This is a genomic window from Peribacillus asahii (assembly GCF_003570725.1).
Lineage (GTDB): Bacteria > Bacillota > Bacilli > Bacillales > DSM-1321 > Peribacillus > Peribacillus asahii.
Window position 1 is genome coordinate 57,672 of the sequence record NZ_QWVS01000018.1, and the last position, 115,343, is coordinate 173,014.

Here is a 115,343-nt window from a genome sequence, read left to right on the forward strand (position 1 = left end):
CTAAAGTATTAAATCATTTAGCGTTATAAAAAGCCAAATCAACGATTATTGATTTGGCTTTTTATCACATTATTTAAAATAATCTGCTTCTAGCTCTTCAAGTTGCTGTAGGCTAAGTTTGTTAAAGTCTGTCTCCTCTTTAGTGAGAGCTTCTTTCATCGTTGTTACAGCTTCTCGTAATGAGGCTTGGTAATCTGGGATTTCCCCTTCATATGGTTTGACCATGTTTTTAGGGACATTCGTTTGTTCTCGATAAGCAAGAGCACGACGTTGATGGAACATGGCCACTTCTGTTTGTCTTGGATTGTGCAGATCACCCTGCATCGGATGTTTTAAAACAGCTAAAATGCGGACGAGATAGGCATTTCCGCGATCCTCAGTGACTTCTCCGATATATTTTCCTGTTTTATTAATGGCTGTTACAATTTCTCCAATTTTTACTTCAACTACTGGCATGCGCTTTCCACCTTTCTATTTCTACTCCTTTTATCATACTTGATTCAGAGCATTTTTAACATCGGATTGAATGAGAGGTTTTACACTTCTTTTCAGATGCTTTTTTTAGAAAAATCGTGTAAAGTGTACAAATGAAGGTTAAAATGGATAGTATTTTTTAACACTATTATTGAAAGTAGGGAATAAGGAATGACAAACTTTCCACAATTAACAACAGAAGTGCAAGCAAATGAAAAAGCAGTGTTGATGCAAACAACACTTGGGGATATCAAAATTAAATTGTTCCCGGAAATAGCTCCAAAAGCAGTTGAAAACTTCTTAACGCATGCTGAAAACGGCTACTATGAAGGGATTATTTTCCACCGTGTTATTAAAGATTTTATGATTCAAGGTGGAGATCCAACTGGTACTGGTATGGGTGGAGAAAGTATTTGGGGTGCTCCTTTTGAAGATGAATTCGCTATGAATGCATTCAATATTCGCGGTGCGCTTTCTATGGCAAATGCAGGCCCTGGTACAAACGGAAGCCAATTCTTTATTGTACAAGCTCCACATGTAGATGTACGTATGGGAGAGCAAATGAAGCAAGCAGGGTACCCAGAAGAAATGATTAAAGCATACATGGAACAAGGCGGTACACCATGGTTAGACCACAAACATACTGTTTTTGGACAAGTTATTGAAGGCATGGATGTTGTAGATGCTATCACAAATGTGGAAACAACATACGGTGACAAACCGGCAGAAGATGTTGTGATTAAAAAAATTACAATTTTATAAGGTGAAAAAAGGGCTGCATCAAAGCTTCTGCTTTGGCGCAGCCCTTTTTGGTTGAAATTAAAAATCTCGCTAATTCATCATGAGTGTAAAATGGTGGAATTTTATGGGTGTTGTTATAATGAGTATATATCTTGGGACGTAGAAAGGATGAACAAGATGAAGCACGTAGTAATTGGTTTGTTTCTTTACTTTCCAGATGATAAATCAGAGTATATCCCAGCCGCGATTTCTTGTGCGATCTTTTTGTTAGCTGCAATTTTTACAATGCGATTCATTATTCGTTATTCCAAAAAAGAAGAGCTGAAAACAAAGCAACTTGAAGAGCGTATTGCACAGCAACAAAACTCAGCGAAGAACGATACTTTTTCATAGGCTGTGTTCATGAATGTTGCTGATAATATGATTTTTTGGCTCAGTCATGTGAAACCACGGTTTCATACACCTTTCCCCTAAACAGCGGAAGAAACTAACTGCCTTAGTTGAAAAAAGTATGGTTACAAATACTAAAGGAGACTGACTCAGAAAGGGTGTTTTTTAGTATGCAGCCGAATCAACTCAACAAGTTCAAACACCAATTGGAGCAAATGAAGCAAGAAGTAGAACCGTTGTTGCGTCAAGAATTTGATTTATTAAGAAGTCATTTTTGACGATCGACACGAATCCGTTGCCTACGATGCGGAGGATACATGGCAGGAAGTAGCTAGCTACGGAACATCAGAAAGTCCGTCAGATTTTATTCGTCTGCCAGCCGATTATGAAGATACGTATGTGGAATCAGATGAAAATATTGGTTATGTGGAAGACTATGAGAACTTCGCTGCGGTTGATATAACAGGGAAAAATATTACGATTTATCCAAATGCGCAGCATGAGCAATTAGAGCAAGAATTGGATGAAGCGGGAATGATAACACCATTTGGGGATTTGCCGCAATATGAGAAAAATCCATATGTAGAGTAACAGAAAGTAATTCACAAAAAGGACTCCTTATGTCGATGGGAGTCCTTTTTGTGGTTTGAGTTAGGTTATATATGTAAAATTATAATGAAAGTGGTAGAGGAGGATATTAGATGAATACTGTTTCATTAATGAAAAACAAAGTTCGTGTTGTGTTAGAGAAGAAAGAACTAACTAAAGTTGTTGCGAGAGTTGGGGTTGTGTTAGATATTAGCGGCTCTATGAGAAAGCTTTATCGTGAAGGAACGGTTCAAAAAGTAGTTGAGCGAATATTAGCTGTAGCTTCCCTTTTTGACGATGACGGAACATTAGATGTTTGGGTATATGATAATGAGTTTTCGCGTCTACCTTCTGTAACAGAAAAAGACTTCGCCGATTATGTGAATCAAAAGATTTTAAATGACGATTCTATTCATAAGTTTGGTCGTAATGATGAACCGCAAGTTATGAAAGACGTGCTTCAAAAATATTTAAAAGAAGAACCTAGTAGTTCTCCTGCATTCCTTGTATTTATTAATGATGGCGGCTGTAAACCAGGTATTAAAAAGTATATTATGTCTTCTTCGGACAAACCGATTTTTTGGCAGTTTATCGGAATAGGTAATTCCAATTTTGATGTGTTAAAAAAGCTTGACACAATGGAAGGGCGTGTTGTTGATAACGCAAACTTTTTCCACTTCGACGACATTGAGACAGTTTCAGATGAACAATTATATGACCAATTATTAAATGAGTTTCCAAATTGGCTGAAAGAAGCAAAAGCGAAACATATTTTACGTTAAAAAAACCTAAACAATCTGCCTTCTTCTAGAAATAGAGAAACAGGTTGTTTAGGTTGTCTTTAGTTAGTAAATGCCAGCTTTAACCGATTTAATCCGTCTAATAAAACAGAGCGTGGGCATCCGACATTCATACGTACGAATCCTTCGCCGCCAGGTCCATATTTCTTTCCAGGTTCGAGAGCGAGTTTTCCTTTTTGGAGAAGAGCATCTTGAATTTGTTGATCAGTTAATCCTAAACCCCGACAATCTATCCAAAGTAGATAAGAAGCTTCAGGATGCATGCAAGAAAGCGTTGGAATTTCATTTGCGATGAATGATTCGGCTATTTGTATATTCGCTTCTATGTAGGCTAGGAGCTCATCTAACCATTGTCCACCTTCGCGGTAAGCGGCATCCATTGCTGTTAAGGCGAAGGTGTTTAAACCATGAAATCCTTGCGCTTCCTGTACACGCTTAAATGCTAGCTGTAACTTTTTATTGTTTGTAATTATGTAAGAAGCTTGCAGGCCAGCTAAATTAAACGTTTTGCTTGGCGCCATAAATGTAATGGTGTTGTCTGCAACAGCTGGATTTAGTGAAGCGGTAGGCACATGCTGGTAGGATGAATGAGTCAAATCAGCATGGATTTCATCGCTCACAATTGTCACATTATATTGAAGGCAAAGTTCGCTCATTTTTTGTAGTTCAGCTTTTGTCCAAACGCGGCCTCCTGGATTATGTGGACTACATAATAGAAAAAGCTTTACATCGTTTTTTATTTTTTCTTCGAAGTCTGTAAAATCAATTGTATAGCGGTTATCTACTAGCTGTAGTTCGTTTAGGACAACTTCTCGTCCATTTCGTTTAACCATTTCAAAAAAGGGCATGTAAACCGGTGATTGAATGAGAATGCGATCGTTCGGCTTAGTCAATGCTTGAATCGCTGTACCAATGGAGCTTACAACACCTGGACTGAACGTGATTTGATCTTTGGTAATCTCCCAGCTATGTCTTGTTTGCACCCAATCAGTAATGTGGCTGTATACGGAGGGAGGCGCAATTGTATAGCCGAACACCGGGTGCTTGATTCTCTCGATTAATGCTTCTTGAACAAATGGAGGTGCAGGAAAATCCATGTCCGCTACCCACATTGGAAGTAAGTCCTCTATGCCATATATGGTTTGGAGAGCATCCCATTTTAAGGATGAAGTATTTTTTCTGTTTAATGATTCATCAAAAATAGAGGAGTTCAAAACATCCACCGCCTTTAATTTTTTTAACAGAGCCTGATTTCTAAATATCAAGGATAGACTACATCCTATTATTAATCAAAACGTAATATCGTCATGTAACAGAGCTAAAAGTAAAATTGTATGATACTATGTTAGCAAAGAAAATGGAGCAGGTGATAATAAAATGGATGGACAACAAATGACTTTGTCTCTTGTTCGTGTTCTACAGGAATGGGACCCGTTTGGATTAGGTAGTGAAAACTATGAACCAGAAATAGCAGATGCTGTTCTTGCTGTTTCAGATATTGAAGATGTTCAAAGCTTAGCCAGAAGGTTAAAAGAAATTTATGAATTTTCATTTGATAAATCTCTTGATTTTCAAGCATGCTTAGCTGTTGCTGAGAAGCTGATTATGATTCGAACTAATACAAATTGTACTTTATAGAAAAAAGCTGATTCTGCCGATAGAATCAGCTTTTTTCTATAAAGAAGTTTTTAATATACGAGGTGACTTCTGCTGGTTTTTCTTCTGGTAAGAGATGCCCCGTATCATTTAGGATGACAAGATTAGCATTGGGTAAATCTGAGGCTAGCCGTTTTCCAATCTTAAGTGGAACTACTTTATCCTCACGTCCCCAGATGAGCAAGCATGGTGTATGTATTTTTTGTAAATCTTCTTTTAATAGATCTACCCTCTTATCGCGTACCATTCGGCCTAAAGCACGAAAAATTTGTCTCCCCTCTGTAAATGGTTGCAGATACCCTTGTCGCATCGCATCATCAATAAGCTCTTGATTGTACACGACCTTTTTGAGGTTTTTTTCGAGGCCAGATTTAGCAAGGTAATGCCGAACACCTAGTGAAAAAAACGGTAAGTAACTGAGCGCCTTCATTTTACGTGGAAAGCTGGGCAAGTAGCCGGAACTGCATAGAAGGACGATTCGCTGCACGAGGTCAGGACGAATGTTTGCGAGCTGCAGCGCAATTTGCCCCCCCATCGAATGACCAATGAGGCAAATAGATTGCAGCCCTTTTGCCTCTATTAATTCAATGATTGAGCGTGCGATGTTTTCAAACGAATATGTATAACGATATGTTTTCCCGCTTTGTCCAAATGGAGGTAAATCGACGGTAATGATATTAAAGTCGGATGTTAAATAAGGAATTAGCTTACGATAGCTAAAGCTCGATGATAAGAAACCGTGCAGTAATATAATCGTTTGATGGGATGAGTTACTTCTGTATTGTTCAAAATAAATATCTATATTTCCGACTGTTTCTATTCCTTTTATTGCCATATAAACCCCTCCTTGCTAGTACTTTCAAAATTCCCCTGTTACAGAACAGAATCCATAAAAATAGGCGGAAAAAAGAATATTTTATATAACAGATTTGATATGAACTTTGGTATAATATGAACAGTTTATCCTGACAGAACATCCTTGTGTTAAATTTCTTTTTATTGTCGTATATTACCCCTTATAGGTCTAATATGAGGAAAGAACCTAAAAGGTATTCTGCCAGCTTAACCATCACTTTGAATGTCAAAGGAGGGTTTCCAATGCACTTGAATGGTCAAGAATTGGAACTACTACGAATTATTGAAACTAATAGCCGAATCGAGACAGCAGACTTGGCTAAAATGACGGATTTATCAGAAGAAGATATTCAAGCTACATTACAAAAACTTGAAGATATGCGTATCATCGTTCGCTATGCGACACTTATTAACTGGGCGAAAGTGGATGAATATCATGGCGTTACGGCGATGATTGATGTAAAGGTAACACCTAAGCGTGGAGTTGGTTTCGATGAAGTGGCTCAAAGAATATACCGTTTTAAAGAAGTAGAATCTGTTTATTTAATGTCAGGTGCCTACGATTTATCAGTTATTATTGAAGGCCGTTCTATGAACGAAGTTGCACAATTTGTTTCTGACAAATTATCGACATTAGATTCAGTTATTTCAACGACTACTCATTTTATTTTGAAAAAGTATAAACATGATGGCACGATTTTCGAGCCAACTGAAAAAGATAAAAGAATTGTGGTGTCACCGTGATTAAAACAAGTTATATTTCTAAAACTGTTCAAGAGCTTAAACCATCAGGTATTCGTAAATTCTTTGACTTAGCAGCTAATATGGAGGGTGTTGTATCTCTAGGTGTAGGTGAGCCGGATTTTGTGACATCCTGGTCAGCAAGGGAAGCGGCCATCAATTCATTAGAAATGGGGCATACATCTTATACAGCGAATGCCGGTATGCTTGAGTTAAGAGAAGAGATTGCTCATTATATGAAATCACGCTTTCATGTTTCTTATGATCCAGAGGAAGAAATTATTGTAACAGTTGGAGCGAGTCAAGGGATTGATATTGCTTTGCGAACGATTTTAAACCCTGGGGAAGAAATTATTGTAGTTGAGCCGTGCTTTGTGGCTTATGCGCCAATCGTTACAATGGCAGGCGGAGTGCCGGTAACTGTTCAAGCTTTACCGGAGAATGATTTCAAAATTAAAGCTGAACAAATTGAAGAACTCATTACACCAAAAACAAAGGCTCTCTTTATTTGTTCACCGAATAACCCAACTGGTACACAACTGGGGAAATCGGACCTTGAAGCGATTGCTGAAGTTGTGATTAAACATGATTTATTAGTCATTTCGGATGAAATTTATGCGGAGCTTGTCTATGATGAAGGATATACGTCTTTTGCAGCTATTGATGGCATACTAGAGCGGACAATTTTATTGAATGGATTTTCTAAAGCCTTTGCAATGACAGGATGGCGTTTAGGATTTGTATGTGCGCCTAAGGAAATTAGCCAAGCGATGTTGAAAGTTCATCAGTATGCGATTATGTGTGCACCAACAATGGCACAATATGCAGCGTTAGAAGCCTTACAACATGGGATGTCCGATGTGGAAGATATGAGAAGCAGTTATCGTAGAAGACGAAACTATATTGTAAAATCGTTTAATGAAATTGGCTTAGACTGTCATAAGCCAGGTGGAGCTTTCTATGCCTTCCCATCTATTAGAAAAACCGGTCTATCTTCTCAGGAATTTGCCGAACGGCTTTTATTAGAAGAGAAAGTTGCGGTTGTTCCTGGAGATGTGTTTGGAGAAAGCGGTGAAGGACATATTCGTTGTTCGTATGCCTCTTCAATGGAACAGCTTCAAGAAGCGATTAAGCGAATTTCTCGATTCATGGAGAGATTTAATTAAGCTGGTAAGGATAAGCGCTTTACCAATCTAATATAGCAAAAAGAAAGGGTCGAATTTCAAAAAATTCGACCCTTTTCCATAGGGGGATATCGAAAGAAAGAGCTATTCTAGATGAGTAATCATAGAAAGTTATTCCTTATTCTTCCCAAGTTATTTAAATATTATACACATTATTCACCTTTTTGAAACATTTAACATCTTCAATATATCGGCCTCACTAATTTCTTTAAAAGAGCGTAACAGAAATAATGCTTTTTCCATTCCCATTTCTTCAATTAGCGTTGCAATTTCATTATCCAAAGTCGTTTTTTTATTGCTATGATATTCTTTCTCTAAAATTTCTGACGCAGGTAAATCAAGCACGGTACATAGTCTTAACATCGTTTCTGTATCCGGAGTCAATTCACCTGACTCATATAATTCGATTTTTTTGGTACCTACCCGCATTTTGACGGCTAATTCTTGTTGGGATAAATTTTTCTGTTCTCTATATAGTCGAATGTTTCGAGCGATATCGGACATAGTGCACCTCTCCCTTTTTCAAGAAATAGTTATTTATATGGAGTGTAACATGTTTCTTATGGTCATTGTGTTACGTAATAGTGTCTATTAAATGAAATTTGGCTCATTCCACAGTATGCGGGAATGAGCCAAATTTCAATAACATCCGATAACAGAGGCATCTATACAAAAATAATCGGTTTTATCTATAATCTTTTATCATTGTTTTATACTGCCTATTTTTAGGGTAGCCTTTTATTAACATCGAAATCTGTTAAATGAACCCAATGGAGCTTAACAGAACGATTGCAATGGCAATCGGAGCGATGTAACGAATTAAAAAATACCATACTTTAAAGATTTTCTTTCCATACGAAGAACCAGATAGGAATTCTTCTTCAACGTGTAGTTTTTTTAGTTGGAAGCCAACAAATAGAGAAATAAATAGGGCCCCTACTGGTAAGGCGATATTGCTGACAAGGAAGTCAGCCATATCAAAAATAGATTTATTAAATAAGGTAATATGACTTAAAATACCAAAAGAAAGTGCACTTGGAATTCCAATAATAAATACAAGAATACCAGCAGTCCATGATGATTTTTTTCGTTTTGCTTCATCGCCTTTCACCATAGCAGCTACGACAATTTCTAAAATAGAAAAAGCAGAAGTGAGTGTGGCAAAGAGGATTAAGATGAAGAAGATAAACATGAATACTGATCCAAAGGCAATTTCATTAAAAACAGCTGGTAAGACAACGAAAACAAGCCCAGGACCACTTGCAGGATCAAACCCAAGCGCAAAAACCGCCGGGAAAATAACCAGCCCCGCCAGTAAAGCGATAAAAATATTCAACCCTACCACGGATAAAGCTGATTTTGTTAAGTCCTCATTTTTATTTAAATAGGAGGCATATGTCACCATAACTGAAATTCCGATACTTAAAGTGAAAAAAGCTTGTCCTAGTGCTAGGAGAACCGTTTGCTCAGATAAAACAGATGTGTCAGGCTTTAAGAAGAATTGGACTCCTTCCATGGCTCCGTCTAATGTTAAGGATCGAACTAATAGTACTACAAATAAAATAAATAGCGCAGGCATCATATATTTACTTGCTTTTTCAATCCCTTGTTGAATTCCGCCTTGGACAACCCAAATGGTAATCAGCATAAAGATCAATTGTGCGATAACGGTTTCATAAGGATTACTAATAATTGTGTTAAATAAATCTCCGTATTGCTGTTGTGTTAAATTTGAAAGTGAATTAGTTACACTACGGATAAGATAAGAAAGAATCCATCCTCCAACAACGCTGTAAAATGATAGCAGGATAATCGAAGCAATTACACCACAGTAACCGATTAACGTCCATGGAGTTCCTGGTGCTAGTTCTTTATAAGCTCGTACTGCATCTTTTTGTGTTCGTCTTCCGATAATAAATTCAGTAATTAAAATCGGTGCACCAATAATGAGGGTGAATAAGATAAACATCAGAAAAAAGATTCCGCCGCCATTGGTTCCAACCATATAAGGGAATTTCCATATAACACCAATCCCGATGGCTGATCCAGCTGCAGCGAGAATAAAGCCGAGCTTAGATGTCCATTGCTCTTGTGAATTGTTCATTTCTGTAAAAAACTCCTTTGAGAATATAAAGTAAGAGTCTATATTATAGCAAATAATAAGGATAAATATAAGTTTGAGCTATCATTGATTTTTGATTATTTTACAATTATATGATATAGTTTTATATTGCGTGAAATAGATGAAAAAATATATCGTAAATAGGAGTGTTACCATGACACAAAAATTCGAAATCGGTGCAGTTGTTACAGGAAAAGTTACAGGAATTCAAGCATACGGTGCGTTTGTTGCACTTGATGAATCAACTCAAGGATTAGTTCACATTTCTGAAGTTACTCACGGGTTTGTTAAGGATATTAACGAACACTTAAAAGTAGGCGATGAAGTACAAGTTAAAATTCTGTCAATTGATGAAAAAGCTGGAAAAATTGGTTTATCAATCCGTGCTACAGAGGAAGCTCCAGAGCGTCCAGCAGCACCAGCTAGAAAAGCGGCACCTAAGAAACGCCAAGCAGCTGTAACTAGCTATACAGAGTCTACTGAAGGTTTCAATACATTAAAAGACAAGCTTCAAGAGTGGATTGAACAATCTCAACGTGAAGATTTAATTAAAAAATAATGTTTTTAAATCGGCTGATGATGAATCAGCCGATTTTTTATAGGTCATGGTATATCATCTTATTTATTAAATTTTTTTGCTTACCTTAGTTCTAAATCCCGAAACAATCGGAAGTTTCTTCAGAAGGCTCCAAAAGTAAATTATTCCACAATATGCCGTCTTTTAATCATGAAACAGTAATATTGTTTAATAAGCTACATTAAAGGGGGGCTTGTAGGATGTCTCTTCATGACGATTCAGCGCAGTTGATTTCCAAAACGAATCAATATGGTGCCAATAATTATCATCCTTTACCAATTGTGATTTCTGAAGCTGAAGGAGTGTGGGTGAAAGACCCTGAGGGGAATCGTTATCTAGATATGTTAAGTGCCTATTCGGCTGTTAATCAAGGGCATCGCCATCCGAAGATTATTGCAGCGTTAAAAAAACAAGCGGACAAAGTTACGTTAACATCTCGCGCTTTCCATCATGATCAGCTGGGAGCTTGGTATGAGAAGGTAGCTAAGCTCACCCATAAAGAAATGATATTACCGATGAATACAGGTGCCGAAGCAGTGGAAACGGTTATAAAGGCAGCGCGACGCTGGGCATACGATGTCAAAGGAGTGGAGTCTGATCAAGCTGAAATTATTGCTTGTATGGGTAATTTCCATGGTCGAACGATAGCGGCTGTTTCGCTTTCTTCTGAAGACGAATACAAACGAGGATTTGGCCCGATGCTCCCAGGAATTAAACTTATTCCCTATGGAGATATATCAGCATTAAAAACCGCCATCACACCACATACAGCGGCTTTTTTATTTGAACCAATTCAAGGAGAAGCAGGAATTCGTATTCCACAACCGGGATTTTTAAAAGAGGCCTATGCTTATTGTAAGCAGGAACAGGTTTTATTCATTGCAGATGAAATTCAATCTGGTTTAGGAAGAACGGGAAAGATGTTTGCTTGTGATTGGGAGGATGTTACTCCAGATGTGTATATATTAGGGAAAGCACTTGGAGGGGGAATACTCCCCATTTCATGTGTTGCTGCTAATAAATCGATTCTTGGCGTATTTACCCCTGGGTCGCATGGGTCTACGTTTGGAGGAAATCCGCTTGCATGTGCTGTTTCTATAGCGGCACTCGATGTGTTAGTGGACGAACAATTAGCTCAGCGCTCGCTGGAACTCGGGCAATACTTTTTAAATCAGTTAAAGAAAATAAAAAGTTCAGTGGTGAAAGAATTACGAGGCCGAGGACTTTTTATTGGCATTGAATTAAACAAACCAGCTCGTCCTTACTGTGAAAAATTAAAAGAAGAAGGAATTCTTTGTAAAGAAACGCATGATACAGTTATTCGCTTTGCGCCTCCGCTTATTGTGACAAAGGAAGAACTGGATTGGGCGTTCGAGAAAATTAAAAACGTGCTGGAGTTATTCTAGCTGGGCTTTCATACAAAAGAGGCTGTATAATCAGCCTCTTTTGTATGAAAATTTTTTTGTATAGAACGGATTATCCGTTAGTTCGCTTCATTTTTTTAGCGGGTTGGACGTGTTTCAGCGTCCCTTGCAACTTCAGTACTTGGCTTAAAGAGAAGTCCAAGATTTATTAAACCAGCAATCCCTACTATTCCGTAGATAATTCGTGCTAATGCAGAATCTTGTCCACCGAATATAGATGCTACTAAATCAAATTGGAAAAAGCCGATTAGTCCCCAATTGATGGCTCCGATAATAGTAAAAACAAGTGCTAATCGTTGAATACCACTCATAGTGTATCCTCCTTTTTATTTTAAAAATCATTTCTATACTATTTTGCTTGTTCTTTTCCGATATATGTACGACTTAAAATTTTTTATGCGGATTTTTTGTATTTAATTGGAATTTTAGTCATAATGGTGAAAAGGGGTGTGAATATGAAAAATTTTACTTTTAAAAATCCAACAAAAATTATTTTTGGTAAAGGTCAATTGAATACTTTATCGAAAGAAGTCTCCTCTTTTGGACGGAAGGTGCTACTTGTGTATGGAGGGGGGAGCATTAAGAGGAACGGTGTATATGAAGAGGTTCTGTCTCAGTTAACTCAAATCGATGCGGAAGTGTTTGAGTTGAGCGGAGTGGAGCCCAATCCGCGGATATCAACAGTTCGAAAAGGTGTTGAGCTCTGTAAGAAGGAGAGCATCGAGTTTATTTTAGCTGTTGGTGGAGGAAGTGTAATTGATTGTACAAAAGCCATTGCGGCAGGGGCTAAATATGAAGGAGACCCTTGGGATATTGTTACTAGAAAAACAATGGTCCAAGGTGCTTTGCCATTTGGAACCGTGTTAACATTAGCGGCAACTGGCTCTGAAATGAATTCTGGTTCTGTCATTACAAATTGGGAAACAAAGGAGAAGGTAGGCTGGGGCAGTCCTCATACATATCCACAGTTTTCTATTCTAGACCCTGTTTATACATTTACAGTTCCGAAAGATCAAACGGTTTATGGGATTGTAGATATTATGAGCCATGTGTTTGAGCAATATTTTCATCCAGCAACTTATGCCCCGATACAAGATCGTTTTTGTGAGTCTCTGCTGTTGACGGTTATAGAATCAGCTCCTAAATTATTAGAAAAGTTAGATGACTATGATCACCGTGCGACCATTTTGTATGCAGGTACACTTGCTTTAAATGGTTCTCTTGGGGTCGGCTACCGTGGAGATTGGGCGACTCATAATATTGAGCACGCTGTTTCAGCTGTTTATGATATCCCGCATGGTGGCGGATTAGCCATTCTATTCCCGCATTGGATGAGACATGTATTACCTGATAATGTAGAACGTTTTAAGCGATTCGCCGTCCAAGTTTTTGGAGTGAATCCAGAAGGTAAGACCGATGAAGAAACGGCATTAGAAGGAGTTGCAGCGTTGTCTGCATTTTGGCGCAGTCTAGGTGCCCCGACTCGCTTAGCTGACTATGGAATCGATGATGCCCAGTTAGAAACAATGGCTGATAAAGCAATGGTATATGGTGAATTTGGTCAATTTAAAGTATTGAATCGTGAGGATGTTCTGTCTATTTTACGTGCCTCCTTATAAGGCTGGTTGTTAGTGATTGCGGTGTTTTTTTAAGAAGATATCTAGCAGAATTCGTTACATACGCAACTGCTTTTTAGTGAAGGGGTATGGATATAGAGAAGAGGAGGAACAGGAGCATGGCCTATGTACGTTTCGATTATTCCAAAGCGTTGACGTTTTTTGGACAACATGAAATGACATATTTACAGGATGCTGTAAAAGTGGCACATCATTCTCTGCATGAAATGACAGGACAAGGCAATGCATTTCTTGGTTGGCTCAATTTACCTAATGATTATGATCAAGAAGAATTTTCCCGAATTAAAAAGGCAGCTGCTGATATACAACGTCATTCAGATATTTTACTTGTCATTGGAATTGGCGGCTCGTATTTAGGGGCTCGTGCTGCGATTGAAATGTTGCAGCATAGTTTCTATAACTCATTGTCTTCGGGGAAAAGAAAAACACCACAAATTGTATTTGTCGGCCATAATATTAGTTCTACATATATGCAAGATTTAATAGATGTATTAGCAGATAAAGACTTTTCTATTAATGTCATTTCCAAATCTGGAACGACAACAGAGCCTGCGCTTGCCTTCCGTATTTTCCGTAATTTATTAGAGAGAAAGTATGGAAAGAAAGAAGCGAAACAACGTATTTTTGTGACTACGGATCCCGTAAAGGGGGCTTTGAAGAAAGTTGCTACGGAAGAAGGATTGGAAACGTTTATGATTCCAAATGATATCGGAGGGAGATATTCCGTGTTAACGGCAGTCGGTTTATTACCTATTGCTGTTTGTGGAATCAATATTGATGACGTTATGCAAGGAGCAAAAGCAGCTCATAGCGAACTGAGTTCTTCTGAGCTTGATCAAAATCAGGCCTATCAATACGCAGTTGTGCGAAATATTTTATATCATAAAGGAAAAACAATTGAAATGCTCGTTAGTTATGAACCAGGTTTACAGTATTTTGCTGAATGGTGGAAGCAATTATTTGGTGAGAGCGAGGGCAAGGATGGAAAAGGAATCTTTCCAGCAGCGGCTAACTTTTCAACTGATCTTCATTCTTTAGGACAATACATTCAAGAAGGACGTCGTCAATTATTTGAAACAGTCATTAAGGTAGAACGAGCGAGGCATGAACTTACTATCGAAGCGCTTGAATCTAATTTAGATGGTTTGAACTATTTAGCTGGTAAAACGATTGATTATGTAAATAATAAAGCATTTGAGGGAACATTGCTTGCTCATACAGACGGAGGAGTTCCGAATGTAGTACTAACGATTCCGGCGATGGATGCCTATACATTTGGTTATCTCGTCTACTTTTTTGAAAAAGCATGTGCAATGGGAGGATATCTTTTAGGTGTTAATCCATTTGATCAGCCAGGTGTGGAAGCGTATAAGTTGAATATGTTTGCTCTCCTCGGGAAACCAGGTTATGAAGCTAAAAAAGAGGAATTAGAGCTGCGCTTATAGTGATTTGGAGAGTGTCTTCCGTTGAAGGCGCTCATTTTCTTTGAGAGCATGTTTTAAAGGCATTTGGCTACACTAAGAAAAAAATAGTTAGAAGGAGTTTTAGCCATGATTGAAGTTTCGTCCAAATTGGAAGGGAAAACATTTAGCTTATGGGATTTAGAACAAAAGCTGAAACCTCTTGGTTATGTAATCGGTGGAAATTGGGATTACGACCACGGTTCTTTTGATTATCTAATTGATAATAAAGAGGGTTATCAATTTCTGCGTCTTCCATTCCAAGCTGTGGATGGGACGCTTGATCGTGATGGAGCAAAAGTCGAGCTATTGCGTCCTTATTTGTTAGCGCATCAATATGAAGGGAATTTGGATTATGAAGGAAATATAAGTAATTTTTCTGCCTCCTTTAACCAATTTGCCACTCCAGAAGATTCAGACGCAGATTTCCCAGAGAAATATATTTCCTATGGGAAATCCCTTGTCCAAGATGTAGAAAAGGCATTGTTATAACGCTTAATAACTTTCTGCCATGATTAATAAAGAATCATTTGCTTGTAAGGGGCTGTGAGCAGGGGGTTTGAGTCGTCTTTTGCCTCCTCTCATAATGCCAATTAAAAGAATATCCTGCTCTAATAAAAGGTTACTTAATTGCTGAAACGTTAAATGTGCCCATTCATGCTGCATAGCCAGTTCAGCAATATGAATGCCAAACCATTCTCCTTGAATTTCAACCGCTTTTCCCGATAGCAGGAAATGCAATATATATTCACTAGCAAACTTATTAGTTTCCACTAATCCATCTGCCCCTGCTCTTCTTGCGTTTTCTTTCTGTTCTTGGGTTAAAATTTCTACTAGACAATATACATTTGGATTTAAACCTTTTACGGCAAGTAAAGTTAAGATAGAAAACATATCGGTCTGCATTTCATTTTGCTTAAAATCAGTCGTAATGAGGACCAGAGAGGCTTCTCTTATATTTGCTTTTAGCAACACATCATCTACGGTTGCTCTTCCATGTACAAAATGGATATTTGTTCGTGGAAGGGGATGTTGTCGTAATGTATTGTCAATTAATACAATGGCTTGTTCATGTCTTCTCTCATGAATTTCCTCAATAATCGTTTTTGAGCGTTCATTCCATCCGACAATAATATAATGATTACTCCCATTAAAAATTTTTGTGCCATTTAAAAATTGTTCTTCTTTTGAAATGGCTACTTTAGCAATGGATGCAAAATAAGAGGTAAGAATGCCTACACCGGTTAAAATTAGTATAGTGCCAATGATTCTGCCGGCTAAGGTTTTGGGTGCATAATCTCCATATCCAATTGTTGATATTGTTACAATTACCCACCAAATTCCATCGGTTATTTTAGGGAAATTGTCTGGTTCAATTAAATGAATGAGTGTCCCAAATAGAAATAAAAATACGAAAACAATAGATAACAATTTCAATAAATAGGGAATACGTGAAAATTTACGGCTAACAATATTCGTATGAGACATTTTAGAAAATCCACCTTTCGAGCCTTTCCATAGTATGGGCAAAAAAGGAAAGGTTCATAAGGTATAAAACGAATAAAGCCCCCCATTAGAAGGGGAAGCCGGTGGATTAACTACGCTTTCTAACATTAAAGTTATCACTAATGAGCAGCCAATTTTGAGGGAAGGAAAGCCCTAATTTCCAATAACTTACTCCCCGCAAGTTTAATTCTTTAACTAAATTGAATTTTGCTTGAATCGAGCGCGCATCTTCAAACCACACTTCATGTTCTTTTCCTTCTTTGTCTCTATAACGAAAATGAGGAGCTTGTGCCTTGTTATCATATTCAATGGCAGCCTGATTTGCAGCAGCAATTTGAATAGCTCGTTGGGGACTAACAGCTTTAGCTATCGTTCCTTGAACAAATGGAAGGGTCCAATCGTAGCCATATAGATTTTGACCCATTAAAATTTTTTTAGAGGGCATTTCAGATACGGCATATTCTAGTACTTGGCGAACAGGGCCGATTGGTGATACAGCCATGGCAGGACCACCGCTATAACCCCATTCATAAGTCATGATTACAACCATATCGACAATTTCACCATGTGCTTTATAATCATGTGCCTCATACCAGCGCCCTTTTTGTTCCGCGCTTGTTTTTGGTGCTAGAGCTGTTGAAAGAAGCCAGCCTTCCTTATGGAATCGGTCTCTTGCTTTTCGTAAAAATTGATTGTATGCTTCTCGATCCGTTGGGCGCAAATATTCAAAGTCAAAGTGAATATCCTTAAAATTGTATTTCTTTGCAATCGTTGTAATGTTATTCAACAGTTTATTTTGTACAGAGGTATTGTTTAAAAGGATATGACCGAGTTCATCATTGAATTGGTCATTTTCCTTATTTGTGATGACCATCATTAAAGTTGTTCGATTGTCTTTAGCGATTTGTGAGAAATTATTTAGCAGAGGTTCTTTTAATGAGCCATCACGAAGTGCTTCAAAACTAAAAGGAGCAAGGTAAGTTAAGTAAGGAGCGCTTTCCCTAGCAGATGCTTCTAACGTTTTTGGAACAGTTTCACCACGGGGCTCCACATAGCCGACAAATTCAGCTGTTGTTTTTTGACGAGGTGGAATGTAGAGCCGGGTGCCGATGGCTAACGGGGTAGCAGGGGAAATGCCATTGGCTCTTGCAATTTGTTCATATGGAACACCTACTTTTTGTGAGATTGTATATAAACTGTCGCCTGGTTGTACGAAATGATAACTGCCGATAATCGGAATGACAAGTGCTTGACCGATGACAAGGTTGTTGGGATTTGGAAGCTGATTTGTTTGACTAATTCTATCGGCACCGACGCTATATGTTTGAGCAATGCTAAATAACGTTTCACCTGGTTTCACGATATGGATTTGCAATGTACTTCCCTCCTAAAACGCTGCGGTATAACAATTGTATGTGTGTGAACAACGTTTCATGATGTATTAATTTGGCAATTATAATTTTTGAATGATGAAAGATAATAGTACTAGGAGGTGATAAACATGGCAAATAACAATAGCAACAACTTATTAGTGCCTGGAGTAGAACAAGCTCTTGAGCAAATGAAGTATGAAATTGCTAGTGAATTTGGTGTGAATTTAGGGCCTGACACAACTTCCCGTGCAAACGGATCAGTTGGTGGAGAAATTACAAAGCGTTTAGTACAAATGGCTGAACAACAACTAGGCGGTCGTTAATTAAACTTAATAAATATGGATTGAAAAAGAAGGAGCATCGTTCTCCTTCTTTTTCCCGTTTGTAAAGATTTATTGATAATAAAGCGTTTTATAAAGTATAGGATGTTATTATTTTACTTATTGTACATAAAGATTTCAGCAATTTACATTAGACTTTATAGTGAACAAGCGATAGAATCTAGCTATGTAAGTAAAAAATGCTGAGGTGGCAAGATGAATTTATGGGAATTATTTGTAGCCGTTATTTTAGGGCTTGTTGAAGGACTGACAGAGTTTGCTCCTGTTTCGTCAACAGGACATATGATTATTGTCGATGATTTATGGTTAAAATCGCAAGAATTGTTAGGTAGTGAAGTTGCAAATGCATTTAAAGTTGTAATCCAACTTGGTTCTATTTTAGCGGTTGTTGTTTTGTTTTGGGGTCGATTTATGGACCTATTAGGTTTGAAGAAAAAAGGGGCTGCAAACGGTCCGAAGTTGAATTTATTACAAATTTTTGTTGGACTTTTACCTGCGATGGTGTTTGGTTTATTATTCGAAGACTGGATTGATGAATATTTATTTTCTGTTAAAACGGTCGTAGTGGGTCTCTTTGTTGGAGCATTTTTAATGATTGCTGCAGATAAATTCCGTCCAAAGGTAACAGCACAAACCGTCGATCAGATTACATATAAACAAGCATTTCAGGTTGGATTGTTTCAGTGTATCGCTTTATGGCCGGGATTTTCACGCTCTGGTTCAACCATTTCAGGTGGAGTATTACTTGGAATGAGCTACCGCGCCGCATCTGATTTTACTTTTATTATGGCGGTGCCGATTATGGCTGGTGCCAGTTTATTGAAGATGATGAAATATTGGGAGTTCTTTACACCTGAGATGATTCCATTCTTCATTGTTGGTTTCGTAAGTGCCTTTATTTTTGCGCTTATTTTTATTCGATTCTTCTTGCAGTTGATTGATAAAATTAAGCTTACACCATTTGCGATTTATCGTATTGTTATCGCGATTATTTTAATGTTTATTATTTGGTAAAGTGGAAAAAGCCTCCGTTTGGTGAGGCTTTTTTTGTTATATTAAACTAGCTTATGCTCATTTCATCATAGCTAAAGAACGTAGAAAAATGTGGTCTTATACGTTAAAAACCAGCAGCATTATATATAATATGTCCAACTTGTTAAACCGCTATAAGACGGTTTATTTAAAGATACTGTTGATTTTTGGCTCCTACTCGTGTGAGACCGCAGTCTCACACGCCTTTCACCAACTATATGGAATGTGATGAGGTCAAAAAATCAACTTAGATTTATATAGTATACATATCTATCTATTTTACTATGAAAATAGACAATATTCGGAAAAAGTATTACGATAATAGTAGTTCATGTCGAAAGGTCTGAAGATTGTGAAGTATATTGAGCCGTCAGGAAAGTCGTTTCGAGTCACCCTTTTAGCGTTATTTCTTGGAAGCTTTGTCACGTTTGCGGATTTATATAGCACACAGCCAGTAATTCCAATGTTTGCTAAACAATTCAGTGTGACGCCGGCTACAGCGAGTTTAACGCTTTCGTTTTCGACGGGGACATTAGCCATTTGTTTGTTGATTGTTTCATTTTTATCGGAAAAGATTGATCGAAAAAAAATGATGGGGATAGCGTTAACCTTATCGGCTATTTTATCAATATGTGTCGCTTTAACGTCTAATTTGTATACGCTCATTGCTATTCGGGCTTTGCAAGGTGCCGTATTAGCTGGATTTCCAGCAATCGCAATGGCTTATATTAATGAAGAATTTCACCTCAAAAGCTTAGGGTATGTTATTGGAGTATATGTGAGCGGTTCGAGTATTGGCGGACTTTCAGGCCGGTTAATTATTGGAGTATTAACAGATTATTTTTCTTGGCAAGTAGCCATTGGAAGCCTCGGTGTGTTAAGTTTACTTATTAGTGTCGCTTTTTGGTGGATGTTGCCTGCACCTCAACATACAGTTCGTCACTCTATTTCACTTTCTTGGATGAAGCAATCGTTACTAAATAATTTGAAAAAACGAGAGCTTATTTGTTTATTTCTGATTGCCTTTTTTTTAATGGGCTCGTTTGTTACTGTTTATAATTATGTAGGCATTCCGCTTATGGAACCACCATATAATTTGTCACAAACAGTGATTGGTTTCATTTTCCTTATCTATTTAGTAGGTACATTTAGCTCGACGTGGATGGGGAAAATGGTAGATCGGTTTGAACGGACAAAAGTAATGGTATTAGGTATTTTGATTATGGCTGTAGGCGCTCTTGTTACATTAGCTGCTCCTTTAGCATTGAAGATAATCGGTTTAGCATTATTTACATTTGGTTTCTTTGGTGCCCATTCGATTGCGAGCAGCTGGGTAGGGCTGCTTGCGGATAAAACAGAGAAAGCTCAAGCTTCTTCTCTCTATTTATTATTTTATTATGCAGGTTCGAGTATCGTTGGGGCGGTAGGAGGACTATTTCTGCATCGATTCGCATGGCCCGGTGTGATTGCTTCTGTATCCATTTTACTTATGTTGGCTATGGTGTGTTCGTTATCGATTGAGAAGGTGAAGAAACGAGCATATTCACGCTTGTTTTGAAATATATTTTTTTGTACTACTAAAATGTATGATTAGTTGCTTAGAAGTAGTCTCAGTTTAGTAGCTAATTTAAGGCTGATAGTATAAGGAGAACAGATTCTCTGTCTTAAAAGCAAACGAGAATCGAGTTTTCTAATCAAAAGGGAAGTGTGTGATTGAATCCTAAAGCAATTATTCTAGTATTCTTAGTCGGAGTATTTGTTACACTCACCATTTTCACTTCTGTAAATCCGAGAGGCCTGGAAAAAGTCGTGATTAAAGAAAAATATTATCCTCACTTCGGTGATGGGAAGGCCATTGGATTTGAAACAGAAAAAGTCATTTCTGTTTCTCAGACAGAAGAAGGGTCAAATTGTGCAATGGATTTTAGTAACGGTGAGACGTTAGAAATCGATTGCGATCGCTATATTAATTATAAAATTGGTGAAACGGTTTATATCACCTATGATAAAAAGGAAGTTATTGAAATTAGACGAAAGCGATAAAAGGGTAGCGACAGCAATATAAAGTGTGATGATTGCGGTTGATGATTAAGCGGTATCTAGAGTGGAGAAATACACACTCTTTGCGAGAATTAGCCATGGTACGTGCATTTAAAGTATAAGAATTATAGAGAAAAGGGCTGATGATGTGTCAGTCCTTTTTTGTCGTCTAGGAAACTATAAAATTCTTGAATTATGGATAAGAGTTTCAATATCCAACTAATCAGGGCGTTTGCGCTTTTGTTCTGTGAATTTTTAGGTGAATGTGTAATTTGAGATAGGAAAGATAGTATACAAGGCGAATATGTATTAATAAAGTTATATGGGGAAATATGGTTATCGGAAGAATCCTATAACTAAGTTCTTAGTTTAAGAAAGCAGGTGAGGAAATGGAGACAGTGCTGCCGAAGCAAAAAACAAAACGGAAGTGGGGCAGGCGAACATTATGGGGTGTGGCGATTCTTCTAGTATTAGCTATAGCAGCTTTTATTGCCTTTAATTTATATGTGGCCAGGTCTCTTCCAGAAACGAAAGGAGAGATGACTCTTTCGGGGTTGTCACAATCTGTTGAAGTGATTCGTGATGCACATGGAGTTCCTCATATTCGAGCAAAAAGTGAACAAGATTTATATATAGCACAAGGCTATATTCAAGCACAAGATCGTTTGTTTCAAATGGACTTAAGTAGAAGACAGGCATCAGGCAGGCTCAGTGAAGTTGTAGGTGAAGCGACAATTGAGAAGGATAAATACTTTCGAACGCTCGGATTGCGAAGAGCAGCGGAAGCTTCGTATAATCAATATTCTAAAGAAGGGAAAGCTGTGCTTCAGGCCTTTGCAGATGGGGTGAATTTGTATATTGAACAATTACAGAAAAGTGGAAAGTGGCCGATTGAGTTTACATTATTAGGTTATGAACCAGAGCTCTGGAGTCCAGTCGATTCTCTGACGATTGGTAAGTATATGGCTTTTGATTTAGGAGGGCATTGGGAAGACCAAGCTTTTCGACAGTATTTATTGCAAAGCTTCTCAAAGGACAAAGCCTATGATTTATTCCCAAGCTATCCAGAGAATGCACCATATGTGATTTCGAAAGAAGAATTAGATATTGAGAAAAGTTTCGCTAAGGCTTATATCCCTAATCAATTTAACGGCAGCAATAACTGGGTTGTTAGTGGTGAGAAAACTGAATCAGGTTCTGCTTTATTAGCTGACGATCCTCATCTTGGTTTAGCTACTCCATCGATTTGGTATCAAATGCACTTGCAAGCTCCAGCTATCAATGTAAGTGGTGTCATCTTTGCTGGTATTCCAGGAATTATTCTCGGTCATAATGAACACATTGCTTGGGGTGTGACCAACACAGGACCGGATGTACAGGACCTCTATATCGAAAGAAGGAATCCAGAGAATAAAAGTGAATTTTTATACGCAGGCAAGTGGAAAAAAGCAAAGATTATAGATGAACCAATTCGAGTAAAAGACGGAAAAACAATAGATTATCAAGTAACAGTGACAAGACACGGCCCTGTCATTTCTGAATTTGCTGGTGCAAGTGGAAAGGATACGGTTTTAGCGTTGCGTTGGACAGCGCTTGATCCATCTGCTGAGCTTGAAGCTGTTTTAAATATGAATCGAGCAGAAAACTGGGATGAATTCGAAAGAGCGCTATTTAAGTTTGAAACACCGGCTCAAAATTTCGTATTTGCGGCTAAGGATGGCACAATTGCCTATAAGGCAAACGGTAAAATCCCAATTAGAAAGAAAGGGGATAGTCTGCTTCCTGTTCCAGGCTGGACAAAGGAATATGAGTGGGAAGGGTATATTCCATTTGAAGAGCTGCCAAAAACAATTAATCCAAAGGAAGGATTTATCTCAACAGCGAATAATAAAGTGATTGGTGATGAGTATCCATATCATATTAGTCATAATTGGGCTCAGCCATTTCGTCAAATGCGCATTCAAGAATATTTGAGAACTAATAAGAAATTGACAGTAGAAGATATGCAGAGGTTGCAGATGGACGAAATGAATCTACAGGCGAAAGAATTTCTTCCACAATTTTTACATGTATTGAGTAGTTCAGCAAGTGTACAGGAGGAGAAAGCTTTAGATGCACTTCAAAAGTGGAATTATATTGATAATAAAGATACTGCAGCCCCCCTTATTTTTAATTTGTGGATGCAGGAAATAGGGAATGTGCTGTTTGTAGAAAAAATTCCAGAAGAGACATTGAAGTTATTTGGTGGTCGTAAGCAGGCGGTTGATCAACTGTTGCGGAGAGCATTAAATGGAAAGGCAGGACCGTGGATAGAAGAAGCAGGTGGTTTAGAGCGAGTATTGATGAACTCCTTGCAGACAACACTAAAGGAAATTGAAAAGATGCAAGGGGACGACGTTGCGAAATGGAGTTGGGGAGACTATCACCAAGTTCGGTTTAATCACCCACTTTCAAGCGTTCCGCCGTTACAATACTTGTTTAATTCTAATGGTAGTATACCAGTCGGGGGAAGTTCTGTTACGGTAAAGGCGGCTTCCTATCTCAATGATGGTACAGTTAATCATGGAGGATCGTGGCGTTTTATTATGGACTTAAAGAATATGAATGAGTCTTATCATACAGTTGGTCCTGGACAATCCGGACATGTGAAAAGTAAGTGGTATCATGATCAAGCAGATGATTGGGCAAGAGGAACGTATCATAAAACGGTTTTACACAATCCGGAAGGCGAGAAGTTAGTCTTAAAGCCTTGAGAGAAGCGAAGGATAAGAAAAAGGTGAGGGACTATTAGTAGGCCTCTCACCTTTTTCGTGCTCGTTTTCTTTATTTCTGATTGGCAGAGCAGAGAAGTACATGGTAAATCAGTGTCAACTCTATAGGCTATTTAATGATATATAAATTAGATTATTTATATATCAACAACGAAACCTATTCAATAAATGTTTCTAATTTATTAAGAGCTTTGACTTCTTTCAGGTCTGAAACCTTTCATTTTCAAAAGGATGAAAAAGAATTATCTAAACTAGGTCTTTTTATAACTATGTATTGAATATAGTGATGGTGGTTATTCTCTTTTATCCCCTTCCCTTAGAGCTTATTGATAAATGATGAAAATTATATATTTAAAAGAAAGAATACAAAATTGGAAAATTATTAATAGAAATTATATAATTAATCTGAGTTTCTATCTTTTGTTTTACCAATTTTTTGGGATGTTATTCCAAGTAAATATTATTACTTTTTTAAAATTATTATAAATAAGTATTGATTTTTATTTAATATAGTTTATTATATTAACTATCAATAATAATTCTAATTAAGAGGTGACGTGAAGATGACGAAAAAACTAACGACAAGCTGGGGAGCACCAGTAGGCGATAATCAAAACTCTATTACAGCTGGACAACGTGGACCAGTTCTCATTCAAGATGTACATTTATTAGAGAAATTAGCACATTTCAACCGCGAACGTGTTCCAGAGCGAGTTGTTCACGCAAAAGGTGCTGGAGCATATGGAACCTTTACCGTGACAAATGATGTGTCGAAATATACAAAAGCGAAACTATTCAATGGTGTTGGAAAAGAAACAGACATGTTTATTCGCTTCTCAACAGTAGCTGGAGAATTAGGTTCAGCTGATACAGTTCGTGACCCGCGCGGATTCGCAGTTAAGTTCTACACAGAAGAAGGAAACTACGATATTGTTGGGAATAACACACCTGTTTTCTTTATTCGAGATGCAATTAAATTCCCAGATTTCATTCATACACAAAAAAGAGACCCAAGAACGCATTTGAAAAATCCAACAGCAGTATGGGATTTCTGGTCACATTCTCCAGAGTCTTTACATCAAGTAACGATTCTAATGTCTGACCGTGGTATTCCAGCTACTCTTCGTCATATGCATGGGTACGGAAGTCATACATTTAAATGGGTAAATGCAGAAGGACAAGCGGTATGGGTAAAATACCACTTTAGAACAGAACAAGGAGTTAAAAACCTTGATGTGGATCTTGCTGCAAAACTTGCAGGAGAAAATCCAGATTATCACACAGAAGATTTATTTAATGCAATTGAAAAGGGAGATTTCCCAGCTTGGAAGCTTTACGTTCAAATTATGCCTTTAGAAGATGCGGACACATATCGCTTTGATCCGTTTGATGTAACAAAAGTTTGGTCGCAGAAAGATTATCCATTAATTGAAGTAGGGCGTATGGTTCTAAATAAAAATCCAGAGAACTACTTTGCTGAAGTAGAACAAGCAACATTTTCACCAGGAACATTTGTACCAGGTGTAGAAGCTTCTCCAGATAAAATGCTTCAAGGACGCTTATTTGCTTATGGAGATGCGCATCGTTACCGTGTTGGTGCGAATCATAATCAACTTCCAGTTAACCGTCCGAAAGCAGAGGTTAATAATCATCAACGCGATGGTTTTATGGCTGGCGACGGCAATGGTGGACGTTCTGTATATTATGAGCCAAATAGCTTTGGGGGGCCAAATGAAGTGCCTGAAGCGAAAGTTACTCCATTTGATGTGACAGGGCAAGCAGCACAAGTAGCATACGATCATGATGATCATTACACTCAAGCTGGTGATCTTTATCGCTTATTAAGTGAAGAAGAGCGTACTCGTCTAGTAGCGAATATTGTAGGGGCAATGAAACCGGTAGAGCTTGAAGAAATTAAACTCCGCCAAATTAGCCACTTCTATAAAGCGGACCCAGAATACGGTACACGTATTGCTGAAGGGCTTGGCTTAGCTGTGCCGCAACAAGCTTAATAGATTAGATTTTTATATTCATAGGAAATCCATATATTGTTTTTGAATCAGGAAATAACACAATATTTAGTGCGGAAACAACAGAAAGAAGATGGAGTTCAAACGAAAATTTAAAAATAAAAGGTTTCTCTACACTCTGAAAATAGGTATCCCTGTATTGAAGGGATACCTATTTTTTAAAAGATTTATCGTTAGAAAGATGAAACTTGGATACATATCGTGCAAGTGTATTGATTACGAGAGAACTTAGTTCATTATCATAGCGTGTGTCTTGAATTAAATGCACCATTTTCTTAGTGGACATATCAACATTTTCCACCGTACGGAAGTTTTGTTCGTTGACGATGGCGATGCTGCGGATGATATCACGCATTTGTTCTGTTACATTTGGTTGGGTTGCCGATGCTTGAGACATAGATGTTAATACGTCACGTACAACGCGAATATATTCAGAACCTCTTTCCACTTCGTTGCTGCTGTCTTGAATAGAATTCTGAACAAGTGAAGAACTGTGTTCGATGTTTCCTAACGTATGTTTAATCTCCTTTGTTGCGAAAGTCGTTTGATCGGCGAGTTTGCGTATTTCTTGAGCAACAACAGCGAAGCCTCTTCCATACTCACCAGCGCGAGCAGCTTCAATTGTTGCGTTTAAGGCGAGTAAATTCGTTTGTTCGGCAATAGCATTGATCGTATTGACGATGCGTTCAATATTTTGAGAAGATTGTGTGAATGTTTCAGTTAAGGTGAGCGTATCATGAACCTTGTTCACAATCTCGCTCATTTTATCGTCGATGCCTGCAACTTGTTTTTGTGCTTCGAGTAATTGTTCCTGGCTCACTTTTTCCATATCATTTAATGTTTCGCGGATTTGATCGACTTGATTCATAGCTTGATGTACGTCGTGTAATTGCTGCTGTGTGCTCTCTAACATTTCATTCATTTGTTCAATAACGGAATGAGAGTTTTGCTCAACGATAACGGTTCGCTTACGTAATGCTTGATTCATTTGTTCGACATCAAGTGTAGCTGATTTTACTTGATAAATTAATTCTTCTTGACTGTCTATAAAATTATTAATCCAGCGTCCCATAGCCCCCGTTTCATCATTGGAAAGCAATTCTTTTTTTACACGAATCGTTAAGTCACCGCCGCCTTCTGCGATTGTTTGAATCATTTCCGTCATTCGATTTAAACGATTAACAATTGGTTTTAATTGTTTTTTATAAAAATAGGAAGTGGCGAGTACACCGTATAAAATGTTAATGAGTAAGGCTAACCATGGTGGAACGAAAAAAGCCGTTAAAAGTTGATAGAGTACAATTCCAAGCATGGTAAGCAGGATGAAGCTCTTGCCTAAACGAAAGCCGATAGAGCGTGTTCGATATACTTCTTCTAAATCACCTTCACACATCATCCCCCAAACATCAGGTGAACCAGGCATCTGGAAAGTAACCCCTTTTCCGATGACGGGAATGTGACGATAATCAGAATATCCAGGAAACTCAACGAATAGATTTTCTCCATTGTCAATCGTATGTTGAACACCTGGGTGTAATTTTTTTGTAGCCGGATCAGTGAAGCGAATTTCGAATTCAGTATGCTTCTTAATTTTTACAATTCCCCAATGTTTTGTTGTGACACCATCTTTTAAATTCTCTCCGAGTGAGAAGGTATGATCTTCAAATCGGCTGCGAGATAATGCTATCCCTTGTTCGATAGATGGATCTAGATGAGAGTCAATCATAAAAATATAATTGTCGCCGGAATCTTGATAAATATGTCCAGCCTCTCGTTGAATTAAATCTCCTATCACATCATTTGGAAGTCGACCGACTAGTATATAAACGAGGGCGCCATCTTTTATGACGGGTTGGAAAAATAAAATTGTAACTTCATCATGGAATTTGGAAGTGCGGGGTCCGATTTCTAATGTTAATGAATCCGTAAAGGGACCGTAAAGAAGGTGCTGCTCCGTTTGGATGACCCGCTCTATTGCTTTTTTATAGATTGGAGTTTGATTTGTATTGTAAGTGTGACCTATATGCTTTGGGTAGCTTGAAAAGACTACTTTTCCTTGTGGATTTAGAATGAATAATTCGGTAAAATATGTACTTTTTTCTTTGGAAACTTCTAAAAAAGAATTTAAATCTTGCTCAGAGATACGTTCTAATTCTTGTGCTCGTTTTTCTAAAGAAACCCATCGCTCATTTGTCCATTCGTATAAAAGACTAACACGAGTCTTCGCAATGCTTTCGAAAATTTCCTCGACTGACTCTTTGGATGAGCGATTCAACCTATATGACCACCATAAAGGGAGACCTTCTTTAAAATCTAACCAGTCAAAAAAGCCCATATGTATTCTCATTCCTTTCTGAATTTATTAAAGAATATGAAACTATGATCATCTATTTCAAATATTCAAAAAATAATATGTAATGTTATTTAACATCATTTTGTTAGGAGTATTGTAGCATGAAAGGGTAGAAAGGGAAACAGCAAAATCAATTATGTTAGTTCTTTCGTATGATATAGGCATTGATATTCATCTTTTTTGCTAATCTTGTAGAGTTATTATTTAAAAAGAATAAAAGCTTAAGTATGGAAAATATAATGAATATAAGAGGGGTGGTTGTAACACTTTTCACCGTACTGGGGGAATTGGAATGGAAGCAATAATGAGGAACTTCTTTCAATTTTTAGCGAGAAATAAACGCGTGAATAAGTGGGCTGCGAAATATGGGTTGCACCTAGGTGCGCAAAAATTTGTGGCAGGATTATCTATTGAACAAGCAATTACACAAGTGCGGCTGTTATATGAAGACGGGCGAGCAGCGACATTGGACCATTTAGGTGAATTTGTGAGAAGTGAGGCAGAGGCAAGGCAATCTGCTTATATGTGTTTGAAAGCGTTAGAGGCAATTGCTGAAGCCAATGTTCCTTCCCATTTATCTGTTAAGTTGACATCGCTTGGACTAGATATAAGTGATGATTTATGTTTTGAACAGATGTGTCATATTCTAAATAAAGCGAGTGAGCATCGGATTTTTGTTCGGATTGATATGGAGGATTATGCACATTGTCAACAAGCGATTGATCTCTTTAAGCGATTGCGGAAGATGTATGACGGAGTAGGTCTTGTTTTACAAGCTTATTTATATCGAACGGAACAGGATCTACGAGACTTGGGTCAAATCAGTGCCAACCTTCGTCTTGTAAAAGGGGCTTATAAAGAATCACCTGAAGTGGCTTTTCCAAAGAAAGCGGATGTAGATAAAAATTATTTAAAAATTATTAAACAGCATTTGTTAAATGGACATTATACAGCGGTCGCTAGTCATGATGAACAGATTATTCATCAAGTGAAAGAGTTTGTAAGAGAAAAAGAGATAAAAAGGGATCAATTTGAATTTCAAATGCTTTTTGGCATTCGTGAGGATATGCAAAAGAAATTAGCAAGTGAAGGATATACAGTACGCGTCTATGTACCATATGGGAAGGATTGGTTTGGTTACTATATGAGGCGCTTAGCTGAAAGACCGGCTAATGTTTGGTTTGTGATGAAGAATTGGATGAAATAAGAGGAGGAATGAAGAATGGTATTTTCCTATAAACATGAACCATTTACTGATTTTTCTTTACAAGAAAACAAAGATGCTTTCATAACAGGTCTAGCAAAGGTGGGGGCGTATCTCGGTCAAGAGTATCCGTTAATCATTGGGGGAGAGCGAATTTCAACCAAAGAAAAAATTGTCTCGGTTAATCCGGCCAATCATAGCCAGGTTATAGGCAGTGTGTCAAAAGCAAATAAGCAGCTTGCAGAAAAGGCAATGCAAATAGCTTCGGAAACATTTAAAACATGGCGTAAAACAAAGCCAGAGATGAGGGCGGATATTCTTTTTCGTGCGGCTGCGATTGTTCGACGTCGCAAGCATGAATTTTCAGCATGGTTAGTGAAAGAGGCAGGGAAACCCTGGAATGAAGCAGATGCGGATACGGCAGAAGGAATTGACTTTATGGAATATTACGGGCGGCAAATGTTAAAGTTGAAGGAGGGGGTTCCGGTAGAAAGTCGTCCATCTGAATTCAATCGTTTTTCATATATCCCGCTCGGAGTGGGGGTAATTATTTCACCATGGAATTTTGCTTTTGCAATTATGGCAGGGATGACAACGGCGGCTATCGTATCAGGCAATACGGTTTTGTTGAAACCAGCCAGTACCACTCCAGTTATTGCAGCAAAATTTATGGAAGTGCTTGAAGAAGCGGGGCTGCCTGCTGGTGTTGTGAATTTTATTCCGGGAAGTGGAGCGGAAGTAGGGGATTATTTAGTCGATCATCCGAGCACACGTTTTATTAGCTTTACAGGTTCCCGTGATGTAGGGGTTCGTATTTTTGAACGAGCATCGAAAGTGCAGGATAGTCAAATTTGGTTGAAGCGTGTCATTGCGGAAATGGGAGGGAAGGATACGATTGTTGTCGATAAAGAAACAGACTTAGAGCTTGCGGCACAATCGATTGTTGCCTCTGCATTCGGATTCTCAGGTCAGAAATGTTCAGCTTGCTCACGGGCGGTCGTTGTGGCTGATGTGTATGATACGGTTTTAAATCGTGCTGTTGAATTAACGAAGAAGTTAATGGTTGGTGATCCAGCTTATCAAGAGAATTTTATGGGACCGGTGAATGACCAAGCGGCTTTTGATAAAGTTATGAGTTACATCGAAATAGGGAAACAGGAAGGGAAGTTGATGATTGGCGGCAAGGGGGATGCTAGAGAAGGCTGGTTTATTCAGCCTACTATATTCGCTCATGTAGCAGAACATGCACGTATTATGCAGGAGGAAATTTTCGGGCCTGTAGTTGCTTTCTGCAAGGCGCGTGATTTTGCTCATGCGCTGGAAATTGCGAATAATACGGAGTATGGCTTAACGGGTGCTGTTATTTCAAATAATCGTTCTCATATTGAAAAAGCGCGTGAAGATTTTCATGTTGGAAATTTATATATTAATAGAGGGTGTACGGGTGCGATTGTTGGTTACCAACCCTTTGGCGGATTTAATATGTCAGGGACAGATTCAAAAGCAGGCGGTCCAGATTATTTGATTCAGCATATGCAAGGAAAGACCATTTCTGAAATGTTTTAAGGCACTTTTAAATCATCAAGATGCCCTTCAGTGTTACTCACTATTTCTCTTCATTATCATATTTTAACAGGGTAACTATGATAATGAAGGGGGAAAAAATGATGAATATAGATGAAAGATTTCCATGGTATCTTCAAGGAGTTAATTGGAAAGGGATGGGGCAAGGCGGCTATTGGCCGGGAACAGGGCAAACAGGTTATTGGCCAGGCGGCCAGTGGCACGGCGGAGGCCACTGGCATGGAGGGCACCATGGAGGTCACTGGCATGGAGGCCATCACGGTGGTCACTGGCATGGGGGGCATCACGGCGGAGGTCATTGGCATGGAGGTGGCCATCATCATGGGGGGCAGTGGCAAGGAGGTCATTGGCCAGGTAGTAGTCAATAATTAGGCAGTGTGTATTAGAAATGACAAAAGAAGCTGTTCCTAAGTTTGGAACAGCTTTCTTTATAGGTTGTTATCCCACATTTAACGAGCAGTAAGCCCCTGCTGATAGAGGCTTTACTTTATTTGAAAAATCATCATATGATACGGTAAATATTAATGGAACCGTTTTCGAACAAGGGAAGGAAATTAAATTTTAAATAGAAACGGCGATTCTTAATTGAAGAGAATCGTTTTTTTGTCTGGTTGAATAATATTCGTAAAGCATGGTGATTTTATATTGTGTTATTGTTTCTTTGATGAAACAATTGATGATTGGCGAATAAAATATCGTTTTACTAGAATGATAGTTCGTATATAATGATGAGAAAGACTAAAGGAGGAAGTGCGAATGTTTAAAACGAAGAAAATGGTACTGTTAGGGTCAGGGGAACTTGGGAAAGAGGTTGCTATTGAAGCGCAGCGTCTTGGTGTGGAAACCATTGCGGTGGATCGCTATGAACAAGCTCCAGCTATGCAGGTTGCTCATCGGAGTTATGTGGTTGATATGTTAGATGGAGAGAAAATTCGTGAAATCGTTGAAAGAGAAAAACCAGATTTAATTGTTCCGGAAATCGAGGCCATTGCGACTTCAGAATTATTGAAGCTAGAGGATGAGGGATTCCGTGTCATTCCAACCGCACGTGCAGCGAAGTTAACGATGGATCGAGAAGGGATTCGCCGTTTAGCAGCTGAAACATTAGGTCTTCCAACGGCTGGGTATCGATTTGCTGATACATATGAAGAATTTGTGCAAGGAGCACAAGAAATTGGCTTTCCATGTGTTGTGAAACCATTAATGAGTTCATCAGGAAAAGGGCAAAGTGTATGTGCATCTGAAGCGGAACTTGCTAAGTCCTGGGAAATTGCGATGGAAGGCGGACGCGTACAAAATGGACGCGTGATTATCGAAGAATTTATTCACTTCGATTCTGAGATTACATTGTTAACGGTTCGTTCGGTAAATGGTACGAATTTCTGTGCTCCAATCGGTCACATTCAAAAAGGCGGCGACTATATTGAATCTTGGCAGCCTCATAATATGACAGAGCAGCAAATTGAAGAAGCCAAGCGAATTGCGAGGACAATTACAGATGAGCTAGGTGGACTTGGATTATTTGGTGTTGAATTGTTTCTTTCTGGAGAAAAAGTTTATTTTAGTGAGGTATCACCGCGCCCACATGATACAGGTCTTGTGACGCTCGTGACGCAAAACTTATCTGAATTTGCCCTGCATGTGCGTGCGATTTTAGGATTCCCAATTCCTGAAATTACGCTTGTGACACCGGGAGCGAGCCGTCCGTTTAAGTCAGAAGAAGAATACGAGGACTATTCAATTACTGGAGTAGACCAAGCCTTATCCGTTCCAGACACACAGGTTCGTGTATTTGCTAAACCGGTTACGAAGATAGGGCGCCGTGTTGCTGTAGCGTTATCGACGGCTGAAACAGTAGAAGAAGCGAGAGATAAGGCGAAGCGAGCTTTAGATTTCTTACGTGTTGAAAAATAAAGGCTTTCTTTAATGCTAAATAGCTTTTCCAGTATAAATATGATAGTATTTAGCTTTACTTAAACAGAGGAAGTGACATATTGTGATTCACATTGAAATACCTGAAGCAGACATTACAATTACACAGCGACAACAAGTGCGAACAGCAGATGAGCCAGTAATTAAGGATATTTATGGATTTATTGATTTTCATCAGATTCCAAGAGATAAAGGCGGCATCTTCATGTTTTATAATGAAGCAGGCGAGCTTCTTTTTGTTGGAAAAGCTCGAAAGCTTAGACAAAGAATTAAAAGACATTTTGAGGACCAAGTTTCACCGATGAAACATTATCGAAAGGAAGTTTATCGAATTGATGTTTGTATCGTCGAGTCTCCGATGGAACGTGAGATTTATGAAACGTACATCATTAATGAATATCAAGCGAAATATAATATTGATAAAGTATTTTTTAAATAATAATCAAAAAGCCGGAAACTTTAAAGTTTCCGGCTTTTTTTACTTGGAGGCATTATTTTTTGAGAATTTGTTAGATAACGTTGTTAATTTTATGCTTTAGATATAATAAAAATGCAAAAACTAAAAGAACGTTAAAATTGTAATGTTACATAGTATTTGTTAATATAATAATTAAGTAACATTAGATTGTAGGAGGAAATGGTGTGGAGTATGTCGATCCTATAAAAGACATCGAGAGTATTAATGCGATTAAACAAATTTTGCAACAGCAATCACAAAGAGATCTTTTGCTTTTCGTATTAGGTATTAATACGGGAATCAGAGTGAGTGAGTTACTGGCTTTAAAGGTAGATGATGTTTGGGAAGGTTCTCATATTAAAGAATTTCTCCGTATTCGCGACACTAAGCATGAAGAGGTAAAGGCGTATTATTTAAATAATAATGTGAGAGATGTTCTCGAAAAATACCTGGCACAATGGAATTTTACCGGCAGTGATTATTTGTTTAAATCTAAGAAAAATAATCAACCGATTACACGCCAGCAAGCTTATCGAATTATTAATCATGCTGCCAAAGAAGTTGGAATTCCAGGGAAGATTGGAACACATACTTTAAGGAAAACATTTGGCTACCATGCGTATCGGAAAGGAATTGCCATTTCCATTTTAATGTCGATTTATCATCATCATTCTCCTGCGGAAACGTTGCGTTATTTAGGGATTGAAAAGAATGAGGAACATTTAATTAGAGTAGACGTCAATTTATAGCGAATGGTGATAAAACTATTTAACTCATATAAAAAACCTCCACAAGTATGAACTTGTGAAGGTTTCTAGAGGATTGCTCATATAAGTTAGTTATTGTTGATCGTTATAGGTTTCGAGCGTAGCAGTCACGTTAACATTTGTTAAATCTTTAACGTAGTCTTCTATAACATGAACTTGCAGTGTTTCTTTATTTTTCATGAACTTGAATATTCCGTTATTAAAATCTGTGCCGAGTTCCTTGAAGAAAATTCCTTCAAACTCAACATTCTTTGTATGGTTGAAAGTAAGTCGGTATTGATCATTTTCTTTAATAAGATACGCACGTACCCCTTTTTCAAAATGTCCTTCTTGGTCTTTAAGTGAACGAGACACAGAGATGATATGAAGGTCAATGAATGGAATCTCACGTAATAAGGAGTTAATCACTGATTCTTTTGTGATTTGTTCCCAGCGGCTTTGCGCTGTTTGCCCCAGAACGATTTGTGTAATATGTTTCTCTCTTGCCACTTCAGCGATTACTTTGGTGACGGATCGTTTTTCATTATCTTTAATAATGAATTCTTCAGCGTTATGCTGTTCAGCTAATTGTTGCCATCTCGTAATATAAAATGATTTTTCTGCATCCAATTCATCGAAAGGCTTAGGATCAATCGTTAGGATATAGAGCGGGCAGTCGAGCATACTCGCAATCTTACAGCCACGTTGAATGAGGCGTTCGCCATTTGGTCCATAATAAACGCAGACGAGGATGCTCTCATCCATGCGTCCTTTGATCTTCTTCATGATTTAGTTCACCTCAATAAATAGATGGGAATGAAACAAGTTAGTAAGTATCGTTAGACTATGTATGACTATAGCTTATGGTTCGGCTGCAGTCAATTAAATTTATAAAGAATAAGGAGGGAGCCGAATTGTCTTGGTTACACACCATGATTGTAATTCCATTTATCTTTGCGCTATTTGTACCATTTCTATATAAATTCTTTACACCTCGAATTCATACAGGGTGGTTTGTATTCATTGTGCCGCTTTTATTATTCTTATCTCTTCTAAAATATATCCCTACCATTGCTGAAGGAAAGACTGTCTATCACTCCGTACCGTGGATGCCATCTTTAGGAATTAATTATACAACTTATATGGATGGGTTGGGGCTTATTTTTGGACTTTTAATTACTGGAATCGGTACATTAGTTGTTCTTTACTCCATTTACTATATGTCCAAACACCGTGAATCCCTTCATAACTTCTATGTGTATTTGCTGTTATTCATGGGAGCGATGCTTGGAGTTGTTTTTACTGATAATGTTTTAGTTTTATATGTATTTTGGGAAATGACTAGTATCTCCTCGTTCTTATTAATTGCGTATTGGTACCAGCGGAAAAAATCTCGCTATGGTGCTCAAAAATCTATGCTTATTACAATATTCGGTGGTTTGGCGATGCTTGCTGGTTTTATCATGCTATCCATGATAACAGAAACGTATAACCTGCGAGAGATGTTCAATCAAGTAGACGTCATTACTGCACACTCTTTATTCCTTCCTGCAATGCTTTTAATTCTATTAGGCGCTTTTACCAAATCTGCTCAGTTTCCATTTAGCATTTGGCTGCCAGATGCCATGGAAGCACCCACACCAATTAGTGCTTATCTGCACTCTGCGACAATGGTGAAGGCTGGTATTTATCTAGTAGCCCGGTTTACACCTATCTTTGGCGGAAATGCGGAATGGTTTTGGGTAATCTCAAGTATCGGGCTTATCACTTTGTTGTACGGTTCTATCAATGCGGTTAAACAAACGGATTTAAAAGCGTTATTAGCTTATTCGACCATTAGTCAATTAGGACTAATTATGTGTCTGCTCGGATTGGGATCTGCGGCTCTTTATTTCGGATATGGGGATGAGGCAACGGTCTATGCAGCGGCCATTTTAGCAGCCATCTTCCACTTAATTAATCACTCTACATTTAAAGGTAGTCTGTTTATGGTCGTTGGGATTATTGACCATGAAACAGGGACCCGTGATATTCGAAAGCTTGGCGGTTTAATGGGGCTTATGCCGATTTCCTTTACACTAACCATTATTGGAAGCTTTGCTATGGCAGGGTTACCCCCGTTTAATGGCTTTTTGAGTAAGGAGATGTTTTTTACAGGTGTCTTGAATGCCTCTCAAATGAACATATTTAGCATGGATACATTCGGATTACTCTTCCCAACGATTGCGTGGATTTCTAGTGTATTCACGTTCATTTACTGCATGATTTTACTGTTTAAAACATTTGCGGGAAGGTATCAACCGAGCAAATTAGAGAAGGCAGCGCATGAAGCTCCGTTAGGTATGTTGATTTCGCCTATTCTACTAGCCTCGCTCGTCATTCTTATTTTCTTTTTCCCAAATGTGCTTTCTCATTATTTATTACAACCTGCGTTGATTGCCATTTTACCAATCTTTGCCGAAAGCGGTGGCATTGATGTGAAAATTAGTGCTTGGCACGGTTGGAATACAGAGCTATTTATGACGTTGGGGATTGTAGGACTGGGAACCTTCATGTACATCTATTTGAAAAAGTGGTCCGGGGTATACGGTCTGTTTTCTCAAAGGTGGACGCTCAATGCTGGATATGATTTTGCGATTGAAAGGATGGAGAGGTTTTCCGAAGGATTCACGAATCAATATATGACTGGTTTTATTAGAGATTATGTTGTGTACATTTTTGCAGTGCTAATTGTTATGCTTGGTGGTTCTCTTTGGTTATTTGATGGAATCGCGATGGATGTTTCGAATGATGCTCCTATTAGTCTATATGAAGGAGGAGTAGTTGTCGGGATGATTATTGCGGCAATTACCGTTCCGTTAGCTAAATCCAGGCTGACGGCCATCATTGCTGTTGGAGTGCTTGGCTATCTCGTATCTATGCTGTTTGTCATCTTCCGTGCACCTGATTTAGCTCTTACTCAATTGGTTGTTGAAACGGTGACAGTTGCTCTATTTTTATTGTGTTTCTACCACCTGCCAGAATTTCGAAAAGCAACGGTTCCGATGCGATTTAAATTAACTAATTTAATCATTTCTATTGGAGTGGGAGTAATTGTTACCATCATCGCATTGTCTGCCAATAGCACAAGGCTTTTTGAACCAATCTCAAGCTATTTTGAGAATTCTTACGATCTTGCAGGTGCTAAAAACATAGTAAATGCTATCCTTGTTGATTTCAGGGGTATTGATACGATGCTGGAAATATTTGTTTTAACTATTGCGAGCCTTGGAGTGTACACATTAATTAAACTTCGATTAGCGGGGAGGGATTAAGCATGAAGAAGCCTAATGACATTATTTTGCATGCTGTCACAAAAGTGGCTGTACCGATTATCCTTGCCTTCTCGTTTCATCTTTTTTTCTCGGGACATCATAATCCGGGTGGAGGATTTATCGGCGGGCTAGCGATTGCCTCCGCATTGACGCTTTTATTTCTTGCTTTTGATATTGAAACGGTGCGTGCCAATATTGGTGTAGATTTTAAAGTAGTTGCAGCAATTGGCGTTTTGCTTGCGGTACTAACGGGAGTAGGGTCATTTTTTTTCGATGCTTCATTTTTAAGTCATACATTTGATTATTTCAATCTTCCTATCTTTGGGAAGACAGAGCTTGCAACGGCTGTTCTTTTTGATGTAGGGGTTGCGTTAGCGGTTATTGGAACGTCTGTTACGACTATTTTAAGCATAAGTGAGGATCGATAAAGATGGAAACGTTAATGTCTTTCCTTGTTGGGATATTGTTTATGATTGGCACATATTTAATTTTGGCTAAAGGCTTATTAAGAATCATATTAGGAACTTCTATTATCAGTCATGCAGTCCATCTGCTCATTTTGACAATGGGAGGACTCAAGACAGGGGGACCTCCGTTATTGGGGTTGAAAAATACATCCTATACGGATGCCCTGCCACAGGCCCTTATTTTAACAGCGATTGTGATTAACTTTGCTGTAACAGCTTTGTTTTTAGTGCTAAGCTATCGCGCTTATAAACTTGTGGGTACTGATGATATGGGTCAAATGAGGGGTAATGCAGATGAATAATATTGTGATTTTGCCAATTATTATCCCATTAATAATGGGGATGATATTGGTAATATTCAGGAAAAGCATTCAATTTCAACGGTGGATGAGCCTTATTGCCATTGCAGCTGTTGGGAGTACATCAATTTATTTGATGACTCAAATTAAAGGGCATGGTATGCAAACGCTGCAATTGGGCGGCTGGCAGGCTCCTTTTGGAGTGAGCATGGTAGCGGACATGTTTGCTGTATTACTGCTTGCTACAACGAGTTTTGTTGCTCTTTGTTGTTTAATATATGCGTTCGGTTCGATTGGAAGGGAGAGGGAATCCTACTATTTTTACCCGATGTTCTTGTTCCTTCTTACAGGTATTAATGGGTCATTTTTGACAGGGGATATATTTAATTTATTCGTCTGTTTTGAGGTGATGTTAATTTCTTCTTATGTCCTTTTATCTTTAGGAGGAACGAAGATACAGCTCCGAGAGTCTATTAAATATGTTCTTGTGAATATCATCTCTTCTTTTCTCTTTTTACTTGCCGTTGCTTATTTATATGCGATGACAGGCACGTTGAATTTAGCTCATTTATCTGTACGTATAGCAGAGGTTGGGCAAGATGGCTTGATGACTACCGTTGCTATTTTATTTTTAATCGTATTCAGCCTGAAGGCAGCGCTATTCTTATTCTTTTGGCTGCCGGGTTCTTACAGTGCTCCCCCAACAGCGGTTGCAGCGGTTTTTGCGGCATTGCTCACAAAGGTCGGGATGTATGCAATCTTTCGAATGTTTACGCTCGTATTTTATCATGAACCTCAAGTTACTCATTTAATCATTGGGATACTAGGGGGATTGACGATGGTGCTTGGTGCATTTGGAGCAATCGCTTATTGGGATATTAAAAAAATATTAGCGTATAACGTAATTGTCGGAGTTGGCCTGATTATGTCTGGCTTGGCTGCTTTTACATCAACGGCGATTACTGGCTCCATATACTATCTTATCCATGACATCATTATTAAAGCCCTCATCTTCCTTCTAGGGGGGACGATGATTCATTTAACAGGTACAAGTAATTTGAAAGACATGAGCGGATTAATTCGTACACATCCCTATGTAGGATGGATGTTCTTTATCGCCGCTCTATCACTAGCAGGTATACCGCCGTTGAGTGGTTTTATCGGTAAAGTACTGATTACAAAAGGAACGTTTGAGGCGAGCTATTTTTGGTTAGGTGGCATAGGTCTGTTAACAAGCTTGCTAGTTTTGTATTCAGTTATGAAGATTTTTATGAACGGTTTTTGGGGGGAAACGCTTTTAAGTGAGGATATGGAGAAGGGAACTACAAAAGGATTAATGTTCCCTATGGGATGTCTCCTTGCTGCTACTGTTGCATTAGGCTTTGGTGCAGAGGGAATTCATGAATATGTGAGTATGGCAGCAGAAGGCTTATTACGTCCTGAACTATATATTGAAGCTGTATTAGGAAGAAATCCGATGCCTTAGAGTTTTACTTTAGTATGATATATGAGTGAAAGGGGGGAGTTCATTGTCCATCCAAGTATTAATTAATTTATTTCTTGCTGCCTTGTGGATGTTTCTTCAGGATGAATTAAGCGTATTGACTTTCTTCAGCGGCTATTTAATCGGGGCAATTGTTCTATGGATTTTACGTCACTTTTTTGCCAAACCTTTTTATCTTAGTAGCTTTGTAGCTGTATTCAAATTGTTCCTTGTCTTTATTTACGAATTGATTACATCAAGCCTCCTTGTTATGCGGCAAGTGATACGGCCAAAGATCAATATTACACCCGGAATTATTACGCTAAAAACAGATTTAGAAGGAGAGTTGGAAATAACTTTACTTGCTCTGCTCTTAACATTGACTCCTGGTTCTGTCGTTTTGGAAGTATCTCAAGATGGGAAGGTCTTTTATATTCATGCGATGGACATTCCCGAATCAAGTGGTGCAGTTTATCGATCACAACATAAATTTGAAAAGGCCATTAAGGGGGTAACACGCAAATGGTGGAATTAGTTTTGATGAGTTCGTTGTTTTTGTTAATCCTCTCTATTTTACTTACTCTTTATCGGGTTATTAAGGGACCTTCGATGCCTGATAGAGTGCAGGCATTGGACGCAATTGGTATTAATTTACTTGCTGGAGTAGCAATCTTTGCTGTCCTGCTTAGAACATCAGCTTTTTTAGAAATCATTCTGTTAATCGGCATTCTTTCGTTTATTGGAACAGTGGCCTTTGCTAGGTTTATTGAAAGAGGTGTAGTCATTGAACGTAAGCCTGTCGATTGAAGTGATAGCCGTTATTTTGATTTTTATCGGAACAGTGTTCGCTTTCCTAAGTGCAATTGGATTAATTCGACTGCCAGATGTGTACACGCGTTCCCATGCAGCATCAAAAAGTGCAACGCTTGGTGTACTTTGTGTCTTATTTGGGACGTTGCTTTATTTCTGGATTACACAGGGTGTCTTTAGTGTCCGTTTACTTCTTGGAATCTTCTTCGTATTTCTAACGGCTCCTGTTGCAGCTCATGTGATTTGTCGCGCTGCTTATCGTTCTAATGTAGAATTGGCTGAAGAAAGTGTGCAAGATGATTTGAAAAAAGTGATGCAAGAAGAATAGAAAATGAAGGGAGAGGAGAATCCCTTCATTTTTTTATGAACTTATTTAAAAAAAGATCAATATAAGCGGAACATTTTGATGCTAGGGCTGCTCCTTGGATTTTTGTTGATACTTTTATTTTACGGAATTTTTAGATAGCCTCATGGTTATGTATAGTTCTCTATATTTTTACAGATTTATCAATGATGCGGAATAAGGTTTCCAGAAACCCAGTCAAATATAGTGAAATAAACATAAGGTATAAATGAGGTGATTTCAAATGGTAAAAGTGTATCTTGATCCAGGTCATGGCGGTTCCGATCCAGGAGCAGTAGGAAATGGATTGCAAGAGAAAAACTTGACGTTAGATATTGCTAAAAGAGTTCGCGATGGGTTATTGAATAAATATGAAAATGTTTCCGTTAGAATGAGTAGAACGACAGACAAGGCAGTTTCTTTAGGAGCACGGGCTGATGACGCTAATCGTTGGGGAGCTGATCTATTCATCGCAATTCATATTAATTCCGGTGGTGGAACGGGATTTGAGGATTATATCCATCCGAATGCCAGCCAAAAAACAGTCCGTTATCGAGATGCTTTTCATAAGGAATTTATAAAGCATGTGAGTTTACGAAATCGAGGCAGAAAAACGGCTAACTTTCAGGTGCTGCGAGACACACAGATGCCAGCTATTTTGACAGAGAATGGTTTTATTGACCGTACTAATGATGCGAACAAGTTAAAGAAGTCCAGCTTTCTAGATGACCTTGCTCTTGGTCATATTGAAGGAATTGCAAAAAGCTTGAATCTTAAACCGAAAAGCAATAAAAACAGTGATGAAAAAGAAAACGAGAAAGATAATTCGACATTTCTCATCCGTGTCATCACACCGGATCTGTACTATTATAATAAGCCTGATTGGAATGCAAAGGTGGGCAAAGTACAGAAAGGAGAGGTTTTTACCGTTGTTGACATATTAACCGTTAATGGGTCTAAGATGTACAAGCTAAAGAGTGGAAATTATATAACAGCTTACCCAGGATATGTGGAAATCATCTAATCGTATGATGTTTGATAACTAAATTCGTAGATAAATGTCTATAAGTAGTAGATTAACTTGATAGATGGTTGGTGCAAAGTGCAGATGACAGATTGGTTCATGATAAAATAAAAAAACATCAGGCGTTCACTGATGTTTTTTTATGTTTAACTGGGCTGTAACAATAACAGCACTAAAAATAGATACGATGATTCATTTTTCTTCACTATGTTATAATGACTTTTATTACCTTTTTAAAAGGAGTGTTCCGATGCAATTTTTCTTACATCATGTTCAACATCAACTCGCCTATATGATTGATAGTAATCATGGCTGGAAAATCGCTCGTTGGCTAGATGGAAAAAATGTGACGTTACAATATGGCGATGAACAGGTAGCTCAAGAGTTTGAAGAGTACGAAGCAGAATATGGAGCAGAGCAGGCAGAAGTACTGAAACAGAATTTGAAGGAATTTTTGCTGAAGGCTCCTTCACACTATGTGTTTACCAAAAATGGTGTCCCAACATTAGTTTGTACTCATGCCGGGATTAAAGATGAATATATCGGGAAGCAATCTCGTGACATTAGTGATTTTTGTCGTTATGGAGATACAGATGGATTGGATGAAAAGGGGAAACCAAAGAGGAAGGATTGGTTTGTCCACCATCAAACAAGTACACTCATTGTTTGGGGACATGATCCAAAACCGCAGCCGCTGCTTATTAATAATACTATTAATATTGACCAAGGTGTTGTTTTTGGAGGAAAGCTAACCGCATTTCGTTATCCGGAAAAGGAATTTGTATCGGTTAAAGCTGCTAAAGATTATGCGCAGTCTCCAGATAATCCGCTCGTAGAATGGGAAGCAAGCCGATTGAATCCACCGAACATTGGTAAATTTATTAATGGATATTCAGTATTAACGGAACAATTAGGAGAAGTACGCATTCAGCAAGGAATTGTCAAACCGGCGATTGACGCAATTTCACATGATACGATTCCGATTGAGCAATTAATCTATATTCCTCCAACAATGAGTCCAACTCCAAGCGCATCTGTTTTAGATGATTTTCTAGAGCATCCGAAAGAAGCTATTGACTATTATCGAAAGCAAGGAATAACAACAATGGTTGCTGAGAAAAAGCATATGGGAAGTCGAGCTGTTCTCTTTTTATTCAAAAATGAAGCAGCAGCGGAAAAACATACGGGATTTCAAACATTGGGGACTATCTATACAAGAAGAGGCAGACGTTTCTTTGATGCTGCTACCGAGAATCAGATTGTTCGAAGGTTGAATCAAGATTTACAGTCTTATTTCGATAAATATAATACAGAATTTGTTCTATTAGATGCGGAAATTATGCCGTGGAATTTAAAAGCACGTGAACTAATTAGCAATCAATATGCTCATGTTGCCGAAATTGCCGTATTGGACCGAGCAACATTGAAAGAGAAGTTAGAAGCTGTTGCTGGAACAAATGAAGAGCTAAAGGCATGGCTTCAAGAGTATGAAGTAAAACTAGACCATGCAAAAACGTTTAAAGAAGTGTTTCAGAAATATTGTTGGGATGTTGACGGGGTAAGTAAGATTCAAATTGCTCCATTTCATGTGTTAGCTCATAGCAGTCAGACCTTCTTCAATCAACCGCATACTTGGCATATGGGAATGAATCGAGAATTGGCTGAGCTTTCTACTATATTCCTTGAAACGGAATATAAAATTATTAGAGATGAAGCAAGTGAAGCAGAAATCATTCAATGGTGGGAAGAGATGACGAGTGATGGACATGAGGGGATTGTGATTAAACCGGAATTCTTTATTGCCGAGAATCGGGGGCAATTGCTTCAACCGGCGATTAAAGTAAGAGGTCGAAAATACTTGAATATTATTTATGGTATGGACTATTCATTTCCTAACAATCTTGAAAGATTGAAGAGCAGAAATACAGGAAAAAAACAAAAATTAGCATTAAAAGAGTTTGCACTAGGAGTTGAAGGGATACAAAGATTTGTTACTGGGGAATCGCTCGAAAGGGTACATGAATGTGTACTTGCAACATTAGCAATGAAGTCGGACCCTGTTGACTCAAGATTATAAAAAGAAGCACTGAACTTTGATTCAGTGCTTCTTTTAGTAAGCGAGCCAAAGACAGCCTTTTGCATTATAAGGCATTTACATATGCTATCTTATTTCCAACACGACGACCTTTCCCATAAGGAATACATAGGGGAGTGCCAAAGAGAGGATCTTGTGCGATTTGGCATTCCATGTCAAAGACGTTTTTGACAAGATCAGGACTGATAATCTGTTCTGGTTTTCCTTGGGCAAAGACGGTTTGATTACGAATAGCTACGATATGATGAGCGTAGCGACAAGCCAGATTTAAATCGTGTAAGACCATGATGATAGTTCGCTGCTCTTTTTCATTAAGTTCAAATAGTAAGTCTAGAATTTCAATTTGATGTGTTAAATCGAGGTAAGTCGTCGGTTCATCTAATAGAATGACTTCTGTATCTTGTGCTAATGTCATGGCAATCCATGCTCGTTGTCTTTGGCCACCAGAAAGTTCATCTACTTGTTTGTCTTTAAACTCACTCATACCTGTAGCCTGTAGCGCGTTCATTACTTTTTCTTCATCTTCTTCGGACCATTGCTTCAGCCAATTCTGATACGGATAACGTCCTTGTTTGACAAGCTGCAAAACGGTTAATCCTTCAGGAGCTGTTGGAGACTGGGGTAAAATGGATAATTTCTTTGCTATTTCTTTTGTCGGCAGTTTCGCTATGGCTGCCCCTTCTAGAAGAACCGCACCGTTAGTTGGTTTTAATAAGCGAGCCATAGAACGTAATAAAGTCGATTTACCACAACCATTTCCACCAATAAAAACAGTGATTTCCCCCTTTGGGATGCTTAAATCTAATTCGTGAATAATGGTAGCCCCACCGTAACCTAATGTTAAGGCTTGTGTACGAATGGCTTCTTTCATTGTAAAAACTCCTTTATCTTTTTTTGGTTCTAAATAGTAAATAAATAAAATACGGTGCACCAATGGCCGCCGTAAAAACGCCTGCTGGTACTTCAATCGGTGAAAATAATGTTCTTCCGAGAAGGTCAGCTAACATGACGAGCAATCCTCCGATTAAGGCTGAAGTCGGTAAAAGGACTCCAAAAGAAGAACCAACTAAACGCCGTGCGATATGAGGGGCCATTAACCCGATAAAGCCAATTCCGCCAGCGAAAGCAACAGCGCCAGCTACTAAACAAGTACTAATGAGTAATAATAGCAATCTGTTTTTTTGTACAGCGTTGCCGACACCTGCAGCTAATTCTTCCCCTAACTCTTGGATATTTACATCGCGGGAATAGATAAAGGCAATCAGCAAGAAGAGAGCTGTCCAAGGGAGAATCATCCATACTTGTTCCCATGTAGCTTTACTTACACTTCCAGTCGTCCAAATGCTTGCTTCACTAGCACGGTAAATCGGTCCAAGTATCATAAGTAAAGTCATCATTGCATGCATAAGAGCTGAAATACCGATACCAATTAATACAAGTCGTACAGGAGTTACTCCGTTTCGCCAAGCTAACGAGTAAACGGTAAGTCCTACTAGTATTGCCCCTAAGAAGGCAGCAAGAGGCAGCCACTGAATACTGACTGTTAAAGAATGATTTTTGTCACTAAAGATGGATAAAAATCCAACTACGGCTGCACCGGCACCTGCTGTAATTCCAATAATGTCAGGTGATGCCAAAGGATTTTTAATCATTCCTTGAAGCATCCCGCCTGCTGCGGCTAATGCCATTCCAGCAACTAAGGCAATGATGATGCGCGGTAAGCGAAAGTTTAAGACTACTAATCTTTCCATATCTGTTCCGCCGCCAGTAAACACGTGAAGGACGGTTAACGGATTAATCGCCATTCCGCCGAGTCCGGCGCTAATAATGAATACTAATGCAGTCAAAATAAATAAAATACCTATTTTCTTACCTGCCTTTTTATCGAATAAAAAGGAAACTTTTCCATCGAAAGCTCGAAATCCTCGATAGTTACTCATTAGTTTCTGAACCCCTTTCTTGCGATGTAAACAAAGGATGGAGTCCCGATAAAGGCTGTTATAACACCTACTGGTACTTCTCTTGGCATAATGATATATCGTGCTCCAATATCAGCTGCCAATAGAAGAATACCTCCAAGTAGTCCAGCAAAAGGAATCAACCAGCGATGATCCGTTCCGATAAGTTTTCTTGCGACATGCGGGATGACAATGCCGATAAAGCCGATTGGTCCTGCGACCGCAACGGAGCCCCCTGCTAGTAAAATAACAATTACAACAACCACGATTTTGACAATACCTAGTTTAAGACCTAATCCTTTTGCTACATCATCGCCCATCGCTAATACATTCATTTTCGGTGCAATCATGATAGCCGCTATCCACCCAATTAATAGATAGGGGAGAACAGCAATCAATAATTCTAGCTTTCTTCCTTGGACAGAACCAGCTAACCAAAACAGCACTTGCTCCAATTCTGCTTCATTGGCTGTAAGGATACCTTGTGTAAAAGAAGCAAATAAAGCGGCCATAGCTGCACCTGCGAGAGTGATTTTCAGCGGTGTTAGTCCATCATGTCCAGCAGAGCTAATTACATAAACAGCAATGGCTGCAAATCCAGCACCAAGAAAAGAAATCCAAGTAAATGCTTGCAAGCTTGCTGTATGCATAAAGGTAACTGCCAATACAACGGCCAATCCCGCTCCAGCATTAATACCTAAAATATCGGGTGAGGCTAATGGATTTTTCGTTAACGTTTGCATCAATACCCCTGTCATAGCAAGTGAGGCGCCCACTGCAGCAGCAATTAAAGCTCTTGGCAAGCGAACATTTTGAATAATAAGATGTTCGTTTGAATTGTTAAATTGTGTAAATGCTTCATATGCAGTATGAATGGATGTGTTTGTGTAACCGAAAACAATGCTCATACCGATACAAACTAGAAATAGTAGAAGTGCCACAATTATGCCAAATAGTTTTGTAGAGTTTTTAATCAGTATCATATCTTTCCCATTCTTTTCATTTTTTTTGTGTCTATGTTAAACAATATTGTTAATTAAATGATCTTTGGGCAAAATGAGCTGAAAACCAACGATGTCGTCTAACAAGGTAGTTGTTTAAAATCAAAATATTCAAATTTTGATTGACAGTAGTTGCTCCTTGTTTTAGTATTAGTGAGGAACCGGGATGATAACGATTATCAATATCATCGACGTTAATATTTTACCATATACATAGGAGGAAGAAAAGAGATGAATAAAACAATTCAGCGATTATTATCTATGTTTGCTGTACTAGCTGTTTTCGTTTTAGCCGCATGTGGCAACACGAAAGATGAAGGAACAGAGCAAGCGGATAATAAAGAGAAGAAAGAAACAAGCTATACAGTTGAACATGCAATGGGAACAGCAGAAATTAAAGGAAATCCAGAGCGTATCGTTGTGTTAACAAATGAAGGAACGGAAGCTCTTTTAGCTTTAGGAATCAAACCGGTCGGTGCTGTACAATCATGGTTAGGTGATCCTTGGTACGATCATATTAAAGATGATATGAAAGATGTTGAAGTAGTCGGTGTAGAAAGTGAAGTAAACTTAGAGAAAATTGCGGCTTTAAAACCTGATTTAATTATTGGAAATAAGCTTCGCCAAGAAGCTGTATATGATAAATTAAGTCAAATTGCTCCTACTATTTTTTCTGAAACATTAAGAGGAGATTGGAAAGAAAACTTCTCATTATATGCGAAAGCTGTGAATCAAGAGGAAAAAGGAAAAGAAGTTTTACAACAATATGATGATAAAGTAGCTTCTCTTAAAGAAAAACTGGGTGATAAAACGAATCAAGAAGTATCTGTTGTTCGTTTCATGGCTGGAGTGACTCGTATTTACTACACAGACTCATTTTCAGGTGTGATTTTTAATGAGTTAGGATTTAAACGTACAGAGCAGCAAACAGAGATGTTTAAGGCTGATAGTAAATTAGGTAATTTAGCTATTGAAGTAGGGAAAGAAATGATTCCTAAAATGGATGCAGACGTTCTATTTTACTTCACGTATGCACCAGAAGGCGATCCAAATGCTGTAGCGACAGAAGAAGAATGGACAAATGATCCGCTTTGGAAGAAATTATCTGTTGTTCAAGAGGGGAAAACGTATAAAGTAGATGATGCTATTTGGAATACAGCTGGTGGTGTATTAGCAGCAAATATTATGTTAGATGATATCGAGAAAATTTTCTCGGAAAAATAAAATTTAGTACATGTTATGAAAGTCGTGCCCTGTAGTGGTACGGCTTTTTTGAGGTTAAAATAGCAGTAATGTCATAAAGTTTTACTGATTTAAGGCGTAATAGTTCAAGAAATAATGGGGGAAACTCTGTACAAGTACTGTGCAAGGTTTCCTGTTCTTATTGTGGATTTGCGGTCCTAATGCCAACCGTTTTAATATTAAATAAATTTGTAGATTATCCAATATAGGATTAAGATATGGATAAGAACATATTCAGAGGTTCACAAAGGAGGGGCTCATTATGACCAATCATGTTGACGAACAAGAAGTCATCAATCAGATGCAAAGATCGGAGAAACACTATTCGGATGATAAGTTTTGGGATAAATTAAAGAAGTTCGGCAAAAAAGCCGGGGCGTCCGTTGTTTATGCTGTCTTACTTTTGTATTACACGTTACAAAAGCCTGAAGTTCCGAAAAAAGCAAAAGCGGTCATTATTGGTGCGTTAGGATATTTTATTCTTCCAGTAGATTTACTGCCAGATATGATGTTAGGAATCGGATTTACAGACGATTTAGGGGCATTAGGTGTGGCGCTATTTCAAGTAGCGATGTATATCGATGATGAGATTAAGGGTAAGGCGAAAACCAAGCTTGCAGACTGGTTTGGCCAAGATGTAGATACCGCTGATATTGATGAGAAAATAGGAAGATAAAGAGTACCAGATAAGTTCGAAATGATTTGGAGCTTATCTGGTACTTTTGTTTGTTCAAAGATTCACCGCATAAAATTTGTTTTCTTGCAAATACTATAATGACTATTAATGATAGGGGGAAAAAGAGAATGGATGCCAATCGTGTAAAGCAAATACTCTCTTCTTCAGCAGATATCGAAGTCCAGTATAATGGAGTATCTGTGTGGATTCATAAATTGCATGAAGATGGAAAGACGGCTACTGTTGAATTAAGAGGGCCTTTAGAAGAACAATCCGAAGTAGATATTTCTGAGCTTCAGGAATTTTAATATCAAAACAACCACTCTAAATTTAGAGTGGTTGTTTTGATTTATGCTCAGTATATTTTTTACTTACAACATTTAATCCTTCGTTAAGAATTAACTTTTGATAATTAGTGAAAGATTGAAAGAGTTTATATAAAGAGTAAGATTTATATTTTAATTTATGTGATATTAATTCAATGATTTTCAGTTATCCTTATTGCGTGTCATAATTTTTTTGAAAATTTATCAAAAAACTTTTCGACAAAGTTCATCAATTATCTTCAGTTTTCTACTTTGCTTCTATCTTTTCTAAGAGTTCTTCATATTTTTCTATCGCTTCAGGTGTTTGGTTAATGACTGCAAAACTTTCTGTCATACATTGTCCACAATTGCCTAGACAGTAATCTTCTTCAATCGTTATTTTTGGGTTTTTTTCCGCCATTTCCTTGATTTCATAGGATCCATTGATATAGTTTGATGTGCAAAATTTTACTATACATACCATAATTTTTTCTCCCCTTTTTAGCTGATTGGAGGTAATTATATTCGGAAAAATATGTAAATGCAAACGTATACATCAAAGTAAAAACGCTTTAATACGGTAATGCTTTGTTGGTTTTTGGTTTTAACGGAAGTTTTTGCATAATAATATTTTTGGTTTTATAATGGCAATGTTGTTACAAAATTCCAATGATTTTTAAACAATTAAACTAGTAAAAACAAAGGGAGGATACATTATGAAAAAACAAACTGGGTTAGAAAAGAATGTACTAGAAAAGGAATTTTTCGCTATAAAGGATATCGATTATATTGAGTTTTACGTTGGCAACGCTAAACAGACAACTTTCTATTTATGCAACGGATATGGTTTTCGTCCCCTTGCTTATTCAGGATTAGAAACAGGTCAAAGAGACAAAGTTTCTTATGTTCTTCAACAAAAAAACATCCGTTTTGTTGTAACTGGTGCTCTTCAGTCGGATCATCCAATTGCTGAGTTTGTAAAACTACATGGTGATGGTGTAAAAGATGTCGCTTTACGTGTAGATGATGTTGAAGGCGCTTACAAAGAAGCGGTTTCACGCGGTGGTATTCCAATCATGGAACCTCAAGTGTTGGAAGATGAAAACGGATCAGTTAAAAAAGCAATTATCGGAACATACGGTGATACTATTCACACACTGATTGAAAGAAATGATTATAAGGGTGAATTTTTACCAGGATATCAAAAAGCAGATTTTGATTTTCCTGTTGCTGAAACAGGATTAATTGGAGTGGACCATATTGTTGGGAATGTAGAGCATATGGAAGAATGGGTTTCCTACTATGAAAAGGTAATGGGCTTTAAACAAATGATTCACTTTGATGATGAAGACATCAGCACTGAATACTCTGCCCTTATGTCAAAGGTTATGCATAATGGTGGAAGAATTAAATTCCCTATTAACGAGCCGGCGAATAGTAAACGTAAGTCTCAAATCGAGGAATATCTTGATTATTATAACGGAGCAGGGGTCCAACATGTTGCCGTACTAACGAATGATATCGTTACAACGGTAAATGCATTAAAGGCCAACGGGGTGGAATTTCTTGATACTCCTGACAGCTACTACGATATGCTGACAGAACGAGTAGGCGAAATTGATGAAAGTATTGAGAAATTACGTGAGTTAAAAATCCTTGTAGACCGTGATGATGAAGGATACCTATTGCAAATTTTCACAAAACCAATTATGGATCGTCCAACTTTATTTTTTGAAATCATTCAGAGAAAAGGATCTCGAGGTTTTGGAGAAGGAAACTTTAAAGCATTATTCGAATCTATCGAAAGAGAACAAGAACGCAGAGGGAATTTGTAAAATTTTATTATGAACTAATAAAGGGGGGAATCATATGAAATTAGATGATAGAATAGATGATTTTAATCAAAGTACTAGTCTATATCCCTTTTTGAATCAATTAATCGATTATGCAGGGATTTTCCCACCAACAAGTCTTACTCTAGATGAAGCAATTCGTAACTATGCTTCCTATCAGTTAGACAAGGATTCATGGATGCTTGGGCCGTTTATCGTCCAGGCATCCCGTTTAGATGAACTGGATCGATATATTACTTTATTTACAAAAGAACGGCCTTTAACGATTTCGGCAGTAGGAACAAAAACTAGTAATCCAACAGAACATCATAAAATTTTGCTTGCTGATTTGAATAAAATTGATTTATTTCGGAAGCGGCATGGTCAGGTTGTACAAATAACTACTTTGGAAGTTCCATTACTTCCTAATATGCCAGACTTAAATCTATTAAATACGATTTCTAAAGAAACCGCGAAACTTGGATTACAAACTTACTGTGAGGTTCCTGTACCTTTTAATGATGAGTGGGAAAAAACATTACATAAATCTTTAGATGTTATTGCTGCTCATAATAGCAAAAGTTCAGTGACTTTAGGATTTAAACTTCGTACTGGCGGCGTAACAGATGATGCTTTTCCAAATCCGAGACAAGTGGCATTGGCAATAAAAGGTTGCTGTGACCGGAATCTTGCAATGAAATTCACGGCTGGATTACATCATCCAATCAGAATGTATCGAGAAGAGATTGCTGCAAAAATGCATGGGTTCATCAATGTATTTGTAGCAGGAATGTTGACTCATCTTTATCATCTTGATTTACCAACGATAGAGAAGATAATTGCTGATGAAGAGGTAAGCAACTTTACTTTTCATCCGAATGGAATTTCCTGGTGTGGTTTGGAAATGACCAATAATGAAATAAAAAATCTTCGTGACTCAGTATTACGTTCATATGGATGTTGTAGTTTCGATGAACCACGCGAAGATATGCAAGCATTGGCTATTTTGTAATATGAGGAGGATACAAATGACTCATTCGTTCATTGAAGTTAAAGCAGATTCCCATTTCCCGATTCAAAACCTTCCTTATGGAGTATTCCAGCCTAAAAATGGAGGATCTCCTCGGGTTGGTGTAGCGATAGGAGATTTTGTCTTAGATCTTTCGGTTATAGAGGATGCGGGACTTTTAAACATCCCAGAATTACAGGGGAAAGAAGTTTTTAAACAATCTACCCTTAATGCATTTATGGCGACGAACCGGAAAGTATGGAGCACAGTTCGTACAAGCCTTCAAAAACTATTAGGTTCTGATGAACCAACTCTTCGGGACAATTCTCCCCTTCGCGATCAAGCATTTTATCAACAAAAGGATGTTGAGATGCTTTTGCCTGTAGAAATTGGTGATTACACAGATTTTTATGCTTCAAAAGAACATGCGATGAATGTAGGGATCATGTTTCGGGGGAAAGAAAATGCATTAATGCCGAACTGGTTGAATCTACCGGTTGGATATCACGGACGTGCTAGCTCAATTGTATCAAGTGGTACAGATGTACGTCGACCACTTGGTCAAATGAAAACGCCAGAAAGTGATACTCCTATATTTGGGCCCTCCCTCCGTTTTGATTTTGAATTAGAAATGGGATGGTTTATCGGCCCTGGTAACGATTTAGGAAAATCAATTCCGGTTGATGAAGCGGAGGATCATATCTTTGGCCTCGTGCTTGTAAATGATTGGAGTGCACGTGATATTCAAGCTTGGGAGTATCAACCATTAGGACCTTTCCTAGGCAAAAACTTTGCTACCTCAATCTCACCTTGGGTTGTACCACTAGAGGCACTAGAGCCTTTCCGAGTAGATGGGCCTAAACCAGAAGTGGAGCAACTCCCGTATTTACAACAATCCGGAAAAGGATCTTTTGATATTCAATTAGAAGTACATCTCCGTGGGGAAAGGATGGATTCGCCGCAGCGTATTTGTCAAAGTAACTTCCGCTACCTCTACTGGAGTATGGCTCAGCAAATCGCTCATCATACGGTAGGTGGTTGTAATTTACGTACAGGGGACTTGCTAGCTTCGGGAACTATTAGTGGACCAGCACTTGAATCACGAGGCAGCTTATTGGAATTAACATGGGGAGGATCTGAACCCATTCAAATGAATAATGGTGAACCGCGAAATTGGTTAGAAGATGGCGATGAATTGACCCTAACTGCATGGTGTCAAGGAGATGGCTATCGAATCGGATTTGGTGAAGTGACTGGACGTATTCTTCCTGCACTAGAATACTCTAAAGTCTAGAAATAACCTTTTTTCTACTAATCTATCATCCAGGAGGAATTGTTATGCCATTTTACAAAAAACTAGGGAACATTCCAAGAAAGAGACATACTGCGTTTCGAAAAGAAGACGAGTCTCTTTATCGTGAGCAAGTTATGGGTACAAAAGGGTTCTCTGGTATGCAATCCATTCTTTATCATCATGATGCTCCTACAGAAATTGTGAAATCTGAACTATATGCAGATTGTCATCTTGAATACGAGGAACAAAAAGATTTATGTCACCGTCATTTTCAAACAGATTTTGAATCCAATCTTGGTGATGCCGTTAGCGGGAGACAGTTCATTCTGGGCAACGACGACTTGCTGATTGGAGTGGCGAAAACAACTAAAAGTATGGACTATTATTACAGGAACAGTGAAGGGGATGAACTGCTTTTTGTTCACTATGGTACTGGGAAAGTAGAAAGCATGTTTGGAACTATTCACTATGGACCAGGGGACTATATTGTTATTCCGGTTGGAACTATTTACAGGGTAGTACCTAATATTAATGAAGAAACTAAGCTTCTAGTAATTGAAACGACCAGCTGGATTACAACACCGAAACGTTATCGAAATGAGCATGGCCAACTTCTTGAACATAGCCCATTCTGTGAAAGGGATATCTTTGGTCCGGAAAAACTTGAAACTTTTTCGGAAAAGGGAAGTTTTGAAGTAAGAACAAAATCAAGAGGATTCCTTCATTCTCATTTTCTAAGTCACCATCCACTGAATGTTGAAGGATGGGATGGATATTTATATCCATGGAAAATAAATATTAGAGATTTCGAGCCAATAACAGGCAGAATTCATATGCCGCCACCAATTCATCAAATGTTTGAAGGACATAATTTTGTTATTTGTTCTTTTGTGCCTAGACTATATGACTATCATCCTGATGCGATTCCGGCACCTTACTATCATAGTAATGTGGATAGTGATGAAGTTCTCTATTATGTAGAAGGGAATTTTATGAGTCGAAAAGGAATAAATGAAGGTTCAATCACTCTACATCCTTCAGGTATTCCTCATGGTCCGCACCCTGGAACCATTGAAGCAAGTATAGGCAAAAAGGAAACAATCGAATTAGCGGTTATGATTGACACATTCAAACCTTTAAAAGTAGTAAATCAGACCAATATTTTGGAAGACTTCAATTATAAATATAGTTGGGCCCCGAAATAAGTTTCATTCTTTAATTCTGTTAGGCATGAATACTTTCCTTTTTACCAACCAATAAAACTGGGCGATAAAAAGGAAAGTAAAAAAATAATCAATAGAGAATAGACGTTGCAATACAAATAAATTTGTTTCTTTGCAAACGATTGCCTTAGAAAGAAGCCGTTGCAATCTTTAAGGTACCAGTCCTCATTACAGAAGATAAAGGAGAAGATTCATGAAAAAACCTTCATTTCTAGCCTCGATAGTGGTTGTGCTAAGTGTTATTACTTTATTAGGTGTAAGTATTCTTCATTATGGCGTTGCACCTCATATTCCGATTGTCATAGCAACGATTTTCGTTACTTGTTATGGCCTTATATTGGGTTATAAGTGGAAAGATTTAGAGAATGCCATGGCAAAAGGGATTTTTTACGGAATCCCATCCATCTTAATTCTCTGTTTAATTGGGATGCTAATAGGGGTATGGGTTCTAAATGGAACAGTCCCAACAATTACTTATTATGGTTTACACATCTTATCTCCTGAATTTTTCTTAATGTCAACATTATTGATCTGTTCAATTGTCTCAGTTTTTTGTGGAAGTTCATGGAGTACTATCGGTACTATCGGGGTTTCTTTAATGGGAATTGCGTACGCTTTAGATATTTCACCAGCAATGACAGCTGGTGCCATTGTCTCTGGAGCTATTTTTGGAGATAAAATCTCTCCACTTTCAGATACTACTAATCTTTCATCAGCAACAGCAAAAGTAAATATTTTTGAACATATTAAACATATGCTATGGACAACCATTCCGAGTTATATCATTACATTGATTGCATTTACTGCAATTGGATTCTTTATGGATAAGGGCAGTGTAGATAGTAAACAAATCGAAACAATTATTAATGTTTTAAATGACGAATTCATGATTACACCTATCACACTACTTTCGCCACTGTTAATCATTATTCTAGCTGTAAAACGTGTGAGTCCTATTCCAGCACTTGTGATTGGTTTAATCGTAGCGGTTTTAACGACTTTCTATACTGTTCCAAATGTCGCGATTAAGACCATTATAGGAACAGCACATAATGGCTATGTTGCAGAAACAGGTGTGGAAGCGATTGATAGTTTACTTTCCCTTGGTGGGTTAAGCAGTATGTTATTTGGGGTTTCACTCATTTTAATATCACTTGCCTTTGGAGGGATCATCCAAAAAATTGGAATTGCCGAGTCCATTATTGGGGGAATTCAAAAAATGCTGAACAGAAGGGGGAATGTTATCACGGCAACCGTTTTCTCTTGCCTAGGCATTAACCTAACTGTCGGTGAACAGTATCTATCTATCATTTTACCTGGGCAGTTATTTGAATCAGCTTATAAAAAGGTAAAACTCCATCCTAAAAATTTATCTAGAACGTTGGAAGATGCAGGAACAATCATCCATCCAATGATCCCATGGGGAGTAACAGGTGCCTTTATTATGTCCACCTTAAATATAGGCATGGAATATGCTCCTTATGTCTTTATTAGTATGATTACGCCGGTTGTCGCGATTATCTATGGTTATAGCGGAATTGGTTTGGCACCTTTGCAAGAAGAGGAAATAGAACCAATTGAAAATACGATTGAAGTAACAAGAAATGTAGTGGAAGGTTAATAGCTTACCAACTTACTAGGAGGAAATCAAAATGACATCAACATTACCAATTGAAAATACGACTATACAATCAACAGGTTCATTCGACATGTTTACTAAAATTCAAGGCCATGAACAAGTAGTATTCTGTAATGATCCGGCGACAGGCTTGAAAGCTATCATTGCAATTCATGATACTACCCTTGGTCCAGCATTAGGCGGTACGAGAATGAGACCTTATCATACATTTGAGGAAGCATTGGAAGATGCTTTACGATTATCAAAAGGGATGACATATAAAAATGCCGCAGCTGATAATGATTTCGGTGGAGGTAAGGGGGTTATTATTGGGGATCCAATGAAGGACAAAACTCCAGAATTATTCCGTGCATATGGACAATTTATTGATTCCTTACATGGTCGATTTTATACAGGAACAGATATGGGAACCGTCCTAGATGATTTCGTTCATGCACATAAAGAAACAAATTGTATTGCTGGTTTACCAGAGGAGTACGGTGGGGGCGGTGAAACATCAATTCCTACAGCTCTTGGAATTTTATACAGTATTCAGGCAGTTGCCAATACATTGTGGGGCCACGAAAATTTAACTGGAAAAAGATTTGCTATTCAAGGTTTAGGGAAAGTTGGTTTTAAAATAGCGGAACATTTACTAGAACATGGGGCTGATTTATATGTTACAGATGTTTCCGATGAAGCAGTACAAACATTAGTAGAAAAAGCAAAACAAATGGGTGGAAAAGCAATCGCTGTCAAGGGTCATGAAATTTATGGAACGGATGCGGATATATTTGTTCCATGTGCTATTGGGGGCATTATTAATGATCAAACTATTGATCAACTAAAAGTACAAGGAATCGCGGGTGCAGCAAATAACCAACTGCTTCATGAAAGCCATGCTAAAGTTTTAAAAGAAAGAGGAATTCTCTATGCACCTGATTATATTGTAAATAGCGGCGGTGTTATCCAAGTAGCGGATGAATTATATGGACCGAATAAGAATCGAGTATTAAGTAAAACGAAAAATATTTATCGTTCCATTCTTGAGGTTCTACGACAATCAGAAAACGAAAATATTACAACTGTAGAAGCAGCAAATTTGATGTGCGAAAACAGACTGAATGCAAGAAAAACAAGAGATAGCTTCTTCTCGCCAAATAAACGTCCAAAGTGGCAAATCCGTCATTAATCAAATCCATTGTCAATGGGTATATAAAGTGCAACTTTCATCAGTAGGGACTTACTGCCCTAAGTGTAGGATGAAAATTCTAAGAAGAGTAGCAAACATTATCAAGACTTAAATTGAAAAAATATTAATAAATCAAAGGACATAACATATTAGTCATATAAAATATGTTATGTCCTTTTTATTCCACTAACGCATCCTTTAAGTAGAAACCTTCAAAATAACTAATCCTAAAATGTGTTGTTTAGAATCACAACAATAAGACCCAGTACCAGCGTTCATGTAAATAGGGGCATATGTTGGTACTGGACCATAAATTTAACTTATAATAATACATAACTTTTTAAAAAGGAAGGATAGTATATGATTGTAAAAAATGATGAAGACTTAGCTGGTTTAAAAGAGATTGGAAAAATTGTGGCTATGATCAGGGACGAAATGATTGCTAGAACAAAACCAGGTGTTTCAACAAAAGAATTAGATAACTATGCTGGCGAATTATTTGAAAAATATGGAGCTATTTCAGGTCCGAAGGGAGAATACGATTTTCCTGGATATACGTGCATCAGCGTAAATGAAGTGGTTGCCCATGGGATTCCAAATGATCGTAAACTTGAGGAAGGCGATCTGATTAATATTGATGTTTCGGGTTCAAAGAATGGCTATTTTGCAGATACTGGTTTATCTATTGTTGTTGGTAATGGGGATCAAAGATTAGTTGACTTATGTGAAAGTGCAAAAATCGCTTTTGAAGAAGGTTTGAAAAAGATTAAATCCGGTTCTAAGTACAATATGATTGGAAAAACGGTTCATAAAACGGCAAGAAACCATGGTTATACTGTCATTAAGAATTTAACTGGCCATGGTGTTGGGCGTGCTCTTCATGAAGCACCAGATCATATTTTAAATTATTTTGATTCATGGGATAATAAACTTATGAAAGAAGGTATCGTTCTCGCATTTGAACCTTTTATTTCGACTGGTGATGAAGAGGTTGCTGAACAGAGTGATGGCTGGGGATTTGTAACACCAAATAAAAGTATGGTTGCACAATGCGAGCATACAGTTGTTGTAACAAAAGGAGAACCAATCGTACTTACACGGTAATGATAGGGCTGGCTATAAGGGTAGCTCGCCTTATCATTTTAAATTCCTTTTTCTTTTATGTCTATTAAATCTCGTTAAATTAAAAAGCACCAAACATTTAGAAATAAAAATTTAGGATAATTGATGGGTTAAAAGGCTTGGTTTACCTAAATTATATCGTGTCATCAAATATATCATATTATTGTAGAGATACAGCCTGGTGATATGACAGAACTAGAATTAACTTCTCATAGCAGAGAAGAATGTGGGTACGTATTACAGGCGATATTGAAGGTATATTTAGGAGATCAACAATTTCACTTAAACGAAGGTGATAGTATTTCTTTCTCTAGTATGATACCCCATCATTACAATAATCTTGGTAATGATGTATAAATGTTTGAGTTCTCCATAAAGAAAGGAGCGCCTTTGAGACGCTCCTATTTCATTAAACAAGAGATTGCCAAGATGAGTTTACTTTTTTAAAGTGCACATTCCTCAATTTCAAAACCTAAATCTTCAATTAGTCCCCAGTCGCTCGTTGGTTCTTGTCCTTCCGTTGTTAAGTAATCGCCAACGAAGATAGAGTTTGCAGCAAATAATCCAAGAGGCTGCAAAGAGCGTAAGTTTACTTCACGACCGCCTGAAATACGGATTTCTTTTGTTGGATTAACAAAACGCATCATTGCTAAAATCTTTAAGCATTGCATCGGTGTTAAGGCGTCTTGATTTTCGAGCGGTGTACCAGGAACAGCCACAAGGAAGTTACATGGAATTGAATCTGCATCCAATACGTTTAATTGGAAGGCAATTTCTACCGCTTGTTCTTTTGTTTCACCCATCCCGAAAATCGCACCTGAGCAAGGAGATAATCCTGCTTTTTTAGATGTACTAACCGTATCTACACGATCGTCATATCCATGAGTGGAACAAATCGAATCATAGTTATCAGCATGAGTATTTAAGTTATGGTTATAACGGTGAACTCCCGCATCAACGAGTCTTTCGGCTTGGTTTTCATTTAGAAAACCTAAACATGCACAAATTTTTAAATCTGTTTTTTCGCGGATTTCTTTTACGGCACCAATGACGTGCTCTACTTCTTTATCTGTTGGACGGCGACCTGATGCGACAATACAATATGTACCTGCTTTACGGCGCTTTGCTTCAAACGCACCTTCAACAATTTTATCTTTCGTTAACCATGCATACTTATCAATTGGTGCTTCAGACACAATCGATTGTGAACAGTATCCGCAGTCTTCAGGACAAAGTCCAGACTTTGTATTGATAATCATATTAAGCTTTACTTTCTTTCCATAATAATGATGACGAATAAGGTAAGCGGCATTTAGTACTTCTAATACTTGCTCATCCGGCACGTTTAAAATATGTAGAGCATTTTCTTGTGTAATACTTTCTCCGTTGATGATGTTTTCGGCAAGTTGTTGCCAATTGATTTTCTTTGTAGTAGTCATGATATCCCCTCTTTGTTAACTATTCTTATTATAAGTTAACAATAATTGGCGTTATATGTCAACCTTTATTTGTTTATAGTTTACAATATTAAGAGGGATAAAAAAGAACGGAAGAGTTGATGATTATTTCCGTTCTATATTATGCTTAGATTCTTAAAAAGTTAGGAAATAGAAAGCGTTTAGTAAAATAAGAATCGCCTTTCACGATAATGTGAAAGGCGATTCTTATTTTGTTTAAATCGAAAAATCTTCCGGAATAAATACTTTTAATTGTTTTGGTCGTACATAAACTTGTTCGCCGACTTTTAGTTGGAGAGAGTGATAATGCTCTTTTGTTACTTCAGCTTCTAAAAATTCTTCCGCGTCTGTACGTTTTAATTCGATTTGGACAATTGGACCAATTATATGAATATGGCTAATTGTCGTATGAACAGCATCTTCACTTATTTTGGTTTTCTCAATTTGAATATCATGCGGGCGAACGTAGCCAATGGCTTCCTCATGATTTTGACTAAATAATTCTGGGATGTCTGCTTCAAAGCTTCCATGTTTTAATTTTCCGTTTTGGATCCGCCCTTTGAATAAATTGACATTGCCTAAAAAGTCATACACAAATGGACTATTTGGATGATCATATACTTCTTCAGGGCTGCCAATTTGTTCAATTTTTCCGTTATTCATGACAACGATTCGGTCTGCTACATCGAGTGCTTCTTCTTGGTCATGGGTTACAAATATACTAGTAATATGAAAGTCATCATGTAATTTTCGTAACCAGCGGCGTAAGTCTTTTCGTACTTTTGCATCGAGCGCACCAAATGGTTCGTCGAGCAATAATACTTTAGGTTCAACGGCTAAAGCACGAGCGAGCGCAACTCGTTGACGTTGCCCTCCTGATAATTGCGAAGGATATCTATCCGCGAAGTTTTCTAATTTGACCAATTTCAATAATTCCGTTACTTTCTTTTGAATGTCGGCTTTAGATGGTCTGGTTTTTCTCGGTCGCACTTTTAAACCGTAGGCTACATTGTCAAAAACGGTCATATGTCGAAATAAAGCATAATGTTGAAATACAAATCCAACATTTCTTTCTTTCGGATTTACATCTGTGATATCTTTTCCATCAAATAAAATGGCTCCTTGATCTAATTCTTCTAATCCAGCAATGATGCGTAGAAGTGAGGTTTTTCCTGAACCGGATGGACCGAGTAAAGCAACTAGTTCTCCTGTTTGAATGTCGATGTTAATCCGATCGAGCGCCTGAAATGAGCCGAACGCTTTTGAGACATTTTGAATTTGTATACTCATCTGTAAGAAGCTCCTTCTATTTAAGTATGTTTTGCTTTCCATTCAATTAGATTTTTCACAATCAGTGTGATGATGGCGAGAACAGACATAAGTGATGCGACTGCAAATGCGGCTGAAAATTGATATTCATTATATAAAATTTCAATGTGAAGCGGCATCGTATTAGTCATGCCACGAATATGTCCTGATACAACGGATACTGCGCCGAACTCGCCAATTGCTCGAGCATTACATAAAATGAGGCCGTATAATAACCCCCATTTAATATTAGGAAGCGTAACTAAAAGGAAGGTTTTAAAGCCGCTTGCTCCTAATGTGAGAGACGCTTCTTCTTCCGCTGTTCCTTGAGCTTGCATAAGTGGAATCAGTTCGCGCGCTACAAAGGGCAGGGTCACGAAAATGGTTGCTAATACAATCCCGGGTAACGCAAAGACAATTTTTAAATCATGCTCGAACAGCCATTCTCCAAATAAACCTTGTGCACCGAAAAGAAGAATAAAAACAAGACCGGCAATAACAGGTGAAATGGCAAAAGGCAAATCAATGATTGTAATTAAAATGTTCTTACCTTTGAATTGAAATTTCGTAATCGCCCAAGCCGCCATGACGCCAAAAATAGCGTTTAACGGTACGGTAATCAGAACGACGAGCAAGGTTAATTTAATGGCTGAGAGTGCATCGGGATGTGTAATTGCCGCCACATAAGTTTCCCAACCTTTTTGAAAAGCTGTAATAAAAATAGTAACGAGCGGTAAAACAAGAAATAAAGCTAAAAAGGCGAGGGCAATGAAGGTTAAAGTCCATCTGATTGCCTTCGGTTCTTGCGAGACGGTAGTTACTTTAATTGTAGTCGGTGTTTGTTGCAGTGGTATATGTCCAGCCATAGGTTCTCCTCCTTAACTATGTAAAAACTTTCGATTAGTCACCCATTGAATCATATTAATGATGAATAATAACAAAAAGGATACAACGAGCATGACTGTTGCAATCGCGGTAGCCCCTGCATAATCATATTGCTCCAGCTTCGTCATAATGATGAGTGGGGTAATTTCTGTTTTCATCGGCATATTTCCAGCGATAAAAACGACCGATCCATATTCCCCAAGAGCACGAGCAAATGCAAGAGAGAAGCCTGTTAAAATGGCTGGAATTAATTCCGGTAAAATAACTTTTATAAAGGTTTGAAGTCGGTTGGCACCGAGGCTTGCAGATGCTTCTTCTACTTCTCCATTAAAGTTTTGGAGAACAGGCTGAACGGTACGAACGACAAACGGTAAACCGATAAATGTTAATGCGATAATAATGCCAAGTGGAGTAAAGGCAATTTTAAAATCGAAAAACTGACCAACCCATCCTTGAGGGGCGTAGAGTGTTGTTAGAGCAATTCCAGCAACAGCGGTCGGCAGGGCAAAGGGCAAATCGACTAACCCATCGACAATCCTTTTTCCAGGAAAAGGATAACGAACGAGCACCCAAGCAATAATGGTTCCAAAAATAACATTTAGGATGCCTGCTGCTAAAGCAGTGCCAAAGCTTAATTTATAGGAGGCAACGACTCTTTCGTCGGTAATGGTTTCAATAAATTCGCTCCAATTCATTGTAGTCGTATTAATAAAAACCATTGATAAGGGCAGTAAAACGAGAATGCTAACATAGAGCATCGTATAGCCAAGAGATAAGCCAAAGCCAGGTATTATATTACGCCTTTTTCTTTTTCGTACTGGTAATATGTTCACGGAGTTACACCTCTATTTCGCTAGATAACGTGAAAAGATACATACAAAGATATGTATCTTTCACTAATTATTTTGTGGAGTTATTATTTAGGTTGATAAATTTCGTCAAATGTTCCTCCGTCATTAAAATGAGTTTCTTGTGCTTTTTTCCAGCCGCCAAAATCTTTAATAGTCACTAAATCAAGCGCTGGGAATTGATCTTTATATTTTTCTAATACAGCTTCGCTTCGTGGACGATAGTAGTTTTTCGCTGCAATTTCTTGCCCTTTTTCTGTGTATAAATGTTTCAAGTAAGCTTCAGCTACTTCACGTGTTCCTTTTTTATCGACGATTTTATCGACAATGGCTACTGGCGGTTCAGCTAAAATACTTAGAGGCGGTGTAACAATTTCAAATTCATCTTTACCTAATTCATTTAAAGAAAGGTACGCTTCATTTTCCCAAGCGATTAATACATCACCAATACCGCGCTCTACAAATGTTGTTGTTGAACCACGAGCACCTGAATCTAACACTTCAACGTTTCCATACAAGTCTTTCATAAATGCCTTAATCTTAGTTTCATCCCCGTTATATTGCTGCTTCGCATAGGCCCATGCTGCTAAGTAGTTCCATCTAGCACCACCTGATGTTTTTGGATTTGGTGTAATAACGGAAACACCTTTTTTCGTTAAATCGTTCCAATCTTTAATGCCTTTAGGATTCCCTTTACGAACTAAGAAAACAATTGTTGATGTGTATGGTGTTGAGTTGTCTTCAAATTCTGTTTCCCAATCTTCGTTTAATAATTGTCTTGCTTGAGCAATTTCATCAATATCATAGGCTAAAGCAAGTGTGACAACGTCTGCTTCAAGTCCATCAATAACGGCACGCCCTTGTTTTCCAGATCCACCATGTGATTGTTGAATCGTGACATCTTGACCTGTTTTTTCTTTCCAGTAAGCGATAAAATCTTCATTAAATTCTTGATACAATTCACGAGTTGGGTCATAAGAAACGTTTAATAATTCCACAGGTTTTTTCGAGTCTGAAGAATTATCCTTCTCCTCATTGCTGCTTGATTGACTGTTACTGCAGCCTGCTAGAATAATCATTAATGCTGAAAGAATCAATAAAAAATGAAATGCGCTTTTTTTAGCTTTTACCACTGTGAACTCCCCCTCTTTTTCTCTAAAGATACAAAAAGACTGCAATCTTAATTACATGTCACACATACATGTCACACACGTAATAAGATGCAGCCTTCAGTTTGTCTGATCAGCATATGCATTTTGGTATTCTTTTTTAGAAAGATAATGAATTCTTGTTTATACTTTAAACTCATTTATCTTATTAGTCAACTATGAATTTAGGGGTTTCGGAATATTTTATTATTTTTTAGGAAAAGATAATGTAATATAGATAATCTGAACTTATTTTGTTAATAAAGGAGCACGGTCATATGGATAAAATTGAAGTTGGCGATATTTTTACCTTATTTGATGAAAATGATGAAGAACAAGACATCGAAGTCTTAGGTACGCTAAGTGTAGAAGGAAATGAATATGTTGCGGTTGGTTTTGTAGAAGAACTAGAGCAGCAAACAGAAGAAGATGTTGATATTTTCTTTCTGCGAGTGGAAGAGGGAGAAGAGTTGTCTGAAATTGTAAGTGATGAAGAATTTGCAAAAGTATCGATGGCTTTTGAAGGTGTTACGCCCTCAGAATAAACAACGAGCTCTTTGATTTTCAGATAATCAAAGAGCTCGTTTTATTTATTATTTCACAATAATTTCCCTGCATGTTTCACCTTTGGGCAAGGTAGGGGGCGCAGGAGGATTTTTTAAGTTCTTCGATTGGAAGTTCGCCGTTAGAAGATACCATTTAATCAATAAGAAGTTAGGAAAAATATGCTATGATAAATGCTAGATTAGTATAAAGGAAAGGTTTTATTGTATATGAAATCAACAGCTATGATTAAAATGGTACTAGCCATGTCTATTTTTGGATCAATTGGATTTTTTACTGTGAAAACGGGTATTCCGGCATCTGAGCTAGTGTTCGTGCGTTGTATTTGTGCCACGCTATTTTTAGGTTTGTGCTGGTTTGCTACAGGACAGCATAAAATAGAGGTTTGGAGAAAGAAAGATGTGCTAGTTACAATGCTATGCGGTGTGTTTTTAGTATTGAATTGGGTATTTCTATTTAAAGCATTTGAGGAAATGTCTATAACCATTGCCATCTCTATCTATCATTTAGCTCCTATATTAGTAGTGATTTTTGGAAGTATCTTTTTGAAGGAAAGAATGAATGTATGGTCTTTGTTGGCTGTTTTTGTGTGTTTCCTTGGAAGTGTCCTCATAATAGGCATTACCGGTCAAATAACATTTTCAGACTTCGTAAGCTCAGGCTTTATATGGGCTTTACTTGCAGCCATATGCTATGCAATGACGATGATTATAGGGAAGGGTATTCAACGGTTAAGTGCCTATGCGATGACATTTGTTCAAACTGCGGTCGGCATGTGATTTTATTACCATTTATGGATTTTAACGTATTTCATCATTTGAGTTCAACAAATTGGCTATTTATTTTAGGAACAGGATTGATACATACGGGGATTGTCTATTATTTATTTTTTGACAGTCTTAGACAACTATCTACACCTGTTATATCTGCTCTAGTTTTTGTTGATCCAGCTGTCGCTATCTTGTTGGATACCATTATAATAGGATTTCAACCTTCGACTTTGCAGGTTATTGGAATGATCCTTATTTTTAGTGGAATGTTGTATACATTAGCGGAGCCAAAGAAGGTAGCTTAAACGGTTATGTTTAAGGTTTGTATAGAGTGTAGTGAAACATGGATGCAAATAAATGGATGTATGAAAAAAAGAACGCTTAAAATCCCTTGTATATGGGCATTCTAAGCGTTCTTTTCTGTTTATCAACCAAAAGAATTAATGTTTAATCAGTTCGATTACACGTTGTTTTAGCTCTTCGTCCATTGAAGAAAGCTTAACTTGGTTTGTTAAACGATCTTGTATCTCTTTATCAGTTGTAATACCATGTTCTTTTAAGAGTTGGACAATTAATTCAAATGTCATTTGGTCTTTAATATTTTTTGCTGTTTGTTCCATAGTAACGTCCCCTTTAATGATGTTGCTATATAGATTCTTTTATTTAAAGAGATGGTTTTTTTAATACTGTACGCTAGCGATATAAATACTGTAACAAACTTTTTTGGATATGAAAAATATATTTATAATAATGATATTATATGAAAAAAATATGATAAGGAGGTGTATGGATGGATCTTAGGCAATTAAAGTATTTTAAAACAATCGTTGACGAAGGGAATATAACGAAGGCAGCGGAGATCTTGCATATGGCACAGCCGCCATTGAGTCAACAGCTTAAACAATTGGAACAGGAATTAGGAACGGTTTTAATTAAACGTTATAGACAGCAGTGGGAGTTAACGGAAACTGGGAGGGTCTTATATAACCATGCTGTACACATGTTGCAAGATATAAAGGAGATTAAGCAAGAAATAGCAGAAATAGAAGAAGGAACTCGGGGAACATTATCGATTGGTATATCATCGAGTTGTGTTAACTTACTTCCTAAAAAGATTAAAGAGTTTAGAAGGGGATATCCCAATGTATTCGTTAATATTTTGAAAGAGGATTCAACTTACCTGCAAAAACTATTAATTGAACGGAAAATCGAACTTTCATTTATGCTTCCTCCAGCTAATTTAGAAGAGTATAAAGTGCAAAGACTTAAGAGAGAACCTTTTGTAGTGACCCTTCCTGCTGCATGGGTAAACGGGCTTAATAAAAGTTCAATTAGTTTAGAGGAAATCATTAACTATCCATTTCTTATGTTGGGCCCCATGGAGGGTTCATCTATTTATAGGGACATTTTGAACGAATTCAATAAACGTGATTTTTCTCCTAATATTGTTCTAGAATGCAACGATATATTTACGGTATTAAACTTTGTTGCGCTAGAAATGGGTATTTCAATCATTCCGAAATCGGAAATTCATGATATCTCTCATCAGAATATTAGTACACTTGAAATTGAGGATTTGCCATTATTTATAGAACCAGCCATAGTATCCTTAAAAAGAAATCGTTTGACTAAAGCTGCAGAGCATTTCTTGAATTATTTTGCAGATTAATCAGATGGCTTACATGAATTTGGATTTCACTTATATTTTCAAATTATAAATTCAAGCCCCCTATACTTATGAGAGGGCTTGAAACTATATGTATTAAGGTTCGGTAGGTTGATCTGGTCCTTGTAAATCTAATTGATAAAAGGCAAGGTCTAGCCATCTACCGAATTTATAGCCTGCTTTTTTTATCGTACCAGAATGGATAAAGCCTAATCCTTCGTGGATTTTGATACTGGCCTCATTACTGGCATCAATGCCAGCCACAAGTGTCGCATATTTCTGTTCATTGGCAATCACTATTATTTCCTTTAATAAGTGTAACCCGATTCCCTTTCTTCGATGGTCTTTATGTACATAAACAGAATGCTCAATTGTATATTTATAGGCAGGCCAGGCTCTAAAAGGGCCAAAAGTGGCAAAGCCCATTATTTGATCATCTTCTTCAAAAACAATTATAGGGTATCCCGCTTCGAGCTTTTGTTTATACCATGTTCTTCTATCTTCAATGGTGTGTGGTGTATAGTCATAAACCGCTGTGCTGTTTACAATTGCATCATTATAAATTTCTAAAATGGTGTGCAAATCTCTCTCTTGAGCATATCTAATCATTGTTTCTACCCTTCTCTTCATTTAGTTTTTCTTATTATAATATCATCTTGAATGTATATCAGTATATGCATCTGTCTGTTACTAATTCTATTCCTAAAGCAGACGAAGTGCTAGAGGCAGTTGCTGAAGTAAATCCAATCTCAATTAATTGACAAAAATGGTGAGCATGCTATCATAAAGTTGATTGTCAGATGTGTATATTATTTCAATATAATACAACTAACTGTTAAATGTTTAATTTTATGGTAATTAAAGCAGGGTATGAATTATTTTTCAATAATACTATTTGTGCTGATTTCTTCTATATCTGAATTGATAGGAAGAGTAGAATGAACAAAATATGGGTGGTGGAAACAACATGGGGGAAACATGGTATTTTATTGATTCTGGGTTACAAAGTCCTGCTTATAATATGGCATTGGATGAAACGCTTCTTAATTGGCACAGCCGCGGTCTTATTCCGCCTGTTCTTCGATTCTATGGCTGGAAACCAGCTGCATTAACGCTCGGTCATTTTCAAAAAACAGTCGGTCGAATTGATATCGAGGCTACTAAAGCAAAGGGAATTGAAATTGTAAGACGTCCAACAGGAGGACTTGCGGTGCTTCATGATAATGAGCTTACGTACAGTGTGATTGTGAGTGAAGCACATGAGAAGATGCCAGCTTCTGTTATTGAGGCATATCGAGTGTTATCGCAAGGGATTTTAGAAGGATATAGAAATCTAGGGATTCAAGCAGAACTAGCAATTCCAGATGCGCCGGTTGGGAGAACAGGGACAGCGGTTTGTTTTGAAGAAGCTTCCTGGTATGAATTGGAGATTGATGGGAAGAAGGCAGCTGGAAGTGCCCAAAATCGTCAGAAGGGCGTTATTTTACAGCATGGTTCGATTCCTATTGAAATGAATACAGAAACCTTATATGATTTGTTTATATTTGCAAATGAAAAAGTGAAAGAGAGAGCTAGAGAAGCGTTTGCACAGAAGGCTGTTTTCATTCATGATATTTTAGAACGAGAAGTAACAATGGAAGAGTTAAAGACAGCTTTTAAAGACGGGTTCCAAAAAGGACTTGATATTGAGTTAGCTGCATTTGAACCAAATGAAGAAATGTTGGAGGAAGTCGAAGAGTTGATGAAATCCAAATATACAAATGATGATTATACTTTTCAAAGGTAAGGGGGAGAGTGTGTGGCGAACAAGGAATACTTGCGAAAACCTGAATGGTTAAAGATTAAATTAAACACAAATGAAACCTACACAGACTTGAAAAAAATGATGCGTGAAGAAAAGCTGCATACGGTATGTGAGGAAGCCAAATGTCCGAATATTCATGAGTGCTGGGCTGTTCGAAAAACCGCAACATTTATGATTTTAGGAAGCATTTGTACACGTGGTTGCCGCTTTTGTGCTGTTACAACAGGGATGCCAACTGAATTAGATCGTGAAGAACCAGAACGTGTAGCACGCTCTGTGGAAGTTATGGGCTTACGCCATTGTGTTGTTACGGCTGTTGCTCGCGATGATTTAGCGGACGGCGGTGCTGAAATTTTTGCGGAAACAGTTCGTGCGATTCATCGTAGAGTGCCTTCGTGTACAGTTGAAGTGCTGCCATCAGATATGAAAGGTGACTATGAAAGTTTACATATGCTGATGGATGCAAAGCCAGATATTTTTAACCATAATATTGAAACGGTAGAACGTTTAACGCCACGTGTTCGTTCGAAAGCTACGTATCAGCGTTCTTTACAATTGTTAAAAAGGGTAAAGGAGATTAGCCCTGATACACCAACGAAATCTAGCTTAATGGTTGGTCTTGGCGAAACAAAAGAAGAAATCTTACAAGCGATGGATGATTTACGTGCGCATGATGTAGATATTATGACAATCGGTCAATATTTACAACCAACGAAAAAGCATTTGCCGGTTGAACGTTATGTGCATCCAGATGAGTTTGCCGAGCTAAAAGAAATTGCTCTTCAAAAAGGTTTTAAACATTGTGAAGCAGGCCCGCTTGTTCGTTCTAGCTACCATGCTGACGAGCAAGTAAACCAAGCAGCACGTCAAAGACAATTAGAAGGCGAAAACAAAGAGCCAGAACAGGTTATTCAACAATATAAAGCACAGTTTTCGAATTAATTAAGAGGAAGGAGGGGCCTGACGGATTCCCTTCTTCTTTTTTGCATGGTTTTTTGACTAGAAAGGGAGATTTGTTTGGAAAATTATTTGTTATTTATCATCACAGCATTGCTCATTATTATCGTTCCAGGTCCTGACTTCGCTTTAGTGACAAAAAATACAATTGCTTATGGAAAGGAAGGGGGATTTAAAACGGTTGCAGGTATTGTTACAGCGCTCTTCATTCACACATTGCTTGCAACGTGTGGTCTTTCCGCTCTTATTATGAAATCGGCGGTGCTCTTTTCCGTACTTAAGTTAATTGGCGCAATCTATCTTATTTATCTTGCTATTCATTCTTTTCGTAGTGCTTTGAAGCGTCAACGTTCTCAATTAGTAAAAGAAGAGTGGACTCACCAACGTAAGACAAAACCGAAAAATTTCAAAGAAGGATTCCTAACAAACATCTTTAATCCAAAAGTAGCGGTTTTTTTCTTAAGTTTTTTACCTCAATTTATCTCAAAAGGTGAACATCACTTTTTGCAATTTTTAGCGCTTGGAGTGATATTTATTGCTCTTTCTGTCATATGGTATTTCTTTTATATTTCGCTTATTAAACGCCTGCATGCTTTTATGCAAAGAGAAAAAGTAAACAAAGCGATGGAAGTCATCACAGGGACGGTCCTTTTAGGATTTGGGATACGAATGGTGTTAGAGAAGCAATAATGTTATTGACGGAGCATCTTGTCATAAGAAAAGGGTTCTATTTCTTATGACAAGATGATTGCTTTTATATTAGTTTATTTTAAGACTAGAGGGTAGATAAAAACTTAAGGAGACTCTAAATACTTATACAAATTTAATAAAATTGAAAACTAATTTTCTATATTTATATTGTAAAATTACAATACTTAACAAAAAGGGTGGTTTTCATTTTAAAATGAGGATTAGTAAAAAATATAAAAGACTTTCCGTACTTGCACTCGTACTTGCTTTAGTTGTTATCTGGTTTCACTTTAATAATGATTCAAATCAAACAGAAGCTCCTGATGAGAAAAAGGCTTCAACAGAGCATCGGGAAAAAGATAAGGCTGTAGAAGAGCAGGAAGAAGAGAAAGTACCTGTTACAAGCGATATGGATGCAGCTAAGAAAGTGAAAAAGCTGCTCGAAACGATGACATTGGAAGAGAAGGTCGGGCAGTTAATGATTGTTGGGTTTGATGGAACAGAAAAGAATAGTCATATCAGTGAACTAGTTGAAGAGAAAAACATTGGCGGAGTTATTTATTTTGACCGTAATATGTCGTCGCCGAAGCAAGTAGCTGAGCTGTCCAACTCCTTGCAGCAGTCAACGGGCAATAGCTCTACTCAGCTGCCGCTTATGCTTGCGGTCGATCAAGAAGGCGGAGATATTGTACGGATGCGAGAGCAAGTATCACCAATTCCTTCGCAGCAAAAGCTCGGCAATTATGCTACTCCCGAACAAGTTTATGAGGTAGCTAAATTAAACGGAGCAGAGCTTGAATCAATGGGGATTCATATCAACTTTGCTCCAGTACTTGATTTATCGACAACAGATAGTCGTTCGTTTGGGAAAAATCCAGAAAAAGTATATCAATATGGAGGAAAAGCCATCCAAGGCTTAAATGATTCCTCTATTACAGGGGCATTAAAGCATTTTCCTGGGAATGGCCGCAGTAATATTGATCCGCATGTTGAAACGTCTTCCGTAGAATCAACACAGCTTGATCTCGAAAATTCAGATATTTATCCATTTACACGGATTATTAAAGAAATGGATAATCAGAAGTTTTTCGTGATGGTCACGCATATTAAATACCCAGCCTATGATCAGGAAAAGCCAGCGAGCCTTTCACATGCCATTATTGAAGACTTGCTTCGTGAGAAGCTTGGATATAAAGGGATTGTCATTACCGATGATTTAGAGATGGGAGCTGTGAATAAATATTTTTCCTATAAAGATATGGGAAAAGAGGCACTATTAGCTGGAGCGGATATTTTGCTTGTATGTCACCAATATGAGAATCAGCTTGAAGTGTATAATGGTATTATTGAGGCCGTTCAAAAAGGTGAGATTCCAATGGAGCGCATTGATGAAGCTGTAGAGCGAGTTTTGACGTATAAATTAAATGCGATTCACGGAACTGTGGTCGATCCTGAACAAGCAGAAAAAGTTGTCAAAAGTGCAGAACATGTCAATTATATAAGAAATCTTCAGTTGAATTGAATAATTGCAAAAGCCCTTTCTGAAACGGAAGGGCTTTTGCTTTAGATAATCACGTTGTAGAGTAAAATAAATCTATAATAATTCGCTAATTTTTTATAAAATTCGATAAATTATAATTACTGTTGTAGTACAATAGCGTATATAGGGATAAAAATAGCTACAGATTTCATCCTTTTTATACTATTTTGCACTATAATTGGTATAAAGGAAAAGGGTAAGTCATCAACAAGAAAAGAAAATAGGGAGGAAATGCAGCATGCAAGTACAAACGACTCGAATGGAAGAGGAACAAGCCAAAATTATTCTTCAAGAAACAGCAGGGTTAGCGATTATTACAATCCATCGCCCTCAGTTAAAAAACGCCTTAACAGCAAATATGTGGGATCAATTAGCGGATGTTGCTTTGAAAGTACTTGAAAATCCAAAAAATAAAGTGCTGTTGTTAAGAGGATCGGGTGAGCAGTTTACGGCTGGATCAGATATTAAAGAATTTAATCAACTATCTTTAGAAAAAGCAGAAGAGGCGTTTGTACATATGGAGAAAACAATTTCGACAATTGAACGCTTACCGATTCCAACGATTGGAGTAATTAACGGTCCTGCGATGGGAGCTGGACTTGAATTAGCTTTAGCTTGTGATATTCGAATTGGATCAGAGAAGTCTAAACTAGGGATTCCTGTAGGAAAGTTAGGGATTACATTAAATAATAAATTTGCGCAAAGACTTGTGAATTTAGTCGGTCCAAGCTTAACGAAGGATTTAGTGTATACAGGTAGGATGTTAAAAGCAGAAGAAGCATATCGAGTGGGGATGCTGAACTACTTAGTTACGGAAAAAGATTTAAATCGTTATGCCATTAAAATGGGGAAATTAGTTGCTTCTATGTCTCCAGCATCATTGCTAGCGGTTAAGACGTCTGTACAAGAATGTATCGATAGTGCACCGGTTCTTTGGAAAGGATCTACACCGTTTGTTGATCAAAATGATTTCCCTGAAGGCGTTAGAGCATTTGTGGAGAAACGCTTACCTCGATTTACTCGTCGTACACAGTAATAAAATGAAAGACAAAAAAGAGCGTGGATATCTTGTATCACGCTCTTTTTTTGTCTAAAAAATGAAAAAAATCATCAACGTTGATGATTTTTTTCATCGACTATAAAAGTAGTTATATAGGATGAATATTCAACAAAATTATGGGGGAGAGATGATTCTTTTCATCACTTTTTAATTTTACTGGAAATTACCGCTTCTATTAAGGCGTTCTCTCCTTGGTATAGTTCTTGCATTTAATAATAGTGAATCTAATTAAGGAGGAATTTTCATGGAGAAGGTAATTATTTCAGCAGCATTAACAGGAGCATTTCCTGCAAAGGATAAAAACCCTAATATACCATTGACACCTCAGGAAATTGCGGAGGATGTATACCAAGTTTGGAAAGCGGGGGCAGCAATTGCTCACTTACATATGATTGATGAGAACGGCAACGGTACGATGGATAAAGAAAGATTTCAACAAACGGTTGAACTGATACGTGAAAAGGATTGCGATATTATTCTCAATTTAACAACTTCTGGTGATCTGAATGCCACTGACGAGACTAGAATGGCCCATTTGATTGAATTAAAGCCCGAAATGGCTTCCTTTGATGCTGGGAGTATGAATTGGATGCATAAAACGATTTTCCTAAATACACCTCCATTTCTTGAAGAGCTAGGAAAGACGATGCTAGAGAATAACGTAAAGCCCGAAATTGAAATCTTTGATGCTGGTATGCTTTACAATGCTCTTCACTACGTAAAAAAAGGTGTGTTAGATACACCAACTCATTATCAATTTGTTCTCGGGGCTCCAGGAGGTATAGCAGCTACAGTTGAAAATCTTGTGTTTTTAAAAGGATTACTACCTGAAAATTCTACTTGGTCTGCATTTGGAATTGGCCAAGGTCATATGCCAATTTTATATGCAACTCTTGCGCTGGGCGGGCATATTCGGGTTGGTATGGAGGACAACATCTATTATTCGAAAGGGAGACTTGCAAAGTCCAATGCGGAGTTTGTTGAAAGAGCAGTACGTGTGATTCATGAACTTAATAAAGAGGTTGCAACTCCAGATGAAGCTCGGCAAATATTAGGACTAAAAAAAGCTATACATTCATAAGGAGGGCGATATGATAAAAAAAATAGCAGTCATTGGTGCAGGAACAATGGGGCACAGTATTGCATTGAACTTCTCGATTTATGGATATGATGTAAATCTTTATGATACTAATTCAACAAGAATCGCAAATGTTGAAGAGGAAATAAAAGACGAACTTGAATTCTTGGCAGAAGAAGAGTTTATAGAACCTAGTGAAATAATGAAAGCGCTTAGTAACATTCACTATTTTACTGATTTACAAGAAGCGGTGATGGACCGTGATTATGTTATTGAAGCCGCTCCAGAAATATTAAAACTTAAGCAAGAGCTTTTTCAAAAATTAGATGAATTCTGTTTGGATCATACGATTTTAGCAAGCAATACATCTAGCTTGAATCTAGAAAGCATGATGGCTTTGATTAGTAATGATAGAAGAAAAAAAATGATTGTTAACCATTGGTACAATCCAGGACATATTATGCCTATTGTGGAACTTTCCTTTTTTGGGAATATGCCAGAGGACATTTACCTTAAAGTTGAGCACTTATACAAATCTATTAATAAGCAATGTGTAAAAGTTTTAAAAGACGTACCAGGCTTAGTTGCAAATCGTATCCAACAAGAGAGGTATTTTCTATTATCGAACAAGGAATTGCTGCTCCAGAAGATATAGATAAGGCTCTACAGTTTGGTCCTGCTTTTCGTTATGCTACGACTGGCCAATTGGAAATTGTAGATTTAGGGGGACTTGATATTTGGTGTACGGTGGGCGATAACTTATTAAAAGTTATGGATAATTCACTATCAGCTAACTCGCTTTTAAGGAGAAAAGTTGAAGAAGGAAAATTAGGTTTAAAATCTGGTGAAGGTTTCTTTAAGTATAGTCAGGAAAATGGCCCTGAAATAAGGAAACGATTTACCCAAAAGTTAATCCATCAGCTTAAAGCATCTGAATACTATGTCGAGAAAAAGACTTTCTTAAATAATATCTAAGCATTGTTGCTAAATTTTAGAGTTAAAAGCGAAGTATTAAGAAAGTAGTAGGAAAAATAATGATTCTCATAGAGATAACTAAGATAAGAAGTTTGAAAATGAAAATGTCTTGGAAAGACTGATAGAGAGTTATAAAGTACTATAGATTTTTATACGGGTTCAACAAATCGCAAGTTATACATTCACTGATGGTTTGTTGAACCCTTATAGAAGCGTCGTATGTACATTAGTGTGTGTTTGTGATCTTTATGAAAGCTAATATATAGGAGAATTTAATATGATTAATAAGCTATTAATGTTCTTTGTTAAATTTATGCGTAATTATCTGCCTAATCCATTTACATTGGCATGGTTGATTACTGTTTTTGTAGCTATTGTGGCGTTAGTTTCCACCCCGTCGAAACCAAGTGATTTAGTTAATTATTGGGGAGATGGATTGTTTGGTCTGTTACCATTTGCCATGCAGATGTCTCTTATTCTTATTACTGGATACGCATTGGCTGCATCCAATGTTGTTAAAAAGGTCTTAATAAAACTTGTTAAAATCCCACGCACGCCAAAGCAAACGATACTATTCGTAGCGATTATTTCTATGGTTTTATATTTCTTAAACTGGGGATTAGGTCTAGTGGCAGGTGGATTATTAGCTAGAGAAGCTGCAAAGCAACATAAAGATGTTGATTTCCGACTTTTAGTAACAGCGGCATTCTCCGGAATTATTATTACACACGGTGGTTTATCTGCTTCCATACCTTTATTAATTAATACGGAGGGGCATTTTGCACAAGATCAGATGGGGCTAGTTCCACTTACACAAACTATATTTGGTGCTCAGTCATTATTTATTACCATCTCATTAATTATTGTAATTCCGCTCCTGTGTGTATTGATGATGCCTAAAAAAGGGCAAGAAGTGCTAGTAGATGGTTCCCTGTTTGATGAGGAAATTGCAGCTTCTTCAGAGTTTGGTTTGAAAAAATTAACAATTTCTGAAAAAATCGATAATAGTAAAATTCTTGGCTTGACTTTGGGAGTAGTTGGATTAATATATCTCATTTATTACTTTTTTAACAATGGCTTTAATTTGAATATCAATACGATTATTATTATTTTTATCGTTCTTGGTGTTCTCGCTCATGGTTCTTTAATGGAGTATTCAAAGGCAGTTACAAAAGGAACATCCACAGCGGCAGGTATTATCTTACAGTTTCCGTTTTATGCAGGTATTATGGGGATTATGCATGAAAGTGGCCTTGTCATGAATATTTCTGATTGGTTATTAAGCCTAGCAACCTACGAAACATTTGAGTTATTTAGCTACTTTTCTTCCCTTATTATCAGTGTTTTTGTTCCTTCTGCTGGTGGGCATTGGGCTGTTCAAGCGCCATTTATGCTTCCAGCTGCAGAAACATTAGGTGTAGAGCCATGGAAAGTAGCTATGGGTGTTGCATGGGGAGAAAGTATATGGAACATTATTTGTCCATTCTGGGCATTGCCATTAATCGCAATTGCAAAAATTGATTTAAGGGACTTGATTGGTTTTTCTGTTTTACTATTTATCGTTGGGAATATTATTGCGATTACTGGTATTCTCTTATTCCAGTGAAACATTTCTATTTCTGGTAGTTTGCAAAAAGATTTTTAAAAGTAGGGAACTTCGGTATGGTGTTAATTTTCCCTCATAGATAATAACAGTATATAAAACAAATAAGGATGGAAAAATACAGAGTTATTTTTCCATCCTTATTTGTTTTCAATTAATAATAGTTTTATATATCGGAGGCTAACGAGACTATTATCGTGTTATAATAAAATTTTTAAAAATGTATAATAATTACAAAAATGTATAGGCGGAGGATGTGGAGATACTATGACATATAAGCGGGATTTAGAATTTTATGATTTTGAAAGAATAGCAGATATTTTATATGACGGAATTTATATAGCAGATAAACATGGGAAAACTGTATTTGTCAATAAAGCATATGAAAGAATTACAGGCTTAAAAAGAGAACAAGTCGTAGGAAAATATGTGGGTGATTTAATTGAAACCGGCTTGTTTAATTATGGGGTAACACCAGACGTAATAAAAACAAAAAAGCAAATAAATGCAACATCCACCATCCATAATGGGGTAACAGTATTAATAACAGGTACACCTTTATTTAATAATAAAGGGGAGGTCGAACTAATAGTAGTTACCAATAGGGACATGTCAGATTTGCTGAGAATTGAAAATGAATTAAAAAAGTCGAAAGAACAAATGAAGATTGTCGAGAAAACTGAAGAAAAAAATATTCAGGAAATTGAACACTTAAGAAAAAAAAGCGTAGAGTCAAAAATAATCGGAGAAAGTGAAGAAATAAAAAACATTATTCAAATGATTAATCAAGTAGCGAAATTAGACGTAAATGTACTAATTACTGGCGAAACAGGCGTTGGCAAGGAAGTTGTTTCAAATGAAATCTATATGAATAGTACCAGACACAATAAACCTTTTATAAAAGTAAATTGTGCAGCAATACCGGCTAATTTATTAGAAGCAGAGCTTTTCGGATATGAAAAAGGGGCATTTACAGGGGCTTCTACTAAAGGGAAGTTGGGGTTATTTGAATTAGCGAATCATGGAACAATTCTTTTGGATGAAATTGCGGATATGCCTCTAGACTTACAAGTCAAGTTATTACGAGTAATCCAACAGCGAGAAATCACTAGAATTGGCGGTACGAAACCAATAAGACTAGATGTGCGAATTATTGCTGCAACTCACGGAGATTTGAAGGAGCTTGTTTCTAAAGGGAAATTTAGAGAAGATTTATATTATCGCTTGTATGTTTTTCCTATTTATATTCCACCACTTAGAGTAAGAACATCTGATATTGAAAAATTAACAGATTATTTTTTGACAGTTTATAACAATAAGTATGGAAAAGAAATTACATTCAAGAAAGATGCTCTATTAGTTTGGGAAAGTTATTCATGGCCAGGGAATATTCGAGAATTACAAAATGTGTTAGAGAGACTAGTTATAATCTCGAATCCTTCCGAAATTATAACTAGTAGTAAAGTAAAGAAACTATTAAATATTGAAATGGATGATAAAGAATCTATTGGTTCTGGGGAAAGTTATAAAAAAATAATAGAGTCTTTTGAAAAAAAAGTATTACAAAATGCAATTGACCTATATGGTACGACACGAAAAGTGGCTGAACATCTAAAAATAGATCAATCAACTGTAGTAAAAAAGGCAAAAAAACTTGGGATAAAATTGAAAAAAATTAATAACTAACTGAATGATGACAAAAAGAATCTTATAGATGAATTTAGTCATCGGTTCTGCATGTATTTTTTAGTGAGACTTATAACAATAGATGAATTTTTTCATCTTAACATTCCATAAACCACCAATCGTTCCCTATTTAATGACAATAAATCATTTGGCATGCAAATTGCATTAGTTATTTATTGTAAATATATTTATTTAATTAAGAGGGAGAGGTATTGAATGGAAAAGTTAATTATTACTGTTGCAACAACGGGAGCTCAAACAACGCGTGAACACACTCCTTATGTGCCACTAACACCTAAGGAAATAGCTGATTCTGTTATAGAATCGTGGAAAGCTGGAGCGGCTATTGCTCATATTCATGTAAGAGATAAAGATGGAAACAATACAGTCGATTTAAATGTTTATAAAGAGGTCATTGATCGGGTTCGGGATAAGTGTGATATCATTCTAAATTTAACTACAGCTGGCGGGTTGGAGATGAGCGATGAAGATCGACTTCGGGTATGTGAGCTAAATCCCGAAATGGCTACTTTTGATGCGGGAACAATGAACTTTGGAACAGATGTATTTCATAATACACCACGATTTTTAGAGAATTTAGCTACGGAAATGAAAAAACGTGAAATTAAGCCTGAAATTGAAATTTTTGATATAGGGATGATCCATAATGCATTGCGCATTGCTCAAAAAGGGCTTCTAGAGAATCCATTTCACTTTCAATTTGTATTAGGTGTACATGGTGGAATGCCGGCTACTCCCAAAAATTTAATGTACTTAATTGACAGTATTCCAGAAGGATCTACATGGTCAGCTATAGGGGCAAGCAAAGACCAACTCACTATTAATACAATGAGTATTCTTTTAGGTGGGCATGTTCGAGTAGGAATGGAGGATAGTGTGTACTATCGAAAAGGGGAATTAGCTAAAACAAATGCTCAATTCGTAGAGCGGATTGTTCAATTATCTCACACTTTAGGGAGAGAAATAGCTACTCCAAATGAAGCGAGAGACATTTTACAGTTATCAAAAAAATTAATTAAGGGGTGACAATAGATGAGAATAGGAATAATTGGGGTAGGTTCACTTGGGACTATTATTGGTGCATTAATAACTAAAGGTGGATACAGCGTTGATTTAATTGACATCAACCAGGAAAATGTGGATGCATTAAATCAAAAAGGAGCTAAATTAACGGGTTTTTTAGATGAAGTGATTCCTGTATCCGCCAAACACCCAAAAGATGTAAGCGGGGAATATGATGTGATTTTCCTCCTAACAAAGCAAGTTTATACAAAAGAATCACTTGAATCGATTCTTCCTTTTCTTCATGAAAAAAGCGTGATATGTACGCTGCAAAACGGTGTTCCAGAAGAAAGTGTTGCTGCCATTGTTGGGAAGGAGAGAACAGTAGGCGGCGTAGTTGGTTTTGGAGCTACTTGGAAAGAACCCGGCGTATCAGAGCTAACAACCGAAGTAGAGGTTATGAAGAAATATGCTTTTGATATTGGTGAATTAACAGGAGAGCTTACCGAAAGAATTGTACTGTTAAAAGACATTTTAGATACAGTCGGCTACTGTGAAATTTCAACTAATATTATTGGAGTGAAATGGTCTAAATTGTTAATGAATGCGACTTTCAGTGGAATGTCTGCAGCCCTTGGATGTACATTTGGAGAGGTTTTATACAATTCAGATGCGATGAAGGGCTTAGCGAACATCGCCGATGAAACAATTAAAGTAGCTCGGGCGCATCATATTAAATTAGTAGAAATGCAGGGAAAAGACTTTGAGTTTTTAGAGTTGGAAAATCAAACAGATATTTCAGGGAAGATGGCATTTTATGAGGAAGTATGGGGTCCCCACGCCAGACTTAAAGCTAGTATGTTGCAGGATTTAGAGAAAGGTAGAAAAACAGAAATCGATTTTATTAATGGACATGTTTCGAAAAAAGGAAGAGAGGCAAACATTCCAACTCCTTATAACGATTTAGTGTGTAAACTTGTAAAAAGCTCGGAAGCAACAAAGGAGCTTCCTGTATTTGAGGAGAATATTAATGAGTTTCAGTCCCTCTTCAACCAATTTATTCACAGCAAATCTTTAAGTAATCACTAAAGAAAAGGTAGAGGATAGTATGCGCAGACATAATAAGGGCAGTGTGAGCGTTAGCTCCACGCCTTTTCTACAGAAAAAGAGGGTGATGGAATGTTTATTGAAGTAATTGCAATTTTGTTCTCACTAGGATTACTTATTTTTTTAGCTTATCGCGGTTTCCCTGTTATAGTAATTGCTCCCATTGTAACATTACTGGCAGTTGCTCTATCAGGTATGGCCTTATTGCCTAGTTATACTGAAGTTTATATGCCTAATTTAGCAAACTACATTAAAACATGGTTCCCTATTTTTATTCTGGGTGCTGTATTCGGTAAATTAATGGAATTAAACGGAGGCACCGCTTCGATTGCCAAAAAGATTATGGACATCGTCGGTGTAAAAAGGGCGCTTCTAGCAACTATACTTGCGTGTTCTATTTTGACTTATGGTGGGGTTTCTCTATTTGTGGTAGTTTTCGCAGTATACCCATTTGCAGCAGCAGTTTTCCGTGAGGCAAATATTCCGAAACGATTTATTCCTGCAGTAATTGTTTTAGGCGGTTGTACGTATACGATGGATGCGTTCCCAGGTACACCACAAATTCAAAATATTATTCCGACAAACTACTTTGGAACGGATGCTTATGCTGCTCCAATCACTGGGCTCGTTGCAGGGACTATTATCTTCTCTCTAGGGTATCTCTGGTTATCAAGACGAATTAAAAAAGCGAATTTAGCTGGAGAAGGTTATGGAGAAGGTCATAAAAATGAACCGGTCGTCAACCCGGATGAAAAACTTATCAATTTTTGGGTAGCTATTATTCCTTTGGTAGTTGTGGTGGTACTTAACTTCGTATTTACCAAAACAAGATGGTCAGTCAGTAACTGGTACACGCCTGAATTGTTACAAGAAACTTTTAAAGTTGAAAATTTAAGCAGCGTGACTTCGACGTGGGCACTAATCGTAGCACTTGTATTTGGGATTATTGCTGCTTTACTTATAAATATAAAAGCTTTTACAGGCTCAAAGCTTTCCTCCGGTCTCACGGTGGCAGCAGGCGGATCATTATTGGCTGTATTCAATGTAGCGTCCGAAGTAGGTTTTGGAAACGTTGTAAAAACTTTACCCGGATTTGAAGTAATCAGGAATGGGATTACAGGAGTATCCTCCCATCCGTTGATATCTGAGTCCATTGCTGTTAATGTGCTAGCTGGTGTTGTTGGATCCTCATCAGGAGGGATGTCGATTGCTCTTGAAGTAATGGGGCAACATTATTTGAATCTAGCCAACTCTATAGGAATGAATCCGGAATTTCTACATCGGGTAGCATCTATGTCAGCAGGCGGTTTAGATTCTCTGCCACATAGCGGTGCAACCATCACCATTCTGGCGATTTGCGGTCTTACCCATCGGCAATCTTATGGAGACATTTTTGCCATTACTATTATGAAAGCAATTGTAGCCTTTAGTACAGCTGTTATACTTTCATTTATTGTTTAAAGCGAATCGAAGTACACCAAAGAATGGTCATCATCTAGGAACAGTTAATTTGAAATAAAGCAACCATTTCAAGTAGGGGATAAGTTAAAGGAGATATCAATTTAATATAGAGGTGATATTATGACAAGAACCGTTATTTTGGATGGGGCACGAACTCCTTTTGGGAAACTAGGCGGTAATATTTCCTCACTTTCTGCTACGCAGCTAGGAGGAGTGGTTATTCGGGAAGCGTTAACTAGATCTAAGGTAGATCCCGGTGAAGTTGGGGAAGTAATTATGGGGAATGTACTTCAAGCGGGACAAGGACAAATTCCTTCTAGACAAGCAGCAAGGGAAGCTGGAATTCCCTGGAGAGTTAAATCGGAAACAATAAATAAAGTTTGTGCCTCAGGAATGAGGAGTGTCGTATTAGCAGATTTGCTTATTCGTTCTGGTGAAGAAGAAATAATTGTAGCTGGTGGGATGGAATCTATGTCTAATACTCCATATGCAGTTTCTAGCACACGCTTTGGAGCACGTATGGGGAATACGCAAATGATTGATTTATTAATCCATGACGGACTTTCATGTAGTTTCACAGGTGTTCATATGGGTACATATGGAAATAGGACAGCGGATGAATTTAATCTTTCAAGAGAAGAGCAAGATAAATGGGCTGTTAGGAGCCATTTTTTGGCCATTAAAGCTAGGAAGTCAGGTGCTCTATCTGATGAAATTGTTCCCGTATCCGTTCCGCAACGAAAGGGAGAATCGGTTCTCATTGAACATGATGAAGGGCCCCGTGAAGATACAACTGTAGAAGTATTATCGCAATTGAGGCCAGCATTTGAAAAGGATGGGACTATAACTGCAGGTAATGCTCCGGGGGTTAACGATGGCGCAGCAGCATTAGTATTAATGAATGAAGAACGTGCATTAAACGAAAAGAAAGATGTGTTAGCAACAATTATTGCACATGCAGAAATTGCTGTAGAAGCAAGCAGATTTCCTGAAACACCAGGCCTTGTCATTAATAAATTATTAGATAAAACAAATAAAACAATTGATGACATTGATTTGTTCGAAGTGAATGAAGCATTTGCTGCTGTTGCTTTAGCTAGCGTTGAAATTGCTAACATCCCGTCTGATAAAATTAATGTTAATGGAGGAGCGATTGCATTAGGTCATCCAATTGGAGCGAGTGGAACCCGTGTCATTTTAACGTTGGCTTATGAATTAAAAAGAAGAGGTGGAGGAATTGGAATTGCATCTATTTGTTCAGGCAGTGGACAAGGTGATGCTATAATGATTGAAGTGAATTAAAAGTAGCGGCGAACATCGTCTTTCATTTTTTAAAAGCTAATAAGTTTTTATAGAGCCTAGCCTTATAGCGCTAATCCCCTTATACAAAAAAAGCGTGGATATTCTCATACCACGCTTTTTTGTATGGAAATGGAGGTGCTAATTTGTTCTAGTCTTGCCAACTGAGGAAACATGAACGTCAATAGAAGCAAATTCGATATTAAAGTGATGAAGAAAATTGTGCTGAATTTCTAGTTGAAGCTGTTCGAGCATGTTTGGTAAATGATATGAGACAGGAGAGACGACAGAGACATTTAAGTTTGCTGTCGGTAGTCCTTCTACTTCTACATGAATGGAATCAAGATGGTCTATATATGGATTGTTTGAACATGTATGTTCAATAATATCGATAAATGCCTTTTTCTCGATTCGGATATATCCTTTATGAAAGTCTGGACGAACAATAGTCGTTTCACCAATTTTCTCTTTTTTAGGAGAAAAAATATCCATCCCTTTATACACTAATCTTTTGAAGAAGTTTTGCCCCACTTGTTTATGTGGAATCGGCATAATGTGTTTTCCTTCTGTCTTTCTAATGAATTGCGCCATCTTGATTTCACTGGAAGAGCGAATGTCTTCTACATAATAATAATGATCGATATCTCCTAATTCGAGTCGTTTAGCAATTAACTTGGTCATTTTGTCTGATGTGCCAATAATAAGAATCTTATTGATTACGTAAATTTTTAAAGCTTCTTGTACTTCTTTTGCATGTAAATCGTCTGAAAAAATAGCCCGTCTTACTGCAGTTACTGTATTTTTCTCAAATTTTGCTGAGGTACCGGCTATCTTTTGTCCATGTAAAATTAATAGCCCATCATCAATAATAGCAGGAATTTTATGCTGGTCAGCAAAGGCAAGGGCACTTGTACTTTTACCAGTCCCGCTAGGTCCACTTAATGAAAAAATCTCCATATGTATACTCCCCGTTTTTACTTCCATTATATAGTTCGTGAAGGTATTGTTCAAACGGGCATATTTCTTTTGACTAATCCCATACTAGAAGGTAAGAAGGAGGGATATCCATGGCTAAACGTACAAAAAAGAATGATGCAGCTCAAAAGAACAAACAAGGGTTTGATTCAAGCAAAACAGATTCAGAGTTCTCTCAGGAATTTGGGAGTGCTAATGCTAATCGAGCACACAAAGAGAAAGCAAAAAAAGAAAAAGCATCCAAAAATCAAGGTGAATGGAAAGGCATGCATTGATGTGTCCTTGTTAGTGTTGTATGAAAAAGATTGCGATATTTGTTCTATGTATACTGATTTTGTTTCTTCCATTACAAGTGTTTGCAGAACGAAAGGTACCGATTTTACTTTATCATTCGATTGATGAGTTTAAGGGACATGGCTCTAAAGAGTTGTATGTAACACCAAATAATTTCGAGCAACAGATGATGTATTTACGAGATCATGGTTACACATTATTAACTTTTGAGCGATGGCAAGATATTGATAAAGTAAATAAACCAATTTTCATTACCTTTGATGATGGATATAAAAATAATTTGAATGCATTTGTTGTTTTTCAAAAGGTAAAAACTGAGCGCTTTAAACCAACGGGTACAATCTTCGTTATTTCTGATTTTATCGGTCGTTCGAACCGGTTGTCACGGTCGGATTTAAAAATGATGGCCGATTCAGGCCTAATCTCCGTTCAGTCTCATACGGCTACACACCCTGATTTGACACAAATAAAAAATTATAGGTATGAACTGAAAGAGTCCAAAGGTAAAATTCAGCAAATAACAGGAAAGCCAGTTATTACTCTTGCATATCCGTATGGAATTTTCAATGACAAGGTTGTTGCAGAGACGAAGAAGTACTACTTATTTGGACTGACAACAACGCCTAAACTATTTTCTAAAAAGGGTATAAAAGATGAACTCTACCTCTTACCGCGAATCTATATCAAGTATTCAACGACACTTGATGATTTTGCCAAAATCGTGGAAGGAGAATGAAAGGAGTACATAGAAAAACGGGAAGAAAACATCTTCCCGTTTTTCTATTAAGGTTCTGTTACATAACGTATAAATCAATAATATCCCATTCATATAGCCTATATTAAAATGAAATCACTTCGACTTAGTATCTGTTGATTTCCTCTAGTTCTCTTGCATGTTGGGCCAGTTCATATAAGATAAGCTGACTATTTACTTCTCTTTCATCCGCTGCTTTTTCAACATAATGATAATGGCCGACACTATTTTGTTCCCGTGCTTTTACATTGTCTGCTAACATGAGCTTCATCCATGTTTTAATTCTTTGTTTTAAATGCCCTTTTAAAATAGGAAATAGAATTTCTACACGGTTTTCCATGTTTCGTGTCATCATATCTGCTGACGATAAATACAATTTTTCTTCGCCGTTATGATGGAAATAATAAATTCGGGTATGCTCTAAAAAAACACCGACTATACTTCGTACCCGAATATTTTCACTAACCCCTTTAATTCCTGGGCGTAAACAACAAATTCCGCGTACAATTAAATCAATTTTTACACCCGCATTAGATGCTTCATATAGCTTCATGATAAGATTTTTATCAGATAGAGCATTCATTTTAGCGACAATATAGCCGTTTCCCAGTTGTTTGTGAAATTGGATTTCCTTATCGATTAATTCAATAAATTGATCTCTAATATCAAATGGAGCAACAATTAAGTGATGGTAGTTTGGCTTTTCCATATGTCCACTTAAATAATTAAAAAAGTTCGTAGCATCAATTCCAATTTTCTTATTAGAAGTAATTAGTCCTATATCTGTATAAAGCCTAGCTGTTGCATCATTATAATTGCCTGTACTTAAATGAACAAATCGCTCGATTTTATCCTTTTTGTGGCGTACCACAAGGGTAATTTTGCTGTGGGTTTTTAAATGGGTCATTCCATAAATAACATGACAGCCTGCCTTTTCTAGTTCCTTTGCCCAATGAACATTGTTTTCCTCATCGAATCGAGCCTTTAACTCTACTAAAACGGTGACCTGCTTTCCATTTTCAGCGGCTCGTTTAAGGCTTTTAATAATCGGAGAGTTCCCGCTTACTCGATAAAGAGTCTGCTTAATCGCCAAAACATCCGGGTCACAGGCTGCCTGTGAAATAAACTCAATGACCGGTTCAAATGATTCATATGGATGGTGCAGCAAAATATCTTCCTGAAGAGCAGCGTCAAAAATATCTTGTTTTCCCACTAAATCTTTTGGGATTTGTGGAATGTACGTTGGCTCGCTTAAATATCCATGAGTGGATTGAATCTCATTGCAAAAAGAAAGTAAAAATGTTAAGTCGAGAGGAGCTTGTACAAAATATACATCTTTTAAATGAATTTCTAGTTCGTCGATTAAATAATTTACGACCTGTTTGTCATGTTCAGGGTTTTGTACTTCTAATCGGACAGGTGCTCCCCATTTGCGTTTTTTTAGTTCTTCTTCAATTTCTTGCAGCAAGTCCTCTGCTTCGTCTTCGTGAATTGTTAAATCAGCGTTACGCGTGATGCGAAAGGCTGTTACAGATTTTATTTCATAGCCACTAAATAATTTATAAATAAAACGAGAGATGACTTGTTCTAATAATACAAATGTTCTTGTATCGTTTTCTGAAGGCAATTCAATATAACGTTTAATGACAGAAGGGACTTGGACAATGGCAAGCTTTCCTGAAACAGATTCAATATCGATATTTTCTTCCTTGTCTCCAATGATGATTGCTAAGTTTAACGATTTGTTTGCTAACATCGGAAAGGGTCGGTAGGCATCGATTGCCATCGGTGTTAATACGGGAAAGATGTGCTCATCAAAATGATTTTCTAAAAAAACTAAATTTGCCTCGGATATTTCCGTAATTGGAATAATGTTTATTTGTTCTTTTTCTAGAAGAGGAGCAAGATGTTTCTTGTAGATACGATCCTGTTTTTCAATCAACTCATGTGTAATTTTAGAGATTGATTTCAGCTGTTGTACCGGTGTTAATCCTGCCTTATTTTCAGGACGATTAAATCCTGCTTTTACTTGATCGAGCAACCCAGCCACACGAACCATGAAAAATTCGTCTAAGTTGGAACTTGTAATAGCTAAAAATTTGTATCTTTCTAGTAAGGCATTTTGGCTATCCATTGCTTCTTCCAATACCCGCAGGTTAAAGGCTAACCAACTTAATTCACGATTATTATAAAAAGAAGGATCTGCAATATTAACAGTTCTATCTAGTACTTTCAAGATGTGTACAACTCCTTATAGGTTACTATCTAATCATATTGTAAGATATATGACGAAGAAAGATATAAAGATTGTATATTAATCGTGCGAATTTTGTGTAAATTCATGGAATATAGACATTTTAAAAGTGGATATGGAACAACAGCATTTGAATATCTATCATATTTAAATTGAGGAAAAGCTTTTTTATTATTGAATTAATTGTTAGAAGGATTTTTGTTTTTGAACGGTTTTGTACAAAACTACCTACACTAAAGGATGTTGAAAGCCTTACTACACGGCCTATTGTTGATAGGGGCAATTTGAGGTCGGTGTGTAAATAATATTTATACAGATTCGATAGATATGGCAGAAAAACATAAACTAATAGTTGTAACTCCCAACGAAGAGTCCGTAACCTCATTTTTACTATTATGTAAAAATAAGTGATACAATTGATTGGACGTTCATTCATTGAGTGTAGGGAGGAATAGCTTATGAAAAAGTCTAGTATTATTTTCTTTGAAAGAAAATTCCCCAGTGCAAATATGATCCTTATTAAGGATCAGCTCCCAATCCTTATTGACACTGGTTTTGGGAGTGAAGCGAAAGATACAGAGCAATTAATTAGAGAAGCAGGCGTTTCACCAGAAGACTTACATCTTATTGTGAACACACACTATCATAGTGACCATGTAGGCGGCAATTTTCATTTTCAAAAAAATTATGATGTTACGATTGCTGCTCATAAATGGGATGCCAATTTAATTAATTCTTGTGACCTTGAAGCCTGTAGTGCAGAATGGTTAGATCAGCCTGTAGAGCCGTATCGAGTCGATAAAAAGCTCTCAGATAACGATGAGATTCATACAGGAAGCAGAACTTTGAAAGTCATACACACACCGGGACATACGTTAGGACATATTTCTTTATATGAACCTGAAGAAGAGGTATTAATTTGCGGAGATCTTTTTCACAAAAATGATATTGGATGGTTAAATATCTTTCGAGAGGGTGCTTCATCAATCCAACGATCGATAGAAAGTCTGGATAGATTGTCCAGATTTCGAATTAGGCAAGCATATTCGGGACATGGAACTCAAATAGAGAATCCTATTGCTTCCATTGATGCAGCAAGGGAGCGGTTTGAAAAGTGGCTTACGATGCCAGAGAAGGTTTCATGGCATGCCATGAAAAGGATCTTTGCATTTACATTAATCATTAAAAATGGATTGGCAAGAGAAGAAATCGATAGCTACCTACTAAAGTGTGGTTGGTTTCAAGATTTTGCACGCTATTCTTTCCAGTTGCAACCCGAAGAATTTATTCAAATTTTGCTTGATGAAATGATTCGTTCCAAAGCAGCGAGCTGGCACAATAATTATTTAATCGCTACGACCCCATACCAAGTACCACAAGAGAAGTGGGGGAATAAGAACATAAAGCCGAAAGATTGGAAACCTCAAGGTATTCTTACATAAAAAGAAGTGGAAACTGTCGGATACTGTTTACTATTATGTGAATGTTTTGATTATTTTAGTTATAGAGTATAAAACCTTCAGAAGGGAGATCTATATGTCATTAAAAGTAGGAGATATCATTACATTTGAACGGACCTTTACGGTAAGGGATGTTGAATTATTTACAGAGATTTCAGGTGATGAAGGAATTCATCATATAACTCCAGATGAACAGGGAAGACTTGTCGTTCAAGGGTTATTAACTGCAACTCTACCAACAAAAGTAGGTGGAGATCATAACGTACTAGCTCGTACAATGAATTTTGAGTTCTTAAGACCTGTGTTTACAGGGGATACAATCATTTGTAAGGTAAAAATTGAAAAATACGAAAGACAAGAAAATAAAAATAATAGAATAGCTATTATGGCATCCTTTTTATGTACAAACCAGAATGAAAAAGAAATACTAAAAGGGGACTTTGCAGGTGTAATCCTTTAAATCCCTTATATTTTCTTTAACTAATGAAGACGTTAATTTAATAAAAAGGGCATTACATATTAGGTCAGATAAAATATGTAATGCCTTTTATTTTTAAAAACTTAGCTTTTGATCAGCTTACGAACTGCACTTTTTTTGTTAGAGAAAATAATAATTAAAATCGAAAGACCAAGGCTATAAAGATGTTTACTTGTTATGCCCACAAAGCTGGCTTTACAACCATAAACCAAAGCATCGTAATGAGAAGGATAATATATATCCAAGTAGTTCGCTGCAACTTAACAGCCAGTTCTTCCTTATTGGTGCCTTTTTCTTGGAACTTTCTGAGTTTTGGAGAAAATGCACGCGCAAGAAAGAATAATGAACAGAATAAAATCAATAGTGTCATGATAATCCATGATGTATCCCATGTCCATGGACCGGACATAACAAGTAATATACCTGATATTACTAGAACATGACCTGAATGCATCGTAAGTCGAACGACAAATCGAAATGTGCCCAGATAGGCATCCAATTCCTCTTTTCCTACTAAGTGCATTTTTTTAGAAATGGGCAGGAGAATAAAGAAAGGGCCGATCGATACGATTACACTTAGAACATGAATATATAGTAAGAGTTTGTACAATAAATCCATTTCTTTTGCCTATCAATCGATAACTGGGCTAAACTCATGCACCCAAACTCTCATTTGAGGAAGCCATGGCATTCCTGGATGAATAGAGAGGATAGATTGTTTGTATTCTTCTACCGTCCCATATCCCTCCTGACGCGCATGTTCATCCGTTAATTCACCTAATGATTGAGAATATACACGATTTACGATGAACTTTTTATCGTTTAGCACCATTATTTCACCTACATCAGCATATCTTCCATTTCGGCGTGTTGCTGTTTTGCGGCCTTCGATTACTTTATTAACATCTTCAGGCATAGTAACAAGTCTTTCAATTGTACATGTTTTTGGAGGCAGTGTGTTCAGTTCTTCATGATTTGACATTGGAAAATCTCCCTTCATATCCAGTTTCTCTTTAAATGTACCATATTTTCGATGTGGGAAAAGGACTAATCTTTATTTGCTTCAGATTCTTTTAGCTTCTCATTATCTCGAAGTATTATGTGGAATTTTCCAAAATTCCAGGCTTGTTTAAGTAAAGGGAATATCTCATTTGATCTCATAATATGATGGAGTATCTATGTAAGAAATGGGGAGATAGAATTGAAAATAGAGGATACTTCTTTAATTACAAGGGACAAGCTGGTGCAATATGTTGAGCTAAGCCGCAAGAAAAAGGAAGTAGAAAAGCAGTTGGATGCTTTAAAGAAGGACTTTAATAAATATTTCGATCATGTAGTTGGAAAGCATAGCAAAGGTGAAATGACTATTAGTGATTATAAAGTACAAAGACAAGTAAGAACGACGGAGAAATTTGACCGAGAGATAACAGTTAACAGATTAGAAGAATTGAATTTAAAGGATTTAATTCAAAAAAAGCCTGATGAGGAGAAGATAAAGTCAGCACTAAATTTAGGGCTATTAAAAGAGAATGATTTAGAAGGCTGTGTGATTACAAGTTCTTCACAGGCGATATATGTTAAACAAATAGATTCATAGAAAGTGTGTGCCAGTTGCACCTAATATTGATAGGGATTGTCAATCATGAACGCTCTAAAGAGAAAAAATTTCTCTTAGAGCATTTTTTTTATCTAAAATTAAAATCTATAAAGGGTTTTGCTCGGAAGTTTTGAATCCACTTGTTTAGCATAGGACCACGCTGTATAACAGAGTTATTATTCGGAAGAAAAGAAGACCTCCAGAATGGTGAAATCAAGATTCTGGAGGTCGATCAAGAATATGTTCAATTTTAAATATAATTTCTAGTTTCTTATGGGGATAAGATTATTCCGGTACGAGTTTTTTCCTATTATAAAAGAGGTTATCTTACTGCTTTAATTCTTTACCCATTCCTTTTAGGAAATGGATACCGAAGCCAAGTGCTCGATTAATATCAGGATCATTTAATAGTTTAACTAGGTCCATTACTTTAACTTTTTTATCAGTTTGCAAATAGTCATTGGCTTCATCCATACCTTTCATAGCACTATTTGCAAGCTTCGTTATTAATTCAGGATCAGTCTTCATGAGGGCGCCTGTTGCCCCCATAAGTGTGTTAATTAAATTGGTCACCGGTTCTCGAGAGACTTGGTGAAGTGCAATTTGGGCAATCTTTTCTTTAGCTTGAAGCATAGAATCGGCCGCCTCTAGAACACCGATATCGTTTAGTTCGCCCACAATAGTTAGTACTTTGTTTAAGGCTTCATCGTTATTGGCAAGAAGTGTTGTTAAGGCTTCTAGCTTTTTTTGTTTCTGTTCCTCCTCGGTGAGAAGGTTTTTTTTGATTTCTGTAATAGGTTGAGCCATATTTATTTCTCCTTCCTATTGATCTGTTAGATGAACATAGCCCGGACGAGCCCATTTTCGATTAACCTCAACTCCATTTTGAGGGTAACGTTTTTTATTCCGTGGATTCGTAGATGGCAGCGGAACTGTTCCGCCTTCATTGAGTACTTCCATACGAACCTTTGTTTGTTTATAAGCAGGTGTATTTGTTCGTTGATCGAATATAGGACCTGTTAAAAAGTTAATAGCAGACTCTTTATCTACCGAGTTCATCGGAAGGAAAAGCTCGTTTGCTTTGACACGATCCGTAACCAGTGCATTTAATTTAACGGCTCCAAAAGGAGAGACTAATCGTACAATTGCACCATCATTAATTCCGCGCTCTTCGGCCAGTTCTGGCGAAACTTCAACAAAGATCTCTGGTACTTTTGATTGGATACCTTTTGATTTGTTTGTCATATTCCCTTCATGGAAATGCTCTAGCATACGTCCATTGTTAATATGCAAATCATACTTTTCAGGGAATTCTGCAGGCTCTACCCAGTCGGATAAGGCAAAACGTGCTTTTTTATCTGGAAAGTTAAATCCATCCACATAGAGAAGTGGTGTGCTAACTCCTTCGAAGCTGCCCCATAGGAAGCTGTTCCAACCTTCTAGTACTTCATAATTTGCTCCGCTGAATAATGGAGATAGGCTGGCCATTTCATCATAGATGTCACTTGGATGATTGTAATTCCAATTTGCACCTAGACGGTTTGCAATTTCTTGAGTAATCCACCAGTCCGGCTTAGCGTCACCGAGTGTTGGGAGCGCTTGATATAATCGTTGAACACGACGCTCTGTGTTTGTAAATGTACCATCTTTCTCAAGAGATGGAGCTCCCGGTAATACGACGTCCGCATATTGAGCCGTTCTCGATAAGAAGATATCTTGAACAACAAAGAAATCGAGTTGTGATAAAACTTCGTGAACATGATTTGCGTCGGAGTCTACGAGCGCCATATCTTCACCAACAAGGTACATCGCCTTCATCTTTCCTTCTTCAATAGCATGAAGCATTTGAATGTTATCAAGGCCTGGTTTTCCGTCAATTTCTACACCATAAGCCTTTTCAAATTTTGCACGTGCGGCATCATCGGTAATATGCTGATAGCCTGGAAGCCAGCCAGGAAGAGTTCCCATATCACAAGCACCTTGTACATTGTTGTGACCACGAAGAGGATAAGCACCTGCACCTGGACGACGGTAGTTTCCTGTAGCAAGAAGTAAATTAGAAATAGCCGCGGAAGTATCTGAACCACCGGTATTTTGTGTAACACCCATTCCCCAAAGAATACAAGTTCCATCAGCATCACGGATCATTTCCGCAATTTGAATAAGCATTTCCTTTGAAATACCTGTCACTTGTTCTGCATAGTCAAGTGTGTATTTCTCAAGGACTGCTTTGAAATCTTCAAAGAAGTTTACGTTTTCTTCGATAAATCTTTGATCATGCCAGCCTTGGTCGATGATATACTTTGTCACAGCCATCAACCACACTTGATCTGTTCCTTGCTTTGGACTAATAAAGATGTCGGAACGCTCAGCCATTTCGTTTTTACGAAGGTCTGCAACAATGAGTTTTTGACCATGAAGTTTATGTGCTCGTTTGACACGAGTGGCTAATACTGGATGTCCCTCTGCTGGATTTGCTCCAACAATCATAACCAGTCCTGCTTGAGCAATATCTTGAATTGTACCGGCATCTCCACCCATTCCAACTGTACGGAACAAGCCGTCAGTCGCAGGAGATTGACAGTAACGAGAACAGTTATCGACATTGTTTGTTTCAAATACTTGTCGTGCTAGTTTTTGTATCACATAGTTTTCTTCATTTGTAATTTTTGAAGACGAAATAAATCCTACAGAACCTTTTCCGTATTGTTGCTTAATGGAGCCTAGTTTACTAGCAACTAAATCAAGTGCTTCTTCCCAAGTTGATTCTACGAATGCACCATCTTTGCGGATTAATGGTGTTGTAATTCGTTCCTCCGAGTTAACAAAATCCCAGCCGAACTTTCCTTTTACACAAGTAGATATTGCGTTAACTGGAGCATCGGAGACAGGTTGAACTTTAAGAATCTTTCTTCCTTTTGTCCATACTTCAAATGAACAGCCTACGCCGCAGAAGGTACAAACGGTTTTCGTCTTTTTCGTACGTGTGTCACGCATAGCTGCTTCCACTTCCGAAATAGCAAAAATACCGCTATACCCTGGTTCTACTTCTTTTACTAAATCAATCATCGGACTAAGCATCTCATTTTGGAGACCTGTCATAAATCCAGCTTCGCCAAGCATAGACTTTTCCATCAAAGCGTTACAAGGACAAATCGTTACACATTGACCACAGCCTACACAAGATGAGTCATTAATAGAGACCCCATCATCCCAAATAACACGAGGGCGCTTAGCTTCCCAGTCGATAGATATTGTCTCGTTTACTTGAAGGTTTTGACAAACTTCTACACATTGTCCGCAGGCAATACATTGGTTTGGGTCGTAACGGTAGAATGGATGGGACATATCGACCTTATTTACATCTACTTTAGGTGTGTAAGGATATTTTTGATGTTCGATTTCCATCAATTCAGCAGTATTATGTAATTTACAGTTGCCGTTATTATTATCGCAAACAGTACAATACAGCAGATGGTTTTCTAGTAGGCGATCCATTGCTTCTGTTTGTGCAGCTTTTGCACCAGTTGAATCTAATTCTATGTTCATTCCGTCTAAAGCGACTGTTGAACAGGAGCGTACAAGTTTCCCGTCGACCTCTACAATACAAGTGTCACATGTTTGGATAGGGTCAACTTCAGGTACATAACAAATTTGTGGGTGAGCGATTTCTTTTTGATTAATAATTTCTAATATGGTTGAGCCGGAACTTGCTTCGTATTCCACATCATTGATTGTTATATTAATTCTAGAATGTGTCATTTTCTTCCTCCTCTTACCTTTTAAACAAAAAAACCACCACGAATACACATCTTGATTTTCAGAAAAAATGATGTGTACTCATGGTGGAATAGAGTATTAGCAGAACTTACTAATAGACCAATCCGATCCATTTAAAATGTAGTTTAATAATTGATAGAGCGGTAACAAACCCATTATTATCGTTCCATCAAATCTTACTTATGATTATATCGTTGACTTTAGAAATATACAAGATTTTAAAAATGCTGTAAATGCTTTTCCACTTTTATTTTTTTATTTGTTGCTTTATGATTAGAAAACTATAGGAGGATGTTTATTTATGTCAAAAAAAGTTCATGAATTTAATGATATCATCCGAAAGCTTCGTAAAGATCTTTTTGGAAAAGGACCGGAAAGAATTCATACGGTTTTTGTTGAAAATATGGCTATTTCAACGTTATATGGAAACCTCACTCCTACAGAAACTTTTATAGCAAAAACTTCAGAAGGACGTGAAATGGTTCATTTAGCTAGAACAAAAATGATTCAAGATGTGTATGCTGAGGGCCCCCCTGAAGGGCTGGAAGAACTAGTGGGAGCCAAATTTGTCCATCTGTTTTCGGATATCAAAATTGAAGAGAATATTGCAGTTTCCGTCTTTATTTTTGATAAAAATATTACTTGAAGGGGAAGTTGAAATGAAGACAATCGTGAAGAAAAGGGAAATTCTTAAGTTCAGTAATGGAAAAATAATGGATGCTGAAGATACAATTGTGACCGAATTCCCTGTTACGGTTAAAATCAATGAACAAGAATTTGTTACGATGGTTTGTACTCCTGAGTACATTGAAGACATGGTAATTGGTTATTTAGCATCTGAAGGTATTATTCGAAAGTATGAAGACATTAAAGATATTTGGATTCAAGAAAAAGAAGGATATGCACATGTGAAGATTGATAAGTTGAATCCGTATTATCAAAACCTTCAAAATAAACGGTATATCACTTCGTGTTGTGGAATGAGCAGACAAGGCTTTGTTTTTGCTAATGATGCTCTTACTGCTAAGAAAATGAACGACATCCGAGTGAGGATCTCCCCTGATGAGTGTTTCCGTCTCATGAATAATATGCAAAATTCAGCGACTACGTTTCATGAGACAGGGGGAGTTCATAATGCAGCATTATGTGATAAAAATGGATTTTTATTAAGTCGCATGGATATTGGGCGACATAATGCATTAGATAAAATATATGGGTATTGTTTGAAACATAATATTCCGATTGAAGATAAAATCATTGTGTTTAGCGGGCGAATATCTTCAGAGATTTTATTAAAAGTAGCGAAAATAGGATGTGAGATTGTCCTTTCTAAATCTGCACCTACCGAATTGGCATTAAATCTAGCAGAAGAATTAGGAATCACAACGGTAGGGTTTATTAGAAATCAATCTTTAAATATATATACTTGTCCGAAAAGGATTTGTTCAAATAGTAAGTAATTATAAAAAAATAATGTTATTATATATAACATGAGAAGTAAGGTTCGCTATCAGAGATGAGAGGTGAGAAACATGCAAGCTAGTATAGCTGATACATTGCAGCGCCCCCTAAGAGATTTGCGTTTATCTGTGACAGATCGTTGCAATTTTCGCTGTCGATATTGCATGCCGGAAGAGATATTTGGAAGTGATTATCCGTTTTTATCTTCGGAAAAAATTTTATCCTTTGATGAAATGGAACGATTAACCTCTATATTTGCTTCTTTAGGCGTCCAGAAAGTGCGTATTACAGGAGGAGAGCCATTATTAAGAAAGAATCTTCCTGAGCTGATTTATCGGTTGAAATTAATAAAGGGAATAAGAGATATTGCAGTGACAACGAATGGATCCCTTTTGAAGAAATTTGCTTCCAAGCTATTTAATGCAGGATTATCACGAGTAACCGTCAGTCTTGATTCATTGGATGAGGAACGGTTTCATCAATTAAATGGTCAGAGAGGGACGGTAGCAAGTGTGTTAGAAGGTATTGAAGCTGCATCTAATGCAGGATTAGAAGTGAAAGTAAACATGGTTGTTCAGAAAGGAAAGAATGATCAAGATATTGTTTCGATGGCTAAATATTTTAAAGAAAAAAAGCATACGCTTCGTTTTATTGAATATATGGATGTAGGGAATTCGAATGGCTGGAGAATGGATGATGTCGTTACGAAACAGCAGATTCTAAATAAAATTGGCGAAGTAATGCCTCTAGAACAGATTCCGCCGAATTATCCAGGCGAAGTAGCAACTAGATATCGATATGTAGACAGTGATGAAGAAATTGGGATCATTTCATCGGTTACTGATTCTTTTTGTTCAAGTTGTTCAAGAGTGCGTGTTTCAGCTGAAGGAAAGCTATATACGTGCTTATTTGCATCGAAAGGCTTTGATTTGCGTGATTTGTTACGTTCAAATAAAGCGGACGAAGAGGTCGCTAAGGTTATTACAGATATTTGGAATCATCGTGGCGATCGGTATTCAGATGAAAGAGGAAATGGAACGAAGAAACGTTCAAAAGTAGAAATGTCTCATATTGGTGGTTAATATCCCGAAGAGTATGAAGCAAATTGTCTATGAAAAAGGGACTGAACTTTAAAGCATCTGCTCTTAGTAGCTAGTCCCTTGTTTCATCGATTGTTCTTAGAAAATAAGAAAGTATAACATTTTCAACATGTTTCGGTGTCTAGCTCAAGGCGTCATCGGCTCTATGGTCTAGTTAAGCGCTTTTCTTAGAATAGGCCATTACTTTTCATGAAAGAAGTCGCCGCTTTTTCCTCCTGTTTTTTGAACAAGAAAGGTTTCTTTAATAACCATTGTCTTATCAACGGCTTTACACATGTCATAAAACGTAAGAGCGGCGATGGATGCGGCAGTTAATGCTTCCATTTCGACTCCTGTTTTTCCACTGCATTTAACTGTAGCTTGGATGATTAAATCATATCCAGCCGCTTGTTGTTGATAATTAAAGGTGAAATCTACGCCTTGTAACATAATGGGATGACACATCGGAATGATGTCAGCCGTTTTTTTGGCACCCATAATTCCGGCAATTTGGGCTACTTGAAGGGGATCTCCTTTTTTAATTAATCCATTTTGAATGGCTTCATATAATTCATTAGAAAAAGAAATTGTACTTTGAGCGATTGCTGTACGTGTTGTGACATCTTTTTGAGAGATATCTACCATTTTGGGTCTTCCTTCTTCATTCCAGTGTGAGAAATTACTCATTCTTTGCCTCCTTGCTGTTTTTCAACGTGTTTCTGTATGTAACTGAAGTGAATTAGAGGGCTTTTTCGCCTTTTCTAATCGACCTGTTAGTTAGCTTGTTTATGAACCTACAATAGAGTACGAAGGGAGGGCGTGTCAATGTCAAATCGCTATTCACGGCAGCAGCTATTCAACCATATTGGTGTGAAAGGGCAAGAGAAAATTAGCCAAAAGCATGTATTAATTGTTGGAGCAGGGGCATTAGGAAGTGCCGCTGCTGAAGCATTTGTCCGAGCAGGTATTGGCAAGCTGACTCTGATTGACCGCGATTATGTTGAATGGAGTAATTTACAGCGTCAACAATTATACAATGAACAAGATGCTAGATTGAAGATGCCAAAAGCAATTGCTGCTAAAGAACATTTACACAAGATTAATTCAGAGGTTGAAATTGAAGCGCTTGTGATGGATGCGAGTGCAACAAATTTAGAGGGTTTGCTGCATAATGTGGACATAATCATCGATGCTACAGACAATTTTGATATTCGCTTTATTTTAAATGACTTATCTCATAAACATAATATACCTTGGATTTATGGGTCTTGCGTTGGAAGCTATGGAGCGACTCATACGATTCTCCCAGGAAAAACACCATGTCTACATTGTCTATTAAAATACGTTCCAGTCGGTGGAGCTACGTGCGATACTATCGGAATTATTAGTCCAGCGGTACAAATCGTAGCGGCCTATCAAGTGGCTGAAGCATTTAAAATTCTTGTAGAGGATTTTTCATCACTTCGAAATACTTTTTTGACTTTCGATGTATGGAGCAATCAGCACTACTCTATTAAATTAGACAAAATAGAAACGGCCGACTGTCCATCCTGTGGGACGATTAGAACATATCCTTATTTGTCTTATGAAAATCAAACAAAAACGGAAGTGTTATGCGGAAGAAATACAGTTCAAATTAGGCCGAATAGACGTAGTCAGCCTAACTTTGATCAGTTACAGAAACAATTGCAAAATCATGGAACAGTTGAACAAAACCCTTACCTGTTGTCTTGTCAACTTCAGGATTATCGTATGGTTATTTTTCGTGATGGTCGCGTTTTTATTCATGGAACGAATGATATTCAAGCGGCCAAAAATCTTTATTATCGTTTATTAGGATAGTAGAAGGAGCGAGCGTTATGGTAGAGAAACGAACCCCTATTTCAGTAGAAAATTGTGTTCGCAAAGTGATGGAATTTGCCCAAAGGGGAGTAATAGAAACAATAGCCATTGAACAGGCTTACGGCCGTTTTTTGGCACAAGATTTAAAAGCTGATCATGATGTACCTTCCTTTGATCGATCACCGTATGATGGATTTGCTATTAGAGCAGAAGATACAAAATCTGCTTCTTCCAATCATCCTTTATCATTAAAAGTAGTAGGGGAAATTGGTGCGGGTTCTGTCTTTGATGGAACTGTTCAAGCGTTTGAAGCTGTTCGAATTATGACGGGAGCGCAAATTCCTGAAGGATGCAATGCTGTTGTCATGCTGGAATTAACGCGGGAATATACAGACAATAATCAAAAGTTCATTGAAATTAAACGCTCTTATAAAAAGGGTGATAATATCTCCTTTCAAGGTGAGGATACACAAAAGGGCACGATATTAGTGAAAAAAGGTACATATATCAATCCTGGAGTTTCAGCATTACTTGCAACTTTTGGATACAAAGAGGTACCTGTTGCTAAAAAGCCAGTCGTTGGAGTAATTGCAACTGGAAGTGAACTTCTTGAAGTAGAAGAACCACTTGAACCTGGGAAAATCCGCAATAGTAATGCATATATGATTTTGGCTCAAATTGAAAGAGCAGGTGGAGAGGTTAAGTATTTTGGTAAGCTAAGCGATGATTTGGATCAATGTTTTCTAGCTGTTAAGCAAGCCTTATCAGAAGTAGACCTATTAATTACAACGGGCGGTGTTTCCGTAGGGGATTATGATTATTTACCAGCGATTTATGAGAAATTAGGCGCGTCGGTTCTGTTTAATAAAGTGGCCATGAGACCTGGAAGTGTCACAACGGTTGCAGAGCTGAATGGCAAGCTTCTGTTTGGATTGTCTGGGAATCCCTCCGCTTGTTATGTGGGCTTTGAATTATTTGTGCGACCTATTATTCGTACCTATTTATTTAGTGAACAACCACATCTAAAAAGAGAGAGTGCCTGGTTAGGAGAGGATTTTACAAAACCGAATCCGTTTACTCGTTTTATTAGAGGACACATTTCTTTTGAGGAAGGTAAGATGATTGCTTCTCCTTCTGGTTTCAATGCATCCAGTGCAGTTTCTTCTTTAGCGGAAGCGGACGTTTTCATTATGCTTCCTGGAGGGACCAGGGGCTATAAACAAGGAATGATGGTGGATGTCCTTTTAGTAGAAGATGTTCAAGGAAGTGAGTGGCCTTGGGAAAATATTGTCCCATCTTACAGGTCGTAGGGTATCAAAATAGCGGTAAGACGACATTGATGGAAAAATTAATTAGCAGAGCGGCACAAGTCGGATTAAGAGCAGCATCCATCAAGCATCATGGGCATGGCGGGGCCCCCTCTTATGAATCACCGTCTAAAGATAGTCTCCGTCATTATGAGGCAGGGGCTATCGTAGCTGGTGTAGAAGGAGACGGTATTTTACAGCTGCGTGCTAAGATGGATGATTTGAGTCTGGAGGACATGCTTCGATTTTATCAGTTTTTTTCGATAGATGTCCTATTCATTGAAGGGTATAAAAAAGAAAGTTATCCGAAAGTAGTCTTGCTTCGAGATGAACAGGATCTTTCTATACTGGATTCTTTAACGAATGTACAGTGTATCATTAGCCGTGTGCAGGTAAATCAAAAACTAGTTCAGAACTATAAAGTGTTTCAATTAAACGAAGATCACTTATATATAGATTTCTTAATGGAAGTGGTGAATAAGGATGGAGTTATTTGAAATTACGCATAGTCCTATTTCGGTAGAAGCATTAATTAATAAGGTTTCCCGAAGAGAGGCCGGTGCGATTACGACTTTTATTGGGACGGTTAGAGAATTTACAAAAGGGAAAAAGACGTTATCTCTTGAATATCAAGCGTATGAACCAATGGCTGTTAAAATGCTTAGTCAAATTGGAGATGAAATTCAGCAAAAATGGCCAGATGCCTTAACAGCTATTACTCATCGTGTAGGTAAATTAGATATAACAGAAGTTGCTGTAGTTATTGCGGTCTCCTCCCCGCATCGAAAAACGGCATATGAAGCAAATGAATATGCCATTGAACGGATTAAACAAATTGTCCCTATTTGGAAAAAAGAGTTTTGGGAAGATGGAACGAAGTGGATAGGAGATCAGCTAGAGACGGTTGAATATCCTGAAGGAAAACCAAGTAAGGGGGAATCGATGTGATCACGGTTTTATTTTTTGCAGGAATACGTGAAGAAGTTGGAATGGACCAGCTGCAAGTAGAGAAACAAGATATTACCGTTTCACAATTAAAAGAGTATCTTCAAACGGAATATCAGCTTTCTTCGCTTCAGCAAGTGATGGTGGCTGTTAATGAAAGCTTCGTGACAGAGGATGAAACGCTAAAGGATCGAGATACGGTTGCATTCATTCCTCCAGTCAGTGGTGGGTAAGGAATGTTAGAAAAATAGGGTTTAAGGGAATCGAGGGTGATCGTGAGCTTTTCGATTCCTTTTTTATAGGGCTTGTTTTGATTCACATATCCTATCTAAAGTCTGTGTTTCTAAAATTATCATAATTATTCTTTAATTATGATAGACTAGTATCAATGGCTTTACATTGCCGAGGTGATGTACATAACGAGGAGGAGTTCATTTTGGAAATTACTATTACTCGTGCTTTATCAGAATTAAAACTGTTAGATAAAAGAATTCAACGTACCATTCATGATGCAACGTTTGGCGGCTATATTGTTGGGAAGAAAGTGATGACTGGATTCAACAGTGTCGAGGAGATTGAAAAACGGGCTAAAGCGGATTATCAGTCTGTTCAAGATTTAATTAAAAGACGAAATAAGATTAAGTCGGCAATTGTTGTATCGAATGCAACAACGACTGTTGAAGTTGCTGGCGTAACGATGACGGTGGCAGAGGTCATTGAACGGAAAACATCGATTGAGTATGAGAAAACGTTATTAGCGAAATTGAAAAGTACATATACGAACCTAGTTGATTATGTTGATGAAGTAAATGAAGAGGTTAAACATCGCTTGGATCGTCAACTCGAGGCGCTTTACGGAAAAGACGGGAAGGCGAAAGCGATGGAAAATGAAGAAATTACAAAAGCGTTTAAAGCAGATAATGAAGCAAAATTGATAGATTCTCTTGACCTAAAAAGTAAAATTGAACAATTAACAAAAAGAATCGAAGACTTTGAAACAGAGTGTGATTTTGTTCTTTCTGAAAGTAACACAATCACAAAAATTCATGTAGAATAAAAAGAAAATACTGTTAGTTAGTCGAAAACTGATAAAACTTAAACACGCACGGGCGGCTATGGCGTAACAGCCGCCATCTTTTATCATGAGATGATATTAAATAGTTGATACTAGATGAATAAAAGTTCAACAATCAAAACTCAAGATATAAAGCTCAGAAATTAAAGTTCTTATGCGTTCAAGTTTCAGCTCTCATATTTTAACGTTCGATAAAATCTAGGGTCAAGGCTTGAGTGATTGTTTATTGACTCCATCGGTTGCCGCCTAGCTGACTAGCTAACAAGTATTTCTATCATAGTTTATTCTTCTCCCAAAGCGATTTCATTTTCAGGATAGCTAATCCAGTCGCTCCAGCTACCAGCATACAGTTTTACATTTTGATAGCCAGCTTCATGTAATGCCAAGATATTAGGACAGGCAGAAACGCCAGAACCGCAATACACGATAATTTCTTTTTCTTTTGGTACAGAAGAAAAGTGCTTCTGTAAATCATTCTTTGTCTTCCATTCTCCGGATTCAGTAATGGCCTCTTTCCAGAAATAGTTGATGGCACCAGGAATATGCCCCGCTCTTTTATCTATCGGTTCTTCTTCCCCAAGGTATCTCGTTCTTTCTCGTGAGTCGATTAAGAGAACATTTTCATGGTGAAGTCTGTTTTTCACATCTTCCATATACATGATTTCATCTGAAAGCAAAGCGGGATGGAAGGTCCTTTTCTCATATTGTGGAATGTCTGTTGTTTGATCCAATCCAGCTTGCACCCATTTAGAGTAACCTCCATTTAAGATATATGTATTTGTATGCCCTAAATAACGCAATTGCCACCATAAACGCGCGGCAAACATCCCATCTTGATCATCATAAATAATTACATAAGTGGATTGATCAATTCCTATCTCTCCTAATTTATTACATAGTTCATCTATATTGGGTAATGGGTGTCTTCCGCCATGTTGGCCTACTACGCTAGATAAATCCTGATCTAAATCCAAGTAAACGGCGCCTGGAATATGCCCATTTAGATAAGATTTTCTGCCTGCAGTTGGATCACCTAAACTAAATCGGACATCCACGATTACAAACTGAAGGACCTTTTGCTCCATTAGATCTTTTAACCAATCTACACTTTTTAGATAAGACATGATTTTCACTCCTTTGGACAGTTAGTCTATAAACACTCAATTATTTGGGAAATGTATATTGAATGTTGTTAAATTATCGTTAGATACACAACTCATATAACCACCATAACATTCTACGATCTTCTTACAAACGTACAAGCCGATACCTGTTCCTAATTCTTTCGTTGTGAAAAAAGGCTCGAAAATTGATTCGATGTATTCACTTGCAATGGCAGGTCCGTTGTTTGATATGCTGATTATCTGTTCATCTGACTCAGTGAAAGAAAGTACTTTCAAAGTCCTAGGCTGATCTTTATGCTTTAATGCATCAATGGAATTTATAAAAAGGTTTAGTAATACTTGTTTTAGCGCATCTCTGCTCGCTATTATAAAAAAGTCAGGGGGGATTTCTATATCTACATTTATGCTTTCATCGACTATACTTGCATAAGTTAGTTGTTGAATTTCATCAAATAGGTCCCGGATGGAAAATTTTTCCCTTTTTCCCTCATTAAAATCAGCTTTGGAAGTGTGAAGGAATTGCGTTATCCTGAAATTCAGCTGATTTAGTTCATAATCCATGATATCTAGATATTTCAGATGGGGATTTTCCTTTTTCAAGAGTTTATTAAAGCCCATAACTGCGGTTAGGGGGTTTCTGAATTCGTGAACAAAACTGGATGATATTTGTCCTAGTACTGCCAACTTATCTCTGTGATTTTCACTTATGAAAGTGTTCTTTTCTTCTATCACTTTATTTTTTAGATGTGTATATCTCGTCACGGCATGGAAGCTAAATGTATCGAATAGATTGATGATGTCATTGATTATCAGTTGTATATCATTTAAGGGGATATTTGCTCCAAAAACATTCCTGACAATGATATTTCTTCCTAAGTTAATATTGTATATAAAATCACCAATATTAATATTTGCTTCAATACGTTCATTTGCAACCTCATAAGCCAATTGCTTCAGCTCGTCGTCGGACAAAGAGCCTTTAATGGCATTCAGGATGAATGAATACAACATAATTCCGTTTTCTTTTATCTTTTCTTTGTAGAGGTCATTTTCATCCATTATTTTGGTCTCATACCATTCATTTAAAAACAAAGATTGTTGCTCTACCATATATTTTAAAAATATTTTTTTATACCTCATTTGTTCCGTTGCTGATTCCATTTTATTGATAACCTCTTCCTGCTGAGATATTTCAGGTTCTTATATTAATAAAATTATACGCCAAAATGCTTCAATTTCATCTGCTTATGTCATTATATTATACAGCAGGCGCACTAAAATCCGTAATTATAGAATTTGATTAGAAATAAATGGAACAAAATGGTCGGTTTATGGAAGGCGAAATAATAGAGCAGCTGTAGTCGTATACAGAATTAAGGAGAGAAGGGGTCATGATTGAAACGAATTCTTAATTCTGTATGACAATCAAAGAAATGGGCTTTATCCATATCAAATACGAGATCACACATTTGTCCAGAGGAAATGCTTATATGTGAATGGACGCGAGCTGTAAAATTTTGCCCTTCAATCTGGAAATAGATAATCGTTTCAGCGCCTGTGAATTCAGAGACTTCCGCTTTGGTACGGATTGCAGTCCCTTTTGCAGCGTTGGTAAACGTAGATTCATGATGAACATCTTCCGGTCTAATACCAAGAATAATCTCTTTTCCAACATACCCTTGGTCACGCAGCATGTTCATTTTGTGTTCTGGGACCGTTATCTGTATACTGCCGATTGTAAATTTGTTTTCTGCTAGCTTTCCATTTAAGAAATTCATGGCTGGTGAACCGATAAAACCGCCTACAAACACATTTTCAGGCTTTTCGTAGACGTCTTTTGGAACTCCGACCTGCTGAATCCTGCCATCTTTCATCACAACAAGGCGAGTAGCCATTGTCATCGCTTCCGTCTGATCATGCGTGACATAAATGGTAGTTGTCTGTAAACGCTGATGGAGTTTAATAATTTCTGTACGCATTTGTACACGGAGCTTTGCATCAAGGTTTGATAAAGGTTCATCCATCAAGAACACCTTTGCGTCACGGACAATCGCACGTCCTAAAGCTACACGCTGACGCTGACCTCCGGATAAAGCCTTAGGTTTACGATTTAGACAGGATTGAATTCCGAGTATGGCAGCTACTTCGTTTACCCGACGATTGATTTCGTTTTTAGGAAGTTTACGAAGCTTCAGACCAAACGCTATATTGTCATATACAGACATATGCGGATATAATGCATAGTTTTGGAAAACCATTGCTATATCACGATCTTTAGATGGCACGTGATTTACTTTTTTTTCATCGATATAAAAATCGCCTTGCGATAGTTCTTCCAGGCCGGCGATCATACGAAGAGTTGTTGATTTTCCGCAACCTGAAGGGCCGACAAAAACGATGAACTCCTTATCTTTCACATGCAGATTAAAATTTTCTACAGCTGTTACGGTCTGATCATACATTTTATAAACATTGACTAATTTTAATTCAGCCATCAGAGGCGACATCTCCTATATTTTCTGATTAAGGTTTCATTAAGCGTACGCAGATTAACATAAAAAATGAAATCACAATCATACTTGTAACCCATAACCAAGCCATTCCCATATTCCCTGAGTCAATAGCGATATAAATCGCTGTAGAAGTTGTTTGTGTTTGGCCAGGCAGATTTCCGGCAAACATTAAAGTGGCCCCGAATTCCCCTAACGCTCGTGCAAAACTTAAGATTGCACCCGAAATAATCGATTTAAGTGCAAGCGGAATAGAAATAAAAAGAAATATTTTATATTCATTTGCTCCATCGACACGAGCTGCATTTTCAATATCCTGATCAATTGCTTCAAAGCCTGCCTTAGCCGATTGATACATAAGTGGAAAGGATACAACAACAGCGGCAATGACGGCAGCCCACCATGTAAACATAACCGGTTGTTTAAAAATCCACTCAATCAATTGTCCGACTGGACTATTCCTTCCAAATAGTACAATTAATAAAAAGCCCACAACAGTAGGAGGTAAGACTAAAGGTAAAAGGAAAATCGTTTCAACGATGGCTTTCCCTTTGAATGCAGCCTTAGCCATTACGCTTCCACATATTACTCCTAAAATGACAACTATTACACTAGATACAGACGCTACCTCAAGGGAGAGTCTGACTGGTGACCAAAAATCTGAAGTCATTTTAGTTACTGTAGACCTTTAAATCCATATTTTTTAAATGTTGTGATAGATTGTTCATTTTGGAGATATTCATAGAAAAGTTGGGCTTCTTTTGGATGGGAACTATTCTTAATCACACCGACTGGATAAATAATAGGTGCGTGAGTATTTTCTTTAGCCGTTGCAACAATTTCAACTTTTGGAGAAATTAAGGCATCCGTTTTATAGACGATTCCTGCGTCCACATTGTTTGTTTCGATATATGTAAGCACTTGGCGAACATCTTTGGCATATACGATTTTCTTTTCAACAGCTGTCCAGATTTTTAAATGTTCTAATGTTTTTTTAGCATATTTCCCTGCTGGTACAGTTTCAGGTGTACCGATAGAAATTTTCTCAGCTTTGGTGAGATCTTCAAATGCCTTAATTACTTTATCTGAATCCTTTGGAACGACCAACACAATTTCATTTCCAACAAGGTCGACTCCTTTATCCTTTTCTATTAGCCCTTCTTCTACTAACATATCGAATTTGTCCTCAGCAGCAGAGAAGAAAATATCGACCGGTGCTCCTTGAGAAATTTGTTGTTGAAGAGACCCGGAAGCTCCGAAATTATAGGTAATGTGTACATTAGGATGTTCCTTCTCAAAAGTCGCTGTTATCTCAGTTAAAGCATCTTGCAAACTTGCGGCGGCTGAAATCGTTAATTCTACTTTTTTATCGGAGGTTTCTTGTTGCTGTTCATCTGATTTTTTACTTTGTTCATTTGTTGAACAGCCGGACGCGATTAGCAATAACAGCAGAACGGAGAAAAATAAAAGATTGAATTTTTTCATGGCTCCTCTTCCTTTCCGAATTAGTTATAACTAATTATAACTAGTTATAACTAAAACTAGAATATATTCTTAAACAGGTTCCATTGAGCAAGGGGCTAACTTCAAGGCTTATAAGCTTTGAAGTTAGCCCCTTGCTTTATGTGGAAATCATTTTTTATAAAAGATCTCTGTTCTTTGTGTAAGAGATTGCTCATTATGTGCTTCCTTGGTCTGTTGAGAAGCTTGTTTATAGGTAAGCCAATCTTCGCGATGATTAATATTAATAAACACTGAATCCTCATTAGAGAAGGGGATCGTTTGTACACGAATTTGGTCTAAAAATAAGCGGATTTTTCTTTCGTTTCGATCTACTAATTGTTTCATCGTAACGAGGCTTCGGCGATGGTATAAAGCCAACAGCGGATGGATTTGATCAGCTTGAACAGGGACAATGGCGTCATACTCACTATCCTTAGTTAAACGAATCATATATTCAACAAAAGCAGAATGTACAAAAGGAATATCACATGATAGGACAAAAAACCAGTCAGCATCAGCTATGCTGGATAAGGCTTGATACATAGCGAATAATGGACCTTGATAAGCATTTGTATCATGTTCAATAATAAACTCCACATCATTTCGTTTGAAAGAAGGAAATAAATCATCATTAGTGACAATAACAATAGGAGAAAGAGAATGGGCCTTGAGTGCATCGACACTATGTTCATAAAAGCATTTGCCCTTATAGGTTTCAAACATTTTTGGTTTACCGTAACGTGAGGACTTACCCCCAGCTAAAATGACACCTGCTATTTTCATTGTCGGTTTAATTCCTCCACGAAATGTTGACATGTCGGTAAAATTAACTTGTTCATGGCGAGCCTCACTGCATTTGTGGAACCAGGAAGAGCATAAATGGCTTTCCCATCGAGACTTCCAGCTACGGCTCTGCTGAACATCGATTTAGGACCGATTTCTATGTAACTTAAAGAGCGAAACAGTTCTCCAAACCCTTGCATTTCTTTATCAAGAAGATTAGAAACAGCTTCATATGTAACATCGCGAGGCGTAAAGCCTGTTCCTCCAGTAATAATAATCATCTGAATCAGTGGATTTTTACACCAGTCTTGAATGGTAGAAGTAATCAATGACAATTCATCTTTTACAATTTGATAGTCATGTACAGTGTGCTGTTGTTCTGTTAAAAGGTTAGAAATTTCTTTTCCGCTTGTATCATTCTCTTTTGTCCTTGTATCACTGACCGTTAATACGGCTGAACAAACAGAGGTGGATGGATTATGACGATGCATTGTTTTTGCACTCTCCTTTATAAGGAAGATAGAAAGTTTTGTATCAATATAGTAACACAGTACGGTGTAACTTGTTAATGAACCTACCAATAGATAGGCAAGAGGGAGAGCATTAATGTTTGATTTTTTCAATAGGTTGTATCCAATTTTTGTGTGTTTTTAAGGTTTACGCGATGTAATAAACATGATAATATGTAAATTGTATCCAATTTAATGCGAGGTGGATTTCTTTGCTAGAAAGTAAAAAGAAAGATAAGTCCACAGTTGTTAATGAAGTGACCAAAAAGCTGAGACAGGCTATTTTAGTAGGAGAACTGAAAGAAGGAGATCGGCTTATTCAGGAAGAGTGGGCAGAGCGGTTAAATGTCAGCCGGATGCCGATTCGAGAAGCGTTAACGCGGTTACAAATGGAAGGACTTGTTGAAATGGTTCCGCATAAAGGAGCAGTCGTCACGCCTATTACACGGGATCATATTGAAGAAATCTATGATACTCGTGCTATGCTAGAGGGCTTAGCCATTGAGAAGTCATTGCCATTTTTAACTGAACAGGATAAAAATGACTTGGAAGAGATTCTATTGCAAATGGAAGGAATTGAACTATGCGATGAAACGAATGAGCAGTACATTCAATTGAATGCATTGTTTCATGAGACGCTTAGGAAAGGGTGTCCGTGGTTACGGGTTCATAAAATGGTTGAAACGCTTGGCATTTCACCGATTGCACCTAATCTATTAATCGATTATCACAAAGAAACGCAACGTGAACATCGATTGATTTACGAAGCTGTACGACGCGGAGACCCAAAAGAGCTACGGGCTGCAGTGGAGTATCATATTTTACGAACGAAAAATAATTTAATTGAATATATGGAGAGGTTGAATAGTACAAAGCCAGAATAAATGGGGGTATTGACTATGTATGATTTTGCAATTGTAGGTGGCGGTATTGTTGGTTTATCAACAGGAATGGCTATTTATGAGAGGTTTCCAAATTCGAAGGTGATTGTTATTGAGAAGGAATCAGCTGTAGCAGAACATCAAACAGGTCATAACAGTGGTGTCATTCACTCTGGGATCTATTATCAACCAGGAAGTTTTAAAGCAAGGTTCGCGAGACAGGGAAGTCAATCTATGACGAAATTTTGCCAGACTCATGGAATTCAACATGATATTTGTGGGAAAGTGATTGTTGCGACAAAAGAGGAGGAATTACCCCTGCTTGATAATTTATATAAACGTGGTCTGGAAAATAAATTAAACATTCAAAAAATTTCTATCGATGAATTAAAAGAAATTGAACCACATGTAAATGGACTGAGTGCGATTCGTGTGCCTCAGGCAGGTATTGTGAATTATCGACAAGTCAGCGAAAAATTTGCTGATATTATTCGTGAACAAGGGGGAGAGATTCAACTTAATACAAAAGTAGAAAAAATCCATGAGGAATCGGACAATGTAACGATTGAAACGAGCCGCGGTACATTTAAAGCGCGGATGGTGGTCAATTGCGCTGGCCTCCATAGTGATCGCGTGGCAGCGGCAGCTGGCTACAAAACAGATATGAAAATTGTACCGTTTCGTGGAGAATATTATAAATTAAAGCCAGAAAAACGATATCTTGTCAAAAATTTAATTTATCCTGTACCCAACCCTAAATTTCCGTTTCTGGGTGTGCATTTTACAAGGATGATTAGTGGAGAAGTAGACGCTGGACCCAATGCAGTGCTTAGTTTTAAACGTGAAGGCTATAAAAAAACAGATTTTAATGCGAGAGATTTAGCTGAGGTACTTCGCTACGGCGGGTTCTGGAAGTTAGCCAGTAAGTTCATGAAGGAAGGGATGGATGAATATGTTCGCTCCTTTAGTAAAAAGCAATTTACAAAGAGCTTACAAGAATTGATTCCTGAAATTCAAGAAGAGGATTTAATCCCAGCACCCGCGGGTGTCCGTGCCCAGGCTTTAAGGGATGATGGAAATATGGTAGACGACTTCCATATTATTGTGGGGAAACGTACGATTCACGTATGTAACGCGCCATCACCTGCTGCGACAGCTTCAATTGAAATTGGAAAAGAAGTGGTCAGTCGTATTCCAAATCAGTCTCATTTACTTCAAGCTATTTTATAAATCTAATAATTGTGTACAATTCCCCATTGAATCCATCCCAATTACTAACCGATTGGATGGATTTTTTTATTGGTTATGTTTTTGAAAGTGCATTCCGTTATCTTGTTTTATTTGTTAATTAGCTAACTTTTTTAAATTAAGTTTAAAATGAATAGTATTATAATGAGACAATACTATAATAGAAAAAATATAATAAAGGAATGATAAAGTCATGCAAAAACCAATGATGTATGAACTTCGTAAGTCCATGAGTATTTTAAACAGTTAGGTGCGAATGTAGCTTTTCATACTTACCCGGAAGGTCATACTGTATCTCAGCAAAATTATCAAGACTTTATGCAATGGTTACATCATGAATTAGGAAATAAGGAGGAATAAATATGTTCCCATCTTTTTTTATCGCTCACGGGGCACCGTTATTAGCGATTGAGGATAATGAGTATACACAATTTGTACAGCAACTAGGCCGTACATTACCGAGACCGAAAGCTGTTGTTTTATTTTCAGCGCATTGGGAGGCTTTGGTGCAAAGGGTAAGCCAAGTAGACGAATATGAAACAATCTATGATTTCGGTGGTTTTCCTGAAGCGTTATATCGTATTCAATATCCTGCAAAAGGAAACGACCAGCTTTCAGAGGAAATTAAAGAACTGCTTACGGATCATGGTATATCCTATGAAGTAGAAACAAGCCGTGGATTAGATCATGGGGCTTGGGTTGTCCTTAGAATGCTTTACCCAGATGCTGATATACCGGTCATTTCTATGTCTGTTAATCCACATCTTTCACCAGAGGAGCAATATAAAGTTGGTCACTCTCTGTCTGCATTGAGAGAAAAAGATATTTTAATTATTGGGAGTGGAGGTACCGTACATAATTTAGGAATGGTGAATATGGCGGGAGAAAATCAAATTGATCAATGGGCTCTCGATTTCGACAAGTGGCTGGAAGAGCATTTGAATAATTGGGATGTTGAGTCTCTTTTTCAGTATCACTCGTTAGCCCCATCAGCAAAGTTGGCCGTACCGTTGTATGGCAGTGAACACTTTATTCCGCTTTTTTATGCGATGGGGGCAGCCCATAATCAACAAAAAGCTACATTACTTCATCGAAGCTATCGTTATGGAAATTTGAGTCATAGTGTATGGCAGTTTGGCGAGTGATTGAAGAGAATGTTATATAAAATGAAACTTCCATCAGTGAGGGGCGTACTGCCCGTTAAGTATGGGATAAACTTTGGACGGACTGTCGAGTTTCTCGACAGTCTTTTTAAGTTATTTGTCTCTTTAATATACAGAACAAGTCATTCTAATCTTCCCTCCTGGTTATTATAAATAAATACATAAAATGCAAAAATTGACTGTAAATCATTTGTGACTTAAAATGGTGTAAAGGTCATGTTTTTTGAATTTTCAGTTTAATCTTAAGTTTATTTAAAAAATATAAGCGCTCTATTTAGTGAAGGTGAAACTATATGAAGGAGGAAAAAGACATGATTAAACGTTCTGGACAAAATGTTTCTGCAAACGAGGTGGAAAGTGTTATTGAAGAACATCCAAGTGTATATGAAGCTGCAGTAATTGGTATTCCTGATAAGATTCGTGATGAAGGGATGAAAGCCTATGTTGTTTTGCGGAAGAATCACGAATTATTAAAAGAAGAGCTTATGCACTACTGCCGCTTACGATTGGCTAAATTCAAAGTTCCAGATGTTATTGAAATTATTGATGAACTTCCTCGCACTTCATTCGGAGCAGTTGAAAAGTATGCTCTACAACAAATGCATGCAGAAGAATATAGAGAACTTTTTTAAAGGGAAGTAAGACTAAGGATGAGGGAGCAATGCGGCCGCAGTTGTTATTAAAATTGGAGCTGCTAATTATAATCACACAACTACTAATTCAATTCGAAAAATGTTTAAAAAGCTTGAGTAAAGTTTCCTCAAGCTTTTTTGATTTAGGATGTTCCTTACCAAAATAGAATGAGTTATTCTTCATTCACGCGGTTTTTAAAAGCTTCTTCCGGAATAATATTTTCAATTGGTTTACCAGGTTCAATATGATTTTTTCCTTCGACTACACTATTTTTAGGGAAGTTCCCAGGGTGTCCTTTTTCTTTATGATTATAATGCTTGCCTCGACTCATATTATTTCTCTCCTTTCTATGCTTCCTTCCTAGTTTTTCTCGAAAAGCTTTTTTCATGCATGTCTAAGCGAATCAAGAGACAGCCTAGCCCAAATACTATAGTATAGTCTTACCTGACAATGAAGGAAGGAATGTAGTGTGAAGCTTAGTATTCTTGATCAATCTCCAATTTCTGAAGGACTTTCTGCGAAGGAAGCTTTACAGCAATCGATTCAATTAGCCAAAGCAGGTGAAGCATTTGGTTACACTCGTTATTGGTTGACAGAGCATCATGATTTAGGCGGACTCGCGAGCTCTGCACCAGAGATTTTGTTAGGAGTGATTGGTGCTCATACGGAAAAAATAAAGCTTGGCAGCGGAGCGCTTTTGCTGCCTTACTATAAACCCTATAAAGTGGCAGAAACATTTAATACATTAGCTACGCTTTTTCCGAATCGAATAGACCTTGGAATTGGACGAGCGCCTGGAGGAGCAGCAGAAGCATCAATGGCGCTAACAAATAACTTTCTTGAAAACGTATGGAAAATGCCGGAGCTAGTTGCTGAATTAATCCAATTTCTTCATGATGATTTTCCTGACTCACATGCATTTTCCAACGTAAAACCAGCGCCAGTTCCAGATGTCCCGCCTGAAATATGGATGCTTGGAACGAGTAAAAAAAGTGCCCTGCTTGCAGCTGAAAATGGGGTAGCTTATGCGTTTGGAGAATTTATGAGTGAAGCGGATGGTCAAGCGAGTATGAAAAGCTATAGAGAGAATTTTAAAAAGTCGCGTATGTCGGCCTCCCCGAAAACATTGCTCACAGTGACAGCTATTTGTGCGGAAACAGAAGAGAGAGCAAGGGAGCTAGCTTTAAGTTCGTCTATTTGGAAAATTCGGAGCGCCAAAGGAAAAGGAGCATATATTCCATCTGTTGAAGAAGCAAAGAGAGAAATATTATCTTCCGAAGAAAAACAAGTTAAAAAGCAAATGGAACAAAAAATGTTAATCGGCACTCCAGAACAATTACAGGAAAGGTTTCAAGCTCTGCAAAAAGAATATGAAACAGATGAAATAATGATTACTACGACGACACATCGTTTTGAAGACAAAATTAATTCCTATCGGTTATTAGCTGAAGCGATTTTATTTTAAATCTAATGAACTAGAATGTTGTAAAAAGAGCAGCCCACACTTGGTTCTGCTCTTTTTATACGGGAACTTTTTCATTGATTTGAAGTGATTTTTGCAAGGTTATGATCTCTTGTTGTATGCTTGGAAAACCTTCTATTTCAGGAACCTTTTTTATAGAAGGTGCCTGTTGTCGATCAGTAGCATTAGCCATCGTTTCAAAAACATAAAGAAATTGGGCCAGTGTTTCATCCGCAAGAATAGGACGCTTGTCCATTCTTGAACCATTTTCTAGTAAATATCCTAATTGCTCGATGGAGAATATGACTGGCCAATAATATTCCAATGCTTTTTTATTGACTGGAATTTCTCCAGCGGCTGTATTGTATAATGTTTTTAAGTTAATTAAATTCGTTCGCATTTTCATTCGTTCTCTGCTTTTTCTAGCATTGAAGCCAATGCCTTGATCTGAGAAAAGAATGAATAAAAATTGCGCCTGGCTCCGGATTGTTTTCGTTATTAAATGGGGGAGACGGCTAGAAGCAGAACGTCTACCAATCAATAATACTCCAATAAGACCAATCACACTTCCGATTAAAATATCAATTAATCTGGCTGAGGCAAAATAAGAAAAGCTAAAGCTGTTTTGACTCGTGCTTTCAGCCATTAGCAAAGCATTTGGTGTAAAGAATGATGCGGCAAGGCCATAATTTTTTACAATAAATAGCTCTGTAATAAATGTTAACAGCAGGATAAATAAAGCGATGACGAATCCAGTAGGGTGAGTTGCAAGAATTAAACTGGCAATTAGAATACCTAGAATTGTTCCCAATCCTCTTTGAATTGCACGATGATAGGTAGCGACAATTGTAGAACCGGACATAACAGCTACACAGGATAACGGCACCCAATAGGGTCGTGTAAATTCAAACTGATAAGCTATAAGAGCGGCAATAATGGTAACAACACTGAACCGAACAGCCGTAATAAAAA

General features: G+C 37.5%; 117 protein-coding genes and 1 pseudogene (2 of these 118 cut by a window edge). 81 read left to right on the forward strand and 37 right to left on the reverse strand.

Features of this window, described 5'->3' with window-relative positions:
- Positions 1-29, forward strand: the final stretch of a protein-coding gene (kapD, locus tag D1953_RS11120; protein WP_119117258.1) for a 3'-5' exonuclease KapD. The gene continues 595 nt to the left of window position 1, outside the view; the window shows 29 of its 624 coding nt (coding positions 596-624); the start codon falls outside the window, past its left edge; it ends in the stop codon at positions 27-29.
- 40 nt (positions 30-69) lie between these two features.
- On the opposite strand, the gene kapB is transcribed toward kapD, so the two are convergent.
- Positions 70-456 carry a kinase-associated lipoprotein KapB gene (kapB, locus tag D1953_RS11125; RefSeq protein WP_119117259.1) on the reverse strand — a complete coding sequence of 129 codons (387 nt, stop codon included), beginning with the start codon at positions 454-456 and terminating at the stop codon, positions 70-72.
- Between the two features lie 189 nt (positions 457-645).
- Between kapB and D1953_RS11130 the strand changes: the two genes are divergently transcribed.
- From D1953_RS11130 to D1953_RS11145, 4 genes are all read left to right on the forward strand, one after another.
- The gene (locus D1953_RS11130; RefSeq protein WP_119117260.1) at positions 646-1,236 is read left to right on the forward strand and encodes a peptidylprolyl isomerase; all 591 of its coding nucleotides are present in this window, start codon (positions 646-648) and stop codon (positions 1,234-1,236) included.
- 156 nt (positions 1,237-1,392) lie between these two features.
- Complete coding sequence (locus tag D1953_RS11135) at positions 1,393-1,608, forward strand: hypothetical protein (RefSeq protein ID WP_119117261.1); 216 nt, start codon at positions 1,393-1,395, stop codon at positions 1,606-1,608.
- A gap of 396 nt (positions 1,609-2,004) precedes the next feature.
- On the forward strand, positions 2,005-2,196 hold the full coding sequence (locus D1953_RS22080) for a hypothetical protein (RefSeq protein ID WP_182480580.1): 192 nt from the start codon (positions 2,005-2,007) through the stop codon (positions 2,194-2,196).
- A gap of 110 nt (positions 2,197-2,306) precedes the next feature.
- Complete coding sequence (locus D1953_RS11145) at positions 2,307-2,975, forward strand: vWA domain-containing protein (protein ID WP_119117262.1); 669 nt, start codon at positions 2,307-2,309, stop codon at positions 2,973-2,975.
- A 59-nt stretch (positions 2,976-3,034) separates the two neighbouring features.
- Here the strand turns inward: D1953_RS11145 and D1953_RS11150 are convergent, their stop codons facing one another.
- Entirely contained in the window at positions 3,035-4,207 is a 1,173-nt protein-coding gene (locus D1953_RS11150; protein ID WP_119117387.1) for a MalY/PatB family protein, read from the reverse strand.
- Positions 4,208-4,370: 163 nt separating this feature from the next.
- Between D1953_RS11150 and D1953_RS11155 the strand changes: the two genes are divergently transcribed.
- Positions 4,371-4,631, forward strand: a complete 261-nt coding sequence (locus D1953_RS11155) for a DUF1871 family protein (protein WP_119117263.1) — start codon at positions 4,371-4,373, stop codon at positions 4,629-4,631.
- 25 nt (positions 4,632-4,656) lie between these two features.
- Here D1953_RS11155 and D1953_RS11160 read toward each other — a convergent pair whose 3' ends face one another.
- Positions 4,657-5,484, reverse strand: a complete 828-nt coding sequence (locus D1953_RS11160) for an alpha/beta fold hydrolase (protein WP_119117264.1) — start codon at positions 5,482-5,484, stop codon at positions 4,657-4,659.
- A gap of 263 nt (positions 5,485-5,747) precedes the next feature.
- Between D1953_RS11160 and D1953_RS11165 the strand changes: the two genes are divergently transcribed.
- On the forward strand, positions 5,748-6,248 hold the full coding sequence (locus D1953_RS11165; RefSeq protein ID WP_119117265.1) for an Lrp/AsnC family transcriptional regulator: 501 nt from the start codon (positions 5,748-5,750) through the stop codon (positions 6,246-6,248).
- Complete coding sequence (locus D1953_RS11170; protein ID WP_119117266.1) at positions 6,245-7,411, forward strand: aminotransferase; 1,167 nt, start codon at positions 6,245-6,247, stop codon at positions 7,409-7,411. The genes D1953_RS11165 and D1953_RS11170 overlap by 4 nt, the downstream gene beginning before the upstream one ends.
- 174 nt (positions 7,412-7,585) lie before the next feature.
- On the opposite strand, the gene D1953_RS11175 is transcribed toward D1953_RS11170, so the two are convergent.
- Both D1953_RS11175 and D1953_RS11180 read right to left on the reverse strand, forming a co-directional pair.
- Positions 7,586-7,933: a helix-turn-helix domain-containing protein gene (locus tag D1953_RS11175; RefSeq protein WP_119117267.1), complete on the reverse strand. Its 348-nt coding sequence runs from the start codon at positions 7,931-7,933 to the stop codon at positions 7,586-7,588.
- A 253-nt stretch (positions 7,934-8,186) separates the two neighbouring features.
- Positions 8,187-9,533 (reverse strand): sodium-dependent transporter, encoded by a 1,347-nt coding sequence (locus D1953_RS11180; RefSeq protein WP_119117268.1) that lies wholly within the window; start codon positions 9,531-9,533, stop codon positions 8,187-8,189.
- A gap of 172 nt (positions 9,534-9,705) precedes the next feature.
- On the opposite strand from D1953_RS11180, the gene yugI reads away from it, so the two are divergent.
- Together yugI and D1953_RS11190 are read left to right on the forward strand one after the other, a co-directional pair.
- Positions 9,706-10,110 (forward strand): S1 domain-containing post-transcriptional regulator GSP13, encoded by a 405-nt coding sequence (gene yugI / locus D1953_RS11185; RefSeq protein ID WP_119117269.1) that lies wholly within the window; start codon positions 9,706-9,708, stop codon positions 10,108-10,110.
- A 218-nt stretch (positions 10,111-10,328) separates the two neighbouring features.
- Entirely contained in the window at positions 10,329-11,534 is a 1,206-nt protein-coding gene (locus D1953_RS11190) for an ornithine--oxo-acid transaminase (protein ID WP_119117270.1), read from the forward strand.
- A 95-nt stretch (positions 11,535-11,629) separates the two neighbouring features.
- On the opposite strand, the gene D1953_RS11195 is transcribed toward D1953_RS11190, so the two are convergent.
- A complete protein-coding gene (locus tag D1953_RS11195; RefSeq protein WP_119117271.1) occupies positions 11,630-11,863 on the reverse strand; it encodes a DUF378 domain-containing protein in 234 nt (77 codons plus the stop codon).
- 144 nt (positions 11,864-12,007) lie between these two features.
- On the opposite strand from D1953_RS11195, the gene D1953_RS11200 reads away from it, so the two are divergent.
- The 3 genes from D1953_RS11200 to D1953_RS11210 all read left to right on the forward strand — a co-directional run bounded on the left by D1953_RS11200 (position 12,008) and on the right by D1953_RS11210 (position 15,141).
- Positions 12,008-13,171, forward strand: coding sequence for an iron-containing alcohol dehydrogenase (locus D1953_RS11200; RefSeq protein ID WP_119117272.1), 1,164 nt, complete (start codon positions 12,008-12,010; stop codon positions 13,169-13,171).
- A 116-nt stretch (positions 13,172-13,287) separates the two neighbouring features.
- Positions 13,288-14,634 carry a glucose-6-phosphate isomerase gene (locus D1953_RS11205; protein WP_119117273.1) on the forward strand — a complete coding sequence of 449 codons (1,347 nt, stop codon included), beginning with the start codon at positions 13,288-13,290 and terminating at the stop codon, positions 14,632-14,634.
- A 105-nt stretch (positions 14,635-14,739) separates the two neighbouring features.
- Complete coding sequence (locus D1953_RS11210) at positions 14,740-15,141, forward strand: YugN-like family protein (protein WP_119117274.1); 402 nt, start codon at positions 14,740-14,742, stop codon at positions 15,139-15,141.
- 3 nt (positions 15,142-15,144) lie between these two features.
- Here D1953_RS11210 and D1953_RS11215 read toward each other — a convergent pair whose 3' ends face one another.
- Positions 15,145-16,137, reverse strand: a complete 993-nt coding sequence (locus tag D1953_RS11215) for a potassium channel family protein (protein WP_119117275.1) — start codon at positions 16,135-16,137, stop codon at positions 15,145-15,147.
- Between the two features lie 106 nt (positions 16,138-16,243).
- Positions 16,244-17,530 carry a glycoside hydrolase family 18 protein gene (locus tag D1953_RS11220; protein ID WP_119117276.1) on the reverse strand — a complete coding sequence of 429 codons (1,287 nt, stop codon included), beginning with the start codon at positions 17,528-17,530 and terminating at the stop codon, positions 16,244-16,246.
- 126 nt (positions 17,531-17,656) lie between these two features.
- Between D1953_RS11220 and D1953_RS11225 the strand changes: the two genes are divergently transcribed.
- From D1953_RS11225 to katA, 6 genes are all read left to right on the forward strand, one after another.
- On the forward strand, positions 17,657-17,851 hold the full coding sequence (locus D1953_RS11225; RefSeq protein WP_119117277.1) for an alpha/beta-type small acid-soluble spore protein: 195 nt from the start codon (positions 17,657-17,659) through the stop codon (positions 17,849-17,851).
- 213 nt (positions 17,852-18,064) lie between these two features.
- On the forward strand, positions 18,065-18,883 hold the full coding sequence (locus tag D1953_RS11230) for an undecaprenyl-diphosphate phosphatase (protein WP_119117278.1): 819 nt from the start codon (positions 18,065-18,067) through the stop codon (positions 18,881-18,883).
- A 370-nt stretch (positions 18,884-19,253) separates the two neighbouring features.
- Positions 19,254-20,459, forward strand: a complete 1,206-nt coding sequence (locus D1953_RS11235) for an MFS transporter (RefSeq protein WP_245980047.1) — start codon at positions 19,254-19,256, stop codon at positions 20,457-20,459.
- Positions 20,460-20,614: 155 nt separating this feature from the next.
- Positions 20,615-20,944: a hypothetical protein gene (locus D1953_RS11240; RefSeq protein WP_119117280.1), complete on the forward strand. Its 330-nt coding sequence runs from the start codon at positions 20,615-20,617 to the stop codon at positions 20,942-20,944.
- Positions 20,945-21,330: 386 nt separating this feature from the next.
- The gene (locus tag D1953_RS11245) at positions 21,331-23,694 is read left to right on the forward strand and encodes a penicillin acylase family protein (RefSeq protein ID WP_119117281.1); all 2,364 of its coding nucleotides are present in this window, start codon (positions 21,331-21,333) and stop codon (positions 23,692-23,694) included.
- 581 nt (positions 23,695-24,275) lie between these two features.
- Complete coding sequence (gene katA / locus D1953_RS11250) at positions 24,276-25,724, forward strand: catalase KatA (protein WP_119117282.1); 1,449 nt, start codon at positions 24,276-24,278, stop codon at positions 25,722-25,724.
- Positions 25,725-25,893: 169 nt separating this feature from the next.
- Here katA and D1953_RS11255 read toward each other — a convergent pair whose 3' ends face one another.
- On the reverse strand, positions 25,894-28,017 hold the full coding sequence (locus tag D1953_RS11255) for a methyl-accepting chemotaxis protein (protein ID WP_245980049.1): 2,124 nt from the start codon (positions 28,015-28,017) through the stop codon (positions 25,894-25,896).
- Positions 28,018-28,387: 370 nt separating this feature from the next.
- On the opposite strand from D1953_RS11255, the gene D1953_RS11260 reads away from it, so the two are divergent.
- The 6 genes from D1953_RS11260 (at position 28,388) to D1953_RS11285 (ending at position 34,021) form a co-directional block, all read left to right on the forward strand.
- Entirely contained in the window at positions 28,388-29,302 is a 915-nt protein-coding gene (locus D1953_RS11260; RefSeq protein WP_119117284.1) for a proline dehydrogenase family protein, read from the forward strand.
- A gap of 15 nt (positions 29,303-29,317) precedes the next feature.
- A complete protein-coding gene (pruA, locus tag D1953_RS11265; protein ID WP_119117285.1) occupies positions 29,318-30,865 on the forward strand; it encodes an L-glutamate gamma-semialdehyde dehydrogenase in 1,548 nt (515 codons plus the stop codon).
- A gap of 98 nt (positions 30,866-30,963) precedes the next feature.
- Positions 30,964-31,251 (forward strand): hypothetical protein, encoded by a 288-nt coding sequence (locus tag D1953_RS11270; RefSeq protein WP_182480581.1) that lies wholly within the window; start codon positions 30,964-30,966, stop codon positions 31,249-31,251.
- A 388-nt stretch (positions 31,252-31,639) separates the two neighbouring features.
- Positions 31,640-32,797, forward strand: coding sequence for a phosphoribosylglycinamide formyltransferase 2 (gene purT / locus D1953_RS11275; RefSeq protein WP_119117286.1), 1,158 nt, complete (start codon positions 31,640-31,642; stop codon positions 32,795-32,797).
- 82 nt (positions 32,798-32,879) lie between these two features.
- Entirely contained in the window at positions 32,880-33,254 is a 375-nt protein-coding gene (locus tag D1953_RS11280) for a nucleotide excision repair endonuclease (RefSeq protein ID WP_119117287.1), read from the forward strand.
- 203 nt (positions 33,255-33,457) lie between these two features.
- The gene (locus D1953_RS11285) at positions 33,458-34,021 is read left to right on the forward strand and encodes a tyrosine-type recombinase/integrase (protein ID WP_119117288.1); all 564 of its coding nucleotides are present in this window, start codon (positions 33,458-33,460) and stop codon (positions 34,019-34,021) included.
- A 90-nt stretch (positions 34,022-34,111) separates the two neighbouring features.
- On the opposite strand, the gene D1953_RS11290 is transcribed toward D1953_RS11285, so the two are convergent.
- Positions 34,112-34,804, reverse strand: coding sequence for a universal stress protein (locus D1953_RS11290; RefSeq protein ID WP_119117289.1), 693 nt, complete (start codon positions 34,802-34,804; stop codon positions 34,112-34,114).
- A 128-nt stretch (positions 34,805-34,932) separates the two neighbouring features.
- On the opposite strand from D1953_RS11290, the gene D1953_RS11295 reads away from it, so the two are divergent.
- From D1953_RS11295 to D1953_RS11335, 9 genes are all read left to right on the forward strand, one after another.
- Positions 34,933-37,332: a Na+/H+ antiporter subunit A gene (locus D1953_RS11295; protein ID WP_119117290.1), complete on the forward strand. Its 2,400-nt coding sequence runs from the start codon at positions 34,933-34,935 to the stop codon at positions 37,330-37,332.
- Between the two features lie 2 nt (positions 37,333-37,334).
- Positions 37,335-37,760: a Na(+)/H(+) antiporter subunit B gene (locus tag D1953_RS11300; protein ID WP_119117291.1), complete on the forward strand. Its 426-nt coding sequence runs from the start codon at positions 37,335-37,337 to the stop codon at positions 37,758-37,760.
- 2 nt (positions 37,761-37,762) lie between these two features.
- Positions 37,763-38,101 carry a Na(+)/H(+) antiporter subunit C gene (locus tag D1953_RS11305; protein WP_119117292.1) on the forward strand — a complete coding sequence of 113 codons (339 nt, stop codon included), beginning with the start codon at positions 37,763-37,765 and terminating at the stop codon, positions 38,099-38,101.
- Positions 38,094-39,584: a Na+/H+ antiporter subunit D gene (locus D1953_RS11310; RefSeq protein WP_119117293.1), complete on the forward strand. Its 1,491-nt coding sequence runs from the start codon at positions 38,094-38,096 to the stop codon at positions 39,582-39,584. Before D1953_RS11305 ends, D1953_RS11310 begins: the two co-directional genes overlap by 8 nt.
- A 43-nt stretch (positions 39,585-39,627) precedes the next feature.
- Positions 39,628-40,116 (forward strand): Na+/H+ antiporter subunit E, encoded by a 489-nt coding sequence (locus D1953_RS11315; protein WP_182480582.1) that lies wholly within the window; start codon positions 39,628-39,630, stop codon positions 40,114-40,116.
- Complete coding sequence (locus D1953_RS11320) at positions 40,104-40,388, forward strand: Na(+)/H(+) antiporter subunit F1 (RefSeq protein WP_119117294.1); 285 nt, start codon at positions 40,104-40,106, stop codon at positions 40,386-40,388. Before D1953_RS11315 ends, D1953_RS11320 begins: the two co-directional genes overlap by 13 nt.
- Positions 40,366-40,719, forward strand: coding sequence for a monovalent cation/H(+) antiporter subunit G (mnhG, locus tag D1953_RS11325; protein WP_119117295.1), 354 nt, complete (start codon positions 40,366-40,368; stop codon positions 40,717-40,719). Before D1953_RS11320 ends, mnhG begins: the two co-directional genes overlap by 23 nt.
- Before the next feature lie 259 nt (positions 40,720-40,978).
- A complete protein-coding gene (locus tag D1953_RS11330; RefSeq protein ID WP_119117296.1) occupies positions 40,979-41,758 on the forward strand; it encodes an N-acetylmuramoyl-L-alanine amidase in 780 nt (259 codons plus the stop codon).
- 250 nt (positions 41,759-42,008) lie between these two features.
- Positions 42,009-43,835 (forward strand): polynucleotide kinase, encoded by a 1,827-nt coding sequence (locus tag D1953_RS11335; protein WP_245980053.1) that lies wholly within the window; start codon positions 42,009-42,011, stop codon positions 43,833-43,835.
- A gap of 64 nt (positions 43,836-43,899) precedes the next feature.
- On the opposite strand, the gene D1953_RS11340 is transcribed toward D1953_RS11335, so the two are convergent.
- From D1953_RS11340 to D1953_RS11350, 3 genes are read right to left on the reverse strand one after another with little or no spacing between them, the layout of a single operon-like run.
- Positions 43,900-44,724 carry an ABC transporter ATP-binding protein gene (locus D1953_RS11340; protein WP_119117390.1) on the reverse strand — a complete coding sequence of 275 codons (825 nt, stop codon included), beginning with the start codon at positions 44,722-44,724 and terminating at the stop codon, positions 43,900-43,902.
- Positions 44,725-44,737: 13 nt separating this feature from the next.
- On the reverse strand, positions 44,738-45,793 hold the full coding sequence (locus D1953_RS11345) for a FecCD family ABC transporter permease (RefSeq protein WP_119117298.1): 1,056 nt from the start codon (positions 45,791-45,793) through the stop codon (positions 44,738-44,740).
- Positions 45,793-46,794: a FecCD family ABC transporter permease gene (locus D1953_RS11350; RefSeq protein ID WP_119117299.1), complete on the reverse strand. Its 1,002-nt coding sequence runs from the start codon at positions 46,792-46,794 to the stop codon at positions 45,793-45,795. Before D1953_RS11350 ends, D1953_RS11345 begins: the two co-directional genes overlap by 1 nt.
- Before the next feature lie 249 nt (positions 46,795-47,043).
- On the opposite strand from D1953_RS11350, the gene D1953_RS11355 reads away from it, so the two are divergent.
- The 3 genes from D1953_RS11355 (at position 47,044) to D1953_RS11365 (ending at position 49,038) form a co-directional block, all read left to right on the forward strand.
- Positions 47,044-48,036 carry an ABC transporter substrate-binding protein gene (locus D1953_RS11355; protein WP_119117300.1) on the forward strand — a complete coding sequence of 331 codons (993 nt, stop codon included), beginning with the start codon at positions 47,044-47,046 and terminating at the stop codon, positions 48,034-48,036.
- A gap of 280 nt (positions 48,037-48,316) precedes the next feature.
- Entirely contained in the window at positions 48,317-48,730 is a 414-nt protein-coding gene (locus D1953_RS11360; protein WP_245980056.1) for a YkvA family protein, read from the forward strand.
- Between the two features lie 128 nt (positions 48,731-48,858).
- Complete coding sequence (locus tag D1953_RS11365) at positions 48,859-49,038, forward strand: H-type small acid-soluble spore protein (RefSeq protein WP_119117301.1); 180 nt, start codon at positions 48,859-48,861, stop codon at positions 49,036-49,038.
- A gap of 265 nt (positions 49,039-49,303) precedes the next feature.
- On the opposite strand, the gene D1953_RS11370 is transcribed toward D1953_RS11365, so the two are convergent.
- On the reverse strand, positions 49,304-49,519 hold the full coding sequence (locus D1953_RS11370; protein ID WP_119117302.1) for a DUF1450 domain-containing protein: 216 nt from the start codon (positions 49,517-49,519) through the stop codon (positions 49,304-49,306).
- A 232-nt stretch (positions 49,520-49,751) separates the two neighbouring features.
- Here D1953_RS11370 and hppD point away from each other — a divergent pair, with 232 nt between their 5' ends.
- From hppD to D1953_RS22185, 8 genes are all read left to right on the forward strand, one after another.
- Positions 49,752-50,870: a 4-hydroxyphenylpyruvate dioxygenase gene (hppD, locus tag D1953_RS11375; RefSeq protein ID WP_119117303.1), complete on the forward strand. Its 1,119-nt coding sequence runs from the start codon at positions 49,752-49,754 to the stop codon at positions 50,868-50,870.
- 34 nt (positions 50,871-50,904) lie between these two features.
- The gene (locus D1953_RS11380; RefSeq protein WP_119117304.1) at positions 50,905-51,879 is read left to right on the forward strand and encodes a hypothetical protein; all 975 of its coding nucleotides are present in this window, start codon (positions 50,905-50,907) and stop codon (positions 51,877-51,879) included.
- Between the two features lie 16 nt (positions 51,880-51,895).
- Positions 51,896-53,170: a fumarylacetoacetase gene (fahA, locus tag D1953_RS11385; protein ID WP_119117305.1), complete on the forward strand. Its 1,275-nt coding sequence runs from the start codon at positions 51,896-51,898 to the stop codon at positions 53,168-53,170.
- A 44-nt stretch (positions 53,171-53,214) separates the two neighbouring features.
- Entirely contained in the window at positions 53,215-54,375 is a 1,161-nt protein-coding gene (locus tag D1953_RS11390) for a homogentisate 1,2-dioxygenase (RefSeq protein WP_119117306.1), read from the forward strand.
- A 211-nt stretch (positions 54,376-54,586) separates the two neighbouring features.
- Positions 54,587-56,014: a Na+/H+ antiporter NhaC gene (gene nhaC, locus D1953_RS11395; protein WP_119117307.1), complete on the forward strand. Its 1,428-nt coding sequence runs from the start codon at positions 54,587-54,589 to the stop codon at positions 56,012-56,014.
- A gap of 31 nt (positions 56,015-56,045) precedes the next feature.
- Positions 56,046-57,203 carry a Leu/Phe/Val dehydrogenase gene (locus D1953_RS11400; RefSeq protein ID WP_119117308.1) on the forward strand — a complete coding sequence of 386 codons (1,158 nt, stop codon included), beginning with the start codon at positions 56,046-56,048 and terminating at the stop codon, positions 57,201-57,203.
- A 360-nt stretch (positions 57,204-57,563) separates the two neighbouring features.
- Complete coding sequence (gene map / locus D1953_RS11405; RefSeq protein ID WP_119117309.1) at positions 57,564-58,307, forward strand: type I methionyl aminopeptidase; 744 nt, start codon at positions 57,564-57,566, stop codon at positions 58,305-58,307.
- Positions 58,308-58,496: 189 nt separating this feature from the next.
- Positions 58,497-58,682, forward strand: coding sequence for a cupin domain-containing protein (locus tag D1953_RS22185; protein WP_425454270.1), 186 nt, complete (start codon positions 58,497-58,499; stop codon positions 58,680-58,682).
- An 86-nt stretch (positions 58,683-58,768) separates the two neighbouring features.
- Here the strand turns inward: D1953_RS22185 and bioB are convergent, their stop codons facing one another.
- The 5 genes from bioB to D1953_RS11435 form a co-directional block, all read right to left on the reverse strand.
- A complete protein-coding gene (gene bioB, locus D1953_RS11415; protein ID WP_119117311.1) occupies positions 58,769-59,764 on the reverse strand; it encodes a biotin synthase BioB in 996 nt (331 codons plus the stop codon).
- A 234-nt stretch (positions 59,765-59,998) separates the two neighbouring features.
- On the reverse strand, positions 59,999-61,072 hold the full coding sequence (locus tag D1953_RS11420) for a sulfate/molybdate ABC transporter ATP-binding protein (protein WP_119117312.1): 1,074 nt from the start codon (positions 61,070-61,072) through the stop codon (positions 59,999-60,001).
- Between the two features lie 20 nt (positions 61,073-61,092).
- Positions 61,093-61,956 (reverse strand): sulfate ABC transporter permease subunit CysW, encoded by an 864-nt coding sequence (gene cysW / locus D1953_RS11425; RefSeq protein ID WP_119117313.1) that lies wholly within the window; start codon positions 61,954-61,956, stop codon positions 61,093-61,095.
- Positions 61,957-61,968: 12 nt separating this feature from the next.
- Positions 61,969-62,808, reverse strand: coding sequence for a sulfate ABC transporter permease subunit CysT (gene cysT, locus D1953_RS11430; RefSeq protein ID WP_119117314.1), 840 nt, complete (start codon positions 62,806-62,808; stop codon positions 61,969-61,971).
- Positions 62,809-62,891: 83 nt separating this feature from the next.
- Positions 62,892-63,902 carry a sulfate ABC transporter substrate-binding protein gene (locus D1953_RS11435; protein ID WP_119117392.1) on the reverse strand — a complete coding sequence of 337 codons (1,011 nt, stop codon included), beginning with the start codon at positions 63,900-63,902 and terminating at the stop codon, positions 62,892-62,894.
- Between the two features lie 347 nt (positions 63,903-64,249).
- Between D1953_RS11435 and D1953_RS11440 the strand changes: the two genes are divergently transcribed.
- On the forward strand, positions 64,250-64,516 hold the full coding sequence (locus D1953_RS11440) for a DUF1292 domain-containing protein (RefSeq protein WP_119117315.1): 267 nt from the start codon (positions 64,250-64,252) through the stop codon (positions 64,514-64,516).
- Between the two features lie 228 nt (positions 64,517-64,744).
- Positions 64,745-65,610 (forward strand): annotated as a pseudogene (locus D1953_RS11445) (DMT family transporter).
- 135 nt (positions 65,611-65,745) lie between these two features.
- Here the strand turns inward: D1953_RS11445 and D1953_RS11450 are convergent.
- Entirely contained in the window at positions 65,746-65,925 is a 180-nt protein-coding gene (locus D1953_RS11450; protein ID WP_119117316.1) for a hypothetical protein, read from the reverse strand.
- Between the two features lie 170 nt (positions 65,926-66,095).
- Here D1953_RS11450 and D1953_RS11455 point away from each other — a divergent pair, with 170 nt between their 5' ends.
- Positions 66,096-66,974, forward strand: coding sequence for a LysR family transcriptional regulator (locus tag D1953_RS11455; RefSeq protein ID WP_119117317.1), 879 nt, complete (start codon positions 66,096-66,098; stop codon positions 66,972-66,974).
- Between the two features lie 93 nt (positions 66,975-67,067).
- Here D1953_RS11455 and D1953_RS11460 read toward each other — a convergent pair whose 3' ends face one another.
- A complete protein-coding gene (locus D1953_RS11460) occupies positions 67,068-67,580 on the reverse strand; it encodes a GNAT family N-acetyltransferase (RefSeq protein WP_119117318.1) in 513 nt (170 codons plus the stop codon).
- Between the two features lie 358 nt (positions 67,581-67,938).
- Here D1953_RS11460 and D1953_RS11465 point away from each other — a divergent pair, with 358 nt between their 5' ends.
- The 14 genes from D1953_RS11465 to D1953_RS11525 all read left to right on the forward strand — a co-directional run bounded on the left by D1953_RS11465 (position 67,939) and on the right by D1953_RS11525 (position 83,257).
- Positions 67,939-68,757 (forward strand): lipoate--protein ligase family protein, encoded by an 819-nt coding sequence (locus tag D1953_RS11465; protein WP_119117319.1) that lies wholly within the window; start codon positions 67,939-67,941, stop codon positions 68,755-68,757.
- 12 nt (positions 68,758-68,769) lie between these two features.
- Complete coding sequence (lipA, locus tag D1953_RS11470; RefSeq protein WP_119117320.1) at positions 68,770-69,717, forward strand: lipoyl synthase; 948 nt, start codon at positions 68,770-68,772, stop codon at positions 69,715-69,717.
- A 75-nt stretch (positions 69,718-69,792) separates the two neighbouring features.
- The gene (locus tag D1953_RS11475; RefSeq protein ID WP_119117321.1) at positions 69,793-70,422 is read left to right on the forward strand and encodes a LysE family translocator; all 630 of its coding nucleotides are present in this window, start codon (positions 69,793-69,795) and stop codon (positions 70,420-70,422) included.
- A gap of 214 nt (positions 70,423-70,636) precedes the next feature.
- On the forward strand, positions 70,637-71,944 hold the full coding sequence (locus D1953_RS11480; protein ID WP_119117322.1) for a glycoside hydrolase family 3 N-terminal domain-containing protein: 1,308 nt from the start codon (positions 70,637-70,639) through the stop codon (positions 71,942-71,944).
- A gap of 256 nt (positions 71,945-72,200) precedes the next feature.
- Positions 72,201-72,998 carry an enoyl-CoA hydratase/isomerase family protein gene (locus D1953_RS11485; RefSeq protein WP_119117323.1) on the forward strand — a complete coding sequence of 266 codons (798 nt, stop codon included), beginning with the start codon at positions 72,201-72,203 and terminating at the stop codon, positions 72,996-72,998.
- 268 nt (positions 72,999-73,266) lie between these two features.
- A complete protein-coding gene (locus D1953_RS11490) occupies positions 73,267-74,103 on the forward strand; it encodes a beta-keto acid cleavage family enzyme (protein ID WP_119117324.1) in 837 nt (278 codons plus the stop codon).
- Between the two features lie 10 nt (positions 74,104-74,113).
- Positions 74,114-74,755: a 3-hydroxyacyl-CoA dehydrogenase family protein gene (locus D1953_RS11495; protein ID WP_220453364.1), complete on the forward strand. Its 642-nt coding sequence runs from the start codon at positions 74,114-74,116 to the stop codon at positions 74,753-74,755.
- Positions 74,650-75,075: a 3-hydroxyacyl-CoA dehydrogenase family protein gene (locus D1953_RS21550; RefSeq protein WP_220453365.1), complete on the forward strand. Its 426-nt coding sequence runs from the start codon at positions 74,650-74,652 to the stop codon at positions 75,073-75,075. Before D1953_RS11495 ends, D1953_RS21550 begins: the two co-directional genes overlap by 106 nt.
- A gap of 277 nt (positions 75,076-75,352) precedes the next feature.
- Positions 75,353-76,681 (forward strand): short-chain fatty acid transporter, encoded by a 1,329-nt coding sequence (locus D1953_RS11500; RefSeq protein ID WP_119117325.1) that lies wholly within the window; start codon positions 75,353-75,355, stop codon positions 76,679-76,681.
- 264 nt (positions 76,682-76,945) lie between these two features.
- The gene (locus D1953_RS11505) at positions 76,946-78,364 is read left to right on the forward strand and encodes a sigma-54 interaction domain-containing protein (RefSeq protein ID WP_119117326.1); all 1,419 of its coding nucleotides are present in this window, start codon (positions 76,946-76,948) and stop codon (positions 78,362-78,364) included.
- A gap of 216 nt (positions 78,365-78,580) precedes the next feature.
- Positions 78,581-79,411 carry a beta-keto acid cleavage family enzyme gene (locus D1953_RS11510; protein WP_119117327.1) on the forward strand — a complete coding sequence of 277 codons (831 nt, stop codon included), beginning with the start codon at positions 78,581-78,583 and terminating at the stop codon, positions 79,409-79,411.
- 6 nt (positions 79,412-79,417) lie between these two features.
- Positions 79,418-80,476, forward strand: a complete 1,059-nt coding sequence (locus D1953_RS11515) for a ketopantoate reductase family protein (protein ID WP_119117328.1) — start codon at positions 79,418-79,420, stop codon at positions 80,474-80,476.
- 90 nt (positions 80,477-80,566) lie between these two features.
- Positions 80,567-81,955, forward strand: coding sequence for a GntP family permease (locus D1953_RS11520; RefSeq protein WP_119117329.1), 1,389 nt, complete (start codon positions 80,567-80,569; stop codon positions 81,953-81,955).
- A gap of 120 nt (positions 81,956-82,075) precedes the next feature.
- Entirely contained in the window at positions 82,076-83,257 is a 1,182-nt protein-coding gene (locus D1953_RS11525) for an acetyl-CoA C-acetyltransferase (RefSeq protein ID WP_119117330.1), read from the forward strand.
- Between the two features lie 138 nt (positions 83,258-83,395).
- Here the strand turns inward: D1953_RS11525 and D1953_RS11530 are convergent, their stop codons facing one another.
- Complete coding sequence (locus tag D1953_RS11530) at positions 83,396-84,211, reverse strand: hypothetical protein (RefSeq protein WP_119117331.1); 816 nt, start codon at positions 84,209-84,211, stop codon at positions 83,396-83,398.
- 110 nt (positions 84,212-84,321) lie between these two features.
- Here D1953_RS11530 and D1953_RS11535 point away from each other — a divergent pair, with 110 nt between their 5' ends.
- Together D1953_RS11535 and D1953_RS11540 are read left to right on the forward strand one after the other, a co-directional pair.
- Positions 84,322-84,504, forward strand: a complete 183-nt coding sequence (locus D1953_RS11535; RefSeq protein ID WP_119117332.1) for a hypothetical protein — start codon at positions 84,322-84,324, stop codon at positions 84,502-84,504.
- Positions 84,505-84,524: 20 nt separating this feature from the next.
- Positions 84,525-85,259 carry a polysaccharide deacetylase family protein gene (locus tag D1953_RS11540; RefSeq protein WP_119117333.1) on the forward strand — a complete coding sequence of 245 codons (735 nt, stop codon included), beginning with the start codon at positions 84,525-84,527 and terminating at the stop codon, positions 85,257-85,259.
- A 124-nt stretch (positions 85,260-85,383) separates the two neighbouring features.
- On the opposite strand, the gene D1953_RS11545 is transcribed toward D1953_RS11540, so the two are convergent.
- Positions 85,384-87,513, reverse strand: coding sequence for an RNA degradosome polyphosphate kinase (locus tag D1953_RS11545; RefSeq protein WP_119117334.1), 2,130 nt, complete (start codon positions 87,511-87,513; stop codon positions 85,384-85,386).
- A gap of 476 nt (positions 87,514-87,989) precedes the next feature.
- On the opposite strand from D1953_RS11545, the gene D1953_RS11550 reads away from it, so the two are divergent.
- Together D1953_RS11550 and D1953_RS11555 are read left to right on the forward strand one after the other, a co-directional pair.
- Positions 87,990-88,973 (forward strand): MBL fold metallo-hydrolase, encoded by a 984-nt coding sequence (locus D1953_RS11550; protein ID WP_119117335.1) that lies wholly within the window; start codon positions 87,990-87,992, stop codon positions 88,971-88,973.
- A gap of 94 nt (positions 88,974-89,067) precedes the next feature.
- The gene (locus D1953_RS11555) at positions 89,068-89,451 is read left to right on the forward strand and encodes a hotdog domain-containing protein (RefSeq protein ID WP_119117336.1); all 384 of its coding nucleotides are present in this window, start codon (positions 89,068-89,070) and stop codon (positions 89,449-89,451) included.
- Positions 89,452-89,644: 193 nt separating this feature from the next.
- Here the strand turns inward: D1953_RS11555 and D1953_RS11560 are convergent, their stop codons facing one another.
- Both D1953_RS11560 and D1953_RS11565 read right to left on the reverse strand, forming a co-directional pair.
- Positions 89,645-90,088: a hypothetical protein gene (locus tag D1953_RS11560; protein ID WP_119117337.1), complete on the reverse strand. Its 444-nt coding sequence runs from the start codon at positions 90,086-90,088 to the stop codon at positions 89,645-89,647.
- 12 nt (positions 90,089-90,100) lie between these two features.
- Positions 90,101-90,451 carry an ASCH domain-containing protein gene (locus D1953_RS11565; protein ID WP_119117393.1) on the reverse strand — a complete coding sequence of 117 codons (351 nt, stop codon included), beginning with the start codon at positions 90,449-90,451 and terminating at the stop codon, positions 90,101-90,103.
- A gap of 219 nt (positions 90,452-90,670) precedes the next feature.
- Between D1953_RS11565 and D1953_RS11570 the strand changes: the two genes are divergently transcribed.
- A complete protein-coding gene (locus D1953_RS11570; protein ID WP_182480583.1) occupies positions 90,671-91,066 on the forward strand; it encodes a hypothetical protein in 396 nt (131 codons plus the stop codon).
- A gap of 327 nt (positions 91,067-91,393) precedes the next feature.
- Here the strand turns inward: D1953_RS11570 and D1953_RS11575 are convergent, their stop codons facing one another.
- Positions 91,394-91,873 (reverse strand): helical membrane plugin domain-containing protein, encoded by a 480-nt coding sequence (locus D1953_RS11575; RefSeq protein WP_119117338.1) that lies wholly within the window; start codon positions 91,871-91,873, stop codon positions 91,394-91,396.
- A 15-nt stretch (positions 91,874-91,888) separates the two neighbouring features.
- A complete protein-coding gene (fdhF, locus tag D1953_RS11580; protein ID WP_119117339.1) occupies positions 91,889-94,828 on the reverse strand; it encodes a formate dehydrogenase subunit alpha in 2,940 nt (979 codons plus the stop codon).
- Positions 94,829-95,147: 319 nt separating this feature from the next.
- Between fdhF and D1953_RS11585 the strand changes: the two genes are divergently transcribed.
- From D1953_RS11585 to moaA, 3 genes are all read left to right on the forward strand, one after another.
- Positions 95,148-95,492 (forward strand): Na-translocating system protein MpsC family protein, encoded by a 345-nt coding sequence (locus D1953_RS11585; RefSeq protein ID WP_119117340.1) that lies wholly within the window; start codon positions 95,148-95,150, stop codon positions 95,490-95,492.
- Positions 95,493-95,505: 13 nt separating this feature from the next.
- The gene (fdhD, locus tag D1953_RS11590; RefSeq protein WP_119117341.1) at positions 95,506-96,306 is read left to right on the forward strand and encodes a formate dehydrogenase accessory sulfurtransferase FdhD; all 801 of its coding nucleotides are present in this window, start codon (positions 95,506-95,508) and stop codon (positions 96,304-96,306) included.
- 72 nt (positions 96,307-96,378) lie between these two features.
- Entirely contained in the window at positions 96,379-97,389 is a 1,011-nt protein-coding gene (gene moaA, locus D1953_RS11595; RefSeq protein ID WP_119117342.1) for a GTP 3',8-cyclase MoaA, read from the forward strand.
- Positions 97,390-97,587: 198 nt separating this feature from the next.
- Here the strand turns inward: moaA and moaC are convergent, their stop codons facing one another.
- Entirely contained in the window at positions 97,588-98,073 is a 486-nt protein-coding gene (gene moaC, locus D1953_RS11600; RefSeq protein ID WP_119117343.1) for a cyclic pyranopterin monophosphate synthase MoaC, read from the reverse strand.
- 138 nt (positions 98,074-98,211) lie between these two features.
- On the opposite strand from moaC, the gene D1953_RS11605 reads away from it, so the two are divergent.
- From D1953_RS11605 to D1953_RS11630, 6 genes are all read left to right on the forward strand, one after another.
- Positions 98,212-99,228, forward strand: a complete 1,017-nt coding sequence (locus tag D1953_RS11605) for a MoeB/ThiF family adenylyltransferase (RefSeq protein WP_119117344.1) — start codon at positions 98,212-98,214, stop codon at positions 99,226-99,228.
- 17 nt (positions 99,229-99,245) lie between these two features.
- Positions 99,246-100,538 (forward strand): molybdopterin molybdotransferase MoeA, encoded by a 1,293-nt coding sequence (locus D1953_RS11610; RefSeq protein ID WP_119117345.1) that lies wholly within the window; start codon positions 99,246-99,248, stop codon positions 100,536-100,538.
- A complete protein-coding gene (mobB, locus tag D1953_RS11615) occupies positions 100,499-101,032 on the forward strand; it encodes a molybdopterin-guanine dinucleotide biosynthesis protein B (RefSeq protein ID WP_119117346.1) in 534 nt (177 codons plus the stop codon). Before D1953_RS11610 ends, mobB begins: the two co-directional genes overlap by 40 nt.
- Positions 101,013-101,483, forward strand: a complete 471-nt coding sequence (locus D1953_RS11620) for a molybdenum cofactor biosynthesis protein MoaE (protein ID WP_119117347.1) — start codon at positions 101,013-101,015, stop codon at positions 101,481-101,483. Before mobB ends, D1953_RS11620 begins: the two co-directional genes overlap by 20 nt.
- Positions 101,480-101,713, forward strand: coding sequence for a molybdopterin converting factor subunit 1 (moaD, locus tag D1953_RS11625; protein WP_119117348.1), 234 nt, complete (start codon positions 101,480-101,482; stop codon positions 101,711-101,713). Before D1953_RS11620 ends, moaD begins: the two co-directional genes overlap by 4 nt.
- A gap of 203 nt (positions 101,714-101,916) precedes the next feature.
- Positions 101,917-102,537, forward strand: coding sequence for a hypothetical protein (locus D1953_RS11630; protein WP_119117349.1), 621 nt, complete (start codon positions 101,917-101,919; stop codon positions 102,535-102,537).
- Positions 102,538-102,836: 299 nt separating this feature from the next.
- Here D1953_RS11630 and D1953_RS11635 read toward each other — a convergent pair whose 3' ends face one another.
- From D1953_RS11635 to D1953_RS11665, 7 genes are all read right to left on the reverse strand, one after another.
- Positions 102,837-103,679 (reverse strand): sulfurtransferase, encoded by an 843-nt coding sequence (locus D1953_RS11635; protein WP_119117350.1) that lies wholly within the window; start codon positions 103,677-103,679, stop codon positions 102,837-102,839.
- Between the two features lie 36 nt (positions 103,680-103,715).
- Positions 103,716-104,840, reverse strand: a complete 1,125-nt coding sequence (locus D1953_RS11640) for a histidine kinase N-terminal domain-containing protein (protein WP_119117351.1) — start codon at positions 104,838-104,840, stop codon at positions 103,716-103,718.
- Positions 104,841-105,052: 212 nt separating this feature from the next.
- The gene (locus D1953_RS11645) at positions 105,053-106,174 is read right to left on the reverse strand and encodes an ABC transporter ATP-binding protein (protein WP_119117352.1); all 1,122 of its coding nucleotides are present in this window, start codon (positions 106,172-106,174) and stop codon (positions 105,053-105,055) included.
- A 28-nt stretch (positions 106,175-106,202) separates the two neighbouring features.
- Positions 106,203-106,859: a molybdate ABC transporter permease subunit gene (modB, locus tag D1953_RS11650; protein ID WP_119117353.1), complete on the reverse strand. Its 657-nt coding sequence runs from the start codon at positions 106,857-106,859 to the stop codon at positions 106,203-106,205.
- Positions 106,860-106,864: 5 nt separating this feature from the next.
- A complete protein-coding gene (modA, locus tag D1953_RS11655) occupies positions 106,865-107,674 on the reverse strand; it encodes a molybdate ABC transporter substrate-binding protein (RefSeq protein ID WP_119117354.1) in 810 nt (269 codons plus the stop codon).
- Positions 107,675-107,821: 147 nt separating this feature from the next.
- On the reverse strand, positions 107,822-108,475 hold the full coding sequence (locus D1953_RS11660) for a molybdenum cofactor guanylyltransferase (RefSeq protein ID WP_119117355.1): 654 nt from the start codon (positions 108,473-108,475) through the stop codon (positions 107,822-107,824).
- On the reverse strand, positions 108,472-108,966 hold the full coding sequence (locus D1953_RS11665; RefSeq protein ID WP_119117356.1) for a MogA/MoaB family molybdenum cofactor biosynthesis protein: 495 nt from the start codon (positions 108,964-108,966) through the stop codon (positions 108,472-108,474). The genes D1953_RS11660 and D1953_RS11665 overlap by 4 nt, the downstream gene beginning before the upstream one ends.
- 230 nt (positions 108,967-109,196) lie before the next feature.
- Here D1953_RS11665 and D1953_RS11670 point away from each other — a divergent pair, with 230 nt between their 5' ends.
- From D1953_RS11670 to D1953_RS11685, 4 genes are all read left to right on the forward strand, one after another.
- On the forward strand, positions 109,197-109,868 hold the full coding sequence (locus tag D1953_RS11670) for a GntR family transcriptional regulator (protein ID WP_119117357.1): 672 nt from the start codon (positions 109,197-109,199) through the stop codon (positions 109,866-109,868).
- Between the two features lie 15 nt (positions 109,869-109,883).
- Positions 109,884-111,095: an L-2-hydroxyglutarate oxidase gene (gene lhgO, locus D1953_RS11675; protein WP_119117358.1), complete on the forward strand. Its 1,212-nt coding sequence runs from the start codon at positions 109,884-109,886 to the stop codon at positions 111,093-111,095.
- A 380-nt stretch (positions 111,096-111,475) separates the two neighbouring features.
- Positions 111,476-112,258 carry a dioxygenase family protein gene (locus D1953_RS11680; protein ID WP_119117359.1) on the forward strand — a complete coding sequence of 261 codons (783 nt, stop codon included), beginning with the start codon at positions 111,476-111,478 and terminating at the stop codon, positions 112,256-112,258.
- A gap of 329 nt (positions 112,259-112,587) precedes the next feature.
- Positions 112,588-112,908, forward strand: a complete 321-nt coding sequence (locus D1953_RS11685) for an AMP-binding enzyme (protein WP_245980060.1) — start codon at positions 112,588-112,590, stop codon at positions 112,906-112,908.
- Positions 112,909-113,081: 173 nt separating this feature from the next.
- Here D1953_RS11685 and D1953_RS21255 read toward each other — a convergent pair whose 3' ends face one another.
- A complete protein-coding gene (locus D1953_RS21255; protein WP_182480584.1) occupies positions 113,082-113,240 on the reverse strand; it encodes a hypothetical protein in 159 nt (52 codons plus the stop codon).
- Between the two features lie 138 nt (positions 113,241-113,378).
- On the opposite strand from D1953_RS21255, the gene D1953_RS11690 reads away from it, so the two are divergent.
- Positions 113,379-114,374, forward strand: a complete 996-nt coding sequence (locus D1953_RS11690) for an LLM class flavin-dependent oxidoreductase (protein WP_119117361.1) — start codon at positions 113,379-113,381, stop codon at positions 114,372-114,374.
- A 55-nt stretch (positions 114,375-114,429) separates the two neighbouring features.
- Here the strand turns inward: D1953_RS11690 and D1953_RS11695 are convergent, their stop codons facing one another.
- Positions 114,430-115,343: the 3' portion of an FUSC family protein gene (locus tag D1953_RS11695; RefSeq protein ID WP_245980063.1), read on the reverse strand. The gene runs 907 nt beyond the window's last position; only the last 914 of its 1,821 coding nucleotides appear in the window; its start codon lies beyond the right edge, outside the window — the gene reads right to left on this strand; the stop codon is at positions 114,430-114,432.

Bases quoted from the DNA above. Each gene is read 5' to 3' on its own strand.
- kapB (WP_119117259.1), bottom strand. From the start codon at position 456: ATGCCAGTAGTTGAAGTAAAAATTGGAGAAATTGTAACAGCCATTAAT.
- D1953_RS11130 (WP_119117260.1), top strand. From the start codon at position 646: ATGACAAACTTTCCACAATTAACAACAGAAGTGCAAGCAAATGAAAAA.
- D1953_RS11135 (WP_119117261.1), top strand. From the start codon at position 1,393: ATGAAGCACGTAGTAATTGGTTTGTTTCTTTACTTTCCAGATGATAAA.
- D1953_RS11145 (WP_119117262.1), top strand. From the start codon at position 2,307: ATGAATACTGTTTCATTAATGAAAAACAAAGTTCGTGTTGTGTTAGAG.
- D1953_RS11155 (WP_119117263.1), top strand. From the start codon at position 4,371: ATGGATGGACAACAAATGACTTTGTCTCTTGTTCGTGTTCTACAGGAA.
- D1953_RS11160 (WP_119117264.1), bottom strand. From the start codon at position 5,484: ATGGCAATAAAAGGAATAGAAACAGTCGGAAATATAGATATTTATTTT.
- D1953_RS11165 (WP_119117265.1), top strand. From the start codon at position 5,748: ATGCACTTGAATGGTCAAGAATTGGAACTACTACGAATTATTGAAACT.
- D1953_RS11175 (WP_119117267.1), bottom strand. From the start codon at position 7,933: ATGTCCGATATCGCTCGAAACATTCGACTATATAGAGAACAGAAAAAT.
- D1953_RS11180 (WP_119117268.1), bottom strand. From the start codon at position 9,533: ATGAACAATTCACAAGAGCAATGGACATCTAAGCTCGGCTTTATTCTC.
- yugI (WP_119117269.1), top strand. From the start codon at position 9,706: ATGACACAAAAATTCGAAATCGGTGCAGTTGTTACAGGAAAAGTTACA.
- D1953_RS11190 (WP_119117270.1), top strand. From the start codon at position 10,329: ATGTCTCTTCATGACGATTCAGCGCAGTTGATTTCCAAAACGAATCAA.
- D1953_RS11195 (WP_119117271.1), bottom strand. From the start codon at position 11,863: ATGAGTGGTATTCAACGATTAGCACTTGTTTTTACTATTATCGGAGCC.
- D1953_RS11200 (WP_119117272.1), top strand. From the start codon at position 12,008: ATGAAAAATTTTACTTTTAAAAATCCAACAAAAATTATTTTTGGTAAA.
- D1953_RS11205 (WP_119117273.1), top strand. From the start codon at position 13,288: ATGGCCTATGTACGTTTCGATTATTCCAAAGCGTTGACGTTTTTTGGA.
- D1953_RS11210 (WP_119117274.1), top strand. From the start codon at position 14,740: ATGATTGAAGTTTCGTCCAAATTGGAAGGGAAAACATTTAGCTTATGG.
- D1953_RS11215 (WP_119117275.1), bottom strand. From the start codon at position 16,137: ATGTCTCATACGAATATTGTTAGCCGTAAATTTTCACGTATTCCCTAT.
- D1953_RS11225 (WP_119117277.1), top strand. From the start codon at position 17,657: ATGGCAAATAACAATAGCAACAACTTATTAGTGCCTGGAGTAGAACAA.
- D1953_RS11230 (WP_119117278.1), top strand. From the start codon at position 18,065: ATGAATTTATGGGAATTATTTGTAGCCGTTATTTTAGGGCTTGTTGAA.
- D1953_RS11245 (WP_119117281.1), top strand. From the start codon at position 21,331: ATGGAGACAGTGCTGCCGAAGCAAAAAACAAAACGGAAGTGGGGCAGG.
- katA (WP_119117282.1), top strand. From the start codon at position 24,276: ATGACGAAAAAACTAACGACAAGCTGGGGAGCACCAGTAGGCGATAAT.
- D1953_RS11260 (WP_119117284.1), top strand. From the start codon at position 28,388: ATGGAAGCAATAATGAGGAACTTCTTTCAATTTTTAGCGAGAAATAAA.
- pruA (WP_119117285.1), top strand. From the start codon at position 29,318: ATGGTATTTTCCTATAAACATGAACCATTTACTGATTTTTCTTTACAA.
- D1953_RS11270 (WP_182480581.1), top strand. From the start codon at position 30,964: ATGATGAATATAGATGAAAGATTTCCATGGTATCTTCAAGGAGTTAAT.
- purT (WP_119117286.1), top strand. From the start codon at position 31,640: ATGTTTAAAACGAAGAAAATGGTACTGTTAGGGTCAGGGGAACTTGGG.
- D1953_RS11290 (WP_119117289.1), bottom strand. From the start codon at position 34,804: ATGAAGAAGATCAAAGGACGCATGGATGAGAGCATCCTCGTCTGCGTT.
- D1953_RS11300 (WP_119117291.1), top strand. From the start codon at position 37,335: ATGAAGAAGCCTAATGACATTATTTTGCATGCTGTCACAAAAGTGGCT.
- D1953_RS11305 (WP_119117292.1), top strand. From the start codon at position 37,763: ATGGAAACGTTAATGTCTTTCCTTGTTGGGATATTGTTTATGATTGGC.
- D1953_RS11310 (WP_119117293.1), top strand. From the start codon at position 38,094: ATGAATAATATTGTGATTTTGCCAATTATTATCCCATTAATAATGGGG.
- D1953_RS11320 (WP_119117294.1), top strand. From the start codon at position 40,104: ATGGTGGAATTAGTTTTGATGAGTTCGTTGTTTTTGTTAATCCTCTCT.
- D1953_RS11330 (WP_119117296.1), top strand. From the start codon at position 40,979: ATGGTAAAAGTGTATCTTGATCCAGGTCATGGCGGTTCCGATCCAGGA.
- D1953_RS11335 (WP_245980053.1), top strand. From the start codon at position 42,009: ATGCAATTTTTCTTACATCATGTTCAACATCAACTCGCCTATATGATT.
- D1953_RS11340 (WP_119117390.1), bottom strand. From the start codon at position 44,724: ATGAAAGAAGCCATTCGTACACAAGCCTTAACATTAGGTTACGGTGGG.
- D1953_RS11345 (WP_119117298.1), bottom strand. From the start codon at position 45,793: ATGAGTAACTATCGAGGATTTCGAGCTTTCGATGGAAAAGTTTCCTTT.
- D1953_RS11350 (WP_119117299.1), bottom strand. From the start codon at position 46,794: ATGATACTGATTAAAAACTCTACAAAACTATTTGGCATAATTGTGGCA.
- D1953_RS11355 (WP_119117300.1), top strand. From the start codon at position 47,044: ATGAATAAAACAATTCAGCGATTATTATCTATGTTTGCTGTACTAGCT.
- D1953_RS11360 (WP_245980056.1), top strand. From the start codon at position 48,317: ATGACCAATCATGTTGACGAACAAGAAGTCATCAATCAGATGCAAAGA.
- D1953_RS11365 (WP_119117301.1), top strand. From the start codon at position 48,859: ATGGATGCCAATCGTGTAAAGCAAATACTCTCTTCTTCAGCAGATATC.
- D1953_RS11370 (WP_119117302.1), bottom strand. From the start codon at position 49,519: ATGGTATGTATAGTAAAATTTTGCACATCAAACTATATCAATGGATCC.
- hppD (WP_119117303.1), top strand. From the start codon at position 49,752: ATGAAAAAACAAACTGGGTTAGAAAAGAATGTACTAGAAAAGGAATTT.
- D1953_RS11380 (WP_119117304.1), top strand. From the start codon at position 50,905: ATGAAATTAGATGATAGAATAGATGATTTTAATCAAAGTACTAGTCTA.
- fahA (WP_119117305.1), top strand. From the start codon at position 51,896: ATGACTCATTCGTTCATTGAAGTTAAAGCAGATTCCCATTTCCCGATT.
- D1953_RS11390 (WP_119117306.1), top strand. From the start codon at position 53,215: ATGCCATTTTACAAAAAACTAGGGAACATTCCAAGAAAGAGACATACT.
- nhaC (WP_119117307.1), top strand. From the start codon at position 54,587: ATGAAAAAACCTTCATTTCTAGCCTCGATAGTGGTTGTGCTAAGTGTT.
- D1953_RS11400 (WP_119117308.1), top strand. From the start codon at position 56,046: ATGACATCAACATTACCAATTGAAAATACGACTATACAATCAACAGGT.
- map (WP_119117309.1), top strand. From the start codon at position 57,564: ATGATTGTAAAAAATGATGAAGACTTAGCTGGTTTAAAAGAGATTGGA.
- bioB (WP_119117311.1), bottom strand. From the start codon at position 59,764: ATGACTACTACAAAGAAAATCAATTGGCAACAACTTGCCGAAAACATC.
- D1953_RS11420 (WP_119117312.1), bottom strand. From the start codon at position 61,072: ATGAGTATACAAATTCAAAATGTCTCAAAAGCGTTCGGCTCATTTCAG.
- cysW (WP_119117313.1), bottom strand. From the start codon at position 61,956: ATGGCTGGACATATACCACTGCAACAAACACCGACTACAATTAAAGTA.
- D1953_RS11435 (WP_119117392.1), bottom strand. From the start codon at position 63,902: ATGATTATTCTAGCAGGCTGCAGTAACAGTCAATCAAGCAGCAATGAG.
- D1953_RS11440 (WP_119117315.1), top strand. From the start codon at position 64,250: ATGGATAAAATTGAAGTTGGCGATATTTTTACCTTATTTGATGAAAAT.
- D1953_RS11450 (WP_119117316.1), bottom strand. From the start codon at position 65,925: ATGGAACAAACAGCAAAAAATATTAAAGACCAAATGACATTTGAATTA.
- D1953_RS11455 (WP_119117317.1), top strand. From the start codon at position 66,096: ATGGATCTTAGGCAATTAAAGTATTTTAAAACAATCGTTGACGAAGGG.
- D1953_RS11460 (WP_119117318.1), bottom strand. From the start codon at position 67,580: ATGATTAGATATGCTCAAGAGAGAGATTTGCACACCATTTTAGAAATT.
- D1953_RS11465 (WP_119117319.1), top strand. From the start codon at position 67,939: ATGGGGGAAACATGGTATTTTATTGATTCTGGGTTACAAAGTCCTGCT.
- D1953_RS11480 (WP_119117322.1), top strand. From the start codon at position 70,637: ATGAGGATTAGTAAAAAATATAAAAGACTTTCCGTACTTGCACTCGTA.
- D1953_RS11485 (WP_119117323.1), top strand. From the start codon at position 72,201: ATGCAAGTACAAACGACTCGAATGGAAGAGGAACAAGCCAAAATTATT.
- D1953_RS11490 (WP_119117324.1), top strand. From the start codon at position 73,267: ATGGAGAAGGTAATTATTTCAGCAGCATTAACAGGAGCATTTCCTGCA.
- D1953_RS11495 (WP_220453364.1), top strand. From the start codon at position 74,114: ATGATAAAAAAAATAGCAGTCATTGGTGCAGGAACAATGGGGCACAGT.
- D1953_RS21550 (WP_220453365.1), top strand. From the start codon at position 74,650: ATGTGTAAAAGTTTTAAAAGACGTACCAGGCTTAGTTGCAAATCGTAT.
- D1953_RS11500 (WP_119117325.1), top strand. From the start codon at position 75,353: ATGATTAATAAGCTATTAATGTTCTTTGTTAAATTTATGCGTAATTAT.
- D1953_RS11505 (WP_119117326.1), top strand. From the start codon at position 76,946: ATGACATATAAGCGGGATTTAGAATTTTATGATTTTGAAAGAATAGCA.
- D1953_RS11510 (WP_119117327.1), top strand. From the start codon at position 78,581: ATGGAAAAGTTAATTATTACTGTTGCAACAACGGGAGCTCAAACAACG.
- D1953_RS11515 (WP_119117328.1), top strand. From the start codon at position 79,418: ATGAGAATAGGAATAATTGGGGTAGGTTCACTTGGGACTATTATTGGT.
- D1953_RS11520 (WP_119117329.1), top strand. From the start codon at position 80,567: ATGTTTATTGAAGTAATTGCAATTTTGTTCTCACTAGGATTACTTATT.
- D1953_RS11525 (WP_119117330.1), top strand. From the start codon at position 82,076: ATGACAAGAACCGTTATTTTGGATGGGGCACGAACTCCTTTTGGGAAA.
- D1953_RS11530 (WP_119117331.1), bottom strand. From the start codon at position 84,211: ATGGAGATTTTTTCATTAAGTGGACCTAGCGGGACTGGTAAAAGTACA.
- D1953_RS11535 (WP_119117332.1), top strand. From the start codon at position 84,322: ATGGCTAAACGTACAAAAAAGAATGATGCAGCTCAAAAGAACAAACAA.
- D1953_RS11540 (WP_119117333.1), top strand. From the start codon at position 84,525: ATGAAAAAGATTGCGATATTTGTTCTATGTATACTGATTTTGTTTCTT.
- D1953_RS11550 (WP_119117335.1), top strand. From the start codon at position 87,990: ATGAAAAAGTCTAGTATTATTTTCTTTGAAAGAAAATTCCCCAGTGCA.
- D1953_RS11555 (WP_119117336.1), top strand. From the start codon at position 89,068: ATGTCATTAAAAGTAGGAGATATCATTACATTTGAACGGACCTTTACG.
- D1953_RS11560 (WP_119117337.1), bottom strand. From the start codon at position 90,088: ATGGATTTATTGTACAAACTCTTACTATATATTCATGTTCTAAGTGTA.
- D1953_RS11565 (WP_119117393.1), bottom strand. From the start codon at position 90,451: ATGTCAAATCATGAAGAACTGAACACACTGCCTCCAAAAACATGTACA.
- D1953_RS11575 (WP_119117338.1), bottom strand. From the start codon at position 91,873: ATGGCTCAACCTATTACAGAAATCAAAAAAAACCTTCTCACCGAGGAG.
- fdhF (WP_119117339.1), bottom strand. From the start codon at position 94,828: ATGACACATTCTAGAATTAATATAACAATCAATGATGTGGAATACGAA.
- D1953_RS11585 (WP_119117340.1), top strand. From the start codon at position 95,148: ATGTCAAAAAAAGTTCATGAATTTAATGATATCATCCGAAAGCTTCGT.
- fdhD (WP_119117341.1), top strand. From the start codon at position 95,506: ATGAAGACAATCGTGAAGAAAAGGGAAATTCTTAAGTTCAGTAATGGA.
- moaA (WP_119117342.1), top strand. From the start codon at position 96,379: ATGCAAGCTAGTATAGCTGATACATTGCAGCGCCCCCTAAGAGATTTG.
- moaC (WP_119117343.1), bottom strand. From the start codon at position 98,073: ATGAGTAATTTCTCACACTGGAATGAAGAAGGAAGACCCAAAATGGTA.
- D1953_RS11605 (WP_119117344.1), top strand. From the start codon at position 98,212: ATGTCAAATCGCTATTCACGGCAGCAGCTATTCAACCATATTGGTGTG.
- D1953_RS11610 (WP_119117345.1), top strand. From the start codon at position 99,246: ATGGTAGAGAAACGAACCCCTATTTCAGTAGAAAATTGTGTTCGCAAA.
- D1953_RS11635 (WP_119117350.1), bottom strand. From the start codon at position 103,679: ATGTCTTATCTAAAAAGTGTAGATTGGTTAAAAGATCTAATGGAGCAA.
- D1953_RS11640 (WP_119117351.1), bottom strand. From the start codon at position 104,840: ATGGAATCAGCAACGGAACAAATGAGGTATAAAAAAATATTTTTAAAA.
- D1953_RS11645 (WP_119117352.1), bottom strand. From the start codon at position 106,174: ATGGCTGAATTAAAATTAGTCAATGTTTATAAAATGTATGATCAGACC.
- modB (WP_119117353.1), bottom strand. From the start codon at position 106,859: ATGACTTCAGATTTTTGGTCACCAGTCAGACTCTCCCTTGAGGTAGCG.
- modA (WP_119117354.1), bottom strand. From the start codon at position 107,674: ATGAAAAAATTCAATCTTTTATTTTTCTCCGTTCTGCTGTTATTGCTA.
- D1953_RS11660 (WP_119117355.1), bottom strand. From the start codon at position 108,475: ATGAAAATAGCAGGTGTCATTTTAGCTGGGGGTAAGTCCTCACGTTAC.
- D1953_RS11665 (WP_119117356.1), bottom strand. From the start codon at position 108,966: ATGCATCGTCATAATCCATCCACCTCTGTTTGTTCAGCCGTATTAACG.
- lhgO (WP_119117358.1), top strand. From the start codon at position 109,884: ATGTATGATTTTGCAATTGTAGGTGGCGGTATTGTTGGTTTATCAACA.
- D1953_RS11680 (WP_119117359.1), top strand. From the start codon at position 111,476: ATGTTCCCATCTTTTTTTATCGCTCACGGGGCACCGTTATTAGCGATT.
- D1953_RS11685 (WP_245980060.1), top strand. From the start codon at position 112,588: ATGATTAAACGTTCTGGACAAAATGTTTCTGCAAACGAGGTGGAAAGT.
- D1953_RS21255 (WP_182480584.1), bottom strand. From the start codon at position 113,240: ATGAGTCGAGGCAAGCATTATAATCATAAAGAAAAAGGACACCCTGGG.